General features: G+C 29.2%; 118 protein-coding genes, 2 riboswitches and 1 other annotated feature (1 of these 121 running past the window's edge). Of the genes, 112 read left to right on the top strand and 6 right to left on the bottom strand.

The genetic code is table 11. The annotated features are described in order from the left end of the window. The 6 genes from IC174_RS18155 to IC174_RS18130 form a co-directional block, all read left to right on the top strand. Positions 1-439, top strand: partial view of a deoxynucleoside kinase gene (locus IC174_RS18155; protein ID WP_227483615.1) — the 3' portion only. It extends 251 nt beyond the left edge of the window; 439 of the gene's 690 nt are visible here — the last part of the coding sequence; its start codon lies off the left edge, out of view; the stop codon is at positions 437-439. A gap of 2 nt (positions 440-441) precedes the next feature. Further along, positions 442-1377, top strand: coding sequence for an ATP-binding protein (locus IC174_RS18150; protein WP_227436388.1), 936 nt, complete (start codon positions 442-444; stop codon positions 1375-1377). After that, on the top strand, positions 1374-2267 hold the full coding sequence (locus IC174_RS18145) for a stage 0 sporulation family protein (RefSeq protein WP_227436386.1): 894 nt from the start codon (positions 1374-1376) through the stop codon (positions 2265-2267). Before IC174_RS18150 ends, IC174_RS18145 begins: the two co-directional genes overlap by 4 nt. 76 nt (positions 2268-2343) lie before the next feature. Then, positions 2344-3096, top strand: coding sequence for a tRNA1(Val) (adenine(37)-N6)-methyltransferase (locus tag IC174_RS18140; protein WP_227483614.1), 753 nt, complete (start codon positions 2344-2346; stop codon positions 3094-3096). Next, entirely contained in the window at positions 3097-3930 is an 834-nt protein-coding gene (rsmI, locus tag IC174_RS18135) for a 16S rRNA (cytidine(1402)-2'-O)-methyltransferase (protein ID WP_227436381.1), read from the top strand. Positions 3931-3952: 22 nt separating this feature from the next. Further along, positions 3953-4657 carry an HDIG domain-containing metalloprotein gene (locus IC174_RS18130; protein WP_227436379.1) on the top strand — a complete coding sequence of 235 codons (705 nt, stop codon included), beginning with the start codon at positions 3953-3955 and terminating at the stop codon, positions 4655-4657. A gap of 186 nt (positions 4658-4843) precedes the next feature. Here the strand turns inward: IC174_RS18130 and IC174_RS18125 are convergent, their stop codons facing one another. Continuing rightward, positions 4844-5272 carry an Lrp/AsnC family transcriptional regulator gene (locus IC174_RS18125; RefSeq protein ID WP_021386461.1) on the bottom strand — a complete coding sequence of 143 codons (429 nt, stop codon included), beginning with the start codon at positions 5270-5272 and terminating at the stop codon, positions 4844-4846. Between the two features lie 37 nt (positions 5273-5309). After that, on the bottom strand, positions 5310-6740 hold the full coding sequence (locus IC174_RS18120; protein ID WP_227436377.1) for a nicotinate phosphoribosyltransferase: 1431 nt from the start codon (positions 6738-6740) through the stop codon (positions 5310-5312). Between the two features lie 131 nt (positions 6741-6871). Here IC174_RS18120 and IC174_RS18115 point away from each other — a divergent pair, with 131 nt between their 5' ends. The 21 genes from IC174_RS18115 to IC174_RS18015 all read left to right on the top strand — a co-directional run bounded on the left by IC174_RS18115 (position 6872) and on the right by IC174_RS18015 (position 28267). After that, positions 6872-7456, top strand: coding sequence for a nucleoside recognition domain-containing protein (locus IC174_RS18115; protein ID WP_227436375.1), 585 nt, complete (start codon positions 6872-6874; stop codon positions 7454-7456). 15 nt (positions 7457-7471) lie between these two features. Beyond that, positions 7472-7993, top strand: a complete 522-nt coding sequence (locus tag IC174_RS18110) for a spore maturation protein (RefSeq protein ID WP_227436373.1) — start codon at positions 7472-7474, stop codon at positions 7991-7993. A 65-nt stretch (positions 7994-8058) separates the two neighbouring features. Continuing rightward, positions 8059-8307: a binding site (T-box leader), on the top strand. Between the two features lie 82 nt (positions 8308-8389). Continuing rightward, positions 8390-10327: a methionine--tRNA ligase gene (metG, locus tag IC174_RS18105; protein WP_227436371.1), complete on the top strand. Its 1938-nt coding sequence runs from the start codon at positions 8390-8392 to the stop codon at positions 10325-10327. A 29-nt stretch (positions 10328-10356) separates the two neighbouring features. Continuing rightward, on the top strand, positions 10357-11127 hold the full coding sequence (locus IC174_RS18100) for a TatD family hydrolase (protein ID WP_227436369.1): 771 nt from the start codon (positions 10357-10359) through the stop codon (positions 11125-11127). 265 nt (positions 11128-11392) lie between these two features. Beyond that, on the top strand, positions 11393-11824 hold the full coding sequence (gene phnG / locus IC174_RS18095; protein ID WP_227483613.1) for a phosphonate C-P lyase system protein PhnG: 432 nt from the start codon (positions 11393-11395) through the stop codon (positions 11822-11824). A 14-nt stretch (positions 11825-11838) separates the two neighbouring features. Beyond that, positions 11839-12414, top strand: coding sequence for a phosphonate C-P lyase system protein PhnH (gene phnH, locus IC174_RS18090; RefSeq protein ID WP_227483612.1), 576 nt, complete (start codon positions 11839-11841; stop codon positions 12412-12414). Between the two features lie 2 nt (positions 12415-12416). Further along, positions 12417-13502, top strand: coding sequence for a carbon-phosphorus lyase complex subunit PhnI (locus IC174_RS18085; RefSeq protein WP_227483611.1), 1086 nt, complete (start codon positions 12417-12419; stop codon positions 13500-13502). An 18-nt stretch (positions 13503-13520) separates the two neighbouring features. Then, a complete protein-coding gene (locus IC174_RS18080; protein WP_227436361.1) occupies positions 13521-14390 on the top strand; it encodes an alpha-D-ribose 1-methylphosphonate 5-phosphate C-P-lyase PhnJ in 870 nt (289 codons plus the stop codon). Further along, a complete protein-coding gene (locus tag IC174_RS18075) occupies positions 14383-15255 on the top strand; it encodes an ATP-binding cassette domain-containing protein (protein ID WP_227483610.1) in 873 nt (290 codons plus the stop codon). The genes IC174_RS18080 and IC174_RS18075 overlap by 8 nt, the downstream gene beginning before the upstream one ends. 40 nt (positions 15256-15295) lie before the next feature. Then, entirely contained in the window at positions 15296-16009 is a 714-nt protein-coding gene (locus IC174_RS18070) for an ATP-binding cassette domain-containing protein (protein ID WP_227483609.1), read from the top strand. Next, positions 16010-17179: an alpha-D-ribose 1-methylphosphonate 5-triphosphate diphosphatase gene (locus IC174_RS18065; RefSeq protein ID WP_227483608.1), complete on the top strand. Its 1170-nt coding sequence runs from the start codon at positions 16010-16012 to the stop codon at positions 17177-17179. A 3-nt stretch (positions 17180-17182) separates the two neighbouring features. Further along, entirely contained in the window at positions 17183-18019 is an 837-nt protein-coding gene (locus tag IC174_RS18060; RefSeq protein WP_227436354.1) for a PHP domain-containing protein, read from the top strand. After that, a complete protein-coding gene (locus IC174_RS18055; protein ID WP_227483607.1) occupies positions 18020-19015 on the top strand; it encodes an ATP-binding cassette domain-containing protein in 996 nt (331 codons plus the stop codon). 17 nt (positions 19016-19032) lie between these two features. Next, complete coding sequence (locus IC174_RS18050; RefSeq protein WP_227436349.1) at positions 19033-20721, top strand: putative 2-aminoethylphosphonate ABC transporter permease subunit; 1689 nt, start codon at positions 19033-19035, stop codon at positions 20719-20721. Between the two features lie 11 nt (positions 20722-20732). Further along, positions 20733-21800: a putative 2-aminoethylphosphonate ABC transporter substrate-binding protein gene (locus tag IC174_RS18045; protein ID WP_227483606.1), complete on the top strand. Its 1068-nt coding sequence runs from the start codon at positions 20733-20735 to the stop codon at positions 21798-21800. Positions 21801-22157: 357 nt separating this feature from the next. Beyond that, the gene (rnmV, locus tag IC174_RS18040) at positions 22158-22688 is read left to right on the top strand and encodes a ribonuclease M5 (protein WP_227436345.1); all 531 of its coding nucleotides are present in this window, start codon (positions 22158-22160) and stop codon (positions 22686-22688) included. 161 nt (positions 22689-22849) lie between these two features. Further along, on the top strand, positions 22850-23719 hold the full coding sequence (rsmA, locus tag IC174_RS18035; RefSeq protein ID WP_227483605.1) for a 16S rRNA (adenine(1518)-N(6)/adenine(1519)-N(6))-dimethyltransferase RsmA: 870 nt from the start codon (positions 22850-22852) through the stop codon (positions 23717-23719). Between the two features lie 65 nt (positions 23720-23784). Next, positions 23785-25056 (top strand): hypothetical protein, encoded by a 1272-nt coding sequence (locus IC174_RS18030; RefSeq protein ID WP_227483604.1) that lies wholly within the window; start codon positions 23785-23787, stop codon positions 25054-25056. A 149-nt stretch (positions 25057-25205) separates the two neighbouring features. Then, positions 25206-26321 (top strand): M20/M25/M40 family metallo-hydrolase, encoded by a 1116-nt coding sequence (locus tag IC174_RS18025; RefSeq protein WP_227436340.1) that lies wholly within the window; start codon positions 25206-25208, stop codon positions 26319-26321. 185 nt (positions 26322-26506) lie between these two features. After that, positions 26507-27403, top strand: coding sequence for a cation diffusion facilitator family transporter (locus tag IC174_RS18020; protein WP_227436337.1), 897 nt, complete (start codon positions 26507-26509; stop codon positions 27401-27403). Positions 27404-27472: 69 nt separating this feature from the next. Then, positions 27473-28267 carry a hypothetical protein gene (locus IC174_RS18015; protein WP_227483603.1) on the top strand — a complete coding sequence of 265 codons (795 nt, stop codon included), beginning with the start codon at positions 27473-27475 and terminating at the stop codon, positions 28265-28267. Between the two features lie 77 nt (positions 28268-28344). On the opposite strand, the gene murC is transcribed toward IC174_RS18015, so the two are convergent. Further along, a complete protein-coding gene (gene murC, locus IC174_RS18010) occupies positions 28345-29697 on the bottom strand; it encodes a UDP-N-acetylmuramate--L-alanine ligase (protein ID WP_227436333.1) in 1353 nt (450 codons plus the stop codon). 218 nt (positions 29698-29915) lie between these two features. On the opposite strand from murC, the gene purR reads away from it, so the two are divergent. From purR to IC174_RS17700, 62 genes are all read left to right on the top strand, one after another. Further along, positions 29916-30794, top strand: coding sequence for a pur operon repressor (purR, locus tag IC174_RS18005; RefSeq protein ID WP_227436331.1), 879 nt, complete (start codon positions 29916-29918; stop codon positions 30792-30794). A gap of 155 nt (positions 30795-30949) precedes the next feature. Continuing rightward, positions 30950-31228 carry a septation regulator SpoVG gene (gene spoVG, locus IC174_RS18000; protein ID WP_003421453.1) on the top strand — a complete coding sequence of 93 codons (279 nt, stop codon included), beginning with the start codon at positions 30950-30952 and terminating at the stop codon, positions 31226-31228. A 210-nt stretch (positions 31229-31438) separates the two neighbouring features. Further along, positions 31439-32818: a bifunctional UDP-N-acetylglucosamine diphosphorylase/glucosamine-1-phosphate N-acetyltransferase GlmU gene (glmU, locus tag IC174_RS17995; RefSeq protein WP_227436330.1), complete on the top strand. Its 1380-nt coding sequence runs from the start codon at positions 31439-31441 to the stop codon at positions 32816-32818. A 94-nt stretch (positions 32819-32912) separates the two neighbouring features. Next, positions 32913-33863 (top strand): ribose-phosphate diphosphokinase, encoded by a 951-nt coding sequence (locus IC174_RS17990; RefSeq protein ID WP_054271950.1) that lies wholly within the window; start codon positions 32913-32915, stop codon positions 33861-33863. An 843-nt stretch (positions 33864-34706) separates the two neighbouring features. After that, positions 34707-34792: riboswitch (cyclic di-GMP riboswitch) on the top strand. 157 nt (positions 34793-34949) lie between these two features. Next, positions 34950-35441 (top strand): prepilin-type N-terminal cleavage/methylation domain-containing protein, encoded by a 492-nt coding sequence (locus tag IC174_RS17985; protein WP_227483602.1) that lies wholly within the window; start codon positions 34950-34952, stop codon positions 35439-35441. A gap of 154 nt (positions 35442-35595) precedes the next feature. After that, entirely contained in the window at positions 35596-37272 is a 1677-nt protein-coding gene (locus IC174_RS17980; RefSeq protein ID WP_227436326.1) for a GspE/PulE family protein, read from the top strand. Between the two features lie 11 nt (positions 37273-37283). Beyond that, on the top strand, positions 37284-38492 hold the full coding sequence (locus tag IC174_RS17975) for a type II secretion system F family protein (protein WP_227436325.1): 1209 nt from the start codon (positions 37284-37286) through the stop codon (positions 38490-38492). A 15-nt stretch (positions 38493-38507) separates the two neighbouring features. Next, the gene (locus tag IC174_RS17970; RefSeq protein ID WP_227483601.1) at positions 38508-40220 is read left to right on the top strand and encodes a PilN domain-containing protein; all 1713 of its coding nucleotides are present in this window, start codon (positions 38508-38510) and stop codon (positions 40218-40220) included. Then, positions 40213-41121 carry a type 4a pilus biogenesis protein PilO gene (pilO, locus tag IC174_RS17965; protein ID WP_227483600.1) on the top strand — a complete coding sequence of 303 codons (909 nt, stop codon included), beginning with the start codon at positions 40213-40215 and terminating at the stop codon, positions 41119-41121. Before IC174_RS17970 ends, pilO begins: the two co-directional genes overlap by 8 nt. Positions 41122-41147: 26 nt before the next feature. Beyond that, the gene (locus IC174_RS17960; protein ID WP_227483599.1) at positions 41148-41714 is read left to right on the top strand and encodes a prepilin-type N-terminal cleavage/methylation domain-containing protein; all 567 of its coding nucleotides are present in this window, start codon (positions 41148-41150) and stop codon (positions 41712-41714) included. Positions 41715-41752: 38 nt separating this feature from the next. Then, complete coding sequence (locus tag IC174_RS17955) at positions 41753-42280, top strand: prepilin-type N-terminal cleavage/methylation domain-containing protein (protein ID WP_227436318.1); 528 nt, start codon at positions 41753-41755, stop codon at positions 42278-42280. A gap of 20 nt (positions 42281-42300) precedes the next feature. Next, the gene (locus IC174_RS17950) at positions 42301-43839 is read left to right on the top strand and encodes a hypothetical protein (protein WP_227483598.1); all 1539 of its coding nucleotides are present in this window, start codon (positions 42301-42303) and stop codon (positions 43837-43839) included. Positions 43840-43944: 105 nt separating this feature from the next. Then, positions 43945-45027, top strand: a complete 1083-nt coding sequence (locus IC174_RS17945; RefSeq protein ID WP_227436312.1) for a type IV pilus twitching motility protein PilT — start codon at positions 43945-43947, stop codon at positions 45025-45027. Further along, positions 45008-45790 carry a prepilin peptidase gene (locus IC174_RS17940; RefSeq protein WP_227436310.1) on the top strand — a complete coding sequence of 261 codons (783 nt, stop codon included), beginning with the start codon at positions 45008-45010 and terminating at the stop codon, positions 45788-45790. Before IC174_RS17945 ends, IC174_RS17940 begins: the two co-directional genes overlap by 20 nt. 102 nt (positions 45791-45892) lie before the next feature. Beyond that, complete coding sequence (locus IC174_RS17935; protein WP_413927206.1) at positions 45893-46543, top strand: prepilin peptidase; 651 nt, start codon at positions 45893-45895, stop codon at positions 46541-46543. A 13-nt stretch (positions 46544-46556) separates the two neighbouring features. Further along, positions 46557-47117, top strand: coding sequence for an aminoacyl-tRNA hydrolase (gene pth / locus IC174_RS17930; protein ID WP_227483597.1), 561 nt, complete (start codon positions 46557-46559; stop codon positions 47115-47117). Between the two features lie 16 nt (positions 47118-47133). Continuing rightward, positions 47134-50520: a transcription-repair coupling factor gene (gene mfd / locus IC174_RS17925; protein WP_227483596.1), complete on the top strand. Its 3387-nt coding sequence runs from the start codon at positions 47134-47136 to the stop codon at positions 50518-50520. Between the two features lie 30 nt (positions 50521-50550). Further along, positions 50551-51546, top strand: a complete 996-nt coding sequence (locus IC174_RS17920; RefSeq protein ID WP_227436302.1) for a peptidylprolyl isomerase — start codon at positions 50551-50553, stop codon at positions 51544-51546. A 123-nt stretch (positions 51547-51669) separates the two neighbouring features. Further along, positions 51670-52209, top strand: coding sequence for a stage V sporulation T C-terminal domain-containing protein (locus IC174_RS17915; protein ID WP_227436300.1), 540 nt, complete (start codon positions 51670-51672; stop codon positions 52207-52209). Positions 52210-52328: 119 nt separating this feature from the next. Next, positions 52329-53942 (top strand): polysaccharide biosynthesis protein, encoded by a 1614-nt coding sequence (locus IC174_RS17910; protein WP_227436298.1) that lies wholly within the window; start codon positions 52329-52331, stop codon positions 53940-53942. 106 nt (positions 53943-54048) lie between these two features. Then, positions 54049-55497, top strand: coding sequence for a nucleoside triphosphate pyrophosphohydrolase (gene mazG, locus IC174_RS17905; protein ID WP_227436296.1), 1449 nt, complete (start codon positions 54049-54051; stop codon positions 55495-55497). Positions 55498-55585: 88 nt separating this feature from the next. Beyond that, complete coding sequence (locus IC174_RS17900; RefSeq protein ID WP_227436295.1) at positions 55586-55864, top strand: HU family DNA-binding protein; 279 nt, start codon at positions 55586-55588, stop codon at positions 55862-55864. Between the two features lie 71 nt (positions 55865-55935). Then, positions 55936-56178, top strand: a complete 243-nt coding sequence (locus IC174_RS17895) for an RNA-binding S4 domain-containing protein (protein ID WP_227436285.1) — start codon at positions 55936-55938, stop codon at positions 56176-56178. A 61-nt stretch (positions 56179-56239) separates the two neighbouring features. Next, positions 56240-56494, top strand: a complete 255-nt coding sequence (locus IC174_RS17890; RefSeq protein ID WP_003421411.1) for a YabP/YqfC family sporulation protein — start codon at positions 56240-56242, stop codon at positions 56492-56494. After that, positions 56495-57025 (top strand): spore cortex biosynthesis protein YabQ, encoded by a 531-nt coding sequence (gene yabQ / locus IC174_RS17885; protein WP_227436283.1) that lies wholly within the window; start codon positions 56495-56497, stop codon positions 57023-57025. Positions 57026-57030: 5 nt separating this feature from the next. Beyond that, entirely contained in the window at positions 57031-57315 is a 285-nt protein-coding gene (locus tag IC174_RS17880; protein ID WP_227436281.1) for an FtsB family cell division protein, read from the top strand. 114 nt (positions 57316-57429) lie between these two features. After that, entirely contained in the window at positions 57430-58350 is a 921-nt protein-coding gene (locus IC174_RS17875) for a Ppx/GppA phosphatase family protein (protein WP_227483595.1), read from the top strand. A gap of 89 nt (positions 58351-58439) precedes the next feature. Then, positions 58440-60812 (top strand): stage II sporulation protein E, encoded by a 2373-nt coding sequence (gene spoIIE, locus IC174_RS17870; protein WP_227483594.1) that lies wholly within the window; start codon positions 58440-58442, stop codon positions 60810-60812. 350 nt (positions 60813-61162) lie between these two features. Beyond that, positions 61163-63052 (top strand): oligoendopeptidase F, encoded by a 1890-nt coding sequence (pepF, locus tag IC174_RS17865; RefSeq protein WP_227436275.1) that lies wholly within the window; start codon positions 61163-61165, stop codon positions 63050-63052. 117 nt (positions 63053-63169) lie between these two features. Then, on the top strand, positions 63170-64135 hold the full coding sequence (gene galU / locus IC174_RS17860; RefSeq protein WP_227436274.1) for a UTP--glucose-1-phosphate uridylyltransferase GalU: 966 nt from the start codon (positions 63170-63172) through the stop codon (positions 64133-64135). 509 nt (positions 64136-64644) lie between these two features. Then, complete coding sequence (rho, locus tag IC174_RS17855) at positions 64645-66264, top strand: transcription termination factor Rho (RefSeq protein WP_227436272.1); 1620 nt, start codon at positions 64645-64647, stop codon at positions 66262-66264. 151 nt (positions 66265-66415) lie between these two features. Further along, on the top strand, positions 66416-66616 hold the full coding sequence (gene rpmE, locus IC174_RS17850; protein ID WP_003421397.1) for a 50S ribosomal protein L31: 201 nt from the start codon (positions 66416-66418) through the stop codon (positions 66614-66616). A 144-nt stretch (positions 66617-66760) separates the two neighbouring features. After that, on the top strand, positions 66761-67654 hold the full coding sequence (locus IC174_RS17845) for a DUF1385 domain-containing protein (protein ID WP_227436270.1): 894 nt from the start codon (positions 66761-66763) through the stop codon (positions 67652-67654). 17 nt (positions 67655-67671) lie between these two features. After that, positions 67672-68523: a peptide chain release factor N(5)-glutamine methyltransferase gene (prmC, locus tag IC174_RS17840; RefSeq protein WP_227436268.1), complete on the top strand. Its 852-nt coding sequence runs from the start codon at positions 67672-67674 to the stop codon at positions 68521-68523. A 43-nt stretch (positions 68524-68566) separates the two neighbouring features. Further along, positions 68567-69631 carry a peptide chain release factor 1 gene (prfA, locus tag IC174_RS17835; RefSeq protein WP_227436258.1) on the top strand — a complete coding sequence of 355 codons (1065 nt, stop codon included), beginning with the start codon at positions 68567-68569 and terminating at the stop codon, positions 69629-69631. A 128-nt stretch (positions 69632-69759) separates the two neighbouring features. After that, on the top strand, positions 69760-70440 hold the full coding sequence (locus IC174_RS17830; RefSeq protein WP_227436256.1) for a ZIP family metal transporter: 681 nt from the start codon (positions 69760-69762) through the stop codon (positions 70438-70440). A 28-nt stretch (positions 70441-70468) separates the two neighbouring features. Then, complete coding sequence (locus tag IC174_RS17825; RefSeq protein ID WP_227436254.1) at positions 70469-71509, top strand: L-threonylcarbamoyladenylate synthase; 1041 nt, start codon at positions 70469-70471, stop codon at positions 71507-71509. A 16-nt stretch (positions 71510-71525) separates the two neighbouring features. Continuing rightward, positions 71526-71975, top strand: a complete 450-nt coding sequence (locus IC174_RS17820) for a low molecular weight protein arginine phosphatase (RefSeq protein ID WP_227436252.1) — start codon at positions 71526-71528, stop codon at positions 71973-71975. Positions 71976-71991: 16 nt separating this feature from the next. Then, a complete protein-coding gene (rpiB, locus tag IC174_RS17815; RefSeq protein ID WP_227436250.1) occupies positions 71992-72444 on the top strand; it encodes a ribose 5-phosphate isomerase B in 453 nt (150 codons plus the stop codon). Between the two features lie 35 nt (positions 72445-72479). Next, positions 72480-73109 carry a uracil phosphoribosyltransferase gene (upp, locus tag IC174_RS17810; RefSeq protein WP_227436248.1) on the top strand — a complete coding sequence of 210 codons (630 nt, stop codon included), beginning with the start codon at positions 72480-72482 and terminating at the stop codon, positions 73107-73109. A gap of 291 nt (positions 73110-73400) precedes the next feature. Further along, the gene (gene yqeB / locus IC174_RS17805; protein ID WP_227483593.1) at positions 73401-74216 is read left to right on the top strand and encodes a selenium-dependent molybdenum cofactor biosynthesis protein YqeB; all 816 of its coding nucleotides are present in this window, start codon (positions 73401-73403) and stop codon (positions 74214-74216) included. A 227-nt stretch (positions 74217-74443) separates the two neighbouring features. Further along, positions 74444-74881: a deoxycytidylate deaminase gene (locus IC174_RS17800; RefSeq protein WP_227436245.1), complete on the top strand. Its 438-nt coding sequence runs from the start codon at positions 74444-74446 to the stop codon at positions 74879-74881. A gap of 199 nt (positions 74882-75080) precedes the next feature. After that, entirely contained in the window at positions 75081-75308 is a 228-nt protein-coding gene (locus IC174_RS17795) for an AtpZ/AtpI family protein (RefSeq protein WP_227436243.1), read from the top strand. Positions 75309-75312: 4 nt separating this feature from the next. Next, positions 75313-75699, top strand: coding sequence for an ATP synthase subunit I (locus IC174_RS17790; RefSeq protein WP_227436241.1), 387 nt, complete (start codon positions 75313-75315; stop codon positions 75697-75699). Positions 75700-75701: 2 nt separating this feature from the next. Then, positions 75702-76406 carry a F0F1 ATP synthase subunit A gene (locus IC174_RS17785; RefSeq protein WP_227436239.1) on the top strand — a complete coding sequence of 235 codons (705 nt, stop codon included), beginning with the start codon at positions 75702-75704 and terminating at the stop codon, positions 76404-76406. A 70-nt stretch (positions 76407-76476) separates the two neighbouring features. Continuing rightward, the gene (gene atpE, locus IC174_RS17780) at positions 76477-76737 is read left to right on the top strand and encodes an ATP synthase F0 subunit C (RefSeq protein ID WP_021386434.1); all 261 of its coding nucleotides are present in this window, start codon (positions 76477-76479) and stop codon (positions 76735-76737) included. 123 nt (positions 76738-76860) lie between these two features. Continuing rightward, positions 76861-77358, top strand: coding sequence for a F0F1 ATP synthase subunit B (gene atpF, locus IC174_RS17775; protein ID WP_227436237.1), 498 nt, complete (start codon positions 76861-76863; stop codon positions 77356-77358). Next, complete coding sequence (locus IC174_RS17770; RefSeq protein ID WP_227436235.1) at positions 77355-77900, top strand: F0F1 ATP synthase subunit delta; 546 nt, start codon at positions 77355-77357, stop codon at positions 77898-77900. Before atpF ends, IC174_RS17770 begins: the two co-directional genes overlap by 4 nt. A 16-nt stretch (positions 77901-77916) precedes the next feature. Continuing rightward, entirely contained in the window at positions 77917-79419 is a 1503-nt protein-coding gene (gene atpA, locus IC174_RS17765) for a F0F1 ATP synthase subunit alpha (RefSeq protein ID WP_227436234.1), read from the top strand. A gap of 27 nt (positions 79420-79446) precedes the next feature. Further along, the gene (gene atpG, locus IC174_RS17760) at positions 79447-80325 is read left to right on the top strand and encodes an ATP synthase F1 subunit gamma (protein WP_227436233.1); all 879 of its coding nucleotides are present in this window, start codon (positions 79447-79449) and stop codon (positions 80323-80325) included. Positions 80326-80337: 12 nt separating this feature from the next. Continuing rightward, positions 80338-81732: a F0F1 ATP synthase subunit beta gene (gene atpD / locus IC174_RS17755; protein ID WP_227436232.1), complete on the top strand. Its 1395-nt coding sequence runs from the start codon at positions 80338-80340 to the stop codon at positions 81730-81732. A gap of 2 nt (positions 81733-81734) precedes the next feature. After that, complete coding sequence (gene atpC, locus IC174_RS17750) at positions 81735-81995, top strand: ATP synthase F1 subunit epsilon (RefSeq protein WP_227436229.1); 261 nt, start codon at positions 81735-81737, stop codon at positions 81993-81995. A 473-nt stretch (positions 81996-82468) separates the two neighbouring features. Next, on the top strand, positions 82469-82849 hold the full coding sequence (gene acpS / locus IC174_RS17745; protein ID WP_227436228.1) for a holo-ACP synthase: 381 nt from the start codon (positions 82469-82471) through the stop codon (positions 82847-82849). 14 nt (positions 82850-82863) lie between these two features. Next, the gene (locus tag IC174_RS17740; protein ID WP_227436219.1) at positions 82864-83325 is read left to right on the top strand and encodes a CBS domain-containing protein; all 462 of its coding nucleotides are present in this window, start codon (positions 82864-82866) and stop codon (positions 83323-83325) included. A 20-nt stretch (positions 83326-83345) separates the two neighbouring features. After that, a complete protein-coding gene (gene gerS, locus IC174_RS17735) occupies positions 83346-83936 on the top strand; it encodes a germination lipoprotein GerS (RefSeq protein WP_227483592.1) in 591 nt (196 codons plus the stop codon). Between the two features lie 14 nt (positions 83937-83950). Beyond that, positions 83951-85108, top strand: coding sequence for an alanine racemase (gene alr, locus IC174_RS17730; protein WP_227436215.1), 1158 nt, complete (start codon positions 83951-83953; stop codon positions 85106-85108). 32 nt (positions 85109-85140) lie between these two features. Beyond that, a complete protein-coding gene (locus IC174_RS17725) occupies positions 85141-85428 on the top strand; it encodes an antitoxin (protein ID WP_227436214.1) in 288 nt (95 codons plus the stop codon). Next, positions 85397-85780 carry a type II toxin-antitoxin system PemK/MazF family toxin gene (locus IC174_RS17720; protein WP_003421356.1) on the top strand — a complete coding sequence of 128 codons (384 nt, stop codon included), beginning with the start codon at positions 85397-85399 and terminating at the stop codon, positions 85778-85780. Before IC174_RS17725 ends, IC174_RS17720 begins: the two co-directional genes overlap by 32 nt. 171 nt (positions 85781-85951) lie before the next feature. Further along, positions 85952-86779 carry a transketolase gene (locus IC174_RS17715; RefSeq protein WP_227436212.1) on the top strand — a complete coding sequence of 276 codons (828 nt, stop codon included), beginning with the start codon at positions 85952-85954 and terminating at the stop codon, positions 86777-86779. After that, positions 86772-87713, top strand: coding sequence for a transketolase family protein (locus tag IC174_RS17710; protein ID WP_227483591.1), 942 nt, complete (start codon positions 86772-86774; stop codon positions 87711-87713). Before IC174_RS17715 ends, IC174_RS17710 begins: the two co-directional genes overlap by 8 nt. Before the next feature lie 433 nt (positions 87714-88146). Continuing rightward, positions 88147-89241, top strand: a complete 1095-nt coding sequence (locus IC174_RS17705) for a hypothetical protein (protein ID WP_227483590.1) — start codon at positions 88147-88149, stop codon at positions 89239-89241. A 214-nt stretch (positions 89242-89455) separates the two neighbouring features. After that, on the top strand, positions 89456-89872 hold the full coding sequence (locus IC174_RS17700; RefSeq protein WP_255613098.1) for a hypothetical protein: 417 nt from the start codon (positions 89456-89458) through the stop codon (positions 89870-89872). 179 nt (positions 89873-90051) lie between these two features. Here the strand turns inward: IC174_RS17700 and IC174_RS17695 are convergent, their stop codons facing one another. Then, positions 90052-90621 carry a 5-formyltetrahydrofolate cyclo-ligase gene (locus IC174_RS17695; protein ID WP_227436202.1) on the bottom strand — a complete coding sequence of 190 codons (570 nt, stop codon included), beginning with the start codon at positions 90619-90621 and terminating at the stop codon, positions 90052-90054. A gap of 154 nt (positions 90622-90775) precedes the next feature. Here IC174_RS17695 and IC174_RS17690 point away from each other — a divergent pair, with 154 nt between their 5' ends. Next, positions 90776-91933, top strand: a complete 1158-nt coding sequence (locus IC174_RS17690) for a S41 family peptidase (RefSeq protein ID WP_227436200.1) — start codon at positions 90776-90778, stop codon at positions 91931-91933. 237 nt (positions 91934-92170) lie between these two features. Here the strand turns inward: IC174_RS17690 and IC174_RS17685 are convergent, their stop codons facing one another. Together IC174_RS17685 and IC174_RS17680 are read right to left on the bottom strand one after the other, a co-directional pair. Further along, the gene (locus tag IC174_RS17685; protein WP_227483589.1) at positions 92171-93043 is read right to left on the bottom strand and encodes an aldose 1-epimerase family protein; all 873 of its coding nucleotides are present in this window, start codon (positions 93041-93043) and stop codon (positions 92171-92173) included. A 393-nt stretch (positions 93044-93436) separates the two neighbouring features. Further along, complete coding sequence (locus tag IC174_RS17680; protein ID WP_227436177.1) at positions 93437-93628, bottom strand: hypothetical protein; 192 nt, start codon at positions 93626-93628, stop codon at positions 93437-93439. A gap of 213 nt (positions 93629-93841) precedes the next feature. On the opposite strand from IC174_RS17680, the gene cobT reads away from it, so the two are divergent. From cobT to IC174_RS17570, 22 genes are all read left to right on the top strand, one after another. Next, positions 93842-94888: a nicotinate-nucleotide--dimethylbenzimidazole phosphoribosyltransferase gene (cobT, locus tag IC174_RS17675; RefSeq protein ID WP_227436176.1), complete on the top strand. Its 1047-nt coding sequence runs from the start codon at positions 93842-93844 to the stop codon at positions 94886-94888. Positions 94889-94916: 28 nt separating this feature from the next. Beyond that, positions 94917-95477 (top strand): bifunctional adenosylcobinamide kinase/adenosylcobinamide-phosphate guanylyltransferase, encoded by a 561-nt coding sequence (gene cobU, locus IC174_RS17670; protein WP_227436174.1) that lies wholly within the window; start codon positions 94917-94919, stop codon positions 95475-95477. A 9-nt stretch (positions 95478-95486) separates the two neighbouring features. Further along, positions 95487-96260: an adenosylcobinamide-GDP ribazoletransferase gene (cobS, locus tag IC174_RS17665; RefSeq protein WP_227483588.1), complete on the top strand. Its 774-nt coding sequence runs from the start codon at positions 95487-95489 to the stop codon at positions 96258-96260. Positions 96261-96280: 20 nt separating this feature from the next. Continuing rightward, positions 96281-96895, top strand: coding sequence for a histidine phosphatase family protein (locus IC174_RS17660; RefSeq protein WP_227483587.1), 615 nt, complete (start codon positions 96281-96283; stop codon positions 96893-96895). 47 nt (positions 96896-96942) lie between these two features. After that, positions 96943-97122: riboswitch (cobalamin riboswitch) on the top strand. A 119-nt stretch (positions 97123-97241) separates the two neighbouring features. Beyond that, entirely contained in the window at positions 97242-98756 is a 1515-nt protein-coding gene (locus IC174_RS17655; RefSeq protein ID WP_227483586.1) for a cobyric acid synthase, read from the top strand. Positions 98757-98795: 39 nt separating this feature from the next. Further along, positions 98796-100172: a cobyrinate a,c-diamide synthase gene (locus tag IC174_RS17650; protein ID WP_227436165.1), complete on the top strand. Its 1377-nt coding sequence runs from the start codon at positions 98796-98798 to the stop codon at positions 100170-100172. After that, entirely contained in the window at positions 100173-101135 is a 963-nt protein-coding gene (gene cbiB, locus IC174_RS17645) for an adenosylcobinamide-phosphate synthase CbiB (RefSeq protein ID WP_227483585.1), read from the top strand. It begins immediately after the preceding gene. 32 nt (positions 101136-101167) lie between these two features. After that, positions 101168-102238, top strand: a complete 1071-nt coding sequence (locus IC174_RS17640) for an aminotransferase class I/II-fold pyridoxal phosphate-dependent enzyme (RefSeq protein WP_227483584.1) — start codon at positions 101168-101170, stop codon at positions 102236-102238. 1 nt (position 102239) lies between these two features. Next, on the top strand, positions 102240-103127 hold the full coding sequence (locus IC174_RS17635; protein WP_227483583.1) for a cobalamin biosynthesis protein: 888 nt from the start codon (positions 102240-102242) through the stop codon (positions 103125-103127). Next, positions 103115-103747 carry a cobalt-precorrin-8 methylmutase gene (locus IC174_RS17630; protein WP_227483582.1) on the top strand — a complete coding sequence of 211 codons (633 nt, stop codon included), beginning with the start codon at positions 103115-103117 and terminating at the stop codon, positions 103745-103747. Before IC174_RS17635 ends, IC174_RS17630 begins: the two co-directional genes overlap by 13 nt. 8 nt (positions 103748-103755) lie before the next feature. Further along, positions 103756-104982, top strand: coding sequence for a cobalt-precorrin-5B (C(1))-methyltransferase CbiD (gene cbiD / locus IC174_RS17625; protein ID WP_227483581.1), 1227 nt, complete (start codon positions 103756-103758; stop codon positions 104980-104982). Next, on the top strand, positions 104979-105587 hold the full coding sequence (locus IC174_RS17620) for a cobalt-precorrin-7 (C(5))-methyltransferase (protein ID WP_227483580.1): 609 nt from the start codon (positions 104979-104981) through the stop codon (positions 105585-105587). The genes cbiD and IC174_RS17620 overlap by 4 nt, the downstream gene beginning before the upstream one ends. Next, positions 105577-106152, top strand: a complete 576-nt coding sequence (locus tag IC174_RS17615; protein WP_227483579.1) for a decarboxylating cobalt-precorrin-6B (C(15))-methyltransferase — start codon at positions 105577-105579, stop codon at positions 106150-106152. Before IC174_RS17620 ends, IC174_RS17615 begins: the two co-directional genes overlap by 11 nt. Further along, positions 106145-106897: a cobalt-precorrin-4 methyltransferase gene (locus IC174_RS17610; protein WP_227436149.1), complete on the top strand. Its 753-nt coding sequence runs from the start codon at positions 106145-106147 to the stop codon at positions 106895-106897. The genes IC174_RS17615 and IC174_RS17610 overlap by 8 nt, the downstream gene beginning before the upstream one ends. Further along, entirely contained in the window at positions 106881-108005 is a 1125-nt protein-coding gene (gene cbiG / locus IC174_RS17605) for a cobalt-precorrin 5A hydrolase (RefSeq protein WP_227483578.1), read from the top strand. The genes IC174_RS17610 and cbiG overlap by 17 nt, the downstream gene beginning before the upstream one ends. Beyond that, the gene (gene cobJ / locus IC174_RS17600) at positions 108002-108727 is read left to right on the top strand and encodes a precorrin-3B C(17)-methyltransferase (protein ID WP_227436145.1); all 726 of its coding nucleotides are present in this window, start codon (positions 108002-108004) and stop codon (positions 108725-108727) included. The genes cbiG and cobJ overlap by 4 nt, the downstream gene beginning before the upstream one ends. Further along, entirely contained in the window at positions 108724-109476 is a 753-nt protein-coding gene (cobK, locus tag IC174_RS17595) for a precorrin-6A reductase (RefSeq protein ID WP_227483577.1), read from the top strand. Before cobJ ends, cobK begins: the two co-directional genes overlap by 4 nt. Positions 109477-109494: 18 nt before the next feature. After that, positions 109495-110973 carry a cobalt-factor II C(20)-methyltransferase gene (locus IC174_RS17590; protein WP_227483576.1) on the top strand — a complete coding sequence of 493 codons (1479 nt, stop codon included), beginning with the start codon at positions 109495-109497 and terminating at the stop codon, positions 110971-110973. A 29-nt stretch (positions 110974-111002) separates the two neighbouring features. Beyond that, a complete protein-coding gene (hemC, locus tag IC174_RS17585; protein ID WP_227483575.1) occupies positions 111003-111908 on the top strand; it encodes a hydroxymethylbilane synthase in 906 nt (301 codons plus the stop codon). Next, positions 111898-113397, top strand: coding sequence for a uroporphyrinogen-III C-methyltransferase (cobA, locus tag IC174_RS17580; RefSeq protein ID WP_227483574.1), 1500 nt, complete (start codon positions 111898-111900; stop codon positions 113395-113397). The genes hemC and cobA overlap by 11 nt, the downstream gene beginning before the upstream one ends. Before the next feature lie 15 nt (positions 113398-113412). After that, on the top strand, positions 113413-114378 hold the full coding sequence (gene hemB, locus IC174_RS17575; RefSeq protein ID WP_227436135.1) for a porphobilinogen synthase: 966 nt from the start codon (positions 113413-113415) through the stop codon (positions 114376-114378). Positions 114379-114547: 169 nt separating this feature from the next. Further along, positions 114548-115126 (top strand): bifunctional precorrin-2 dehydrogenase/sirohydrochlorin ferrochelatase, encoded by a 579-nt coding sequence (locus IC174_RS17570; RefSeq protein ID WP_227436126.1) that lies wholly within the window; start codon positions 114548-114550, stop codon positions 115124-115126. The last annotated feature ends 217 nt before the right edge of the window (positions 115127-115343 follow it).

Below are 115343 nucleotides of genomic sequence, written 5' to 3'. Positions count from 1 at the left end.
AACCGATTGGGAGGAATTTTATAATAAAGGTGGAATAATTATCGCTGATAGATATACAACCTCTAATATGGTGCACCAAGCTTCTAAAATGGACATTGCTGATAGAGAGGAATATCTTAACTGGCTGGCTGATTATGAATTTAATTTATTTAAAATACCTCAACCTGATTGTGTTGTATTTTTAGATGTTCCTATTGAGTTTAGTGAAAAACTTATGGAGAATAGAAAAAACAAAATTACAGGAGAAAAAGAGAAAGATATTCATGAAAGTGATATAGAGTATTTAGAGAAATCTTATAATAATGCTCTATATATAGCAAATAAATATGATTGGAAAAAAATAAATTGTGTTTCAAATAATAAATTAAGAAGTATTGAAAGTATACATAATGAAGTTTATGAAATAGTTCTTGATTCAATAAAATCTATGGAGAGATAAATATGTATTTTGAAAATATTATAGGACAAGATTTTGCAAAAAAATATTTAATAAATTCTATAAATAAAAATAAACTTAATAATGCGTATATGTTTGAAGGAATAGATGGAATAGGAAAAAAGAAATTTGCTGATGAGCTATCAAAATTGTTACTTGACTATGTAAATCTAGAAAATAGTCCAGACTATGTACTTATAAATCCAGATGGAAATAGTATAAAAATAGCTCAGATTAGAAACTTACAATCAGATATAGTAGTACGACCTCATAAAGACTATAAAATATATATAATAAATAATGCTGAAAAGATGACGGTAGAAGCTCAAAATGCCCTTTTAAAGACATTAGAGGAGCCTCCAAGTTACGCTATAATAATTTTAGTCACAAATAATAAAGAATCATTATTAGAAACGATAAAATCTAGATGTGACATAATAAAGTTTTCGCCTATACCAATAGCAGATTTAAAAACTTATTTAATAAATAAGGGCATAGAAGAAGAAAGAGCCCAAATATTGGCCACTTTTTCAAGAGGTAGTATTGAAAATGCTTTAGACTTATCTCAGTCGGCTGAGTTTTCAGTAATGAGGGACGATATACAACAATATATCCAAATAATGCTAGATAAAAATATAGTAGAGATTCTAAATATACCAAATAACATGGAGAAATATAGAAATCAGATTATAAGTTTATTGGATATTATGATAAACTATTTTAGAGACATTATTTTATTAAAAGAAAATGTAAATAGAGATATGTTAATAAATATAGATAAGCTAGTTTTTATCCAAAACATGAGTGGAAAAATTAGTTATTCTCAATTATCTAAAATTATTGATATAATAGAAGGTACAAAGACTAAAATTAAAAGTAATTGTAATTTCAATATAAGCATACAAGTTATGTCTTTAAATATATACGAGGTGATTAAATGATAAAAATAGTAGGAATTAGGTTTAAAAGTGCGGGGAAAATATATTATTTTGACCCTGTTGATTTTAATATAGAGCAAGATATGGATGTAGTTGTAGAAACTGCAAGAGGTTTAGAGTATGGTAAAGTAGTGGTTGGGCCAAAAGAAATGGACGAGAGCGAATTAGTTTCTCCTTTAAAGCCAATTATAAGAATAGCTACAGAAGAAGATAAGAAAATATATTTAGAAAATAAGGAAAAAGCAAAAGAGACTTTTGAATTATGTCAACAAAAGATAAAAGAACATGAGTTAACAATGTTTTTAATAGATTGCGAATATACATTTGATAGAAATAAATTGATTTTTTACTTTACAGCAGAAGGTAGAATAGATTTTAGAGAATTAGTAAAAGATTTAGCTGCCATATTTAAGACTAGAATAGAACTTAGACAAATCGGTGTTAGAGATGAGGCAAAGTCTATAGGAGGTCTAGGACCTTGTGGTAGAAAGCTTTGCTGTTCTTCTTGGTTAGGTGATTTTCAACCAGTTTCAATAAAAATGGCAAAAGACCAAAGCTTATCTTTAAATCCAACAAAGATATCTGGTATATGTGGAAGATTATTCTGTTGCTTAAAATATGAACATGATGTATATAGTGAAGCAATAGAAAAAATGCCTGTTGTAGGTGCATTGGTGCAATCAGATGATGGAAAAGGAAAAGTTGTAGAGGTAAATCCTTTGCTAGAACAAATCAAAGTGGAATTCCAAGACAAAACAGTAAAAATATATACAAGAGAAGATATAAAAATACTTAAAGAGCCTAAAAAGTGTGAGGGCTGTGGTGGTAAATGCAAGGGCAATGATGGATTAGATGAAGCTACACTAAAGGAGTTAAAGAAATTAGAAGATTAAATTTAAGGTAGGGCTTCTCCTACCTTTTTTAAAGCAATTAATGCTTAGAGCTACTAATATTTGAGGAGAGTTATATATGGGCATACAATTAAAAGATTCAGAGAGAATCGACGATTTACAATTAAAAGGTCTTAAAATTATACAAGATACTAATGGGTTTTGTTTTGGTATAGACGCTGTTTTATTAGCTAATTTTGCAAAAGTAAAAAAAGATGCTAAAGTTGTTGATTTAGGCACTGGTACAGGAATTATACCAGTTCTAATTGCAGGTAAAAGTGAAGCTAAGAAAATTATTGGTGTAGAAATACAAGATGATGTATATGAAATGGCAACTCGTTCTATAAAACTAAACAATTTGGAAGAAAGAGTTGAGATTATAAATGGAGATATAAAATCAATAGACAAAGTTTTGGAATTTAATGGATATCATGTAGTTACATCAAATCCTCCATATATGCATATTGATGGTATAAAAAATCCAAATGATAAAAAAGCAATATCAAGGCATGAAGTAAAATGTAATCTAGAGGATGTAATAAAGACCGCATCTAGATTAGTTATGCCTAGAGGTAAATTTTTCATGATACATAGACCAACAAGATTGGTTGATATAATAACTTTAGGGAGAAAATACAGATTAGAGCCAAAAGTTATTCAGTTTGTTCATCCAAGACCTAAAAAAGCACCTAATTTGGTTTTGGTTCAATTTGTAAAAGATGGCAGACCAGAGCTTAAGATATTAGACCCACTATATGTCTATGGAGAAGATGGTAATTATACAGAAGAATTAAAATCAATATATAATAATGAAGATATAGGAGAGTTATAGATGAGTGGAAAATTGTACATATGTCCAACACCAATTGGAAATTTAGAGGATATAACGTATAGGACTTTAAGAATCTTAAAAGAAGTAGATTTAATTGCGGCAGAAGATACAAGACACAGTATAAAGCTTTTAAATCATTTTGAAATCTCAAAACCTTTGACTAGCTATCATGAGCACAATAAAGATTCAAAAGGCGATTATTTAATCAATAAATTAATTGATGGAGAAAACATAGCTTTAATAAGTGACGCAGGTATGCCTGGTATATCTGACCCAGGAGAAGAGATAATAAGACAGTCCATACAAAATAATATAGAGATAGAAGTATTACCAGGAGCAACAGCATTTGTAACAGCGTTGGTTGGCTCTGGTATGGATACACATAAATTTGTTTTTGAAGGTTTTTTGGATAGAGATAAAAAAGTTAGAAGACAACAGCTAGAAGAAATAAAAGAGGAAAGCAGAACTATAATTTTTTATGAATCACCACATAGATTGAAGGATACACTAAAAGATATGCTTAAAATTCTTGGAAATAGAAAAATTTCTGTAAATAGAGAGCTCACAAAAAAATATCAAGAGATAATAAGAGAAGATATAGAAACTGTTATAAAAATATTTGAAGAAAACGAAGTAAGAGGAGAGTTTGTATTAATAGTAGAAGGTTTCTATGGTGAAAAATCAGAAAAAAGAGATTATGATGCTCTTACAGATAGAGAATATGTTTTAAAGTTAATTGAAAGTGGTATGAACAAAAAAGATGCAATAAAAGTAGTTTGTAAAGATAGAAAATTAAAAAAGGATATTGTTTATAAACAAGTTCTGGATTTATAAAACCTGAATCTGAGGTGATTTTATGGAAATAGGAAAAATTATAATAGAGAGTTTAAAAAGGAAAGATACACATAAAACGTTTATAGAGTTGGATAAAAAGAATGAACTAGAAAAAGCAATCCCTAAAGTAAAAGCAATGAAATCTGTAGGAGAATGTAAATATCATGTTGTTAACTGTTTTGAACATTCTATAAATGCATTAAAAGAATTAGAAGTAGTGCTAAATGACAAAGAATTTTTTCCAAATCATTTGAGAGAACATGTGTCAAATTATTTGAATTTATATATTGATGATGAAATAAATAAGTCACAAGCATTAAAGTTAGGAATCTTTTTACATGATATAGGAAAGCCAGATAGTGTAACTTTAGATGAAACAGGTAGAGTTCATTTTACAAATCATGAAAAAATAGGTGCACAAATAGTAAATAATATGGGTACAAATTTAGAGTTATCAATACAGACATATAAACTTATAAGTAAATATGTAAGATATCATATGACACTTTTATCTTTATATAAGAAAAATGATTTGAGTAAAAAAGAGTTAGCTAATGTATTTAATTTAGTAGATGAAGATACTATAGGTATAATATTACTTGGATATGCAGATATAGTATCTACTATAAAATTATTAGGCAAGGATGAAGAAGTAGGTGTATTAAAGACCTATATGGAATATATTCTAACAAATTACTTATATAAGAGTAATTATACAAATGTATAAAGTTAGTTAATATAATTTAAGACTTATACAATTGATTTAAATTTAAAATATACAAACTTTAAAAACCTAAAAGAAGTTGTCTTTAATAGAATTAAAAAAGACAACTTTTTTTACATCAAAACTTAAAATTTTATTAAAAATATTTAATGGTGTATTAGCGAATAAACCATTAATGTTCAATTTATCTTACAATATTGATTTTGCTTGTATCGGTGTTGATAATATAACAGATGTCTTGGTAGAACCTATTTTCTTTATAGTATCAATCACGTTTTCTAATTCATACATATCTTTTACAATAACTTTTAAAAGTAAGCAATCATCACCTGTTATGTGGTGACATTCTACAATTCTAGGGTCCTTTCCAGCAGACTCAATGAATTCTGTATATCCATTACTTGGAAGAGATATGTGAATAAACGCTTTTATAACTCTACCTAATGAATCTGGATTAACAATTGCTTTATATCCTTCTATAACACCAGATTCTTCTAATCTCTTGACTCTTTCTGAAACTGCAGGAGAAGTTAAACCAACTATTTTTCCTAAGTCCTTCATAGAAATTCTCCCATCATCCTGTAAAATTTCTATGATTCTGTAATCTGTAACATCCATAAATAAACAGTCCCCCTTAAATAAAAATAATTAATGCCTATAAAACTTTTTTAGAATCTATCATTTTTGTTTTTAAATACCAAAGATCTCTAGATAAATCAACCTTGTAAATGTGTGGATTCGAAAGTCTTTTGTATTGTTCCCAGATAGTACTTAATTCATATTGTACATGATTTCTTATTTCAAGAACAGGTTTTTTATTATATTTGCATATTCCTTTTATATACAATGGCTTAAGAAGCTCTTTAACTTTATAATTTGTAAACGTCTTCGTTTTCCATGTATATGTAGGATGGAAGATTTCTAAAGGTTTAGATTCATCTATAACTTCATCATGTAACATAATTAAATCTGCCTCTGCTTTATTGTCCTCGTTATATATTCTTATAACTTTCTTGTAACCAGGATTATTTATTTTTTCTGGATTTTCAGAAATCTTTATCTTAGGTTCAAGAGTTCCTTTTTCACAAGATGCAGCTAATTTGTAAACTCCTCCAAGAGAAGGTGAATCGAAAGATGTAATGAGTTTCGTACCTACTCCCCATGAATTTATAGTAGCTCCTTCTGCCTTAAGTGATGTTATAGTGTATTCATCAAGGTCATTAGATGCAGTTATACTAATATCTGAAAAACCAGCACTATCGAGTTGTTTCTTTGCTTCTTTAGATAGATAAGCTAAATCTCCAGAGTCTAGTCTTATACCCATAGGTTTGTATCCTTTTTCAGAAATATTTTTGAAGACTTTTATTGCGTTAGGTACACCACTATTTAATACATCATAAGTATCCACAAGTAGTAGGCATTTATCTGGATAAACATCAGCATATGCTTGGAATGCTTCAAGCTCAGTATCAAATTTTTGTACCCAACTATGAGCATGTGTACCAATTATAGGAACATCAAACATCTTTCCAGCTAATACGTTTGCAGTTCCAGAACAGCCACCAATTACAGCAGCTCTAGCTCCATATATACCTGCATCTGGACCTTGTGCACGACGTAATCCAAATTCAAGTACAGTATCTCCTTGAGCTGCAAAGCAAACTCTAGATGCTTTCGTAGCAATAAGAGATTGAAAATTGACTATTGTCAACAATGCTGTTTCAATAAGTTGAGCTTGATACAAGGGTGCTTTAACAGTAATCAATGGCTCATTAGGGAACATTATAGTCCCTTCTTCAACAGCATAAATATCTCCTGTAAACTTAAACTCTTTCAAAAATTTTAAAAACTTGTCAGAAAATAAATTTAAGCTTTTTAAGTACTCCAAATCTTCATCTGAAAAATGAAGGTTATCTATGTATTCAACAACCTGATCAATACCACAAACTATAGTATACCCTCCATCACAAGCGTTTTTTCTAAAAAACATATCGAATACAACAATGTCTTCGTGAATATTTTTTTCAAAATAGCCATTTAACATAGTAAGCTGATATAAATCAGTAAGAAGTGTTAGATTTCTCATTATTTCTCTCCTTAATTATTATTAAATATTAAAAATTATAAAAACTCCCACACTTATACTAAAACATAATATAGTACAACTTTCAAGTATAAAGTATTACCTAACTATCATAAAATTATTTAAAGAGGAGGTTGATTATAATAGGAAAAATATGGTTTTACATGGTATCAATAGGAATAATAGGAAGTTTGATTTCTAAAAATATGGGAGAATTAAATAAAGTTATATTGAGTGAAACATCAAAAGGTATAGAATTTGCAATAAGTCTAGCTGGTATTATGGCACTCTGGATGGGTATAATGAATATTGCAAAAGAGTCAGGCTTGATTGAAAAAATAGGTCAGAAATTAAATCCTATAATGAGAAGATTGTTTCCTTCTATTCCAAAAGGTCACAAAGCAATGTCTTATATAGTTATGAATATTGCCTTGAACATGTTGGGTGCTGGTAATGGTGCAACAGCATTTGGCTTAAAAGCAATGAGTGAGCTTCAGACTTTAAATAACAAAAAAGATACAGCTACCAATGATATGATTATGTTTATGGTAATAAACATATCATCTATACAGATAATTCCATTTACTATAATTAAATTAAGAATGGATATGGGAGCTCAAAACCCAAGTGAAATAATTTTTACAACTTTATTTGCAACCATAATATCTACAGCAATAGCAATAATAACATGTAAATTTTTTCAAAGAAGATATAGATAAAGGGGATGTAGATATATGGAAGTATTTTCAAACTTACTTATACCAGTAATAATTTTGTACATAGTAGTTTATGGTAAATATAAAAAAATAGATGTATATGATAGTTTTGTAAAAGGGGCAATTGATGGTTTAAAGGCTGCATGGGATATTTTACCTTATATAATAGGTATATTTTTAGCAATAGGAATATTTAAAACTGGTAAAGGCCTTGATATGTTAGAATGGTTATTTACACCAATAGCAAATATGATGAGTATACCAAAAGAATTAATAGGTTTAATAAGTGTAAAACCTTTATCTGGAAGTGGTGCCTTGGGAATGTATAGCGAACTTGCACATAGAGTTGGAATAGGCAGTTTAGTAGAAAAAATGGGTGCTACAATTGTAGGCTCTTCTGAGACTATTTTTTATACAATGGCAATCTATTATGGGAGTTTAAAGATAAAAAATACTAGACATACATTGTCATGCGCTATGATTAGTCATGTTGCAGGAGTTATAGCAGCAGTTTTTATTTGCTATGTAATATTTGTATAATTTGTTGACAATGTGGGAAAAATTTTATAATATAGTGATTATATAGAAATAAATTGTAATATGAATTATAAGCTATGAAAAGAAGAGTAGATAAGGATTTTTTCTATCAGAGAGCTAGGTTAGGTGAAAGCTAGTGTAAAAAGATTTATTGAAGATGGTCTTGGAGCTTTTTATCTGAGCATATATGCTAGGGTAAAACGGTTGGGCACGTTATAGTCTACTAAGGTATCTATAAAGTTAATTTCTACATTTCATGTGAAACATAATCGTTATAGATGAATTAGGGTGGTACCGTGAATAATCTCGCCCCTATGTTAAATCATAGGAGGCGATTTTTTATTATTTTAAATGAAATATATATAATTATGAACGATAAAAAATTAGGAGGTAAGTAATATGAGCAAACCGAGTTTTTATGTAACAACACCAATATACTATCCAAGTGGAGGATTACACATAGGTCATACTTACTCAACAGTAGCTGCAGATACAATAGCTAGATTTAAACGTTTCTGTGGATATGATGTAAAGTTTTTGACAGGAACAGATGAACATGGTGAAAAAATACAAAAGAAAGCAATAGAACAAGGAATGTCAGAAATAGAATACCTTGATGGAATGATAAAAGATATAAAAGCATTATGGAATACTATGGATATATCTTATGACGATTTTATAAGAACAACAGAAAAAAGACATACAGATATAATACAAAAAATATTTACTAAGTTATATGAACAAGGTGATATATACAAAGGAGAGTATGAAGGTAGATATTGTACTCCTTGTGAGAGTTTCTGGACAGAATCACAGTTATTAGAAGGAAACAAATGTCCTGATTGTGGAAGAGAAACATACTTAGTAAAAGAAGAATCTTATTTCTTTAGATTATCTAAATATGAAGATAGATTAAAAGAGTTATTTAAAGACGATAGTTTCTGTTTCCCAGCTGCTAGAAAAAATGAAATGGTGGCAAATTTCTTAGATAAAGGGCTGGAAGATTTAAGTGTAACAAGAACAACTTTTGACTGGGGAATAAAAGTTCCTTTTGATGAAAAGCATGTAATTTATGTATGGGTAGATGCTTTATGTAACTATATAACAGCATTAGGATATATGACAGATAATGATGAAGAATTTAAAAAATATTGGCCTGCAAATGTTCAAATAGTAGGTAAAGAGATAGTGAGATTCCATACAATAATATGGCCAGCACTTTTAATGGCTTTAGGTTTAGAAGTTCCAAAACAAGTATTTGGTCATGGATGGATATTGTTTGCTGATGATAAAATGAGTAAATCAAAGGGTAATGTTGTTTATCCAGAGCCAATAATAGAAAGATATGGAATAGATACTCTTAAATATTTCTTATTAAGAGAGTTTGCATTTGGTCAAGATGGAAGTTATACTCATAGAAATTTTGTAACAAGAATAAATTATGACCTAGCAAATGATTTAGGAAACTTAGTAAGTAGAACTGTAGCAATGGTTGAAAAATACAACGGTGGTATAATACCAACAGTAAAAACTTCAACTGATTTTGATGCTGATTTAAAAGAGCAAGCTGTATCAACTAGAGAAAATTTTGAGGCTGAAATGGATAAAATGCAATTCCATGAAGCATTAGAGAGTGTATGGAAACTAGTTAGAAGAACTAATAAATATATAGATGAGACTATGCCTTGGGTGCTTGCTAAAGATGAAAGTAAAAAAGATGAATTAGATACAGTTTTATATAATTTATGTGAATCTATAAGAATAATTGCAACACTAATAAATCCTATAATGAATGAAACTGCTAATAAGATATATGCACATATAGGAATACAAGGTCAAGATGATATAACTACATGGGAAAGCACAAAGACATTTGGTCTTATTGGAGAAAACGTAAAAGTGTTTAAAGGCGAACCTTTATTCCCAAGACTAGATGTAGAAAAAGAAATAGAAGAATTAACTAAAATGTTTTCTGGGAAACCTCCAGTAGAAGAAAAACCTTTAGAGCATAAAGAAGAAATTACTATTGATGATTTGGATAAAATAGAGCTTAGAGTAGGAAAAATAATAAGTTGTGAAAAGCATCCAAAAGCAAATAAATTATTAGTATCACAAGTTAAGATTGGACCAGAAACAAGACAAATAGTGTCTGGAATAGCTGAATACTATAAACCAGAAGATTTAGTTGGTAAAGAGGTTACAGTGGTATGTAACTTAAAACCAGTTAAGTTAAGAGGTGTAGAATCTCAAGGGATGATATTAGCAGCAGGAGATGATGGTGACCCTTATGTTCTACCATTTACACAAGGTGCCAAGGATGGATGCGAGGTTCGCTAATAGGCAATTAAACAGTAAGGAGATAAAAAATGTTATTTGACTCACATGCACATTTAAATGATGAAAGTTTTGATGAAGATAGAGATGAACTTATTGGTTCATTAAAAGAAAAAGGTGTAGATTTGGTTGTAAATCCAGGAGCAGATATAGAAACTTCTATAACAGCAATTGAACTATCAAAAAAATATGACTTTATATATTCGGCAGTTGGGGTACATCCACATGATGTATCAAAACTAGATGATACAGCAATAGACACTCTAAGAAGACTTGCAACTGAAAATGAAAAGGTTGTGGCTATAGGAGAGATTGGGTTAGATTATTATTATGATTATTCTCCAAGAGAAGAGCAAAAAGAGTGGTTTAAGAAACAAATTGAACTAGCTAATGAGTTAAAGCTTCCAATAATAATACATGATAGAGATGCACATGCGGATACTTTTGAGATAATAAAAAACACTAAGAGTCCTGAAATAGGTTGTGTGCTTCATTGTTATAGTGGTAATGTGGAATTAGCTAGAGAATATGTTAAAATGGGATGCTATATATCAATTCCAGGAACAGTTACTTTTAAAAATAATAAAAAAACTAGAGAAGTTGTAAGAGAGATACCTCTAGAAAGACTGTTTATAGAAACTGATTCACCATATATGTCACCAGAACCACATAGAGGAAAGAGAAATAATCCTTCTCAAGTAGCTTTTGTTGCAGATAAAATAGCTCAAGAAAAAGGAATATCTTATGAGGAAGTGTGTAAAATTACTAAAGAAAATGCGAAGAAGTTCTTTAATATAAAATAAGTAAATTAAAAATAAAATTTACAATTATACAAAAAGAATAGTTACAAATATAGAAAAAGCGTACCATTCAGTTTGAATGGTATGCTTTTTTTATTTGTAATATTATAATTTTTTATTAGTTTTATAACATATTTCTTAACATTGTTAAAAAAGAATTTACAAGATATTCACTAGAATTAACTCAAACATAATATCCATTTAACTTAGATTGTATATTATATTCTTAGAAATAAGTAAATAAAGGAAAGATTAAGGAGGCAAAATTTTGCATACAGTTGATAGTACTAAGATATTGATAAATATGAACTATGAGAAATTAGAGCAAATATATTTAATGATAAAAAATACATCAAGCATTTCTATAATTAAAGCCCCTAGCTTAGCTACAGTGATGGTGAGAGCCAACGAAAGTGTAAAAAATACTACATTTAATTTAGGAGAAATACTAGTTACAGAGTGTAGTGTTAAGGTGGATGAAAGCTTAGGCTATGGTATAGTTGCAGAAAATAATGAAAAAAAAGTTATTTGCTTGGCAGCTATAGATGCAGTTTTACATAGCAATAATAATAAATTTGATGAATTAAAGAACTACATAAATAAAAGTATCTGTGAAGAAAGTTTAAGATATGAGCAAGAACTTATTAATGAATTTAGTTTAATTAATAAAACAAAAGTCCAATTCAATACTATGGATTAAGTAGGAGGAGAATCATGGTAAGTTACACGCAAGAAATATATAGAAAGTTGCTAGATAGTGCTTCATTTCCTGGGAAATTAAATAACATCAATAATATAAATATAGAAAATAATACAAAATTATCAAATGGAGCAATTGGTATAGCAATTACTTTATTAGACCAAGAAGTTACCTTCTATATAGAAAACTGTACTAAAGAAGATATAAAAAATATAAGAGCGCTGACAATGTCAAACCAAGTAAATTACAATAAATCAGATTATCTGTTTTTAGATATTAATTCAGAATTAGATATACTACAAATTAAAATAGGTTCTTTTGAATATCCTGATGAAAGTACAACTATAATACACCAAGTAAATGAACTATCAACAGATTATAAAGATAAATTCATAAGACTTTATTTAAGTGGTCCTGGTATAAAATCTAAAAAGAATTTATATATAGATGGAGTTAAACAAGAATTCTTAGAAAGATTACTTATGATAAATAAAGACTATCCGACAGGGGCAGATTTGATTTTAATAGATAACAAAGGAGAACTTGCATTTATACCAAGGTCATCAAAATTAAGTTGGGAGGTATTATAATAATGGCTTATGTGGCAGTTAAAGGTGGAGAAGAAGCTATATTACAGGCTAAAAATATACTTGAATTTTATAGAATAAAAGGAGAAAGCCTACCAATAGATGTAAAACAAATTAAAGAGCAAATGTCTTATGCTGTGGACAAAGTGATTTCTGAAGGAAGTCTATACAATAAGGAATTATCTGTATTAGCTATAAAACAGGCTCAAGGTGATATATTAGAAGCATCTTTCTATATAAGAGCATTAAGGTCAACAATGCCTAGAGTAACCTATTCAGAACCTATAAATACAGAAGAAATGAGAATAGGTAGAAGAATATCAGCTACATTTAAAGATATACCAGGAGGGCAGTATCTTGGAGCAACTAGAGATTATGAAAATAGAATACTAAATGTAGAGTTGCTTAAAGAAGATGAAGAAAAAAATAGAGATTTTAAAGCTAACTATATAAATGACTTAGAAAAAGTGAATGAAATACCTAAATTCACAAAAGTATCTAATATATTTAGAAAAGAGAATTTGTTGGAAGAGGATACTTATGAAGATAAATTAGAAGAAGTAATAGATGATATTACAAGAAACAGCCTAAGATTTCCAGTTTCTAGGTCAGCTAAATTGCAGGCACTTACTAGAGGTGAAAGTGGAGCCGTATCAGGGTTTGCTTATTCTATTGTAAGAGGTTTTGGTGATGAACATCCATATATAAGTGAACTTAGGACAGGAGATGTATATATAAAAATAAAACATCCTATTTATGAAGATGAGCAAATAACAATCGGAGAAATGTTAGTTACTGAGTGTGAAATAGTATCAAAAGCATCACAAAGTAAGTCTGAAAATTCTAAAAATAAATCGGGAGATATAAATAAAATGTCTTTAGGATATGGTCTTTGTATGGGAAATAATGAAAATAAGGCTATATCTATGGCTATACTAGATAAATCTTTGGAACCAAATAGTGAAAAATTAGCCCAAGATGAAGAATTTGTATTACTTCATATAGATGGTATAGATTCATTAGGGTTTATATCTCACTTTAAGCTTCCTCACTATGTAGATTTTAAAGCAGATGTAGAAAGAATAAAATAGGATATGGAGGGAAATTAAGTGATATATAATTATGGTTTTTTAGATGAAAATACAAAAAAAGAAATCCGAAGAAAAATACTAAAAGCAGTTTCAATACCTGGTTATCAAGTACCTTTTGGTTCAAGAGAATTACCTATTGCTAAGGGATGGGGGACTGGAGGACTACAACTAACCCTATCATTGCTTGGTGAAAGTGATGTAGTAAAAGTGATTGACCAAGGAAGTGATGATTCTACAAATGCTTGTAATATAAGAAATTTTATTTCAAGTGTAAGTAATGTAGAAACTACAAAAGATACATTAAAATCTACATTGATTCAAACAAGACATAGAATACCAGAAGAAAAATTAATGTCTAATCAAATACTGATATTTCAAGTGCCAATACCAGAGACACTTAGAATAGTAGAGCCTAGTGAAGTAGAGACAAGAAGAATGCATTCAGAAGAAGATTATAGTAGGATGTGGGTATATCTGTATGAAGATATAGTTAAATTTGATGATATATCAATAGCAGCAGAGTATCCATGTAAAGTAAATGATAGATATTTAATGAATCCATCGCCAATACCAAGATTTGATATAAAGAAATTAAACATGTCAGATAACTTATTTTTATTTGGTGCAGGTAGAGAAAAGAGAATATACGCTATACCTCCATACACAAAGGTAGAACCTTTAGAATTTGATGACTATAAATTTGAAGAGGAAAAGTTTGAAGGAAAACATTGTAGTTTATGTAAAAGTTCAAATACATTTCTAGATGAAGTATATGATGGTGATACTAATGAAAAGTACTATAGCTGTTCTGATACAAGTTATTGTGAAAAAGTTAGGTTAAGAAATGATGGCGTAGATGTGGCAATTGGAGGTGCTTGGAATGAGTAGTGCAAAACTAGGCGAAGACAAAAAAATAGAAAATATAGATAAACAAGTGTTAATAGGAAAAAATATTAATCTTATTTATGGAGATGGATGTGAAAAGTGTTTTGAGAGTACAGGATATGAAAGTAATAATATATGTAAATATTGTGGTTCTATAGTTGCATGTAATAATGTAAATCTTGAACTTTATGAAGGAGAAGTTCTTGGTATTGTTGGAGAATCTGGTTCAGGAAAAAGTACATTGTTAAAGATTTTGTTTTTTCAAGAGAATGCAAATAGTGGAGAAGTGTACATATCAAATTATGACAATTGTACAAATATATTAGAACTCTCAGACCAAAAAAAGAGGTACATAAAGAATCATTTTATGGGTATTGTATATCAAAATCCCCATCTTGGTTTAAATTTGAATTTTAGTAGTGGTGGTAATATAGCAGAGAAATTATTAATGGCTAATATATATAATGTTGAGAAAATAAGAGATAGGGCTAAAGAGCTTCTAGTAAAGACTAATATACCTGTAGAAAGAATAGACCACAAACCGAAATATTTTAGTGGGGGAATGCAACAAAGAGTTCAAATAGCAAAAGCACTTTCTAATAATCCTCCAATACTTTTATTAGACGAAGTTACAACAGGACTGGATGTTTCTGTACAAGCTGAGGTATTAGATTTAATAAGGGAAATACAAAGAGAGCTTAAAATCTCTATGATAGTAGTATCTCATGACTTTGATGTTATAAAAATGCTTGCTGATAGGACAATTGTTATGAAAAATGGAAGTGTAATCGAATCTGGTTTAACAGACCAAATAATGGAAGACCCACAGCATCCATATACTCAGCAACTTATAAATTCACTACTATAAATAATATTTGTAAATAAGTAAAATGGGGGTTTTAAATAAAATGGAAGAAATTATACTTGAAGTAAATAATTTTAGCAAAGATTTTGAATTACATGCATTAAATAAAACTATAAAAGCGTGTAGTGAAATAAATTTTACAATTTCCAAAGGTGAATTTTTAGGAATAATAGGAAAATCTGGAGCGGGAAAGTCTACTATATTAAAAAGTATTTATAAAACATATATCCCAACGACTGGAGAAATAATATTTAACTCAGAAATATATGGAAAGATAGATTTATCTACAATTGGTGACAGAGAAATGATAAATCTTAGAAAAAAGGAAATAGGATATGTATCACAGTTTTTAAAAACATTTCCACGAATAACGGCTATTGAGCTAGTAGTACATTCTTTAATTGAGAGTGGATTTGAAAAAGATTGTGCATATGATATGGCAAAAGATATACTAACTCAGTTTGAAATAAAGGAAAACTTGTGGGATGCTTATCCGAATAATTTTTCTGGCGGAGAAAAATTAAGATTAAATCTAGCACAAGCTATGGTCAAAAAACCTAGGCTTTTGTTACTTGATGAACCAACTGCATCACTTGATAATCAATCTAAAATATACGTAAAAGAAAAAATGTTGGAACTTAAAAATCAAGGAACTACAATGATAGGGATATTTCATGATATAGAATTTATGGAGACTGTTATAGATAAAACATTTACTATGACAAAAGGCACTATAAGTGAAAGTGGGGTAGCTTAGATGGTAAAATTAATTCATAATGCAAATATTGTATTGGAAGATAAAATATTAGAAAATGGCCATTTAATTATAGAAGGAGATACAATAAAGAAAGTCTCAAATGATAAGATTGATTATTTAATAGATTTCAACGAGATAGATGAAATAATAGATGCAAAAAACTTATATGTTATACCTGGTATCATAGATATTCATAGTGATGCTATTGAAAAGGAAATAGAGCCAAGACCAAGTACATTATTACCATTTAATATGGCATTTTATGAACTAGATAAAAAACTACCTGCAAATGGAATAACAACAGTTTATCATTCTATATCTTTGGGTGATGGAGTAGGAGTTAGAAGTATTGATAATTCTTTGGAAATGATTGAAAATATCGATTCGTACAAAAATATAAATAGTAAGAATATAAATCATAAAGTTCACTTAAGGTATGAAGTGTTATACCATGAAGGTTTAGAGAAGGTGTCAGAGTTGTTAGAAGAAGATAAAATAGACTATTTATCTATAATGGACCATTCTCCAGGACAAGGTCAGTATACAAATCCAAAGTTCTATAGAGAGTATGCTACTAAGGTATGGGGAGTAACAGAAAATTATGTAGATACATGGTTAGATGACTTAGTAGATTTACATGATAATTTAGATTGGAATAAAATAGCCAGTGTTATAGGAGTGGCAAAAACTAAAAATATAAATGTTGCATCACATGATGATGATACGTTAGAAAAAATGGATTTTATAAAAAATATAGGAGTTAATGTATCTGAATTTCCTATAACTCTTGAAGTTGCAAAATATTCAAAGAAACTGGGTGTTTTAACTTGTTTAGGTGCCCCAAATATTGTAAGAGGGCAATCTCATAATAACAACTTAAAGGCAATGGATGCTATATTGGAAGACTGTTGTGATATTGTTTGTTCAGACTATCTTCCATCAGCAATGATAAAGTCCATGTGCATAGTTGCACAAGAAACTAACAATCTAAATAAAGCAGTTAACCTATTTACTTCAAATCCAGCTAAAGCAGTTGGTATATATGGTGAAAGAGGTAGCATAAAAGAAAATAAAAAAGCGGATTTAGTTTTATTGGATATTGATAGTGAGTATCCAAGAGTTGTAAATACTATTGTAAATGGAAAAACAGTTTATAAAAGGGAGGTATAAAGATTGTTAACAGATTTACATTGTCATACAAGCATATCAGATAATAACTTCACTACAGAAGAAATAATTAAGAGAGCATCAGAAAATAATATAAGTGTTTTAGCAATAACAAATCATGATACATTGTCTGGATTAGATGAAGCTATCATATTGGGAGAAAATTATGGAATAACTATAATACCAGGTATAGAAATATCAGCATACGATTATAAAAACAGAAAAAGAGTTCATATCTTGGGATATAACATAGATTTAAATAGTCAAGAAATAAAAAATTTATGTAATCCAATGGTTTGTGATAGACATAAAGCATCTGTTAAGATGGTAAATAAAATTATAGATTTAGGATATAAAATATCTCTAGAAGATGTAAAGAAATATTCATCAAAGACTGGAATATTTAAACAACATATAATGAAAGCACTTATAGATAAAGGATACACAGATAAAATATATTCAAGTTTATATAAAGAGTTGTTTCATAGAGGAAATGGTAAGGCGTATGTATCTTTAAAATATGTAGATTATAAAGATGCAATAAGAGCTATAAAAAGTTCTGGTGGAATTTGCGTACTAGCTCATCCTGGGCAAATGGACAATTTTAATGCTATTGAAGATATGGTGAATGTTGGATTAGATGGGATAGAAGTGTATCATCCATCTCACAATAAAGACTTAGAAAAAGAGTCACTTTCTTATGCTAAGAAATACAACTTAGTTGTTACAGGAGGCTCAGATTATCATGGGCTTTACTCTCAGCATGAGTGTGACCTAGGAAGTAAAAGCTTAAATAGAGAAGATTTATTTAAGTTTAGGTTAGCCTTAGGAGGGGTTTTATAAATGTCTTTTTTACAAGTTAAAGATGTAAGTAAAAGTTATGGACAAGCTAAAGTGCTAAAAGACATATCTATTGATATTGAAAAAGGAGAGTTTATTTGTTTATTGGGACCAAGTGGATGTGGGAAAAGTACTTTGCTTAGGATAATTGCAGGGCTTGAAGACAAACATGATGGAAAAATAATAATAAATGATAAAGATATGACAAACTCACCACCTGAAAGTAGAAATTTTGGTATAGTTTTTCAGTCATATGCACTATTTCCAAATATGACTGTTTACAAAAACATAGCTTTTGGCTTAGAAAATAAAAATATAAATAAATCTAATATTGATAAGAAAGTTAATGAAGTTTTAGAGGTAGTAGAATTAAGTGGATATGAGAAAAAGTATTCCTCTCAATTATCAGGAGGGCAACAACAGAGAGTCGCACTAGCTCGTGCAATTGCTCTAGAGCCAGATTTTTTACTTCTTGATGAACCATTATCTGCATTGGATGCAAAAGTAAGATTGAAACTTAGGGAACAGATTAGAAGCTTACATAGAAAACTGGGTATTACTACTATAATGGTAACTCACGACCAAGAAGAGGCACTTTGCTTGGCGGATAAAATGGTTGTTATGAATAGTGGAGAAATAATACAGGTTGGGACTCCAAAAGAAGTATATAAAAATCCAGAGACCCCTTTTGTAGCTGATTTTATAGGAACAATAAACTTTATAGATGATGGTATTAATAAGATAGCTATCAGACCAGAAGATATAAAAGTAGAATTTAATAGATATTCTAAAGACAATGATATCAAAGTTGGAGAGATTTTAGATATTGAATTTAGAGGATTTAACTATAGAATTACAGTTGAGTATTGTTCTAAGAAAATAAAATTAGATATAGTTTCAAAAGTTGCAGAACAAATGAAACTATGTATAGGGTCTAAAATAAATTTTAAAATTCCCAAAGAAGGAATTGTAGAATATAAATCAGAGGGATGTGCTTAATAGCTAGGGGTGAATAAATGATAACAACAAAAAACAAAAGAAGGATAAGTGATAGTACAATACAAAAATGTTTTTTAATTTTTTCGCTAATTATACTAATAGTATTTATATTGTTTCCTTTAGTATCATTATTAAAAAATGCATTTTTAGATACAAGTGGAAACTTCATAGGTATTTCAAATTTTAGTAAATATGCTGAAAATCCAAGTCTTATAGCATCATTTAAAAATTCAATTTTTGTATCTACAGTTTCATCTTTAATATCACTATGTTTAGCATTTATCTATTCATATGCAATAACAAGAACAAATATAAAATTTAAGAATTTTTTTAAAACTATGGGAATGTTTCCCCTTTTTGCACCAACTATGTTATATGGTATTTCACTTATATACCTGTTTGGAAATAAAGGAATATTTACAACAATGGGATTTGAGATACCATTATATGGACCATTAGGAATAATTGTCTCTCAAATACTGTTTACATTTCCACAAGCTTTTTTAATACTATCCGTTGCTCTTTCAATGGCAGATTATAGACTTTATGAAGCAGCAGATAGCTTAGGGGCTAGTGATTTTAAAAAGTTTTTTAAAATTACAATTCCAGGCATAAAGTACTCACTAGTAAGCTCCTTCTTTGTATCCTTTATACTTGCATTTACAGACTTTGGAGCAGCAAAAGTAGTCGGAGGAAACTATAATGTGTTAGCTACAGATATATATAAGCAAGTAGTGGGGCAGTTTAACATACCAATGGGAGCAACTGTTTCTATGGTAATGTTGATTCCTGTACTAATAGCTTTTACATTAGACAAGGTGGCAAGTAAAAAACAAGGAATGACTATAACAGCAAAATCTATGCCTTATAAAATTAAAGAAAACAAATTTAGAGATAGAGTATTTTTAATAGCATGTAGTTTTATAACTTTATTAATCTTCATTTTGATATTTGTTTCAGTTATAGGTTCAGTCATAAAATTATGGCCATATAACCTAAGTTTTACAATGGAACATTATACATTTAAAGGTATTTTAGGAAGCGGATTAAAAACCTATTTAAGCAGTTTAAAAATATCAACATTAACAGCTATATTTGGAACTATATTTGTGTTTTTTAGTGCATACATGATAGAAAAAGTAGATAAGTTTCCACGATTAAGACAAACAGCTTACTTTTTATCTATGATACCAATGGCATTACCAGGTCTAGTGCTAGGAATATCATATATAACTTTTTTTAACTCAGCAAGTAATCCACTAAATTTCCTATATGGTGGTACAGCTATACTTGTCATAGTAAATATAGTACATTTTTACTCTGTTTGCTTTATAACTTCAAATTCGTCACTAAAAATGTTGGATAGAGAGTATGAGTTAGTTGCAAAATCTATAAATATTCCCTTTTATAAAGTGTTTTTCAACATCACAGTACCAATGTCTATAACATCAATACTTGAGATAGTAGTATATTATTTTGTAAATTCAATGGTTACTGTTTCAGCATTAATATTTTTATATACTCCTCAGACTCAGACTGCATCAATATCCATATTGAAGTTAGATGAGATAGGATATATAGGACCATCAGCAGCTATGGCAGTATTAGTGCTTTTAACAAATATAATAGTAAGACTTTGCTATGAATTCGTAACAAAAAAATTAAAAAATAATACACAAAAATGGCAACAAAAAGATGTTGCATAGGGGAGGTAAAGATGAAATTTAAGAAGCTAGTTTCTTTAGGAGTATTATCAACACTTTTATTGAGTGTAATAACAGGATGTAGCACTGCCTCATCAGGTGGAGACTCAAAGTCTGATAGTAAAACAAAAGGTGATTTAACAGTTTACACAGCAATCGAAGAAGACAGTATAGACCCATATTTAGCTACATTTAAAGAAAAATACCCAGATATTAAATTAAATGTTGTTAGAGCATCAACAGGAGATATAACAGCAAGACTATTAGCAGAAAAAGATAATCCTCAAGCAGATATTGTATGGGGGATTGCTGCCACAAGCTTGCTAGTTGCAGATGACCAAGGAATGTTAGAACCATACGCTCCAGAAGGGTCTGATAAGATAGACCCTGCATTTAAAGATGATAAAGAAGTACCTTCATGGGTTGGAATAGATGCTTGGATGACAGGTATAACAGTAAATACTAAAGAATTAAAAGATAAAAATATACCAATTCCTAGTTCTTATGAAGATTTGATAAAGCCAGAATATAAAGGTCTTATATCTATGCCTAATCCATCTTCTTCTGGTACAGGATATTTAACGGTATCAGCGCTTATACAAATTATGGGAGAAGAAAAAGCATGGCAGTATATGGATAAGTTACATGAAAATATTGGTGTATATACTCAATCAGGTTCAGCTCCAGCTACATCAGCAGCTTCAGGAGAGTATCCTATAGGGATATCTTTTGGATACAGAGGCATAAAATTAAAAGAAGAAGGTTATCCAGTAGAAGTAGTGTTTCCAAAAGAAGGTTCTGGATGGGATATAGAAGCAAATGCTCTTGTAAAAAAAGATAATATAAAAGAAGCTTCTAAGGTATTTTTAGATTGGGCAATAAGTAAAGATGCAATGAATGAGTATTCTAAGAACTATGCAGTTACTACAGTTGATACAGGAAATCCAATCCCAGAAGGATTCCCTAAAAAGCCATTAGAACAAATGATAGATAATGATTTAAAATCAGCAGCAAAAAATAGAGAAACTATATTAAATAAATGGATATCAAAATATGATGGAAAGACAGAAAAGGAAAGTTAAATTCATTAATAAAATCCAATAAAAAAGAGCCTAGAATATAAAATTTATATCTAGGCTCTTTTAATGTATATTTGTCCTGAGTTCTACATCTTTTTCTATAAATCATTAATATTAAAAAAGAAAATTGTATGGATGATATAATATTAATACAGGTAATGCTACATGGGACTTATTGTTGCTTATAGGTGATTCAATAGAATATAATAGTGAATATATTTATCTAGTAGGAATAAATTTTTCTTAAACTATAGATTTCTAAATAAAAATAAATAGGTTAGTGCCTTGATTAAATTAAATAAAAACCTTAAAATAAAGAGATGTAAACAAAAACTAAAAACAAATAAAAGGTGAATTTATATGATAAAAGAGATAATAGTAGTAGAGGGAAGAGATGATGTTACAGCTGTTAAGAGAGCAATAGATGCAGAACTTATAACCACAGGTGGATTTGGATTTCCAAAAGGAGTAATGGAGCGTATAAAATCAGCTAATGAAAGACGAGGAGTTATAATATTTACAGACCCAGATTTTGCAGGTGAAAAAATAAGAAAAAAAATAGCATCAGAAGTTCCAGGATGTAAACATGCGTTTTTACCAAGAGAAGAAGCTAAAAAGGATGGAGATATAGGTATAGAAAATGCTACTCCTAAAAGTATAATAGCAGCTTTAAATAAAGTTAGAACTGAAAGTACAGAGAAAAGAGATGAATTTAAACAAGTTGATTTGATTAGAAATGGTCTTATAGGAAATGAAGATGCATCATCTAGGAGAGATGCACTTGGTAAAATACTTGGGATTGGTTATGGAAATGCAAAGCAATTTTTAAATAGATTAAATAATTATGGTGTTGAAAGAGAAGAATTTATAAGTGCATTAAAACAAATTTAAATGTAAGCATGTATGATATGAAAAAAATATATAAAAAATAAATATAAAATTATGGAGTAATTTAAAATAAATTATCTTTAATAAATATTTTGCTTTAAACACATGTAAATAAGTATAATTAATAGGATAAAATCTTAAAATAAGTTAAAAAGGAGTAAACGATGGATAGACTATCTTCACACAGTGCAACGAAAGAAGTAGTACAAAAACATAATTTTAAATTTTCAAAGTCTTTAGGTCAGAATTTTTTAATAGATAGTAATATAATAGATAAAATATTGGATGGAGCTAGAGTTACAGAAGGAGATAACATAATAGAAGTAGGTCCTGGGATAGGTACACTTACTCGTGAAATGGGTAAGGTAGCAGAGAAAGTGGTAGCTATAGAAATTGATAGAAACTTAATTCCTATATTGAAAGATACCTTATCAGATTTAGAGAATATAGAAGTTATAAACCAAGATATATTAAAAGTAGATATACAAGAACTAATAAAAGATAAATTAAATGGTGGACCAGTTAAGCTTGTAGCAAATCTTCCATATTATATAACTACACCAATAGTTATGAAATTTTTAGAAGAGGATATACCTGTAACGGATATAGTAGTTATGGTTCAAAAAGAAGTTGCAGATAGAATGAATGCTGTTCCAAGTACAAAGGATTATGGAGCATTGTCCATAGCTGTTCAGTACTATTGTGAAACAGAAATTGTAGCAAAGGCTCCAAGACATATGTTTATACCACAACCCAATGTAGATTCAACGGTTATAGGTTTACATGTCAGAGCTGAAAAGAAATATGATGTTCATAATGAAGAACTATTTTTCAAGACAGTAAAAGCATCTTTTGGACAAAGAAGGAAGACTTTACTTAATTCATTGGGAGGCCTTGGTTTTCTTAATAAGGACGAAATAAGAGAAATATTAAAAGAAGCTAATATAGATGAAAAAAGACGTGGTGAAACTCTTAGTATAGAAGAGTTTGCAGTTCTTTCAAATATAGTAAATACAAAAGTATCTTCTAAATAGGAGGTACTTTTTTTTATTTTATTAACATATATTGTTTAGAGAAACTGTGTTAAGGGGGGATTGCAGTGGGTTCTAAAAGAAAGTTTAAAAGAGACTATATAATACTAGAAGCTAAAGACATAAACTTTAGATACAAAGAACGAGTACTGCCAAAAGCTTTTGCAAAAGTCGAAGTAAATGATGAAAAATCAATCATTGCATTATATGTAGAAAATCTAAAATATGTTAAAGATGGGTATAAAGCAGTAGCAATAAAAGGTGACCATGGATTAATAGACTTAGGAAATATAATTTTAAATGAACAAGGAAGAGGTGAATTTGTTTTAGATTTAGAGGATTATGATGAAGAAATAAAAGGAATTGCCTTATTGTATGAAAGAAATATTCCTCTAGTTGGGTTTAAGGGAAATAAGATTGAAAATTATGAGGACATATTATTCCAAGATGTAGAAGATGAAGAATTAGCTGAAAGTGAAGAAGAGTATTTAGAAGAAGATATAGAGGTTGAAAGAGAAGAAGAGTACTTAGAAGAAGATGCTGATAATGAAGAAAACAGTGATAGTGACGAAGAATATGATGAAGATGAATATGAAGATTATTGGGAAGATGATGAAACTGAAGAGGGAGAATTAAAGATAAGAGCAGATGTAGAAGATTCTAGTGATGATGAAATTGAAGAATTTAATAACTATAAGGAAATAGAAAATTATAACAAGGCTAAAGAAAATGAATTCTATGACGATATAGAATATGAAGATGAATATGATGAGGATGAAGAAGATTTTGAAATAAGACATGAAGAAAAGGTAGTTGCTTCTCAAAAAACTACTAAGTCAAAGAAAACTCAAAAAGAACAAAATAATGTTGAAAAAGTAAAAAGAGCCAATGGAATAAATCAAATAGATAGTGGGAATAAGCAAGCTGGAACATTACTTATGCCTAGACAAATAAAGAAAGGGTTAAAGCTATTTAGAGAAGTTAAGCCTTTTACAGCAGATTATATAGACAATACAAGATGGTGGAAAATAGAGGTAAACCCTACAACATTGTGTGGATATTCAATGCCTTATTTAGGATATTTAAATGTATTGAATTATACAATGTATAGTGATGCAGTTTTACATTCATATAAATATAGACATTACTTATTCGGAGTACAATATGATGAATATAATAAGAGAAAGCATTATATTTATGCTATTCCAGGTAATAGAAATGAACAACCAGATAATGGAAGTACAGGATTTTTGAGATATCAAGCTTGTGACCACAGAACCAATAGTTTAGGCTACTGGTTATGCTTTATAGATTCTAGACAGAGAAGTATAGTTAGATAAAACAATAAGAATGAAAGAATTTAACTTTAACTTTCATTTTAGTAAAGAAACTTAACTAAAATGATATAAAAGTTTAAAAACTATTGATAATATTTAAATATTACACTACAATATATGTTGAAATACCTATTATATTATGGAGGAAGATTATGATAAACGAGCAAAGAATTTTAAATGAGTTCCTTGAATTAATACAGATAGACAGTTTATCTTTAAAAGAGGGGAACGTAGCCAAAGTATTAGTTGAAAAGTTAGAAGAAATAGGTTGTTCAGTTGTAGTAGATAATGCTGGTGAAAAAGCAAATGGAGAAACAGGCAATATAATAGCTACTTTAAAAGGAAATAAAGAAGGAAAGAAAATATTATTTAGTTCACATATGGATACAGTAACTCCAGGAATAGGGGTAAAACCTATAGTGGATGAAGTAAATGGAATAATAAAAAGTGATGGGACTACAATATTAGGATCTGATGATAAAGCAGGTATAGCAGCTATATTAGAGGGATTAAGACAAGTAAAAGAAAATAATATAGAACATACTGATATTCAAGTTGTATTCTCTATATGTGAAGAATGTGGATTAGTTGGAGCTAAAAATTTAGACTATGCAAAAATAGATTCTAAATATGCCTTTGTATTAGATAGTGGTGGTTCTCCAGGAGAGATAATAGTAAAAGCTCCTGCACAAGATGTAATAAATGTTAAGATATTAGGAAAGACAGCTCATGCAGGTCTTGAGCCTGAAGCTGGTATAAGTGCTATAATGGTAGCTGCTAGAGCAATAGATAATATGAATTTACTTAGAATAGATGAAGAAACAACTGCTAACATAGGAATTATAAATGGTGGAACAGCTACAAATATAGTAACAGGAGAAGTTAACATAGTTGCAGAAGCTAGAAGTCTAAAAGAAGATAAATTAGATGTTCAAACTAAACATATGGTAGAAACTTTTGAAAAAGCTGCTAAGGATTTTGGAGCTAAAATTGAAATAGATGTAAATAGAGCATATACTCCAATAGATGTTAATGAAGATTCAGAAATAATACAACTTGCAAAAAAAGCATTTTCAAATTTAGGAATAGAAGGTCATACTGAATCTACAGGAGGAGGTAGCGATACTAATATATTAAGTAAAAATGGTATTGAAGCTATAACTCTAGGAATAGGTATGAAAAATGCGCATACATTAGATGAACATATAGCTATAAAGGATTTATATGATTCTGCCAAAATGGTAATAGAGATAATAAAAGAAGCATAAATTTAAATAATAGTGTATAATATATATATCGCCTAGCTCAAGCTAGGTGATTTTTCATTTTATAGAAGATTGATAATCTCTATTGAAAGTAAAAGATATACATTTGAATATAATAATAAATTTAATTTATGTTTAAGTATATGTTTTTAATAATATTTAGATTTGGTTTGTTAGGAGGAATAACAATGGAAACAAGGTATGAGGAAGCAAATAAAATAACAATACAATCAATAATTTGGAATATAGTCTTAACAATAATTAAGGTGATAGCTGGTATTATTGGTAATTCGAGTGCTATGATTGCAGATGGATTACATTCAGCCTCAGATATTATAAGTTCTATAGGTGTACTGATAGGTAATTATGTATCTTCTAGACCAGGAGATAAGGAACATAATTATGGTCACGAAAAGGCAGAGACATTGGTATCATTCGTATTATCAATATTACTTATATTTGTTTCTATAACAATAGGTATAGGGGCTATTAAATCATTATTTAACTTAGATGCATTGAGTGTTCCATCAATACTTCCGTTAATAGTGTCAGTCATCTCAATTTTGATAAAAGAGTATCAATATAGAATAACAATCAAAGTTGCTAAAAAGATAAATTCACCAGCTTTAAAAGCAGATGCTTGGCATCATAGGTCAGATGCTCTATCTTCAGTGGCTGCATTTATAGGTATAGGAGGTTCTATTTTAGGATTTAAACCATTAGACCCAATTGCGTCAGTTGTAGTGGCAGTATTTGTGGCTAAGGTAGGAATCGATATACTTAGAAGTTCTGTAAATGAATTGATGGATGTTTCAGTTGATGAAGAAGAAAGAAGAGAATTAAAGTTTATTGTAGCAGATACAGAAGGTGTTAAAAATCTAGGAGATATAAAGACTAGAAAGCATGGAGCTATGGCATATGTGGACTTGACTATATGTGTTGATGAAAATCTCACAGTAAAACAGGGGCACGATATTGCTACTAAGTTGGAAAAACATATAATAAAACATATGGAATTTGTAAAAGGGATAACAGTTCATGTTGAACCATGCACTAATTGCCAAGGAAATAAGTGTATAAAATAATTATAGCTTAAAAAAAAGTGTAAAAAGTTATATAATTGTTTTATGACTATAAACTCTAGGGGTGGTTAAATGATTAAGAAAAGAAAACTAAAGAAAAAAGCTGCAATATTAATAGGAGTAGTTGTTTTCTTTATAATATACTTTATATCCTTTAAAATAGGTCTAAACATGGAGAAGGATAAGAGTGAGGTTCCAAAGAAAGTAGAAACAGAGACAGAAGATAATAGGTCTTTAATGACTCAAATAAAAGAGAAAAAGAAAATTTATGTATCAGATAAAAATGTAGAAAACATAAAAATCGAAGAAGATATGTGGAACGAGATAAAGTTCTTTTTCTCAGAATTTAAGAAGGTAAGAAATACTACTTCTTATGAAGCAATTTATGAAGGGTATTCTGATGATGGAATTAAATTTTCTACAGACCTTAATTTTTTTAGAGTCTATACTGTAAATAAAGAGGAATATTATAAAGTTCCAATTGATTCCAAAAATTCTTTTAAGAAACTTTTAGATGAGAGTATATATACTTCATTTGACCTTTTGAGTCACTATAAAGACTGGAAAGAGGTCACTATAACTTATGGAAAAGAAACTAAGAAGGTTCATAAATGGAAGTTTGATGATTTAGCACATAAGATGATTTCAAAAAGAGTTGTAGGAAAGGTTCAGCCAGAAAAAAGCAAGGAAAGAAGTGATTATAATTTCAGTATAAATATAAAAGGTGAAAATTTTGCTGTGAAAGTAGATACAATGGGCAAGGATTATGTAAAAGTTACTTCTAAAAAAACTGTCTCTTACTACGAGGTTCATACAAGTTTATTTGATTATCTTAAAAATGAAATATTTGAGATTGGAAAGAAATAAAATATTAAGAAGGCTATCAAGCGATTATATCATTTGATAGCCTACATTAATTTTTATATGTTATTTTTAGTTACATACTATTTTTCAACTAGTAAGTCTGCAACCTTATATATTGGACCAGCACCAGCAGTTATTACTAAATCATTATCATTAACATTTTCACGTAAATATTTTACTATATCTTCAAATTCTTTTATGTAGATAGCATCTACGTTGTTTTGATATAATTTTTCAACTAAATCTTTAGAGTGTATATCTCCTGGATCATCTTCTCTTGCAGCATATATGTCTGTTATGATAACTTTATCAGCAGCATAGAAAGCTTCTGAAAATTCTCCTAAAAGAGATTTTGTTCTAGTGTAAGTATGTGGCTGGAAGATGCACCATAAAGTTGATTTTTTTAACTTTTTAGCAGCAGCTAAAGTAGCCTTTAATTCAGTTGGATGATGTGCATAATCATCTATTACTAAGGCATTTTTGTAGTATCCTTTAGATTCAAATCGTCTTCCTACACCTTTATATATTTTTAAATTTTTTCTTATAGTCTCTAAATCAATACCAGAAACAAGAGCTGCCATTATAGCAGAAGAAGCATTGTATATATTATGAAGACCATATACAGAAAGCTCAAATTCTCCCAAATCTTTTCCTTGATACTCTATTTTAAATATCCCATGACCACTATTATCAAAATGTATGTCTTTTATTACAGCATCATTGTCAGAATCTCTACCATATTTTATAATAGTAGCTTTGACATCATATAATATGTCATCTACATTTTCATCATCACCATTTATTATGAAATATCCATCTGGAGGTAAAAGTTTACCAAATTTATTAAAAGAAGCTTTGATTTCGTCTATACCTGAGAAATAATCAAGATGGTCTTCCTCAACATTTAAAACTATAGATATCTTAGGATTAAAATTAAGGAAACTATCTACATATTCACATGCCTCAGTTATAAAATGGTTAGAATTACCTATCTTAACATTACCACCTATCATGCTTAAGTTACCACCAACTAGTATAGTTGGGTCTAAGTCTGCATATTCAAAAATTGTAGACAACATAGATGTTGTAGAAGTCTTTCCATGTGTACCAGAAACTGCTATAGAGTTTTTATATTCTCTCATAATCTGGCCTAAAAAAGTAGCTCTGTTCATTATTAATTTATTCTTTTCTCGAGCAGCTATAAGTTCTTCATTATCTGGGTGAACTGCTGCAGTATAAACAACCATATTTACATCATCTGATATATTTTCTTTTTTTTGACCGATATAGATGTTTGCCCCTTGATCCCTAAGTTTGTCTAATAGATATGATTCGTTTGAATCCGAACCTGAAACCTGATAACCCTTATTGATACATATTTCGGCTAATGCACTCATGCTGATACCGCCAATTCCTATAAAGTGTATATTCATAATAAAACCACCTTTCTTTTTAATTAAGTCCTACAATATGAACTATTTTTGTGGTATAATAATATAATGTTCAATATTTTATAATTAATATGCATATAATATTATATGTATTTTATTTTTGAATATAATAAAACATAAGTAATATTATACCACAATACGAATTGTTATGCATTATTTAGTTTAACGTTATATAAAGGTATTTGTAGGAGGAAATAGTAATGAAATTTAAAAGAACAGAGAGAATTGGAGCAATAGTTAAAATACTATCTGATAATCCAAATAAAATATATACATTAAGTTATTTTACAAATCAATTTAATGCAGCAAAATCCACAATAAGTGAAGATTTATTAGTTGTAAAAAATGTATTTGAAAAACTACATTTAGGGAAAGTTATAACTATCTCAGGTGCAGCAGGAGGAGTAAAATATATACCTAAAACTTCTATAGCAGAAAATGCAGAGTTTTTAATGGAATTATGTGAGAAAATATGTGACACATCTAGAATACTATCTGGTGGTTTTTTATACTTAATTGATTTAATTTATGACCCTACAATAGCTGCTAAGATAGGAAAAATATTTGCTTCAAACATTGAATATGTAGATGCAGATTATGTTGTAACAATGGAAACAAAAGGTATACCTATGGCACTTATGACTGCAAAGGCTATGAATTTGCCTTTAGTTATAATAAGGAAAGACATAAAAGTATCAGAAGGTCCTACCCTTAGTATGACATATGTAAGTGGAAATAATTCGAAGGTTGAGAGTATGAGTTTACCAAGAAGGGCTCTTAAACCAGATAGTAAAGTTATAATTATAGATGATTTCATGAGGGGTGGAGGTACTATAAAAGGAATGGTAGACCTTATGAATGAATTTGGAGCAGAGGTTATAGGTACTGGAGTATTTATATCTACAACAAATCCTTCAGAAAAAATGGTAAAAGATTATATATCACTAATTCAGTTAGATGTTACTGGAGATAAAATAGTAGTTGAACCAAATTTAAAAACTTTTAAAGATGAATATAGAAATGAAGAATTAGATGAAGAAAATGATTCAGAATTTGAATTTGAAATAGATGAAGATTAATAAAAAAAATATTTAGAAAAATATGTAAAAATAAAAAGAGGATATCCCTAGTTGTCCATAGAATTACTTAAAAAACAGTTTATATTAATTTATTCCAACAATAATAATTTTAATATAAATTAATTTCTGTCAAAATCAAAGGGGGATATATTGGTATGAAGATAACTGACGTAAGAGTAAGAAAATTAACAGAAGAAGGCAAGATGAAATGTATAGTTTCAATAACTTTTGATAATTTGTTTGTAGTGCATGATATAAAAGTTATAGAAGGCCACAATGGGTTATTTATAGCAATGCCTAGCAGAAAAGTAGGCGAAGGAAATTTCAGAGACATAGCTCATCCAATAAATGCAGAAATGAGACAAGTTTTAGAAGATGCAGTTTTACAAGCGTATCATGAAGCATTAGTTCAATGGGAAGTAGCTGCTGAATAACAATAAATATAAAATGGAGAGAGCCCGAACATTTAGGCTCTTTTTAAATGTAGAATTTGCATTAAAATATGTACTTTTTAGTAAAAAAGTGCTATATTATTAGTGATAATGTATATGTTGTATACAAATTGTTAAATAAATGTATTATAATGTATATTGATTGAGATAATAATACGAATAAAATTAAATTAGATTGAATGGAGTGTATCAATGAACTTTAAAGCTATAATCCTTGCCGCTGGCAAAGGAACAAGAATGAAGTCTAAATACCCAAAAGTTATACATAAAGTATGCGGAAAAGAAATGGTCAACCATATTATAGATGTTTCAAAAAAATCAGGTGTAAAGGATACTGTTGTAATTTTGGGGCATGAAGCGGATGTAGTAAAAGAAAAACTTGCAGAAGAAACTATGATAGCTATGCAAACAGAACAGCTTGGAACAGGACATGCTGTAAAAATGGCTAAAGAATATATAAATGATGACGATATAATAGTTGTACTTTGTGGAGATACTCCACTTATAAAGGAAGAAACATTAAAGAAATTATTTGATTTCCATATAGAAAATAAATATCATGCCACAGTTCTTACAACAAAAGTTGGAAATCCAACAGGTTATGGTAGAATAATAAGAGATAAGAAGGGTGACCTTCTTAAAATAGTGGAACAAAAAGATGCAAATTCAGAAGAAAAAATGATAAGTGAGATAAATTCTGGGATATACTGTTTTAATGGAAAGAGTCTTAGAGAAGCATTAGATTTGTTAAATAATAACAATGCACAAGGTGAATATTATTTAACTGATACTGCTAAAATAATGAGAGACAAGGGCTTAAAAGTTGGTGCATTTGCAGGTTCAACTATTGAAGAACTTATGGGTGTTAACTCAAGAGTGGAATTATCAAAGGCAGAAGAAATTATGAGAAGAAGAATAAATGAATCTCATATGGTAAATGGAGTGACTATAATAAACACTAACTCTACCTACATAGAATCTGATGTTGAGATAGGTAATGATACTATAATATATCCAGGGGTTATGTTACAAGGAAAAACAAAGATAGGTTCAGATTGTATAATTGGAATGAACTCATCTATAACAAACTCAGAAATAGGAAATGGTACAGAAATAAAAAATTCAACGATACTTGATAGTAAAGTTGGAGATAATACTACTGTTGGACCATATGCATATTTAAGACCGAAAACTAACTTAGGAAACAATGTAAAAATAGGTGATTTTGTAGAGGTAAAAAATGCTGTTATAGAAGATGGTTCAAAAGCATCTCATCTTTCTTATATAGGAGATGCGCATGTTGGAAAAAATGTAAATATTGGATGTGGAGTAGTATTTGTAAACTATGATGGTAAAAATAAATTTAAGTCAATAGTTAAAGATGATGCGTTTATAGGTTCAAATTCTAATTTAGTTGCACCAGTAGTTGTAGAAGAAAAAGGATATATAGCAACAGGTTCAACAATAACACATGATGTCCCAGATGGAGCTTTAGCAATAGCAAGACAAAGACAAGTTGTTAAAGAAGGATGGGTAGAAAAGAAGAATCAAAAAGATAATCAAGGTAAGTAGTTATTTAGTTTATTATTTTGGCTAATAAAATTAGCTCGAAATTATTATAAATTATATTCATTAGGATTTTAAAATTTTCAGGAGGGTTACATAAATGAATACTAGCGGAAGCGAGATTAAAATTATTGCAGGTAATTCATCGAAAGAGTTAGCACAAAAAATAGCTGACTATATAGGTGTATCAGTGCTAGACTGTGAAGTAGGTACATTTAGTGATGGTGAAATATGTGTAAACATGAATGAGACAGTAAGAGGTTGTGATGTGTTTGTAGTACAATCTACTAATAGTCCAGTAAATGATAACTTAATGGAGTTATTAATCTTAATTGATGCATTAAAGAGAGCATCAGCAGGAAGAATAACAGCAGTTATTCCTTACTATGGATATGCAAGACAAGATAGAAAAGCTAAGGCAAGAGATCCAATCACTGCTAAATTAGTTGCAAACTTAATAACTGCTGCTGGGGCAGACAGAGTATTAACAATGGATTTACATGCAGCTCAAATACAAGGATACTTTGATATACCACTAGACCACTTATTAGGTGGAACAATATTAGCAGATTACTTCAATGAAAAGAAAATAGAAGATTTAGTAGTAGTATCTCCAGATTTAGGAAGTGTTACTAGATCAAGAAAGTTTGCTAATACTTTAAATGGAGAAGTTCCAATAGCGATAATAGATAAGAGAAGACCAAAAGCTAATGTATGTGAAGTTATGAACTTAATAGGTGATGTTAAAGGTAAAAATGTTATACTATTAGATGATATGATAGATACAGCTGGAACAATCGTTAATGCTGCAAATGCGCTTAAAGAGTTTGGAGCAAAAGATGTTTATGCTTGTTGTACTCATGGTGTATTATCAGGACCAGCTATTGAAAGAATTTCTAATTCAGAAATAAGTGAGTTAATAGTTCTTGATACTATACAACTTCCTGAAGAAAAAAGAATAGATAAGATAAAAATAAAAACAGTAGCTCCTTTATTTGGAGATGCTATAAGAATGATATTCTCTAATGAATCAGTAAGTAAATTATTTTAATTAATTAGATTTATAAGAGTTGCTTAAAGTAAGTTTTTAAGCAACTCTTTTTTAATATCTAATTTATGTATTAGTATAATTTATTGGAGTTGTATGTGTGTATATAAAAGTAAATGTTTCTTGTAAAACATGTGGATAAGTAATTAAAAACTAAATTTAATAAAAAATATAAAATTATGAATATTACGAATATAAAAAATATTTGGAAAAAGCATTGAAAAAGTTTGAATTATGTAGTATTATGTAAATATAAATTAAAGAAAGAGGTGTTTCCAATGGGAAGGATTGAAGATGAACCCCTAATAATTAATTGATTCAGCCACAATCTAAAGTAAATATAAAAATCTATTGAAAGTTTATTTATAAGAATTGAAAATAGTATCTATTCTATATCTTTAGTGTTTGTGAGAGGGTTCTGGATTATATAAAGTTACTGTAAAGAAAGTAATTTTGTACGATAAGCATATATATAGATGAAGAGTTTCATTTATATAGTGATTGTGGCTGAATCATAACTGCAAGAATATAGAATGTTTATATATAGATGTTTTTAATAAAATACTATATTGTAATAGCTTTTAGCTTTCAAATAAATATTAGCAAAGGATGGAAATGACAATGATAAAACTAAATGATAATTTATAAATATCTCCTTACGATATATGATAATTGTAGGGAGATGTTTCTTTTTTTGTATAGTATAATTACTTTCGGAAATTATGTTTGAATATGTTAAAGTTTGGTATATATAAATAATATAAACTGTATTGCTAAAATGTGGTAACTATTATATAATATAAGTGGATATGTATCTCTATTATGAGTTATATATCATTCTAGATTTAATAAAATAGAAACGTTGATGTATGTTCTGTGATGTGGGCACCTTGGAACATATTGAGTTAGTGGTGCAACCGGCTATGAAATTGTATTTATGATACTTTTATTTTCATAGTTTTTTTTGTTCAAAAAAATGGTTATATGCTAGAAATAAATCTGGTTAGTACGTGTAAATAATTTTACTTAGATTTTTAACCAGATATATTATAATTAAGTATTAATTAAAAAAATTGAGGGGGAATAAAAATGAAGTTAAGAAAGAATAAAAAAGGTTTCACTTTAGTGGAATTATTGGTAGTAATTGCAATTATAGGTATATTAGCAGTAGTGGCAGTTCCAGCTTTATTTAGTAATATAAACAAAGCTAAGGTAGCAAGTGTTGAGTCTGATTATAGTTCAGTTAAAAGTGCAGCATTGTCTTATTATGCAGATACTAACACATTACCTACAGATATAAAAACGCACTTAAAATCATACTTGGAATCTGATATAGAAAATTCTGATATTGGTGGAACTTATGATTTAGTTAAAGTTAGTAATAATAAAAAATTAGCATTATTGATAGATGGCGCAACAATAACAAAAGAACAAGCGAACAAACTAGTATCTGATATAGGGGAAGATAAGGTTTATACAGATGAAAATCTTTCTGGTAAGTTAACTAGTGCTTTAGATAAAGGTGATATATACATCATTCTTATAGATAATTTAGAGGATAATGGTAGTAGTGGTAATTAATAGTAAATAATATATTTATTATTTGATTATATTTAAGTTTAATTATAAATTTAATGAAAAAGGCAGGAAGAAAATCTTCCTGTCTTTTATACTATTTTCTTTAATGTCCAATCACAAATGATGATATAATTGAGATAGTAAAGGAGTGAAATCTGTGGCTAAAAAAGTTAGAATAGGAGACAAACTGGTCGAAAAAGGATACATAACAGAAGACCAGCTTAAATGGGCATTATCAGAGCAAAAAAACAGTGGAAAAAGACTAGGAGAATTTCTAGTACAAGAAGGTCTTATAGATAGTAACTTATTAATAAGTGTATTAAAAGAACTTTTAGATATAGAAAGTGTATTTTTAGAAGGAACAGAAATAGACACATTAGCTACAAAGATGGTTCCAGAAAATATATGCAAAAGATATGCTGTATTTCCATTCAAAATTGATGGAAATAAAATATGTCTAGCCATGTCAGACCCACAAGACAGAGAAGCAGTTCAAGATGTAAGACGTATGTCAGGTAAAGATGTCGAAATATTTATATCAAGTGCAGAAGATATAAACAAAGCAATAGGTCATGCTTATGCACATTCAGAAATAAATAAAGCAATGACTGAATACAACAAAAACAAGACTGGTGGAATTAGAGAAACAGTAATCCTTGAAGAGGATGTAAATGCTGCTCCAATAGTAAGACTAGTAAATAATATACTAGAAAATGCTGTTAGAATGGAGGCCAGTGATATACATATAGAACAAAGCGAAAATTACATGCGTGTTAGATTTAGAATAGATGGAATGTTAAGAGAATATATGAGAATGAACTCTGCTCCATACAAAGCGGTAATAAGTCGTATAAAAATAATGTCAGATATAAATATATCTGAAAAGCGGATTCCACAAGATGGTAGAATATATTTAAAAGTAGATAATAAACCTATAGATTTTAGGGTTTCTACAATGCCTACTAATAGGGATGAAAAAATAGCAATGAGAGTACTTGATAAGAGTAATTTTATGGTAAGTAAAGAAGTACTAGGAATAGATGAACATGGCTCTAAGATATATGATGAGTTAATAAATACTCCTTATGGGCTTATATTGGTAGTTGGACCTACTGGAAGTGGAAAAACTACTACATTATATTCAATGCTAAATCAATTGAATACGGAAAATAGAAATTTATTAACGATAGAAGACCCTATAGAGTATGAACTACCTGGTGTAAATCAATCTCAAATAAATGAGAAGGCAGGACTTACTTTTGCCAGTGGGCTTAGAGCCTTTATGCGTCAAGACCCAGATATAATAATGGTTGGAGAGATAAGAGATACAGAAACTGCTGAAATAGCAATTAGAGCTTCTCTTACAGGACATTTAGTTTTAAGTACATTACATGCAAATACAGCAGTCGGAGCGATTTCACGTCTTTTAGATATGGATGTGGAAAGTTTTTTGATAACTTCATCTCTTTTAGGGGTAATATCTCAAAGGCTGACACGAAAAATATGTGAACATTGTAGAATTTCATATGAAGCAGACACTGGAGAAAAAAAGGCTCTTGGAATTGATGTAAACGAATCAGTGACTATCTATAAAGGACAGGGATGTGAAAGATGTAATAATACTGGATATAAGGGACGTCTAGGTATATTTGAAATGCTTGAAATTACACCAGAAATAAAAGAGCTAATAGATTCATCTGCAAATCAAAGAGAAATTTTAAAGTTAGCTAAAAAACAAGGTATGATTAGTCTAAAAGAGGATATAGTTAAAAAGGTTTTAGGTGGAAAGACAACAGTAGAAGAAATGATTAGAATAATTTTGATGACTGATTAAGGGATGATATTATGAAAAGTTTTAAGTATACAATAATAAAAGAGGATGGGAAAAAGCAAACTGATGTGATTGAAGCTAATGATTTTAATGAAGCTAAAAGTCTTCTTAGAAAAAGAAATCTTAGAGTTCTTGAAATCAAAGAAAGTAAAAGTAAAAATATAAATATATCTTCTAGAAAGAGAAAAAAAGACTTAGGAGCTGACCAAATAAGCCATTTTTGCAGACAGTTTGCTATTATAGTATCTTCTGGTATAAATAGTATTTCTGGATTAGAAACATTAGCAGGAAGGTCAACTAATGTTACATTAAGAGAAGAAATAAATCGTATAGTAGCAGAGATAAAAATAGGTTCTACTATTGCTGACTCAATGCTTGCACCAAAGTCTAAGTTTCCAAAGTTACTTGGTGCTATGGTGGCTACAGGTGAGGCTACAGGTAAACTAGATGAAGTATTAAAAAGTATGGCTTCATTTTATTCCAGCGAGCATAGAGTTAAGCAAAAGCTTAGAAATGCAGCTACATACCCATTAATAGTTTTGATTTCTTCATTTATAATGATTTTTATATTTACAGCATTTATGGTACCTAAGATGATTAATTCAATCACAACAGTAGGTGCCACTCTTCCACTTGTAACAAGGATTGTTATGGGATTTGGTACATTTATGAAGACATTTTGGCCAATAGTACTTTTAGTTATTATACTGTCTATTTACCAATTTAAGAAGTATCTAAAAACACCAGTGGGTAGAGCTCAAAAGGATAGAGTTATAAATAAGATTCCTGTATTGGGAAAAGGTATAAACTGTATGGTGGCTACACGATTTTCAAGAGCATTGTATCTATTTGTATCAACTGGGTATCCATTAGTTCAAGGGCTTGATTATATTATAGATAGTGTAAATAATACTATGGCAGAAAAGATTTTAACATCAGCAAAAGATGGAATAACAAGAGGTGAAAGTCTAGCAGAAAACTTAGAAAGATATACGTATTTTGATTCAGTTTTAGTGCAGATGATAGCTATAGGGGAACAGACAGGGGAATTAGAGAACATAAGTAGACAGATGGCTGAATTCTATGAATATGAATCCGAAATTTATCTAAATAGAATGGCATCAATGATAGAACCTGTTTTAATAATTGCAGTTGGTATTATAGTTGCGGTACTGGTTGTATCAATATTCATGCCAATGCTTAGTATATATGATGCTATGTAGGAGGGAAAACAACAAATGAATAAGGTTTATGTATCATATTATGGTGATTCTATATCCATAGTTGAAGGCAGATACAAACATGATAAAGATAAATTTTATATAAAAAACTTTAATGTATTTTCAATAGAGGATATTGCTCAAGATTTTTCTAAAGAAAAGTATGCTCTATTGAGATATGCATTAGAAAATGTAAAGTTAAAATCAAAACATATAGTGTTTTGTTTGAATACGAGAGATGTAATTCTAAAACCTCAAAAGTTGCCTAAGATGGATAAAAAAGATTTAGATGGATTTATGAAGCTAGAAATGGATGAAATGATGGCCCTGGAATCAGATGAGTATGTATTTTCATATGAAGTATCTAGTGAGATATCTGATAGGTCAGAAGGTGAAGAGGCTAGTTTAAATCTGATTATTGGGGCTATAAAGAAAGAAGAAGTAAATGCAATTGTAGATATAATACATGAATTTGATTTGGTATTAGATAGAATAGATACATTATCAACAGCTTATTTAAGAATTCTCAAGAATTTAGATTACAATGATATAATGGTGACAAATATAAGCGATAATAGCACAATTATAAACATATATAAAAAAGATACTTTATTTATTAGTGATAATATACCAATAAGAATAACTGCTAAAGATATGGAAATGCAATTATTAAATGTGGTCGAAGAGTCAAAAGGACTTATGAATTACTATTCGTCAAGAAACTTTGGTAAGGTAACAGATACTATATTGATATTGGGGAAAAGGTACTCTAATAAATTAATTTATGAGGCTTTTAGTTCTGCATTTTCAAACTATGTTTCTCAAGGTCTTACAGAGATAATGGATATAGCTGATATGGTATCTGGTGATATAGATGAAGATGATATAAATTCAATTGTAGAACTTTTAGGTTGTATGATAGAGCCTAAAGACAAAAAAGATTTTGAAAATATAAATTTTCTACCAATAGATATACTTAGAAAACAAATGAAAGCTAAACAAATAAAAAGTGTAATGAAAATGGCACCTGTGGTTATTTTAGTGATTTCTATTCCATATTTATGTTTAATTTTTTCAAACAGTTTAGCTAATAAAGAACTTGAAAATGTAAATGATGAAATAAGAAATATTGAGTCTGCTTACTATCAAATTGGAAATATAGAAAAAATGATACAAAGTAAAACAGAAGAAATAAAGGTATATGATATGTTAATTGGGAAAAAGGTAAAATGGGAAAATCTATTGGATGATATAGATAAAAATACTCCAAGTAGAGTTGAACTAATGAGTTTATCAACGACTTATCAAAATCTTGGAACTACTAATAAAACTGAGAACTCAAATAACAATAAAACTACCACAAATAAATCAAGTAGTAATGAAACAAAATCAAATACAAAAAGTAGTAGTGATGGAGATAAAGCCAGCAGTGATTTAAATGAAGATAAGACTACAAATGTGTCAGAAGCATTAACTGGAGATAGTGGAACTGATAGTGATGATACAGATAAAGATGATAAAACACCATTATATGATAAGATACCAAATGTTATAAACATAGAAGGAAATGCTAAAGATTCTTCTTATGTAGGTCAGTTTTTATATAAATTAAAGGGCTTGTATTATTTTGAAGATGTTAAACTGCATAGCATAAAAAGCAATGAAGAGAATTCCAACTATACATTTAATATGACATTATACCTGAAAGAAGGTGTATTAACTAATGAATAAGGACATATTTAAAAAAGATATAAAAGATATATTTAAAATGGAAGTTAGTCTAAAGGGAATCATTATAAAAGTCGTAATTTTACTTGCTATTTTATCCTATGGATATTTTGGACTTTATCCACAATATGAGAAATATGTCTTTACAAAAAATTCTGTAAAACAAGCTACACAAAAATTAAATACATACAAAGAGAAAACAGCTCTTATGCCAAAATATGAAAAACAACTTAAAAATATTGAAACTGAATTAAATGAAAAAAGTAAAAACCTATTATATGATATGCAAGATGGTCTGTTTCTAATTGGTTTAGACAAGAAAATGAAAACATATAATATTGACTTAACTAGCTATGATGTTGGAAATATTAGAGAATATGAACATTTTTATGGAATATCAACAACAATAAGTGTTAGAGGGGATTATAGAAATGTTAAAAAATTGATGGCTTATTTAGAAGAGCAAAAAAATGTTACTCAGATATTAGACTATACTATGACTTCATATATAGAGCCAGAAAAAGAAGAACAAGAGACAACAAGTAATAAAGACTTAATTAAAAATGTGAACATAAATAAAGATACAAAAATATATTGGGTAGAAGGCGAAGATAAATGGCATTTATATAATGACTGTCCATTGATAAAAGAAGGAGAAATTCTTAAGAATGACAAACTTTTAGATAGGTCAACAAGTTATCTATGTAACACTTGTGTACTTAGAGCTGCAACAGAAAAAGAAACAAAAAAAGAAGTAGTAACTCCACAAGCAGAAGGTGTAGTAGAGGCTACATTTAAATTTATAATGTATACTAAAGAAAATACTACAATGGTACTTGATACAGATAATCCATCTTCATGGAGACCAGGAAAATATAATCCATTTAAATCTAGTGCAAAATAAAACCAAATAGGTTTTAAAGATAGGTGATGAGCTTGTACAAAAACAATGAAAGAGGTCTTACTTTATTAGAAATAATAGTAGCTGTATTTATATTGACTATAGTTTTAAGCATTTCTTATAAAGTATTTAATGGTATAACATCAGCAGTAAAAAAACAACAAATCATTACAGATGCTCAAGTAAATATTAATTTAATTAATAAATATTTAAATAGAGACTTAGAAAACTGTAAGGATGTAACAAAGAACAGTTCAGGTAGTGGCTATGAATACAATATAGAAACTCCAGAGAATACAGTAAAGTATGAAGTATCTATAGATACCAAAAACAATACAGGAGTATACTCTGTAACAAGAATTCAAGAAAATACCACTAATACTGAAGATGCACTTAGAGAAGAAATAATTTCTAATCAACCATTAGTTCAAAACAATAAAGAAATGAAGGAAACGCCATTTAAAATAGAAAAACAAGCTGATAAATCTATTTATACAGTAAGTGTATATTATAATGAATCAGCTCAAGAAGGCCAGAAAAGCAGTGATTTAAATAATAAGACTTATACATTTGATGTTATGTCAAGAATTGGGTAAATGGGAATTTATTTAAAAAATAAGTAGGTTGATAAAATATGAGTAAAAAGAGTAATGAAAAAGGATTTTCTTTAATTGAAGTATTAGTAGCTATGGCGATTATGGGAATTATATTATTTGCATTTTTTAATATTATCAATACTAATGAAAAGGCCAACACTAAAAATGAAGCAGATATAAGTTCCTTAAATTATGTTCAAAGTGAAATAGAGAACTTAAGAGAGAAAATAAAAAGTGGAACATTTGATTTTGACAGTCTGGATAAGCGAGAAGATGGAACAGTGGAATATGAAAAATTAATAGATAAATCAAACAAAGTCGTATATGATAAAGTACTTAACAAGGATGATGTGAGTTTATATGATACTCCATATAAAGAGATTACAACAGTAGAAGATAAAGACGGAAATATAATTGACAAGGAAAGTATTACAAACAAAGTAAAGGTTATTGTAGATGATAAAAGTGGTCAAATATACAAAATAACTGCAACGGGAAAAAGCATGAATGACTATTCAAGTAAAAAAGAAGTTAAAATTGTAACTGAAATATTTAAAGATAAATAATTTTACTTGGGGGTGAGATTTTGAGGAAGTATAATAAGATAAAAAACGAAAGAGGGGCGGCATTAGTTTTAGTTTTGGTTGTAGTAGCATTGCTTTCTATTGTTGGATTGACATTTTCAAATCAGATAGCTAATAGAATAAAATCTACAAAGACTACTAATGAGGGTATACAGGCCAAGTATCTAGCAGATACATGTGTGGAAAATAGTGTTGATAAAGCATATGAAAAATTGTATGATGAGCTTGAAAAAATAGATAATGAACTTAAAAGTGAAAATCAAGAAAAATCAATATCAAGGTCAGCATTAAGAAATATATCAAGTTTGGAACTTAATAATCAAGATGAGGAAAATCTTCCAGTGGAGAGACTTGGGTATATGAATAATATAAAGTTCTATTTAAATAAAGCTGCTCCAGATTTAGAAAAAGCTAGTATAGAGTTAAAAAAATTACAGGGTTTAAATATATTTGAGGATAGGGATATTGAAGATATAGCTGAAACTATTCTTTCACATAGAGATTCTACATTAAGAATTTGTAAGACTTATACTTCTGGAGATATCAGTAAAATAAATGAAAGTATTTTGGTTGGAGATATAGATTCAACTACATTACTTCAGGCAAAGTTAGTAAATAATGATATTCTTTTAAAAATGTTTTTAGAAGGAAATAAAGTTGAAAATGAACATTTAAATGGGACATTTTCATACACTTATAAAGCTTTAGATAGTATTTCTTTGGCAATGCAAAATATGATTGAATACAGACATACATTTCATATTGATGAACCAAAAGTAGAAATATCTGATGGAATTCCAGATTCTCAACAATATTATGACTTAATACAAAATCCTATAATAAATGGGAAGAGATATGGTTGGAATAGTAACTGGGATACATTAGAAAACTTGTTAAAACTCTTACCAAATCAAACTGAAGGATTTAATGCTTTGAGGGTTCACTTGAGAAATAATGTAAGGAAATTTGAAAAATTAAGTGAGAATATATATAGTGGAAATAAAAATACAGCAGAAGATTTTTTGGAATATAAAGAGTTACTATATGAGATATCAGACCAATGTAATCAGTTAAAAAGTATGTCTTATGAGAAAATACCTGTTAAATATGATAATATGACTTTGATAACAACTTTTGATTATATACAAAATGAGCTTTTAGCGGAGATAAAATGTAGACTGAAGGAATTAAAACCTCAAGAAGTTGATAAAACAGAAGATGCTACTATAAAAATACCTTTTTATAAAGCTGACTACGACATGACGAAAGAAAGCTGGCCAGAATTAAAAGAAAATGGCTCAGGGGCAGAGTTAAGTTTAGTAGTAACTGGTGATAAAGATGGAATAAAAGAGGTAGAAGTTAAAGATGGACAAAAAAATATTCTTGGATTAGGTGTTGAAGAAAACTCAAATTCAAAATATGAAGTTGAAGCTAAAGTTAAATTTAATATAAATGTAGATTCAAATATATTAGATAATTATGACATAAAAGATAAAATTTCAATTAGTCATGACATAAGTTCGTACAAAAAAGTAAACTAAACACAAAACTATAACTTAGTATAAACTAATAAGTAATAAAATAACTTTGTATGTTTATTACTAAAAAAATAAGTAAATTAATAAAAGATATGGAGAATAAATATTATGTATATTTATGATTTATTAGAGCAAGCAATAAGTTTAAATGCATCAGATATACACATAACAGTTGGTACAAATCCTGTAGCTAGAGTAAAAGGTGGATTTGTAAAGCTAAGTGAACAAATCTTGACACCAGAGATAACGATGCAAATGGCAAAAGACATAGCAGGGGAATCTATGTTTAAAGTAATAGAAGAACATGGAGAAGCTGATTTTTCAGCTTCTCTAAAAACTGGAGAAAGATTTAGGGTAAACTCCTATAGACAAAAAGGAAATTATGCAATAGCAATAAGAACTATAACAGCAGAAATACCAACTTTTGAGAAACTAGGACTTCCAGAAAACATAAAATCTTTTACTGAAAGACATAAAGGATTGGTTTTAGTTACAGGACCTACAGGAAGTGGTAAAAGTACAACACTTGCAAGTATGATAAATATAATAAATGAAACGCAACAAAAACATATAATTACACTAGAAGACCCAATAGAGTATGTCCATCACCATAAACAAAGTTTAGTAAACCAAAGAGAAGTAGGAACTGATACAGAAAGTTTTCACTCAGCTCTTAGAGCTATTTTACGTCAAGACCCAGATGTAATACTAATAGGGGAAATGAGAGACCCTGAGACTGTGTCAATAGCGTTAACAGCCGCAGAAACAGGACATCTAGTATTTTCAACACTACATACAGTTGGTGCTGCTAAGACAATAGACAGAATAGTGGACATGTTCCAGCCAGCCCAACAACAACAAATAAAAACTCAATTGTCTACAGTGTGTGAAGGGGTAGTATCACAACAATTACTTCCTACATCAGATGGGAAGGGTAGGATAGCTGCAATTGAATTGATGTTTGCAACACCAGCAATAAAAAATCTAATAAGAGAAGGAAAAACATATCAAATTCCAAATATGATACAAACTGGAGTTAAAGCAGGTATGAAAACTATGGATCAAGATTTAATGGAACTTTATAAAAATGGAAAGATTACAAAAGATATGGCACTTAGTAGATGTACTGACCAAGAATTTATGACTAGAATGATAGGTGGAGTAAGTTATAATGGAAATTATAGTCGTTAATTTATATGTATTTGTAGTTGGGCTAGTATTTGGAAGTTTCTTTAATGTTTGTATTTTTAGGATTCCAGAAGGTATATCTATCTCTAGTCCCCCATCTCATTGTATGAGTTGCAATACTAGATTAAAGACTATGGACTTAATACCAGTTTTTAGCTATTTAATGAGTGGGAGAAAATGCAGATATTGTGGTGAGAAAATTTCTAGTAGATATGCTATAGTAGAGTTAATTACAGGAATTTTATTTTTAACAGTATTTATGGTTTATGGAATATCCATATCAACTATTTATTATTTGGTTCTTGTATCTTTATTAATTGTAATAACATTTATAGATATTGACCACTTTATAATACCAGATAGGATACTAGTTTTTGGGGCTATATTTGCTATAATTTTTAATCTTCTACTAAAAGAAGTTTCAATTAAAGATTCTATTATAGGTGCTTTTGTATGTGGAGGAAGCGTTTGGCTTATAGTAGTTCTAATTGAATTCATAATAAAAAAAGAATGCATGGGTGGAGGAGATATTAAACTATTCGCAATGTTAGGCTTATATATGGGTGCTAAAAATGGTCTTTTAACAGCTTTACTGAGTGTTTATGTAGGGGCAGTATATGGAATTTGTGTGATAGTTTTGAGCAAGATAAAGGGAAAGAAATACAATTCTGTTATACCTTATGGGCCATTTATATCAATTGGAGCATTAATAACAATTTTATTTGGAAGACAATTACTTGAATTTTACTTTTCTATACTTATGTAGAGGATAGTTAAGTTTAATGTAATTTTAATTTTTATAAAAGTGAATTAAAGTAATCAATAAGGACAATATTATTATTAACCCTACTACATAGTACTGTAGACTATGGAGTATATAATAATAATTTCCTTATTTTTTGCATATTTGATAAATAAATCCTTATATATTTTTTGTGATGGATTAAAGAAAAGTTCGTATAATATGCTTTTTATTTACATAGTAACTGTAGTTTTATCTGTATTAATATATCTAAAATTTGGGATTAGTACAGAATGTGTACAATATATAGTATTGATTCCATTTTTAATAATTATATCTATTATAGACTACTACACAATATATGTATATGATATAACAATAGTTAGTGGTATAATAGTTCAAGGTGTAATTTTTTTAATCTTTTGCAATATAGTGCAAATTGACTATATAAGTCATATATTTGGACTGGCAATAGGTTTTATTATACCTTATATTATTGCTAAATTTACAAAAGGATTAGGCTATGGAGATGTAGGTCTCTATAGCTTATGTTGCTTTGCATTGGGAAATAACTATGGATTTTATGTGATAATTTTATCATTTATTTTAGCATTTTTATTTTTTGTTATTTTATATGTAATTAAAATTTTTAAAAATATAAATATCAAAAAACAAATTCCTTTTACACCATTTATTTCTCTAGCGACAATTATAATAATATTTACAGAGTATAATATATTTGATTTTTATTATAGTTTGTTATATAAATTTCTATAACAGGAGGTAAAAAATGTACGTAGTAGTAGGGTTAGGAAATCCAGGAAAAAAATACGAAAAGACTAGACATAACGTTGGATTTGATGTCATAGATATTCTTGCAAAAGAATACAACATTAGTGTTACTAAAATAAAACACAAAGCTTTAATTGGCGAAGGTAGAGTAGGTGCTGAAAAAGTATTACTAGTAAAACCACAAACTTATATGAATTTAAGTGGAGAAACATTAATAGATATATATAAATATTATAAGGTAGATTTAAATAATATAGTAGTAGTGTATGATGATATAGATTTAGATGTTGGAAAGATACGCATAAGAAAAAAAGGAAGTGGTGGTACTCATAATGGAATGAAATCTATAACGAAGTGCTTAGGTTCAAATGATTTCCCAAGAGTAAGAGTAGGTGTATCTAAGCCAGAAGTTGGCCAAGACTTAGCAGATTTTGTACTTTCTAGATTTAGAAAAGAAGAATCTGATAATATAAATGAAGCACTAGAAAAAGCGGCGTGTGCTGTTGACTCAATAATAAGAGAAAATATAGACATGTCTATGAACAAATACAATGGATAGTGAGAGGGAGATTTAAATGAATGATGTTTTTTTATATCCTTTGCAGAACTCAAAAGAGTATAAAGATATAATAAACTGCATAAAAAATACAAAAGGCTCATTATTGGTTAATGGACTTTTACCAGTACAAAAACCTCATATATCATATTCTATGTTTAATGATTTGTCACGACAAATGATTTTTATCACAAGTAGTGATTTAGAAGCAAAAAAAGTATATGAAGATTTAAATTTTTATGTTGGAGATAAGGTCGAATATTTAGGGTTTCAAGATATTTACTTTTATCATTTAGATGCAAAGGACAGAAACGAAGAAGCAAAAAAATTAAAGGTGTTGTTAAAACTAGCAAAGAAAGAAAAAATAATTTTAGTGACTTCTATTGAAGCCGTTCTAAGAAAATATATACCAAAACAAGTTTTACTTGATAGTGTGTCTCATTACAAAGTGGGGGATAGTTTAGATTTAGAAAAATTAACTGAGAAGTTAGTTTCCTTAGGATATGAAAGAGTTTCAAAAATAGAGGGGTTTGGTCAATTTAGTATAAGAGGTGGAATTATTGATGTATTCTCGCTTGAGTATACAAATCCGATTCGTATGGAATTATTTGATGATGAGATAGATTCCATACGAACTTTTGACGTATTTTCTCAAAAATCAATTGATAAATTACAACAATTCTCTATAACCCCTTCAAGAGAATTTATTTATCCAGAAAAAACTACAGATGCATTAGTTAGATTAAAAAAAGAAACAACTAAAAATACTGATGAAGGAACCTTTCAAAATATAGAATATATATCAAGTAAGACCTATTTTGAAGGTGTAGAAAACTATATAGATTATATCTATCCAGAAGAAAACAAAAGTATATTTACTTATCTAGCAGATGATGCAATAGTATTTATCAATGATATAACAAGACTTAAGGAAAGATGTGAAAATTACTTAAATGAGTTTAGAGAAAATTACAAATTAAACCTTGAAAGAGGTTTAGCTATTAAAAATCAAGGAAAACTATTATACCACTATACAGACTTAGAGTACCTAGTAAAAGACAAGTCTGTAGTCTTAAATTCACTATTACCAAAGTCTATAAATAACTTTTCTGTAAAATCCATAATAAATTTTGAGAGTAGAGAAGTACCTACATTTAATGGAAAAGTAGACTTACTTGTAGAAGAATTAAATCGGCTGAAATACAATGGCTATAAAATAATTTTGGCTACAAATACATTGGAAAGAGCAAATAAATTAGGAAAAGATTTGTTGGATAAAGGCTTAGAAACAACTGTTTCTAAAGATAGAGATATTGAAATTAAATCTTCTCAAATTGTAATTGTACCTGCACATATAAATAGTGGTTTTCAGTATAAATCCATAAAATTTGTTGTTATAACAGATAATGAAATGATAGGGGTCTATAAGAGAGCCTCTAAGACTAGTAATAAAAAAGCCAAAAAAGGAAAGAAGATAGAGTCATTTTTAGATTTAAGCGTTGGAGATTATGTAGTACATGAAAATAGTGGTGTAGGTAGATACACAGGAATTGAACAGATTACAGTTAACGCCATCAAAAAAGATTACATGAAAATAGTTTACCAAGGTGGAGATAATTTATATGTACCAATAGATCAGATGGATAAAGTACAAAAATATATTGGTGCAGAGGTAGAAAAAGTTAAGTTAAATAAGCTTGGAACAAATGAGTGGACAAAGGCAAAGGCAAAAGTCAAAAAAGAAATTGAAGATATGACAAAAGACTTAATTGAACTCTATGCAAAACGTGAAAAGATACAAGGGTATAAGTTTTCAAAAGATACACCTTGGCAGGCAGAGTTTGAATCCTTGTTTCCATATCAAGAAACAGAAGACCAATTAAAAGCAATAGAGGAAACTAAACATGATATGGAATCAAGTAAAGTAATGGATAGACTTGTTTGTGGAGATGTTGGCTATGGAAAAACAGAAGTAGCAATTAGAAGTATTTTTAAGGCATGTATGGACCAAAAGCAGGTTGCAGTATTAGTACCAACAACGATACTGGCTCAACAGCATTACAATACATTTAAAGAAAGGTTTGAAAATTATCCTTTGAGAGTGGAAGTTTTGAGTAGATTCAAGACTCCAAAGCAACAAAAGCAGATTATTGAAGATGCTAAAAAAGGGTTAGTAGATATTTTAATTGGTACTCATAGAATAATATCTAAAGATATAAATTTACCAAACTTGGGTCTTGTAGTTATTGATGAGGAACAAAGATTTGGTGTAAAACACAAAGAAGCTTTAAAGAAAATTAAATCTACAGTAGATGTTCTTACACTTTCAGCAACTCCTATACCAAGAACTCTACATATGTCTTTAAGTGGGATAAGAGATATGAGTGTTATAGAAGAACCCCCGCAAGAAAGACATCCTGTAATAACGTATGTTACTGAGAGTAAGGAAAGCGTAATTCAAGATGAAATAGAAAGAGAATTAAGCAGAGGTGGACAGGTATTCTTCGTATACAATCGAGTTGAACATATTGAAGAAATGGCAAGTATGATTCAAAAGCTTGTGCCAGATGCTAGAGTAGCTGTTGCACATGGAAGAATGACTTCTAAATCACTAGAAAATATAATCTTAGGATTTTTAAATAAAGACTATGATGTGCTAGTATGTACTACAATAATAGAAACAGGCATGGATATATCCAATGCAAATACCATGATTATATACGATGCAGATAAAATGGGATTAGCTCAGTTATATCAGTTAAGAGGTAGGGTTGGAAGAAGTTCCAGACAAGGATATGCATATCTCATGTATGAAAAAGATAAGACTTTAAGTGAAATAGCAGAAAAAAGATTAAAGGCTATTAGAGAATTTACAGAATTTGGATCAGGCTTTAAAATAGCGATGAGAGACCTTGAAATCAGAGGGGCTGGAAATATTTTAGGTTCTCAACAACATGGTCATATGGCAGTCATAGGTTATGATTTATATGTCAAAATGCTTAATGATGCAATTAAAAAGGTTAAAGGTGAGCCTATTGTTGAGGAAATTGATGTTGAAATAGATTTAAGTGTAAATGCATATATTCCAGACAATTATATTAAGGATGAATTGATTAAGATTGAAATGTATAAGAAGATTGCTTCTATTGAAAATAGGGAAGATATGTTGGATATACAAGAAGAACTTGAAGATAGATTCTCTGATATACCTAAACCAGTACAAACACTACTTGCAATAGCTTATATAAAATCATTGTGTAAGATATTAAAAATAGAAAAAATTAGACAAGTGAAAGATGAAATATTATTAGTTCCAATAACAAAGTATAGAACTAAACAAAAAATAGGTTATAATATAGTTACAGAATTAGAAGAACTGTTAGAAAAAATGTGCAAGGTAAAATAACTTGTAAATTTAAGAAGGGATGTTTTAAATTTGAAAAAAGTAATAACGTTAGTAATAGCTATGATAGTTGTAGTATCAATAACAGCTTGTAGCGCAAGCACAGATGGAACTGTAGCAACAGTAAATGGTACAAAAATATCATCAGATGAATTTAAAAAAACTATAGCTCTTTATAAAGATTCTATGGAACAAACTTATGGAAAAGACATTTGGGACAAAGAAGTTGAAAAAGGAGTAAAGTATAAGGACAAGTTTAAAGACTTAATTCTTGAACAACTTATAACTACAGAAGTCATATATTCACAAGCTAAAAAAGATAACTTACTTCCTAAAAAAGAAGATGTTGAAAAAAGTTTTAAAGATTTAAAAGACGCTATGAGTAAAGATGAAAATTATAAAAAACAACTTGAAAAATTAGGTATAGATGATACATTTTTAAAAGACCAACAAGAAAAAGATTTAGCTATGCAAAACTATCAAGCTAATTTTACTAAAGAAACTAAAATATCAGATGAAGAAATGAAAAAATACTATGATACACATAAAGATGAATTCAAAAAAGATGAAGTAGAAGCTTCTCATATTTTATTAAAAACAGTAGATGATAACAATAAGCCACTTTCAGAAGCGAAGAAGGCAGAAGCCAAGAAAAAAGCTGAAGAAGCCCTTAAAGAAGTTAAATCAGGTGAAGATTTTGCAAAGGTTGCAAAGAAATATTCACAAGATGCTTCAGCAAGTGATGGTGGTAAATTAGGATTCTTCTCAAGAGGTCAAATGGTAGCTGAATTTGAAGAAGCAGCGTTTTCTATGAAAAAGGGTGAAATATCTAACTTAGTTGAAACTCAATATGGATACCATATAATTAAAGTAACAGACAAAGTAAATGAACAAACACCATTTGAAGATTCTAAAGAAACTATAAAAGAACAATTATTAAAAAATAAATATCAAGAGAAAATAGAAAAATTAACTAAAGAAGCTAAAGTAGAAAAAGATGAAAAAGTAATAAATACAATCACAATATAAAAACTAAAAAAATAGTAATATGCTTAAAAAAGCTATATCTGGAGAAGATATAGCTTTTTTTGTATATTTTTCTTAACAATGGTAAAAATAAACTTAAAGTAATTTATGGAGGGATTAAAAAATATGAAAGCAACAGGTATAGTTAGAAGAATAGATGATCTTGGAAGGGTAGTTATCCCAAAGGAGATAAGAAAGACATTAAGAATTAGAGAAGGAGATCCTTTAGAGATATTCACAGCAAAAGATGGAGAAGTCATACTTAAAAAATACTCTCCAATAGGAGAATTAAATGAATTCTCTCAGGAATATGCTGAAACATTAGCAGAAGTACTAGGATATGGTGTATTAATAACAGATTTAGATTCTATAATAGCTGTATCTAAACTTCCTAAAAAAGATTATAAAGAAAAAAGTATAAGTGATGAGTTAGAAGCAATAATAAGTGAAAGAACAGTAAAATACTCAAAAGATAAAAATATTTTACCTTTATTTAAAGAAGACCAAAAGGAATATATTAGTCAAGTTATTATGCCTATAATTAGTGCATCTGGTGACTGTATAGGTTCGATTGTAGTTGTTTCAAAAGATAAAGATACAATTGCAGAAAGTGAAGAAAAATCTTTAAAAATAGCTGCTAACTTTTTAGGAAAACAAGTTCAATAATTTTATCATAAAGACCTTTTACGTGAAGGTCTTTTGAAGTTTTTGTTTAAAATATTGAATATAGCATTAAAAATATGGTATATTAAAGTTTGTTATATAAACAGTATGGAGGTTATGTTATGAACAATAACAAAAACAAAGACTCCTTTTTAAAAGGAGCCCTTATACTTGGGCTAGCAGGTGTAATTGTAAAAATAATGGGTGGATTTTTTAGAATTCCCCTTGGAAACATGATTGGTTCAGAAGGAATGGGATACTATCAGGCTGCTTATCCTGTGTACACTCTATTTTTAACATTAGCTACTGCTGGATTCCCAACAGCTGTGGCAAAGTTGGTTTCGGAAAAAGTTGCCATTGGAAATTATAAAGGTGCAAATAAGATATTTAAAGTATCACATACAGTTTTATTTATAACTGGTATAATATCATTTTGTATATTGTTTTTTGGAGCTGACTACATAGTAACAAACATAATGAAAAATCCTGGTGCATTGTACTCTATGAAAGCTATTGCTCCAGCTTTATTATTTGTTCCAGCAATGTCAGCATATAGAGGATATTTCCAAGGTAGACAAGACATGACTAAGATTGCTGTGTCTCAAGTTGCAGAGCAATTTTTTAGAGTTGTATTAGGTCTTACTTTGGCTTACCTACTTATGAAAAGCTTTGGGCAAACTTTAGGAGCAGCGGGTGCTATATCAGGAGCTACAATAGGTTCAGTAGCATCTATGGTTTATCTGATGTTTGCTTATATGTTAGGAAGAAGAGAACGTAGAGCTGAGATAGATGCGAGTCAAAGGTTTAAGGATGAACAAGTTTCTTATATCTTTAAAAAGCTTTTAACAGTTGCTATTCCGATAACAATAGGTGCATCAGTAATGCCACTTGTAAATATGATAGATAATGTTATTGTAATAAGAAGACTTATGGAAGCAGGCTTTACATATAAAGTAGCAAATTCAATGTTTGGTCAATTGACAGGTATGGCAATGGCAACAATAAATTTACCAGCCGTTATAACAACTGCAATGAGTATGAGCTTAGTTCCAGCTATTTCTAAAGCATATGCATTAGGTAATAAATCAAAGGCTAGAAAAGATACTAAAAGTGCTGTTAAGGTGACTTTACTTATAGTATTACCTTGTGCGTTTGGTATGGCATCATTAGCGATACCAATAATGGGTCTTTTATTTCCACATGAGCCATCATCTGTAGGAACTATCTTGTTTACTCTTACTCCATGTGTACTGTTCTTAGGATTAATACAAACATTGACTGGTATAATTCAAGGAATGGGAAAACCAATAGTTCCCGTAATTGCTTTATGTGTGGGTATGTTATGTAAGATTGTTATAAGTTATACATTGACAGGTATTCCAGATATTAATGTATTAGGTTCAGCTTTTGGAACAGTTACAGCATACTTTGTGGCAGCTATGATTAACTTATTATATGTTAAGAAATATATGAATGTAAAATTTCCTAAGAAGGAATTTATAATAAAACCATTTATAACAGTTATGACAATGTTTATAATGGTTAAGTTGAGTTATGGTGCTTTAGTTGGATTATTGGGCAATAGTATATCTACAATAATCGCAATAGGTGTTGGTGGTATTGTATATGTAGTAGTTATACTTGGAATAGGCGGAATTAAAAAAGAAGAGATACTAACTATGCCAAAAGGTGATAAATTATATAAATTGTTAAAAAAAGTTAAACTTATAAGATAATATAGGAATATATATGCAAATAAAGGAAATACTATACAAATAGTAAAGCTCCTTATTTGTATAACAATACAAAAATAAAGTGAAATTTGCTAATGGGAGTGATGTTATGGGTAAGATAAGTATTGTAGGGCTTGGACCAGGAGACTATTCTCTTATAAGTCAAGGTGTACTGGAATCTTTAAAAAATAGCCCTAGAGTCTTTTTTAGAACAGAGAAACATCCGATAATTGATAAGCTTAAAGAAACTATACAATACACTTCTTTAGATTACTTTTATGAAAATGAGGAAAACTTTGAGAGTGTTTACTTAAAAATATCTGAATTTATTATAGAAGAATCTACAAAAGGTGACTTAGTATATGCGGTTCCTGGTCATCCAAGGGTCGCAGAAAAGACTGTAAGTATAATAGAGAGACTTGCCAATGAAAAGCACATAAAAGTGGAGATAGTACCTTCTATGAGCTTTGTAGACGCTATGTTTAACTATTTAGCTATAGACCCATCTGATGGATTTAAATTGATAGATGCTTTTGAGATAGAAAACTCATATATAGATTTAGATACAAGTATGATAATAACTCAAGTGTATGATAAATTTATAGCATCAAATGTAAAGTTAAAACTTATGGAATATTATGATTATAATCAAGAAATATGTATAGTAAATGGAGCAGGTGTCAAAGATTTAGAAAGTAAAAAGTTTATAAAATTATGTGAATTAGACAGAAATGAAAACTTTTTTGACTATTTAACTAGCTTATATATACCCAAAAGTTCTAAAAAGATGTATAATACAGTACATGACTTAGAAATAATAGTTAATACATTAAGAAGCCCATCTGGATGTGAATGGGATAAAAAACAAACACATCAATCATTAAAAAATTCTGTTATAGAGGAAGCATATGAACTTTGTAATGCAATTGATAATAATGATATAGATGAAATGGTAGAAGAGCTAGGAGATGTTCTTTTACAAGTTATATTCCATTGTCAGATAGGTAATGAGGAGGGCTACTTCGATTTAAAAGAAGTGGTAAATGGTATATGCAAAAAATTAATTCATAGACATCCTCATATATTTAATGGTGTAAAATTAGATATGTCTAAGTTTGAAAAAACTTGGGAAGAGTTAAAGAAAGAAGAAAAAGGCGAAAGCACTGTAACAGATGGCCTTAGAAGAATACCAAAACATTTACCAGCTCTTATGAAGGCTAGTAAAGTTCAACATAAAGCAGCTCTTGTTGGCTTTGATTGGGACAATGTAGAAGATGTATTTAAAAAAATTGAAGAAGAATATCAGGAATTACTTGACGAACACAGGGTCGGGAATATAAAATACATAAAGGAAGAACTAGGCGATTTATTATTTTCGATAGTAAATCTAGCTAGATTTTTAGACATAGACTCAGGAGAAGCCTTGAACTGTACTACAGATAAATTCATAAATAGATTTGAGTTTGTAGAAAAAAGTGCAATGAATTTAAATAGGAAATTAGAAGACATGACACTTGAAGAGATGGATGAATTTTGGAATCAGGCTAAAAAACAATAAAATTGTGGAAGGAAATTTGTCAAAAATCTAGAACTTTTATCAGAAAGATAGGAGTCTATATTATAAACATTTTTAGGAGGTAAATATCGTGAATAAAGCTGAATTAGTATCAAAGATGGCAGAAAAAAGTGGATTAACAAAGAAGGAAGCAGAGGCTGCGTTAAACGCATTTATGAGTTCTGTTCAAGATGCACTAGTAAATAATGAAAAAGTTCAATTAGTTGGATTTGGAACATTTGAGACAAGAGAAAGAGCTGCTAGACAAGGAAGAAATCCAAGAGATCCAGAGCAAATTATAGATATACCAGCTTCTAAAGCACCAGTTTTCAAAGCTGGAAAAGGATTAAAGGATACAATAAATGGATAATTAGAAATCTTGTGAAAAAGTGTGGATAAATTTACCACACTTTTTCTATAGAGCTAAGGAAGGTGATAATTATGAGATTAGATAAGTTTTTAAAAGTATCTAGGATTATAAAGAGAAGAACTGTTGCTAAAGATGCATGTGATAAAGGAATTGTCACTATAAATGGAAAAGTCGCTAAATCTTCTTCAGAAGTGAATATTGGAGATACATTAGAAATACAATTTGGAGAGAAGAAGATGAAGTTTAAGATAAATGAAGTAAGAGAGCATGTATTAAAAAATGATGCGAAAGAAATGTACGAAATTTTAGAATAAAATTAATAGTCCTCTAGTATATTAATAGTAGTATTAGTGAAATATTTACTGGGGGGATATTATGGAACAGAACATAACTTTGAAAGATAGATCAAAGCTGGTTATTTCAGGAGTTGAGCACATATATTCTTTTAATGATAAAAGAGTAGAGCTTAAAACTTCTGTTGGTGAGATGGTAATTGAAGGCGAAAACCTAGATATGAGCAAGCTAAGTATAGACGAAAATATAATTAGCATAGATGGAACTATAAATTCTATGGTATATGCAAAGCCTAAAAAGCCACAAGAAAGTTTTTTGAAAAAGGTATTTAGATAGATGATACCTTTTACTCAAGATGTAAGTATTTTCTACGCTACTATTTATGGTGGAATACTCATAGGAGTGTTGTTTGATTTTTATAGAAGCCTGAGAGGGAGTTTTAAATTCATCAATTATTTTGCAATAATTTTTGATGTATTATTTTGGTTTCTAGCAACCATTATAATATTTATAACAATAAACCTTACAGAGTTTTTTAATTTAAGATATTACCATTTTGTGGCTTTGTTTATTGGTTTTATTTTATACTATAACACCATAAGTAAAATTGTTTTATCAATTATCAATAAAATAATTCGTTTTGTGAGGAATTCTTTTAAAAAAGTTACATACTACATAGTCAGTTTTTTAAACAATTTGTATTACGTTATAATCTATTCACTACACCTACTATTTGATATTATATTTTATATACCAAACATATTTATAGCAACAAAAAAAAGTATAAAGAGAAAATCAAATAAAAAATCAAAAAACAAGAAAAAATCAAAATCTAAGAAAAAAACTAAAACTAAAAAAAGGGTGTAGGAAAAATGAACTTAAGAAAAAAATTTTCAGGACAAATTATTGTTATCAGTTTATTTTTAGGAATATCAATTTTTAGTATAATGACAGGATTTGTATTTGAGTACGAAAAAGCTAAAGAATATAAAACAGAAATAGCAAGTCTAAATAAACAATTAAAAAAGACTGAAATACAAATAAACAGCTTAAAGAAAGATGAAAAATCATATGAAGGAGACTTAGAAGAAATAGCTAGAAAAAGGTTAAACATGGTAAAGCCTAATGAAACCGTTTATGTAGATATAAATCGTTGATTAAAAGTTGCCAAGAAGTCTACAAGAGTATTGATTTTAAAATTTAAGATTGAATAAAAAAGTCATTCAGTTTAAGGATGACTTTTTTATTTTGATTTAAGGAGGAATTTTATAATGAAAATAGGAGCTATTGATATTGGAACAAACTCAATGAGATTGTTGATAGTAGATTATGTGGATGGAAAACTTATAAATAGAAAAAAATTTGTTAACACAACTAGAATTGGGCAAGGTGTAGATAGCGAGGGATATATAAAGGAAGATGCGATTCAAAGAAATATAGAAGCATTAAAAGAATTCTCTGACAAGTGTAATGATGAAAAATGTGAAAATATTTATTGTATGGGGACATCTGCTCTTAGAGATAGTAAAAATGGAGATTATTTTGTTAAACTAGCAAAAGAAGAGGCTGGTATTGATGTTGACATAGTTACAGGTATAGAAGAATCAAATTTGGGCTTTAAAGGTGTTTTAGAAGGCATACAAGAAGATAATGATATTATTGTTATAGATATTGGAGGAGGTTCAACAGAATTTATTATAGGTGATTCAGATGGAATTAAATTTAATAAAAGTGAAAATGTAGGAGCTCTTAGAATGACAGAAAAATTTTTAAAACACGATATCATTGAAAATGAAGAGTTTGAAGCTATGAGTTCATTTATATATAACGAAATCAGTGAGACTTTAAATTACATAAAAGAAAAGGGATTAAAAACTCTTATAGGTATAGGAGGTACAATCACATCATTGTCAGCAATTAATCAAGAATTAGAAATTTACTCTATGGAAAAAATACATAATAGTAAGATATGCAAAAAAGAAATAGAAGAAATTCTACAAAAATTAATAAAGATGACATTAAGTGATAAAAAGAACTTAAAAGGGCTACAAGAAAAACGTGCGGATATTATAACTGCTGGTGTAAAAATATTGAATATAATAATGGAAAAATTAGAAATAGAAGAAATAACCGTAAGTGAATACGATAATTTGGAAGGCTTAATATGTCAAAAGTCAAAAAAAATGTATTAATATTTTTTGATATTTGGAACCGATTATGACAAAAAAAATTACTCCTCTTTGTTACAATTCTTAATATAAACAAAAGAGGAGGTTTTTTTATGCAAAGAAGTGTAGCAGTTGTAAAGAACAAAACTGTAAAACCAAATGTCATAAAATTAATAAGCGGATATATTGATTTTACTACAGTGTCATTCGCTGTAATGGGATTTTTACTTAGTAGGTCTATCATAGTAGACTCTGTAGCTCCTTTAGGGATTGCCTTTTTTATATGTGCATCAAAGATTGATAAGTACAAGATACCTGTATTTATATCAGCATTAATAGGGATATTGTTATCATTCAATGATTTTGGAAATGTAGCAAAATATGCTGTGTGCCTTACAATATTTATGGCATTAAATAAGAAACTAAAACTATTAGATTCAATTGCCAAAGTGGCGTTTATAGGTGCAATGGTATTACTTCCAATTTCCATGGGACAAGCGTTCCTTTCTGATAGGTGTGTGTATAATCTGCTTGTTGCAGGTGTAGAAGCAATAATAATGTTTATATCTATATATGTATTTTCTTATGGTATAGGTTTAATGGCCAATGTAAACAATAGGATGTCTGTACGGACAGAAGAAGCCATATCAATAAGTTTACTGCTAACCTTTAGTATAATGGGGATAGGAGATATATCTTTATTTGGAATATCGATAAGGACCATTTTGTCAACGGTATTGATATTACTGACCTCAATAGTAGGTGGAGCTACCATGGGAGCATCTAGTGGTGTAATTATTGGAGTGGCATCTATTTTAAATAATATGACATCAGCTATTTATATGGGTATATATTCTTTTTCAGGATTAATAAGTGGTGCATTTAATAAAATAAATAAATATTTCTGTATATTAGGATATATTCTAAGTTGGACAATAATATACCTATATACTTCTGGTATTACTTCAAATATGATGCAACTAAGAGATATATTGTTAGGATGCTTGATAGTGATTGTGTTGCCTGAAAGGTTATTCAATAAGATTGAAAAATTAATAAAAAGTAATGTAGCTTCAAATGAAATTGTATACGATTATATTATGAGAAGCAAAAACTTAACGAATAGCCGATTAAACAGTATCTATAAAACTTATGATGACCTTGCAGATACATTTGACAAGATAAGAGAAAAGGATAAGGTTCTAGACCAAAGAGACATAGCTAATGTAATAGATATGATTCATAATGATGAATGTAAAAGTTGTAGTATGAGAAGAATGTGTTGGGAATCAAGATTTAATCATACATACACTATGATATATAATATTCTTGAAAAAATTGAAGAGAAAGGAGAATTAAGTGTAAACGATATACCTAAAAACTTTAGAAAGGAATGTATGAAGCCAGAGTCAATAGTGAAAATATCAAATCACTATTATAAAATGTTTGTATTAGATTATGATTGGAGTGTGAAGTTTTCAGAAAGTAGAAAATTAATAGCAAATCAGATAAGGAGTATTTCAAAATCAATTAAATCGCTGTCTCAGGATTTAGAGGGCGATATAATGTTAGATATAGAGAAAGAAAAAAATATATATGAACAATTAGAGAGATATGATATAACTGTTGATAAAGTAAGTTACTTAACAAAGAGTAACAGCGAGTTTGAAATATCAATAGAAAAGAAAACTTGCAATGATGGTTGCATGTGTGAAAATAAAATTGTAGATATAATTTCAGACCTAGTAGGAGAGAATATGTCTGTTAGAAAAATAGGATGTCACTGTTTAGGAGGTAAATGTAAAGCAACATTTGTTAAGTCTCAAAAATATAAGGCTGTTACAGAAGTTTCAGCAATGTCAAGGGATGGACATATCCTTTGTGGAGATAACTACACATATATGGAGATAAATGATGGCAAATATATGATGGCTATAAGCGATGGTATGGGAAAAGGTAAAAAAGCTTATGAAGAGTCTTCTGCTACTATTGATATACTAGAAAAAATGATAGATGCAAAGATTAAAGATGAAATAGTTATAGATACTATAAATAATATGTTGTTATTAAAGTCTTCAGAAGAAATGTTTTCAACTCTCGACTTAGGTATTTTAGATTTAAAACGAGGGTGTTTAGAAACTATAAAGATGGGAGCATGTTCTACCTATATAAAAAGAGAGGATGGAGAAGTTGATTTAATATCATCATCATCTTTACCTGTGGGTATATTGTCAGATGTAAAGATTGATAGAAAAAATGTAAAAGTTAAGGAAGGGGACTATGTTATAATGGTTTCTGATGGAATTGTAGATGCAGGAAGAAATAACAATTTAGGTGATAATTGGTTAATATATTTCTTAAAAAACATAGAAACTACTAATCCAAAAGAAATTTCAAATTTAATATTAGATAGAGCATTGGAGTTACAAGCGTTACAAATCGAAGATGACATGACTGTTCTAGTTACAAAAATATGTACAAAATAAACTTTATAAATTTCTGTGTATAATATGTGGATAACTTGTGTATAATGTGTTAATAGACTTTTGAAAAAAGTAAAGTTATTAACAAAAAAAACGTATAAATCAACAAAATTTGTTGATAAGTATGGCATAAATGTTAATAAAATGTAAAAAAAGAAAAAACAAAAGCTATTATCAAAAGAGATTCATGTTGAAATAACTAAATTTCTAAGCAAGTAAAGCCTGTGAATATGTTGATTATTATGTGGATAACTATTAATTCGATATTTATTTATATAGTATGAATAATTGAATAATATATCTAAAAAAAGCCATCCTATTATTAAGTAAACTTATTGAAAGGATGGCTTTTTATGAATAGGAAATTGTGCAAAGCAATAATACCTTTATTTATCTCTATTTTTTGCATGTTAATAATAAGTATAAAAGCTGACCAAGGATATCAAAAAAATAATGATAGAGCAATTACTGTCATGAATAATGATACTGAAGATGATGCTGAAAAAAAACAAGAAATAGATTATGAAAAAACATGTTGGAATTTACAGTCTCTATTTAAAAGTGATGACCAATGGAAAAAAGAACTTAAGAGTTTTAATAAAGATACAAAAGAACTTAAAAATTACATAGGTAAAGTTACAAAGTCACCAACGCATTTGTCTTTTGCGTTAGATATCAAAGAGAAACTTGATATAAGATTAAATAAACTTTCTGCTTATGTAAAATTAAAACAAGATACTAATAAAAATTCATATAAATATTTAGATATGAGTGATAGTATGGGTAAATCTTATGGAGACTATATGGGGATTTGCTCAGATTTAGAGTTAGAGATATTAAAATTATCAAATAGAGATTATAAGAAGATTATTTCAAATAAAAATATAAATAGAAAATATGGTGTGTATTTAAGAGATATAAGAAGAAATAAAGTACATTATTTGGACGATAAATCAGAAGATATTCTAAGTAAAGTGTCTTCAATAAGTAGTCTTCCAAGTCAAGTGTATGAGTTATTTAGAAATATGGATAGAAAAACTAATTTGACACCAGCTCAATATGCAAGTGAACTGGAATCGCCAGATAGAGAAAATAGAAAAAAAGCTTATCAAGATGAACTCATTACTTATAATGATAATATAAATACAATTGCGGGCTTGATTACTGGCCAAGTTAAAAAGAATATATTTTATTCTCAAGAAAGAGGTTATGAGTCGTCTTTAGAAATGTATTTAGAATCTGACAATGTAGATGAAAAAGTATACAATAATTTAATAAGAACTGTAAACAGTAATATGGATAGTTTACACAAATATATAGATTTAAGAAAAAAAGTCTTAAAGTTGGATAAGGTTCATTCATATGATATGTCTGTACCTATAGTTAAGGCTGTTGATAGTAATATTAACTATGAAAAAGCTCAGAGTATAGTATATTCAGCATTATCACCTTTGGGAAAAGAATACAATGATGTAGTATACAAAGCGTTTAATGAAAAATGGATAGATGTTTATTCACATGAAAATAAAGTGAGTGGTGGATATTGCCTATCTGTCTATGAAAATCATCCATATATACTTTTAAATTATAATAATTCACTAGGCTCAGTTTCAACTTTATCACATGAGTTAGGTCATGCTGTATATGAATATCTAAGTTCTAAGAACCAAAATTATTTTAATTCAAGTCCATCTATATTTACTCATGAAGTTGCGTCTACTACTAATGAGGCATTACTTTATGAGATGCTTATAAGAGAATCTAAAAGTAATGGTGAGAAAGCTTATTATATAACACAATATCTAGATTTAATAAAGGATACTCTTTATACACAAACTATGTATGCTGAATTTGAAAAAACTATACATGAATTAGTAGAAAAAGGAAAAAGTGTAAATGCATTAGTGTTAAATGATGTTTGGGGACAACTTCTCAAGAAGTATTATGGGCAAAACTATGAATTAGACCAATTATCTAAGGTCGGATGGGCAAGAATCCCACATTTTTATAATAGTTTTTATGTCTATAAATATGCTACAGGCTGTAGTGCAGGAGTCAGTTTCGCCCAAGATATACTAAAAAATGGCTCAGATAATTATATAAATTTTCTTAAAAAAGGAAGCTCAGATTATCCAATAGACTTATTAAAAGGAAGTGGGATAAATTTAACTAATACAAAACCTATAGAAAATACAATCAAAAAATTTGACAGCTTAGTAGCAGAACTTGAAAAGCTATTATAAAAGATTTATTATAATCCACATGGAAAATATATCGAATTAATGTTAAAATATACTAAAAGTTTAAAGTCCTATTTATAAATAGGACTTTTTATCTATTAATTAGTGGGAGATGATTCTATGCAAGTTAAAGTTAAGAAAGCTGTAATACCAGCAGCAGGTTTAGGCACTAGATTTTTGCCAGCGACAAAGGCACAGCCAAAAGAAATGTTACCAATAGTTGATAAGCCAACACTACAATACATAATAGAAGAGGCTGTAGCTTCAGGGATAGAGGAAATATTAATAATAACAGGTAGAAATAAAAAATCTATTGAAGACCATTTTGATAAATCTGTAGAATTAGAACTTGACTTAGAAAAAAAAGGTAAAAAAGAGTTATTAGAAATAGTACAAAACATATCTAATATGATTAATATACATTATATAAGACAGAAAGAACCAAAAGGACTGGGAGATGCGATTTATTGTGCTAGACATTTTATAGGTGATGAGCCTTTTGCTGTAATGTTAGGAGATGACATTGTAGACAATGATGTACCTTGTTTAAAACAATTAACAGACGCATATGAAGAGTATAGAACTACAATATTAGGTGTGCAAAAAGTGAATCCAGAAGATACTAATAAATATGGTATAATAGAAGCTAAAAATATAGAGGGTAGGGTTTATAAAGTAAAAGATATGGTGGAAAAACCAGAATCAGGGAAGGCACCTTCAAATATAGCTATTTTAGGTAGGTATATAATAACTCCTGAGATATTTGACATCCTCAAGGATTTACCACCAGGCAAAGGTGGAGAAGTACAACTTACAGATGCTTTAAAAGTATTATCTAAAAAGGAAGCCATGTATGCATATAACTTTGAGGGTAAGAGATATGATGTAGGTGATAAATTAGGATTTTTAGAAGCGACTGTCGATTTTGCTCTAAAGAAAGAAGACCTTAAGGAAGATTTTATTAAATATTTAAGACATGTCTGTAATGAATTTGATAAAGATGACAATGTGTTATACAATAGTACAAATGAAGGAATAGATTCAGATAAGATTTGCGAGATTAAAGAACTCGAAGTTCAAAAATAATTAGGAAAGGTGATGTAGTGTGGCAAAATCAGGTCAAAAAAAGATTAATAGAATAATAGCTGTTGGGATTGTAGGTGTTCTTGTATTAACAAGTATAACAGCTGTTTTAAGCATGATTGCAACTATGTTGTAGAAATAAATAACTACTGTAGTATACATAAATATAAAAACCATATATAACTTGATGTAGTTAAAAATTTACAGAATTCTAGTTATGTATGGTTTTTAGAATTTATAAAGATAAAAAATAATTTTTATAATAGTTGCATATTTTAAGGGAAAATATTATTATAAGATATAAATATAGTGATAAATTTATAAAAACGTGCTAAGATTGGACTTGAGATATAATAAATAAATGGATAATATGGATAATAATGTTTTAAATTTTATTTATTGACCATAATGTATAAATAGTGATATTATTAGACTTAACTGTTTGAATAAAACTTTTCTTTTTCATGCCTTCAATTTCCAAAAAAAAAGTATGTATATAAATGAATATATAGATGAGGAGGATTTTTTTGATTTTAGATGATAAAGTATTAGAAGGATTGGGTAGTAAAACATTAGTTGAACTACGAGAAATAGCAAAAGAATTAAAAATAAAATCAATTACTACATATAAGAAAAATGAGCTAATTGAGATTATAAATTCTAAGAGCAAGAACGAAGTAAAAACAAGTGATATTAAAGTGAGTGAAGAAATTAAAGATAAAAATGAAAATATAAAAGAAGACATAAAAAATAGAAAAGAAAATATAGAGAGCGAAAGCATAGAAAAAGAAGTTGAATATAAGAGCCCTGCCAAATCATATAACAAAAAAGATATGGATAATCAAAATATTTCCCAAAGCCAAGATAACAGAAACCAAAAAAATGATTATAATAAGACATCAAATACAAATGATTACAATAAGGCGTCAAATACATGTAATAGAATGGTCAGAAATAATAATAAAAACTATTATATGCCTAAACAAGTTGATGAATCTAAGATAGTAGATGAATTTAACACATCAAAGGAAGATGAAGTGGTCGGTGTACTTGAGATTTTACCAGATGGATTTGGTTTTTTAAGAGGCTCAAATTATTTATCTACTGAAGGCGATGTATATGTTTCGCCATCTCAAATAAGAAGATTTAATATGAAAACAGGAGATAAGATTAAGGGTATAACTAGACATCCAAAAAGTGGAGAAAAGTTTAGAGCACTTTTATATGTTCAAAAGATAAATGATGAAAATCCTGATACAGCTATACAAAGAAATGCATTTGAGACATTGACACCAATATTTCCAGAAGAACGACTTACACTGGAAACAAATAGAAATGAGATAGCCACAAGAATTATAGATTTAATTTCTCCTATAGGTAAAGGACAAAGAGGATTGATAGTCGCACCTCCAAAAGCTGGGAAAACAGTTCTTTTAAAAAGTGTCGCAAACAGTATAGCTAAAAACCATCCAAATGTTGAACTTATAGTACTTCTTATAGATGAAAGACCAGAGGAAGTTACTGATATGAAGGAATCTATTGAAGGAGATGTTATATATTCTACTTTTGACCAAGTATCAAGTCATCATGTTAAGGTTGCAGAAATGGTATTAAATAGAGCTCAAAGACTAGTTGAACACGGTAAAGATGTAGTAATATTACTAGACAGTATAACTAGACTTGCAAGAGCATATAACCTTACAATATCTCCTACAGGTAGAACTTTATCTGGAGGTATTGACCCTGGGGCACTTCATGGACCTAAAAAATTCTTTGGAGCTGCTAGAAATATAAGACAAGGTGGTTCCCTGACAATACTAGGAACAGCATTAGTTGAAACTGGCTCTAGAATGGATGATGTAATTTTCGAGGAATTTAAAGGTACAGGAAATATGGAATTACATTTAGATAGAAAATTAGCTGAAAAAAGGATATTCCCTGCAATTGATATTTATAAGTCTGGGACAAGAAGAGATGACCTATTGCTTGATGATGAAGAAAAAACAGCTCTTTGGAGATTAAGAAGAGAAATGAGTAATAATTCAGTGATGGAAATCACAGATAAAGTCATTGAACTTATAAAAAGAACCAAAGACAATAAAGAATTTGTAAAATCGATAAAGAGTTTGTAAAATCAAGGAATAATTGTAAAAATAGATTATATAAAGTAATAGAAAAATCACTTGAATGGCATAATAAGTTGTGCTATAATAATGTAGTTGATAATGTAAAAAGAAAGTTAATATAATTAATTTTTTTAAATAAAGAGAAGAGGTGACTATAATGCAAAAGGAAATACAACCAAAATATAATCCAGTTGAAGTGCGTTGTGCTTGTGGGAACACATTTGTTGCTGGTTCAACTAAGGACGAAATAAAAGTTGAAATATGTTCAGAGTGCCATCCATTCTATACAGGAAAACAAAAGAACATAGAAAAAGGTGGAAGAATCGACAAATTCAAAAAAAGATTCAAAATGGACTAATTTTTATAAAAGTGGAGTTGGAGGAAGCCAACTCCTATTTTATTACAAAAAAAGGTTCATATTCTACTTTAAATTGTCTTTTTGTATTATAATAATAAATATGTTAAATTAAGTATTTAAAATGCAATTGAATGAGGTGAGTGGATGGGAAAGCAATCTGTAGGTGGTCAAGCTGTTATTGAAGGCGTAATGATGCAATCAAAAGATAAAAGAGCTGTAGCTGTTAGAAAAAGTGACGGAGAAATAGCCTTAAAAGAAGATAGAATAAAAAGTTGGGTAAGAGATAAGAATATAGACAAGATACCTTTTATTAGAGGTTCTTTTGTTATGATAGATACAATGATTCAAGGAATAAAGAGCTTGAACTTTTCTTCAGAGTTTTTTATGGAAGAAGCTGAAGAGGACAAATTTGACTTATTTATGAAGAAGATTTTTAAAGATAAGGCAAATGATATACTTATAGTATTTTCCTTGGTTATAGCCATGATACTTTCAGCTGGTTTATTTATTTTTATACCTACACTAGTAGGAGGGGCTTTTTCTAAGGTAATACCTAGTGATTTTATGCTCAATTTAATAGAAGGTATTATAAGGATAGTTATATTATTTGCATATATAGTATTGATTTCTAGAAGTAAGGATATAGAAAGAGTATTTCAATATCATGGCGCAGAGCATAAATCCATATATTGTTATGAAAATAATTTAGAACTTACAGTAGAAAACGCTAGAAAATTTAAAAGACTTCACCCTAGATGTGGTACAAATTTTTTGTTTATAGTTATGGCTGTATCAATAATACTATTTGCATTTTTTGGTTGGCCAAATCCAATACTTAGGATATTTATGAGAATCATATGCGTTCCTATAGTAGCAGGATTATCTTATGAAGTAATTAGAATTCTTGGAAAATACGACAATGGATTTACTAAGATTATTGCATATCCAGGTATGATGTTGCAATACTTTACGACTAAAGAGCCTGATGATGAGCAGTTAGAAGTAGCTTTAGAAGCATTAAAGGCAGTAGTAGATTAAAGAAAAGGGTATTTATTATGACGATAAAAGATATAATTATTAAATATTCAGAGGAATTTAAAGGTATAAGTGATACTCCAAGACTAGATACAGAATTATTGTTACAAAAAGCATTAGGTGACGTTGATAGATTGTATATTCACTTAAATCTAAGTAAAGAATTAACTGAAGAACAGAAAACAGAATTTATAGGTTTTGCAGAAGAAAGAATAAATGGAAGACCAATAGCATATATAGTTGAAAATAGGGAGTTTATGGGACTAGATTTCTTTGTTAAGGAAGGAGTATTAATCCCAAGACCAGATACAGAAACTTTGGTAGAAGAAATAATTGAAATATGTAAAGGTAGAAAGAATGTAAGCATACTAGATATAGGTACTGGTTCAGGTGCGATTACAGTTAGCTTAGCAAAATATATTGAAAATTCTAAATTGATGTCTTTTGATATATCAGAAACAGCCTTAGAAATAGGAAAGAAAAATGCTATTATAAATGAAGTTGATGAAAAAATAGAGTACATTAAATCAGATTTATTTACAGTATTGAATAATAGTGATATAAAATTTGATATTATAGTTTCAAATCCACCATATATAAAAAAACAAGACATAGAAACACTACACACACAAGTTAAAGATTATGAGCCATATAATGCACTTGAGGGTGGAGAAGATGGATTGGATTTTTATAGAAAAATAACAGAGCAAGGTAAGAAATATTTAAATCAATGTGGAATATTAGCATATGAAGTTGGTCACAATCAAGCTGAAGATGTAATTAATATTATGAAAAGTAATGGATATAAAAAAATATATACAAAGAAGGATATACAAGGCATTGATAGAGTTGTTATAGGATACAATATATGATATAATCAACAATTGATATGTTACATTTAATCGAGGTGAAAGTATGTTAAAAAAATTAGAGGTATTGGAAGATACATATAAAGACTTAAGTGAAAAAATAGGTGATCCTGATGTAATAAATGATCAAAAAGTTTGGCAAAAGTATATAAAAGAACATGCTGACTTAGAGCCTATTGTTATGAAATACAGAGAGTACAAAAGCGTTTTAGATAGCATAAAGGAATCAAAAGAAATTTTACAAGAAGAGTCAGATGAAGAGTTAAGAGAATTAGCTAAAATGGAACTATCTGAAATGGAAGAAAAAGTAGCTCCAATAGAAGAAGAAATAAAAATACTACTATTACCTAAAGACCCTAATGATGACAAGAACGTTATAGTTGAAATTAGAGGTGGAGCTGGAGGAGATGAAGCAGCTCTATTTGCAGGTGATTTATTTAGAATGTATTCGAGATATGCTGAGAGAAGAAGATGGAAAATAGAATTATTAAGTGCTAGTGATACTGGAGTGGGTGGATATAAAGAAGTATCTTTTATGATAAAAGGTAAAGGAGCTTACTCAAGATTAAAGTATGAATCTGGAGTTCATAGAGTTCAAAGGATACCATCAACTGAATCTGGTGGAAGAATACACACATCAACTTCTACTGTTGCAGTATTACCAGAGGTTGAAGATGTAGAAGTTGACATAAATCCAAATGATTTAAGAATAGACGTTTTCCGTTCTTCAGGTAATGGAGGGCAAAGTGTCAATACTACTGACTCTGCTGTTAGGGTAACACACATACCTACAGGTGAAGTAGTATCTTGTCAAGATGGAAAATCACAATTAAAAAATAAAGAGCAAGCTTTAAAAATATTAAAAGCGAGACTTTACGATAAAGCATTGGCAGAACAACACAAAGATATAGCAGCAGAAAGAAAAAGCCAAGTCGGAACTGGTGACAGATCAGAAAGAATAAGAACATATAATTTCCCTCAAGGTAGAATAAGTGACCATAGAATAAATTTAACTTTATATAAGCTAGATGCATTCTTAGATGGGGATATAGATGAAATGATAGACGCTTTAATTACTGTTGACCAAACAGAAAAAATGACTGCAATATAAGGAATGTTTTAAAAGAGCTGTTTCTTTCTAGAAATTATTTTCTATTTTGAAACAGCTATTTTGCATTTTAGGTCATGTTATCATATTCTACTGTATATAATTGTTATATACAAGTACAGGAGGGTTATATGATACTAAAAGTAACAATAATTGGACTTTTGGCAGGTGTTATAGGGACAGGATTAGGAGGAGTTATATCAGCTATCTTCAAAAGAGAAGTTGATAAATACCTAAATTTCTTTATGGGATTGTCTGGCGGAATAATGTTGGCTGTAGTAGTATTTGATTTGATGAAAGAATCCATGGATAAAATGGGAGTAATCAATACAGTTATATTTACATTTGTTGGAGCTCTCATAACTATGTACATAAAAACAAGATTGGATGTATCTGGAAGTATGGCATCTGGATATCTTATATTCATAAGTATATTACTACATAATTTACCAGAAGGATTGGCTATTGGTTCTTCTTTTATGTCAACAGAAAGCTTAGGTATCACTCTTGCTATAGTAATAGGTCTACATAACATACCAGAAGGATTAGCTATGGCATTGGGTCTGATATGTAATAAAATGAGGATGAGTAAAGTTATTTTATTTACAATAATAGCTGGATTGCCTATGGGTCTAGGAAGTTTTTTAGGTGTTTATTTTGGAGGAGTGTTTACTTCTCTTATAGGTGTATTTCTTGCTACAGCAGGAGGTACAATGATGTATGTTGTATTGGAAGAAATTTTTCCGCATTCAAAAAGTGTGTATTGTATAGTTGGTTTTTTGTTAGGTACAATAATTGTAAACTATATCTAAAATTAAAATGAAAGCAGGCATACGAAAGATGAAGACTATTATAAGTAATATTGATATAAATAATATTGATTATGAGGAAATAAAAATACAAGCAAAACTTCTTAGAGAAGGTAAGACGGTTATTTTTCCAACTGAGACAGTATATGGATTAGGTGCAAATGCATTAGATGAAAATGCAGTAAAGAAGATTTATGAAGCTAAAGGTAGACCTAGTGATAATCCACTTATAGTCCATATTTATGAAAAAGAAGAAGTTTATGATTTAGCTAAAGATATAAGTGATAAAGCTAAACTTGTTATGGAAAAACTTTGGCCAGGGCCTATAACCATAATACTAAATAAAAAAGATATAATTCCATATAGAACTAGTGGAGGACTTGATACAGTTGCAATAAGAATGCCTTCTCATATTATTGCCAGGGCAATAATAAAAGAAGCAGGCATACCTATTGCAGCTCCTTCTGCAAATATATCAGGGAGACCATCCCCAACAAAAGCGAAACATGTATATGAAGAAATGAATGGAAGAGTTGATGGAATAGTTTTAGGAGGAGATAGTAACTTTGGACTAGAATCAACTGTATTAGACCTTACAGAAGAGATTCCTATGATATTAAGACCTGGAAGTATAACTAAAGAAGTCTTAGAAGAAATTCTTGGTGAAGTAAGGCTTGACCCATCATTAAGTAAAAAAGAAGATAATCAAAAAGCCAAGGCTCCAGGAATGAAATATAAACATTATTCACCAAATGCAGACGTATATATTATATCTGGCAAAAGGGAGAATGTAGCAACAAAGATTAATGATATGATAAAATCTAATAAAGAAAAAGGTCTAAAAACAGGTGTAATGTGCATTAGTAGAAATAAAGAGTTTTATAATGGAGAAGTAATAGATTTGGGGAGTACTCTTGAGGAAGTAGCAAGTAATTTGTTTGATGCTCTCATAGAAATGGATAAAAAAGGTATGGATGTTATATATTCTGAGGAATTTCCTAAGAGCGGTGTCGGACAAGCAATTATGAATAGATTACTTAAGTCAGCAGGATATAAAGTAATAAAAGCTTAAAAAGGAGTTGTGAAATATGAATATACTTATTGTATGTACAGGAAATACTTGTAGAAGTCCTATGGCTGAAGTTATATTAAAGAAAGCTATTGAGGAGTCTGGAAAAAATATTGAAGAATATTGCATATCCTCAGCGGGTATATCTACAGCAAATGGTATGGATGCTTCTAATAATTCTATAGAAGCTTTAAAAGAGCTTGGAATAGATTTATCAAATCATAAAAGTAGAGTAATTACTAAGGATTTATTAGATAAATCAGATATCATACTAACAATGACTAAATCTCATAAAGAAATTTTAGTCCAAGCAGTTCCAAAATGCAAAGAAAAAGTGTATACTTTTAAAGGGTTCGCAAATCAGGATGAGTCAGATATATCTGACCCATTTGGTGGAAGCTTGGATACTTATAGAGATACTATGAAAGAAATAATATATTCTGTCAACCAAATAGTAAAAAATATATAAAACGGAGGATAAAGAAATGAAAATAGGATTAGGCTGTGACCATGGAGGATATAATTTAAAAAAAGAAATAATAAACTATTTAGAAGGAAAAGGGATTGAATGTGTAGATTATGGAACTAAGAATGCTACAGATTCTGTTGATTATCCTGCGTATGGAGAAATAGTTGCAAATGCAGTTATAGATAAAGATGTAGATTATGGAATATTATGCTGTGGTACAGGGATAGGAATATCTTTAGCTGCCAATAAAGTTCCTGGAATAAGATGTGCAGTTGTATCAGATGTATTTTCTGCAAAAATGTCAAAAGCACACAATGATGCAAATATGTTGTCATTAGGTGAAAGAGTTTTAGGTAAAGGTTTAGCACTTGAAATAGTTGAGGCTTGGATTAGTACAGATTTTGAAGGTGATAGACATGCTAGAAGAGTAAATATGATTAAATCAATAGAAGAAAAACACAATAAATAATAAAAATTACAGTTTTATCAGGAGGAATTATCAAAATGAGCAAAGTGGTAGAGACAAACCATCCATTAATACAACATAAACTAACTTTAATGAGAGATAAAAATACTGGTTCTAAAGATTTCAGAGAACTTTTAACTGAAATTGCAATGCTAATGGGATACGAAATAACAAAAGATATACCATTAAAAGATGTAGAAATAGAGACTCCTATTCAAAAAACATCATCTAAAGTTGTTGCAGGTAAAAAACTAGCTATAATTCCAATTTTAAGAGCAGGGCTTGGAATGGTAGATGGTTTAGTAAGTTTAATGCCTGCAGCAAAAGTTGGTCATGTAGGATTATATAGAGACCCAGAAACATTAAAACCAGTTGAATATTATTGTAAACTTCCTCAAGACATAGGAGAAAGAGATATAATAGTAGTTGACCCTATGCTTGCTACAGGAGGTTCTGCTGTTGCAGCAATAGATTTACTTAAATCTAAAGGAGCTAAAAGTATAAAATTAGCTAATTTAGTAGCTGCACCTGAAGGAATACAAGAAGTACAAAAATATCATGATGATGTTGATATATATGTTGCATCAATTGATGAGAAATTAAATGAACATGGATATATAATTCCTGGTCTTGGTGATGCAGGAGACAGATTATTTGGAACTAAATAAAAATTAATAACTATAAATATTTATTGGGAACTTTCTTATATAGTAAAAATTATTTAATATAAGGAGGTTCCTTTTTATATGTATTTTCTCATAATAAGAATTCTTGAATTGATAAATTTCTCGAATTGAGAATAAAAAGCTTTTACCAATTAATAAAGAATGGCTATTTTACTTGAGTTTACAAATTATGAGCAATTTTAAATATGGCATGTTAGTTGCTTACGATTAAATTGATATATATTAATTGAGTTTAAATTAAAATATTAATGATATTATTGGGAGTGATAATACATGAAAAAATGTATAGTAGTAAGAGGAGCTGGAGATTTAGCAACAGCAGTTATACATAAGTTACACAATAGTGGTTTTAAAGTGGTTGCATTAGAAATAGAAGAGCCTTTAGCAATAAGAAGACAGGTCTCTTTTTGTGAGGCTGTATATGAAAAGGAAGTTACTATTGAAGGTATAGATTGTAAACTTTGTAAAAATAAAGATGAAATCGAAAAAACGTTATCTCAAGATAAAGTAGCACTTATTGTAGACCCAAAAGGAGAAAAACTATCTGAGATAAATCCAGTTGTTTTGATTGATGGAATATTAGCCAAAAAAAATTTGGGTACAACTAAGGATATGGCTCCACTTACAATAGCTTTAGGACCTGGATTTTGTGCAGGAGAAGATGTTGATGTGGTCATAGAGACAATGAGAGGTCATAATCTAGGAAGAATAATAACCAGTGGTAGAGCTGAAAAAAATACAGGAATACCAGGTGCAATAAAAGGGATTTCTAAAGAAAGAGTAATACACTCAGAACATAGCGGAATAATGGAAAATGTATGTAAGATAGGCGATATAGTTGAAAAGGGTGATTTACTTTGTTATATTAATGATTATGGACAAAAATATGAAGTTAGAGCAACAATATCTGGAGTTCTTAGAGGATTACTAAAAGAGGGAGCAAAAGTAAATAAAAATTTAAAAATATTAGACATAGACCCTAGAAAAGAGGAAGTTAAGAATGCTTTTACCATATCAGATAAAGCTAGATGTATAGCTGGAGGGGTTTTAGAAGCCATATTAAAAAATGGAATCTATCCAATAAATTAATTTATGATAAATAAGACTATTAATATTTCATTAAGGTGATATAATAAATTTAATAGATTAAGGAGAGCATATAAAGGGTATTTAAAATTTAAATGGTAAAAATGCTCTTTTTTTATTGGACATTCAATTGACATGTGTATATAATATAAAAATAAGTATTTATTTAGGAAGAAATCTAATAAATATATATGAGACCAGTACATAAACAAAGAGGAGAAAAGTAAATTATGAGACCATCATGGGATGAATACTTTATGGAAATTGCAGAAGTGGTAAAAAAGCGTTCAACTTGTATTAGGAGACAAGTAGGAGCTGTTATTGTAAGAGATAAACAAATTCTAACAACTGGATATAATGGTTCCCCAAGAAATCTTGAACATTGTGAAAATATTGGGTGCAAAAGACAGGAACTAAATATTCCTTCAGGAGAAAGACATGAACTGTGTAGGGCATTGCATGCTGAGCAAAATGCTATAATACAGGCTGCCCATAATGGTATTAGTGTAGCTGGAGCAACTTTATATGTTACTACAAGACCTTGTGTTTTGTGTGCAAAAATGTGCATAAATGCAGGGATATTGAAAATTGTTTATGAAGGCGATTATCCAGATGATATGTCTACAGAATTGTTAGAAGAAGCAGGAATAGAACTTATAAAATTCTAGTAGATAAATTTTTAGTGAATAATTTTAGAATGACAATAAACGATAAAATTTGACACTGAAATACATGCTCATGAAATGATTAAAAGAAAGTGTTTGAAAAATAATCAGATTAGTAGTAAGATATATTTTATAATTAAATAAATTTATGATATAGATTAATTACATGTTATTTATTTTGTAATAATGAGGGATACTATTTATGAGTAAAAAAAATACACATATGGAAATTGCAAAGCTGTTTAGTTTAATAAGTCAAATAGGATTGATGATTGTAATATCAATATTAGGATGTACTTTCTTAGGAAAATTTTTAGATAGTAAATTAAATACAAGTCCAGTTCTAACAATAATATTTTTACTGTTAGGGGTTGGAGGTGCTTTTAGTGGTGTTTATAAAACTCTGATAGTATATACACGAAGGAAGTGATATATTGGATATAAAATTACTTAACCAAGTAAGGTCAGTAACAAAGGGTATAGTAATATTTGATGTAATTTTAATTGTGCTAATGTTGATAACATCAACATTAAGTAAGCCAGTATTTTTAGGACTTATATTTGGCTCTATAATAGCTATGTTAAATTTTAGATTATTAGCAATCTCACTAGAAAAAACAGTGTCATTGCCAGCTGGAAAAGCACAAGCTTATGCATCAGCACAATATACCATTAGGCTATTTATAATGGCAGTTGTTCTATTTGCTTCAGCTAAGGTTCCACATTTAAATATAATCGGAACAGCACTAGGATTATTGAGTACAAAGTTTGTCATATTATCAAAAAACTTTATAAATAAATTAAAGAGGAAGGAGGCGTAAGTATGAGTCAAGCGCATTATTATCTCATAGGAAACTTTAAAATTAGTGAAACAATACTAGTGAGTTGGGGAATAATGGCCTTTTTAGCGATAGCATCTTATTTTTTAACTAGAAATTTGAAAAAAGTTCCAACCAGTAAAGTTCAAATATTTTTGGAATTTGCAATAGGTGGTCTTGCTAAAATGGTTACAAATGTTATGGGTAAAAACACAGTAAAAAGAATGCCATATATGATACCATACATAGGAAGTTTGTTTTTATTTTTCGCGTGCTCAAATTTAAGCCCATTACTTGGATTAAGATCACCAACAACCGACCTAGATACAACTGCTGCATGGGCAATGATTACATTTTTTATGATTTATTTTGCAGGAGTTAAATTTAAAGGAGTATCATACTTTAAAGAATTGGCTCAACCACTTGCCATAATGTTACCAATTAACATTATAGGTGAGTTAGCTAGACCAATATCATTAAGTTTCCGTCCATTTGGAAATATCTTAGGTGGAACAATTATAATGGGTCTATTTTATCAACTTTTAGGTTTTATATCTAGTCTAATACCAGGATTATCAATACCAATTGGACAGATACTAATACCAGTACCATTACACTTGTACTTCGATTTATTTGCAGGATTGTTACAAGCATATATATTTATAATGTTAACAATGGTGTTTATATCAAGTGCAGGGGAATTAGATTAAGAAATCAACTTATATTAAGATAAAAAATAAAAAACAATTTAAATTTTTAAATTTTAAGGAGGAAATAATTATGGAAACAGCAATAGTAGCGGCAGCATCAGCAATAGGAGCAGGAATAGCAGTTGCAACAGGTATAGGTGCAGGAATTGGTCAAGGTGTAGCAGCAGGTAAGGCAGCAGAAGCAGTAGGAAATCAACCAGAAGCTAAAGGTGATATAACTTCAACTTTATTACTAGGTGTTGCTATAGCAGAGTCTTCAGCAATATATGGCTTGGTTGTATCAATAATACTTCTATTCGTAAATCCATTCTTCAAATACTTAGGAATGTAGATTTAGTCCTTAAATATTTTGAGATAGGTTTTATAGATAAATCATCTCAAACTTATAATCATGAGATGAATTTTATCATCTCGTGATTATAAGTAGTTATGATTTATGGAAAGGAGGATAATTATGGAGAAAGCACTAGTAGGTATAACATGGGAATTTGTATTCCAAATTGTTAATACTTTTATAATATTTTTACTTCTAAGAAAGCTTTTATTTAAGCCAGTTTTAAATATAATCCAATCAAGAGAAAATGATATTAAAAATGACTTAGCAGAAGGCGAAAAAGCAAAAAACGAAGGATTGGCACTAAAAAAAGAATATGAGTCAAAAATCAATTTTGCTAAAGACGAAGGTCAAGAAATCATAAAACAAGCAACTATAAGAGCAGAGAAAAAATCAGATGACATAATAAGTACTGCAAAACAAGATGCTCTTAATATAAAAGATAAAGCAAGCAAAGATATAGAACAAGAAAAACAAAAGGTTATGAATGAAATTAAGAGTGATATATCAAATATAGCACTACTTGCAGCATCTAAAGTTATTGAAAAAGATTTAGATAAATCTAAACATGAAGAATTGATAGAAAACTTTATAAAAGAGGTAGGGGAGGCTAAATGATAAATGTAGTAGCAAATAGATATGCCGAAGCCCTGTTTCAATTAGGAGAAGAAGAAAATTCAACTGATATATTATTTAAAGAATTAGAAAAAGTAGTAGATATGATGACTAAAGTTAGCAAAGATTTCTACAAAGTTTTAAAATCACCATTAGTTTCAAAATCAGAAAAGAAAAACTTGGTAGAAATCATTTTTGATAAGGAAGTAAGCTCTAACATAAAAAATTTCTTAAAAGTTTTGGTAGATAAAGATAGAATAGCGTTTTTGGAAGACATAGAGTTAGCTTATAAAGACTTATTAAATAAGAAAAATAATATAATTGATGGTGTCGCAATAAGTGCGATTCCAATGAGTGAAACAGATATTAAAGAACTTGAAGTTAAACTTTCAAACAAATACAACAAAAATGTTACTATAGAAAATGTAGTTGACAAGACTATACTAGGGGGAGTTCTAGTTAGACTTGGAAATGAGCAGATAGATGGCACTGTAAAAACTCGTCTAGATAAGATGAAAGAAAAGCTATCTGAAGTAATATCTTAAGAATGGCGGTGAACCCATGAACTTAAAACCTGAAGAAATAAGTTCTATAATTAAACAGCAAATAAAGAATTATGAGAATAAAGTTGAATTGACAGATACAGGTAGTGTTTTAACCGTTGGGGATGGTATAGCTAGTGTATATGGATTAGAAAAAGCTATGTCTGGTGAGTTACTAGAGTTCCCAGGTGAAGTATATGGTATGGCACTTAACTTAGAAGAAGAAGTAGTTGGAGCTGTTATACTTGGAGATGACAGTGGAATAAAAGAAGGCGATATAGTTAAGAGAACTGGAAGAATAGTTGAAGTTCCAGTTGGAGAAGCCTTAATAGGTAGAGTTGTAAATTCTCTAGGTCAGCCAATAGATGGAAAAGGACCTATAGCTTGTACAAAAACTAGACCAGTTGAATCTGAAGCACCTGGTATAATAGATAGAAGATCTGTTTATGAGCCATTACAAACAGGTATAAAATCAATAGATTCAATGATACCAATTGGTAGAGGTCAGAGAGAGTTAATAATAGGTGACAGACAAACTGGTAAAACATCTATAGTTGTCGACACTATATTAAATCAAAAAGGAAAAGATGTTATCTGTATATATGTAGCAATTGGGCAAAAACGTTCTACTATAGCTCAATTAGTTAGTTCATTAGAAAAAGGTGGAGCTTTAGACTATACAATAGTAGTTTCAGCAACAGCATCTGAATCAGCACCACTTCAATATATAGCACCATACGCTGGAGCAGCTATGGGTGAAGAATTTATGTACAATGGAAAACATGTGCTTATAGTATATGATGATTTAAGTAAACAAGCCGTTGCATATAGAGAAATGTCATTATTACTTAGAAGACCACCAGGACGTGAGGCATATCCTGGAGATGTATTCTACTTACATTCAAGATTACTTGAAAGAGCAGCTAAGTTATCTGATGAATTAGGAGGAGGCTCAATGACTGCCTTACCTATAATAGAAACTCAAGCTGGAGACGTTTCTGCGTATATACCAACAAATGTTATATCTATAACAGACGGTCAAATATACTTACAACCAGAATTATTCTATTCAGGTGTAAGACCAGCAGTTGACCCTGGTATATCAGTATCGAGGGTTGGTGGTTCTGCGCAAATTAAGGCAATGAAAAAAGTTGCAGGTACATTGAAACTTGCATATTCACAATATAGAGAGCTTGCAGCATTCTCACAATTTGGTTCTGACTTAGATGAAGATACTAAAAAGAGACTTGCTCAAGGTGAAAGAATCGTTGAGATATTAAAACAAGGTGAGCATCAACCAATAAAAGTTGAAAATCAAGTTATGATAATATACGCTGTTATAAATAATCACTTGGAAGATATTCCAATAGATAATATAGCTAGATTTGAATCAGAATTGTATGCATTTGTAGATAATAATTATCCAGAAATATCAAGAAAAATATTAGATGGAGAAGACTTCACTCATGATTTAACAGATGCAATAAATGAATTTAAAGAAAAGTTTGTTGTTGAAGTATAATCCTTTTTAAAAAAGGAGGTAAATTAATTGGCAGGAGCTGGAATTAAAGCGATTAAAACACGTATGGGGAGTGTTGAAAGTACAAAACAAATAACTAAAGCAATGGAACTTGTTGCATCTTCTAAGCTTAGAAAAGCAAAAGAAAAAGCTGAAGATTCAAGAGAATACTTTAATACTTTGTACGATACAGTAAAAGATATTGCCCAAACAACACGTGGAGTTAGAAATGAATTTTTAAAAGTAAGAGAAGTAAAAAATAAATGCTATATAGTGGTAGCTGGAGATAGAGGTCTTGCAGGTGGATACAATTCCAATGTATTAAAGGAATCTGTATCTCACATGGAAGGAAAAAAAGAAACAGTTATCACAGTAGGAAAGAAGGCACACGAGTTTTTTTCTAAGAGAAATTACAATATAGCAAAAGATATAAATAGTGTTGAAGCTTGTGGATATGAAGAAGCGATAGAAATTTCACAAACTGTTATTGACCTGTATAAAAAAGGTGAAGTAGATGAAGTTTATATAGCTTATACAAAGTTTAAATCAGCGTTATTACAAGAAGTTGAAGTTTTAAAATTGCTTCCATTGGTGTTTGAAAAAGATACAGATGACCATGGAATTGTAATAAAAGAAGAAAAACAAAATAAATCGAAAGTACAATATATACCATCAGCAGAAGCAGTCTTAAGTTATATTGTGCCTCAGTTTGTATCAGGTACAATATATGGTGGGATTTTAGAATCTTTTGCATCAGAGCAAGGAGCTAGAAGAACTGCGATGGAATCAGCCACAGATAATGCGAATGAAATGCTATCTAATTTAGAGTTAAGTTATAACAGAGCAAGACAGTCAGCTGTAACTCAAGAAATAACAGAGATAGTTGGTGGAGTTGAAGCTCTAAAATAGGGAGGTTAGGAAATGGCAAATGTAGGTGAAATAGTACAGATTGTAGGAGCTGTACTAGATGTTAAGTTTGATAATGAACAAAGCCTACCTAACTTATTAAATGCGTTAGTAATAAAGTTAGGAGATAAAGAAATAGTTGCAGAAGTTGCTCAACATATAGGTGATGATACAGTAAGATGTATCTCTATGAGTGCAACAGATGGACTTGTAAGAGGTATGGAAGTTGTAGATACAGGAGGACCAATAAGTGTTCCTGTTGGAGATGAAACTTTAGGTAGAATATTCAATGTTCTTGGAAAACCAGTTGATGGAAAACCAGCTCCAAAGTCTGCGCCTAAGTTACCTATACATAGACCAGCACCAGCATATGACGAACTAGAAACTACAGCTGAGATACTAGAAACAGGTATTAAGGTAGTTGATTTGCTAGCACCATATCTGAAAGGTGGAAAAATAGGTCTATTTGGAGGAGCAGGAGTAGGAAAAACAGTTTTAATACAAGAACTTATAAACAATATTGCTAAGCAACATGGTGGTATTTCTGTATTCTCAGGAGTAGGAGAAAGAACAAGAGAAGGTAATGACCTTTATGGAGAAATGAGTGAGTCTGGAGTTATAAATAAGACAGCTCTAGTATTTGGTCAGATGAACGAGCCACCTGGAGCAAGAATGAGAGTTGCTTTAACTGGACTTACAATGGCAGAACATTTTAGAGATGAGCAAGGACAAGACGTCTTACTTTTCGTTGATAATATATTCCGTTTCACACAAGCTGGTTCAGAAGTTTCAGCACTTCTAGGACGTATGCCATCAGCTGTTGGTTACCAACCAACATTAGCTACTGAAATGGGTGCACTTCAAGAGAGGATAACGTCAACTAAGAAAGGTTCAATAACATCTGTTCAAGCAGTATATGTACCAGCAGATGACTTAACTGACCCAGCACCAGCTACAACATTCTCTCACTTAGATGCAAAAACAGTTTTATCTAGACAAATATCATCACTTGGTATATATCCAGCGGTTGACCCTCTTGAATCTACATCAAGAATTCTTGACCCTAGTATAGTAGGAAAAGAACATTATGAAGTAGCCAGAGGAGTTCAATCAATACTTCAAAGATATAAAGAACTACAAGATATAATTGCCATACTTGGTATGGATGAATTGTCTGATGAAGATAAGTTAATAGTTGCACGTGCTAGAAAAATACAAAGATTCTTATCTCAATCGTTTACAGTTGCAGAGCAATTTACAGGAAATCCAGGTCAATATGTTCCTGTTAAAGAAACTGTAAGAGGATTCAAAGAGATACTTGAAGGTAAACATGATGACTTACCAGAGTCAGCATTCCTGTTTGTAGGTACAATAGAAGATGCTGTTAAAAAAGCGAAGGGAAGTATGTAGTCATGGCTAGTGAATTTTCATTGAAAGTTGTAACTCCAAATGATACATTTTATGATGGAGAAGTTGAAATGATAGTAGTTAGAACTACAAAGGGAGACAAAGGGGTATTGAAAGGTCATATACCATTTGTTTCAGGCATACCTGTAGGGACTTTGAAGATAAAAAAAGATGGAAATTTTAAAGAAGCAAAAATATCAGAAGGATTTGTTAATGTAGATCAAAATAAAACCGTTATATTGACAGAATCTGCTGAATGGATTTAATAACTTAATATAAAACATGAAAAGTCATTTTTACTAAAAATATTTTTGGTCAAAGTGACTTTTTTTATGTTTTGGTGTTAATAAAATAACAACAAATAGAGTTTAAAGTATGGAGAAATTGTACTGATAATAAATTCACAAAATGTTTGAATTTACTGCAAAATTATGTTGTAATTAATAAGATAAAGAAAGTTTAGATAGATTATATAGAAGTGAAAAAATATTCATATAAGGAATCTATATAAAATTTTTATAAAATTTAAAAAATTTGCTTACTTGTGTAGTATAATAAATAATATAATAGATTTACATAGGTTATTTATTATAAATAATTTTAAAAGTTACAATTTTATTATAATGATTATTAAATTGGTATAAGTAACATAAACTAAACAATAATAGGTATTATCAATAGTAAATTTATAAATTCATTATTAAATGAAAAGAGCTATTATAAATTTTCTGGAGGAAAAATGGATATATTTGATATTGGAGTGGACATAGTTGAAATTGACAGAATAAAAAAAGCTGTAGAAAAAAATAATCGGTTTTTAGAGAAAATGTTTACAGATAAAGAAATTGAATATTTTAATTCTAAAAATTTTAAGGCAGAAAGTATAGCTGGTAATTTTGCGGCTAAGGAAGCTATAAGTAAATCTATGGGTACAGGAATCAGAATGTTTAACTTTAAAGATATAGAGGTTCTCAGAAATGAAATGGGAAAACCAATAGTAAAAACTTATAATAATCTGGCAAAAATGTGCATAGATTATAATGTTTTAGAAATAAAAGTTTCAATATCACATTCAAAAGATTATGCTATAGCAAATGCGATAACTATAATTAAGGACTAAGGAGTGATTACACTATGATGGATAAAACAGCAAAAGAAATAATGACAACAGATGTAATAGTAGCAAAACAAGATGATAGTATAGCAGATGTAGCTAATATGCTAATTGCAGAGAAAATAGGAGGATTGCCAGTTGTAGATTCAGAAAATAAAGTTGTTGGAATAATTTCTGAAACAGACATTCTTAAAAAAGAAAAATATATAGAAGCACCTCTCTATATAAATTTATTACAAGGGCTGATTTTTTTAGATGATTTAAAAAAGGTAGAAAAAGACATAAAGCAAGTAGCAGCGTATAAAGTCGGAGAACTGATGTCTAAAGACATAATAAAAGTTCATGAAGATGATAAGTTCGATGATGTGGCTAATATAATGATTAAAAAATCAATAAACAGAGTTCCTGTAGTAGATGATGACAATAAAATTAAAGGTATAATCTGTAGATATGATATAATAAAAGCTTTATATAATGAATAAACTGAAGTAGGAGGTGTGATGTGAAAAAAAAGTGGACTATAGTATGTATTATGTTCTTGGCACTGGTTATAATTGTAATAGGATGCCAAAAACGACAGTCCACAAAAGAAGAAGTATACAAAGACTTTCAAAAGCAGATTTCTGATATGAATTCTTACAGTTGTAAAGCTGAAGTAGAAGTAGTTGGAAATAAGAGCCCACACAATTATGTTTTAATTCATACTTATAAAAAAACTGATAACTATAAATTAGAAGTAATTTCCCCAAAACACTTAAAGGGAAAAAGTATAGAGTATCAAGGTGATAAAATATTAGTTAAAAATCCAAATATCAGTGATATAGTGGAATTGCCTAATACAGGAAAAAATAATCAATATCTTTTTATAGGAGACTTTATAAAAAATTATCTTCAAAACGAAGAGATGAAAATAAAGTTATCCAAAGGAAATTTGGTTTTAGAGACTTTTATTCCTGGGGATAATAAATATTTTAATAAGCAAGTATTATATGTAAATGCTGACACAAAGAACCCTGAAAAGATGGAAGTGTTAGATAATGAAGGAGTGCCAAGATTTACAGTAAAATACAGAGATTTTGAATACAGAAACTAAGGGGGACTAAAGAAATGCAAAAAATAACAGTGCCTACATGGGCAGAGATAAATCTAGATAACTTAAGATTTAACTTAAAAAATATTAAAAATTTATTAGAAGAAGATATTAAGGTTTGTGGAGTAATAAAAGCTGATGCATATGGACATGGTGCAGTAGAAGTTGCAAAATTATTACAAAAGGAAAAAGTAGATTATTTAGCAGTAGCAAGAACTGCTGAAGGAATTGAACTTAGACAAAATGGTATAACACTTCCTATTTTGAACTTAGGATATACTCCAGATGAAGCTTTTGAAGATTCTATAAAAAATAAAATAACTATGACCGTTTATTCTTTAGAAACAGCACAAAAGATAAACGAAATTGCAAAATCTTTAGGAGAAAAAGCCTGTGTTCACATTAAAATAGACTCAGGAATGACTAGAATAGGTTTCCAACCTAATGAAGAGTCAGTTCAGGATATAGTAAAATTAAATAAATTAGAATATATAAATTTAGAAGGTATGTTTACTCATTTTGCTACAGCTGATGAAGTAAGTAAAGAGTACACTTATAAACAAGCTAATAATTATAAATTTATGTCTGATAAGTTAGATGAAGCTGGTGTAGAAATAGCTATAAAGCATGTATCAAATAGTGCAGCTATTATGGATTGCCCTGATTTAAGATTAAATATGGTAAGAGCAGGAATAATATTATATGGTCATTATCCATCTGATGATGTATTTAAAGAAAGACTAGAACTAAAACCAGCCATGAAATTAAAATCAAAAATCGGACATATAAAACAAGTTGAACCAGGTATAGGAATAAGTTATGGACTAAAATATACAACTACTAGTATGGAAACAATAGCTACAATTCCAATAGGATATGCAGATGGATTTACTAGAATTCAAAAGAATCCAAAAGTTATTATTAAAGGAGAAGTATTTGATGTAGTTGGTAGAATTTGTATGGATCAAATAATGGTTAGAATTGACAAAGATGTAGACATAAAAGTTGGAGATGAGGTTATACTATTTGGAGAAGGTGAAGTTACAGCTGAACGTATAGCCAAAGACTTAGGAACTATAAACTATGAAGTGTTATGCATGATATCAAGAAGAGTTGACCGTGTTTATATGGAAAATAATGAGCTTGTACAAATAAACAGTTATTTGCTAAAATAAAACCATGATATTATAATCTGGGAGGCGATTTTGTGTACGATAAGAGTAAAGAAAAAATAGAAGTTACTTTACCAGACTCTCTGATTTCTGAAGTTGATAGTATTGTTCAGATGGAGAACAGTAACAGAGAAGATTTTGCAAAAGCTGCTTTTCAGTTCTATATAACTCAGAAAAAGAGAATTCATATTAAAGAATCTATGAAAACGGGTTATAGAGAAATGGGTCAAATTAATCTGTCATTAGCTGAACTAGGTATGACAGTTGACGAAGTATCTTCTGATGATAAAAATGAAGGGAAGATTGCCCAAGGTGAGTACTAATTGTGAAATAAAGCGTGGTGATTTATATTACGCTGATTTAAGTCCAGTTGTTGGTTCAGAACAGGGAGGAGTTAGGCCTGTTCTGATAATACAAAATGATGTAGGTAATAAATATAGTCCTACAGTTATAGTATCAGCTATAACATCTCAGATTAATAAAGCCAAATTACCTACTCATGTAGAGATAAGTTCCAATGAATATGGGCTTAATAAAGACTCAGTGATTCTTTTAGAACAAATCAGAACTATTGATAAAAAGAGGCTGAGGGAAAAAATTGGTTGTCTAGATGAAAATATGATGATAAAAGTAGATGATGGACTTCAAATAAGTTTAGGATTGTTTACTTTTTAAAGAGGGATTTGTCTTTTGTTAGACAATCCCTTTTTTCTTTAAAAATATTTCATAGAGTTTAATTTTAGTGCCTAAGCTAATAAAATCAAAAATAACGAAAAAAAATAGCATAAAAGTGATATAATAATATGGAATTGATATAAAAATTACAAACTCAAGGGAGGTAATTACATGAGAGACCATAAAGGATTAAATGAGATTGCGCGTATCATAAGAAGAGATATAGTTTCTATGATACATAGAGCCAAATCTGGACATCCAGGAGGGTCATTATCAGTAGTTGAAATACTTACTGCGTTATACTTTGATGAAATGAATGTGGATTCTTCAAATCCTAAAATGGAGGATAGAGATAGATTTGTATTATCAAAAGGACATGCTGCACCAGCATTATATGCAACATTGGCTGAAAAAGGTTATTTTGATAAGGAAGAATTAAATGGGCTGAGGAAAATAGGAAGAATGTTACAAGGCCATCCAGATATGAAAGGAACACCTGGTGTGGAGATATCTACAGGTTCCTTAGGTCAAGGTTTCTCGGCTGCATGTGGGATGGCTATGGCATCAAAATTAGATAATGCACCATGGAATGTGTACACTTTACTTGGTGATGGAGAAGTTCAAGAAGGTATTGTTTGGGAAGCTGCTATGAGTGCAGCACATTATAAACTTGATAATTTAATTGCTTTTTTAGACAATAATGGACTTCAGATAGATGGAAACATAGAAAGTGTAATGAACTTAGGTTCAATAGTTGATAAATTTAAGGCTTTTGGATGGAATGTAATTGAAATAGATGGTCATGATTTTGACCAAATATTTGCTGCTCTTGATATAGCTAAATCAACAGTTAAAAAGCCTACAATGATAGTTGCAAAGACTATAAAAGGTAAAGGAATATCTTTTATGGAAAATCAAGCAGGATGGCATGGGACAGCTCCAAATGATGCAGAACTAGAACAAGCCTTACTTGAATTAGGAGGTGCTGACAATGAATAAAATGGCAACAAGAGAAGCATATGGTAAAGCCTTGGTAAAATTAGGACAAATAAATGACAATGTTGTAGTATTAGATGCAGATTTATCAAAGTCTACAAAGACACATGATTTTTATGAAGCATTTCCAGATAGATTTTTTAATATGGGTATAGCCGAACAAAATCTAATAGGTGCTGCTTGTGGGTTATCAACTGCTGGAAAAATACCTTTTGCTAGTACTTTTGCTATGTTTGCTACAGGAAGAGCATTTGAGATTATAAGAAATTCAGTTTGTTATCCAAAATTAAATGTAAAAATTTGTGCTACTCATGCAGGACTTACTGTTGGAGAAGATGGAGCATCTCATGAAAGTGTAGAGGATATTGCAATAATGAGAGCTATACCAAATATGACAGTTCTTGTTCCAGCTGATGGAGTAGAGACAGAGAAGATGATTTTTGAAATAGCTAAATACAATGGACCTGTTTATGTTAGACTAGGAAGAAGTTCAGTTCCAGTTTTATTTGATGAGGATTATCACTTTGAAATAGGAAAAGGTGTAGTACTAAGAGATGGCAATGATGTCACGATTATAGCTTGTGGGATTATGGTGAATGATGCTATATTAGCACAAGAAAAATTGCAAGAAGAAGGTATTAGTGCTAGAGTCATAAATATGTCAACAATAAAACCTATAGATAAGGATTTAATATTAAAATCAGCAAAAGAAACTAATGCCATTGTAACTGTAGAAGAACATAGTATAATTGGAGGATTAGGTTCTGCTGTAAGTGAGACAGTTGGAGAATCTTATCCAACTATTGTAAAAAAAGTTGGGATTAAGGATTCTTTTGGAGAATCTGGTGCTCCAAACGAATTGTTAAAAAAATATGAATTAACTTGTGATGACATAGTAAAAGCTGTAAAAGAAGCTATTCTTGCAAAAAGAATGTAAGAAATATAAATTATGCATGTTTGTTAACAATATAATATGTGTAAAAGAGAGATATAAAGCATTATATGAATTTGTATCTCTCTTTTTTATACACTATATCAATTTATCAAAAACCTAACCGAATATTCAAATTTTTACAAAAATAGAGGAAATATTCAAATATATATTGACTATTCAGAAAAATATGACTAATATATAGTTTATAGGGAAATTAGTTTTATACATATAATAACTACTTAGATAAAAAGAATTTAAAGAATTGTATGAAGGGAGGTATACTGTATAAAAAATATGCTATAAGTTTTAAGTTATTATACAAAATACAAAAAGTTTTAAAACAGTTATCATGGATTTTATGTTAAAGGAAATTGTAAGTAGTTTATCGAAGTAATTAAGCAGATGAAAAAATTTCACGTGGGGAGGTAACTGAGATATGTCAGAAAAAGTAAATGTTAAAACAGTCATCAGTTTCGCAGGAGCTTATGTAGCAACAGTAATCGGTTCTGGGTTTGCAACAGGACAAGAAATAATGCAATTTTTCACTTTTTATGGGTTTGCAGGTATTATTGGTGGGATAATTTCAATGGTATTATTCTCATGGATGGGTGCTTCAGTAATGTCAAAAGGTAAAGAACTTCAACTTAAGGAACCTATCAAAATTTATCGTGTTTATTGTGGTAAGTATTTAGGAATATTCTTTGAGTGGTTTGGACCTTTATTCTTATTTGGTGTTTTCGTAGTAATGATTTCAGGAGCAGGAGCAACTTTAACTGAATACTATGGATTAAATCCATTTGTAGGTAGAATAGGTATGGCAGTAGTAGCATTATTAACTGTTTCATTAGGTCTTGATAAATTATCAAAGATACTAGGTGGAATAGGACCTATAATAATAATATTTACACTTTTAGTTGGAGCTATAAGTTTAAGCAGTAATATAGGTAATTTATCTCAAGCAGGAGAGATTCTTAAAACTGTAGAGGTAACTAGACCAGTTCCAAACGCATACCTATCTGGTGTAATATACACTACTTATAATACAATCGTTGTCATGGCGTTCTTAACAGGATTAGGAGCAAGTGCTGCTAATAAAAAAGAAGCTGTTTGTGGTGGTATACTAGGTGGGGTAGCACTTATGGCAGCAGCTATAATGATGAACTTAGCAATGCTTTCTGATATAGGAAACTTATATTCAAAAGCAATACCTTCATTATTCTTAGCTGATAAGATTTCACCACTAGTTGGAGTTTTATTCTCAATAGTTCTTATATTAGGAATATATACAACAGCTGTACCTTTATTATGGTCAGTAACTAATAGATTTGTAGATGATAATCATCCTAAATTCAAATTAATAACAGTAATAACAGCTATATTAGGTCTTATAGGAGGATTCTTACCATTTGATAAGCTGGTTGGCATCTTATATCCATATACCGGATATATGGGCGTCATAATACTGGTTTGTGTTCTTTATAGACAGATTACAAAAACATCTGGCTATCAAGAAGGAGTTAATGGTAAATAAGTAATTTGGAATTGTAAAATAAAGAGTTATATAAAAACAATTTAATTGTTTTTATATAACTCTTTTTTATTTTATAATTTATTTGTCATAAAATCCCTTTTTTAATTGTTTTATACTTGAAGACAATTGTTAATAAACATTTTATTATTGATGATTTAAAGTCTAAGACAAAATTATAAATCATATATTTAAATAGATGGGAGGAGTGATAAAATTGAATGTAAAGTTTAATATTAAAGGTATAATTTATGGAGTTATAGCTCTTATATTTGTAATAGGAGGATTTATATTCATACCAAGTATGTTTATAGAAAAAACTAAACCAATAGATTATACAGTATTGCAAAGGAATTCAATACCAGAAAAGATACTTGACGTTATGGACAAATACACGAATGAAGAAAGGGCATTAGCAGCTAAAATTGATAATAAAATATACATCATAGTAACTAGGGGAAATAATAAATATGGTATTGAGATGGATAACATAGAAAGTGTAAGTGAAGAAGGAAAAGAAGTTTTGAGAGTTAAGATAAAGTATAAGGATAAGGAGGATTCTCTTCCATACATAGTGGTTGAAACAAATATGAGTGAACTTCCAGATAGAATAGAATTAAATTCTACTAAATAAAAATATATTTGTAATTAGATAACTATTTATTTGTATAGTAAAATAAAGTCATGGTTTTTATTAATGTAAATAAATCATTTTGAAGCTTTATTGATGTAAAAGCCATGACTTAAAATATTCATTGAATGAGATAAAAATTAAATATTAAACAGAGTGTTATATTAATAGTATTGAGAGTCTTAATTATTTGGTGTAAGAATTCTAGTTTCAGTAACTATATAGTTTAATTGAGCATCATGAGTTTCTTTTGGAATAGAATCGAATACCTGAAAGTCAAATGCTATTCCTATAGTTATTGCGTCTTTTCTTAAGTTCTCTAAAAATCTATCATAAAATCCTCCGCCATATCCCAATCTATAGCAATGTATGTCATATGCAACAGCTGGAACAATTACAACATCTAAAGCTTTAATATCAATTTTAGGCGATTTTTCGTTAGGTTCTCTTATTCCATATGCACCAATTTTTAGTCCGTTATCTAAATCTGTTATTTGAGTAGGAATTAATGTATGATTTTCTTTTATTGTAATAGGACTTGAGACTATTTTCTTTAGAGATAAAAGTTTTTTGATTAAATTATCTGTGTTAACTTCGTTATTAAAATCTAGATAAAGCATTATGTTAGTTGCGTTTCTTATATCCTCCATTTGAAGTAATTTTTCTGTTATCAAATTTGAATTATTTAGTATAAAATCAGCACCTTTATTTTTTCTATGCTCAATAACTTTTTTCCTAAATTCTTTTTTCATAAAATATTCCTCCCTTAATATGTTATAATGTGAACAGAATTTATATTCTAATATAAATTTTAGTATAGTTTATTGTAATAAGGCAATATATTTGGGTAAATGTAATAAAAATAACAGCTAGTCATATAATATATAATAGTTTATGTAAAAGGAGATGTATCTTGTGATTTCAAAAAAGAAAGCTATTTTTTTAGGGGTGATTTTAGTAATTATAACAGCTATGGCCACATCGGCATTTCAGCTTACATTAGGGAACAAAGTTGTAATATCAAAAGAACTCTATGAAGGCTATAAAAAATATGATAAGTTGTTAGGATTAGAATCTATTATAAAACAAGATTTTTATAAAAAAGTCTCTGATAAAGATTTAGTGGATGGAGCATCAAAGGGGTTATTCCTAGGAACAAATGATAAATATTCTGGTTATTACACTAAAGATGAAATGAAAAAGCTAATAGAAGATAGTGAGGGCTCTTATGTTGGTGTAGGGATGTATATAGGAGCATCAAAAGATGGAGGTCTTGTAGTAGTTCCTATGAAAGATTCTCCAGCAGAAAAAGCAGGAGTAAAAGCAGGAGATAAATTAATAAAAGTCAATGGAAAATCTGTATCATATAAAAATTCGGATGAAGCTGTAAGTATGATGAAAGGTAAAAAAGGCAAAAAAGTAAAGTTAGTAGTATTGAGAGAAGATAAACAACTAAGCTTTGAGCTGAAAACAGAACAGATAGTTGAGAAAAGCATAGAAAGTAAAGTAATTGATAATGATTTAGGATATATAGAAATTACCCAGTTTATATCAAGTACATATACTGATTTTGACAAAGCTTTAAAAGGGTTGAAAGAAAAGAATATTAAGGGATTAGTAATAGACCTTAGAAACAATCCTGGAGGAATGTTGGATATATGTAAAGAAGTTGCTGATGAATTAATTGGTGAAGGAACTATAGTATATACTAAAGACAATAAAGGTAATACAGAATACTTAAAATCTGATAAAGAAAAATTGGGACTTCCAATAGTAGTTTTAACTAATGGAGAAAGCGCCTCTGCTGCTGAGATATTAACTGCTGCAATTGTTGATAATAAAGAAGGTATTTCTGTAGGTACTACGACTTATGGTAAAGGGCTGGTACAGTCAGTTGTAAGATTGAAAGATGGAACAGGATACAAGCTAACTACTGCTCAATACTTTACACCTAATGGAGATTATATCAATGAAAAAGGGATAAAACCTACCATTGAAGAAAAAGATGAGAAAAAGCAACTGGATGTAGCAACTGAATGGCTTAGAGAGCAGGTTAATAAATAGAATTTAAAGTTTGTAGATATAAAAATATTACTGGAAATTTAGCATTCCAGTAATATTTTTTTGATTTAAGAAATATTAATATTAATAACACTATTTTCTAATACTATACCTACTCTCATTTCAGTAATATAGAAACTTATTTGTTTTATACTGATTATAAGAATATTTAAGGTATTTTCTATTTTGAATTACATTAATATTTTGTAAAAACACATACATGTAAATTAAATTTTTTATCTAATGTATGTCTATACTATAAGAAGTTGTAAAAATTTTTCCTTTACCTAATTTGTTTATAAATTTCTTATCTTTATAAATTTTATTAGAATGTATACTATCAGCGAGACCATACCATGGTTCTATACATAAAAATGGAGCAGTAGAATTAGTTTCGCTATAATAAGGAGTCCAAATGCCAACTAGAGGAAAATTCTTCATAGATATAGTTAGGCATTTACTATCTTTATTATTATATATAGATACTTCGTCTATGTTAGTGTATATTAAAGCATCATTTTTAAATAATTCTGGATTTAATTGTAACTTTTTTAAATCTCCAATAAATGTTATATCATCAGTAAAAGAACCATTTAAATTAATTTTTTCCACATTATTTCTTCCTTTAAACGCAAGATAGTATTTAGAAAAGTCATCTTGTTCATAAAAAGGAAGATTAAATGCAGGATGTCCACCTATAGAAAAGAATATATCTTTAGAGTCAGTATTTTTTACAATCCATTCTATATTTATGCTATTGTCATTTAATGTATAATTTATAAGCAGTTCAAAAGAGTAGGGATATTTTTTTAGAGTAGATTCGTTGGATTTTAAACTATAAGATATGAATGTATCACTTTTATTTGTAATTTCAAAATCCATATCTCTAGCAAATCCATGTTGAGTCATATTGTATAAATTTTCTTCTATTATGGTTTCATTATCAAGAAGTTTACCAACTATAGGGAATAATATAGGTGATTGTCTACCCCAATGCTTTTTATTACCATCCCAAAGAATATTTCTGTTATGTTTTTTAGAAAATATCCTAGTAAGCTCAGCACCAGAGCTACTTGATTCAATAATTAAGTTTTCATTTTGTAATATATTCATTTAAAATCTCCTTTATTATACTTTGTTAGTATATTATACTATAAAGTATAATGAGTTTTAAATTGTATTTGATATTATATTTGAAAGGTAGATTTTAGTATATTTTGAAAATTTTGTTTTGAAAATTTGGGATTATTTAAGAAATTTTGTATTATAAATAGAAGGAAATAGATAAATTGTATAGAATTAAATATATTAAGATAAGTTAATAATGTTAAATGGGAAGTGAGTTTATGGAAAAACCAAATACAAAAGTTGTTAACTTTCAAGAGTATAAAGACAGAAAAAAACAAAGAGAAGTAAACCGAGACGAACTTTTAAAGCTTATTAAAAAAATTGTGACTTCAAAATAGGGAGTTGTTAAACTCCCTATTTTAATGGGTTCCTAAAGAATTAAGACATTCTAAGTCCATCTATATAATCTTTAAATTGTGAAAAATCTGATTCACTACTTAACTCTACAGTTTCTGTACCTTCCGTATAAAAATTCTTAAGATAGATAGTATAATTATTATCAACACAATTATGATAAATACATCTATATCCATCTTCATATAAATTTTTTAATTTAGAAAAATCATCCACAATATCAACTCCTTAAAGTTCTTTTAATTATATTTTTACAAAAAGTATGTGATTGTATGCAAATTAGAAATGTAAAATAAAGGAAATTAAGATAAAATGTAGAATAATCTCTATATGTATGTAAAAATAAAAAGAAAAAGTTGAAATTTTTAGAAAATAAGAGTATCTTTTATCTAAAAAGATAATTAAAAAATAATATTGGGAGGATAGAAAATGAGTTTATTAGAAAGTATATCAAGGAATATATATTCTCTAGATAAGTCTTCTATTGAAAAAGCAAAACAGAGGTTGGACAGGCTTATACATCCAACTGGAAGTTTAGGAAAGATAGAAGATATTTGCATGCAATTAGCAGGGATATTTGGTAATGAAAATTTTGATACAACTAAAAAAGTTATAATTGCTTTTGCTGGAGACCATGGAGTATATGAAGAAGGAGTTGCACCTGACCCTCAAGACATAACAAAGTTACAATTTCCAAATTTCTCAAAAGGGCTATGTGGAGTTGGGGTAATAAGTAAATTTGTAGGAGCAGATGTTGTAGCTGTAGATGTAGGAATAAATTGTGATGAAAAATTAGATGGAGTATTAGATTATAAGATAAGAAAAGGTACTTCAAATATGGCAAAGGGACCAGCCATGAGTAAACAAGAGGCTATAAGATGCTTAGAAATAGGAATTGAAATAGCAGAGCAATGTATAGAAAGAGATTATAAAGTAATTGGTATTGGAGAGATGGGAATAGCAAATACTACTCCAAGTACTGCAATAATATCTGTAATCTCAGGATGTGACCCATCAGAAGTGACAGGAATAGGTGCAGGTCTTAAAAAAGAAAGATTAAAACATAAAGCTGATGTAATTAGAAAAGCTATTGAAATTAACAATCCAAATCCAACTGATGGTGTAGATATTTTATCTAAAGTAGGTGGATTTGAAATAGGTTCAATGGCAGGTGTTATATTAGGATGTAGTGCTAATAGAATCCCAGTTGTTATAGATGGGTTTATTTCTTATGCTGCTGCTTTAATTGCTTATAAAATAAATCCAAAAACTAGAGAATATATGATAGCATCACATTTATCAGCAGAATCAGGAACTAAAAGAGCATTAGATATATTGAAATTAGACCCTATACTAAATATGGATATGAGATTAGGTGAAGGAAGTGGAGCTGCTTTGGCATTCAATATAGTGGAAGCTTCAAATTATACTTACAAAAATATGGCGACTTTTGATGAGATAGATATGGGTCGATAAAAAATTTAATATATTTAGGAGTGTTTTGATGAGTCAAATTATTCTGGTAACAGGAGGAGCTAGGTCAGGAAAGAGTAATTTTGCAGAAAAATTGTGTTTAGATAGGAATAATAATACAGCCTACATAGCGACATCTATTCCATTTGATGATGAGATGAAAGATAGAGTAAGAAAGCATCAAGAGAGTAGACCTAAAAGTTGGAAGACATATGAAATATATGAAGATATATATTCTATAATTAAAAATATATGTGGAGAACATGAGACTGTTATACTAGACTGTGTCACACTATTAGTGAATAATTTAATGTTTTCACATAATTTAAACATAGAAGAATCTACTCAAGAAGAAATAAATAAATTGGAAGAGTATATAAAAGAGCAAATTAGTAAACTGATTAAAGAAATAGAAAAAACAAATCTATATTTTGTATTTGTGACAAATGAATTAGGTATGGGAATTGTTCCTGGAAATAAACTTAGTAGAATATATACTGATATTGTAGGTCGTATAAATCAATATATAGCATCAAAAAGCAATGAAGTTTATTTTGTAGTTAGTGGAATACCTATGAAAATAAAGGAGTAGTATGTGACTATGAAAAGATTTATTTTGATACTACAGTTTTTGACAAGGATACCTATAAAATTAGATGTAGGATTTGATGATGAATTTTACAAATCCATAGTATATTTCCCACTTGTAGGTCTTGTTATTGGTATATTAACTTATTTAATAGGATGGGTTTCTATACTTTTATTTCAGCCATTTATATGTGCGATTATAATAACACTTGCTGGTGTTTTGATTACTGGGGGGCTTCATATAGATGGATTAGGGGATACATTTGATGCAATATACAGTTATAGAGACAAAGAGAAAATGCTTGAAATAATGAAAGACTCTCGATTAGGTACAAATTCGCTTTTAGCAATTATGTTTGTACTTTTATTAAAGATTGGATTTGTATATAGTATTATAAGTAATAATTCACTATGGGTTATAATATTCATGCCAATGATTGCAAGGTTAGGAATAATGTTATTGACATATAAAACGGTAACACCAAGAGCAAAAGGAATGGGGAATTTATTTATAGGAAAATTGACTACAAGTATGTTAATAACAGCTATAATATATACATTATTGATAGTTAGTATTATTGCTAAATTAATATTTTTAGTGCCTAATATAGTATTGATTAAAGTATTATGCTCAGCTATAGCAGTTTTTATATTTATAACATTGTTTAAAAATCATATTTATAAAAAAATTGATGGAGTAACAGGAGATATATTAGGTTGTGGAATAGAACTTTCAGAACTTGTATATTTGATTTATATATATTTGTTAATTTTTATGTTTATTTAAAACTAAAAAGTGGTGATAATGTGATAAGATTAATATTAATAAGACATGCATTGACAATTGATAATGAAAAAGGAAGATTATCAGGTCATATAAATAGTTATATAAGTGAAGAAGGTAAATTGCAAATAAATAAAATTACAAAATATATGAGTAGTGAAAGTATAGATAAGATTTATACAACTCCATCTTCACGTACTAAAGATACAGTAGAGAAAATATCAAAGCTGAAATCAATAGAAATAGAAGAAAGAGAAAATCTAAGAGAAATTAGCTTTGGAGACTTTGAAGGAATAACTTTTGAAGAAATAAAAGTTAAGCATCCAAAAGAATTTGAAAAAATGATAGAAGAAGGTAGCAATTATAGATACCCAAATGGAGAAAGTTTGATAGATTCATATGAAAGAGTAGCAAAAGAGATTGACAATATAATTTTAGAAAATGATGACTATTTAAATAGAAAAGCAATACTTATATGTTCTCATGCAGGTACAATAAGAAACATAATAACACATTTGATTTCTGGTAGTTATAAATATCATTGGAACTTTAAAATTGATAATGCATCTATTACAATTTTGGAAGTTGATAATGTATTTACTGTAATAAATAAAATGAATTTTACTGATTTTATATAAATTAAACATTAAACGATATGTGCTTATAAACTTACTAACAAAAATAGAATATTAGATTAAAATTAGGTTCTCAATTAGATGTAAAAAGGGAAAAAGGTTAGATGCCTTTGCAGCCCCCGCTACTGTGAAACCAACGAAACTATAAATACCACTGTCAATTTGATGGGAAGGTTATAGGAGTAGGATGAAGTTAAGCCAGGATACCTGCCTAATTTAATTTAAAACATGAGGTCTTCGGGGTGAAAGATTTTTAATTGATATATATATAAAAGTCCTAGCTTTAGAAGCATTAGGACTTTTTTTATTTTATTTGTAGGTAAAATTTAACTTTAAGGAGGGGGAGAAAGTGGGTAAAAAAGTAATGTTACAGGGAACTGCATCAAATGTAGGTAAGAGCATTTTATCAGCAGGATTGTGTAGAATATTTAAACAAGATGGTCATACTGTTGCTCCTTTTAAGTCACAAAATATGGCTTTAAATTCTTTTATAACTAAAGAAGGATTGGAAATGGGGAGAGCACAAGTATTTCAAGCAGAAGCGTCAAAAATAGAGCCAATAGTAGATATGAATCCAGTCTTATTAAAACCTTCTGGAAATCATAAAAGTCAAGTGATTGTAAGGGGAAAAGTTGTAGGAGAAATGCATTCATCTGAATATCATGATTATAAGCTAGAATTGGTAGATGTATTAAAGGAAACCTTTAATAATTTAAGTTCAATGTATGACATTGTGGTTATGGAAGGTGCAGGGAGTACTGCAGAGATAAATTTAAAAGATAGAGATATATCTAATATGGGTATGGCAAAAATAGCAGATGCACCAGTAATAATAGTTGGGGATATTGATAGAGGAGGAGTATTTGCATCATTAGCAGGTACAATGCTTTTATTAGATGATGATGAGAGAAAAAGAGTCAAAGGAGTAATAATCAATAAATTTAGAGGGAAAAAGGAACTCCTACAAGATGGTTTAAAGATGCTTGAAGATATTATAAAAGTACCAGTTTTAGGTGTGGTTCCTTATATGGATATAAAAATAGAAGATGAAGATAGTGTAACAACTAGATTTAAGAAAAAAATGGATAAAAATGATATACATATAGAAATAATTAGAACTCCACATATGTCAAATTTTACAGATTTTAATATATTTGAAACACAAGAAGATGTAAGCCTTAGATATGTAGACTATGGAGAAGCTATAGGAAATCCAGATATATTGATAATACCTGGAACTAAAAGTACTATAGATGATTTAAAGTACATAAGAGAAAGTGGTCTTGAGTCACAAATTAAAAATTTACATAGTCAGGGTAAATTGATATTTGGAATATGTGGTGGGTATCAAATGCTAGGTAAAAAATTAAAAGACCCTTATCATGTTGAAAGTGAAATTGAAGAAGTAGATGGCATTGGTCTTTTAGATACAGAAACAATATTTGAAGAGGAAAAGACTACAACTCAAGTAGAAGCCACCATTATTGAATGTACTGGCGAATATATGAACAACCTTAAAGGTAAGAAAGTAAAAGGCTATGAAATACATATGGGAATTACAAATCGCAGTAATAAAGTAAGTAGCTTAGACTTAATAACAAAAAAACTAGATAAAGAAGTCAATTATACTGAAGGAAGTGTAAATAAAGAAGGTAATGTAATTGGTACTTATCTTCATGGAATATTTGATGAAATAGATTTTACAAGAGCAATTTTAAATAATATAAGAAAGAAAAAGGGATTAAAAGAATTAGAAAGTACTGTAAGTTCTTTTGATGAGTTTAAAGATAAAGAGTATGATAAATTGGCAGATTTCTTGAGAGAACATTTAGATATAGAGCAGATATATGAAATTATGAAATAAGAATGACTTTATATTTATACTTTAGGTAGGAGGTGTATTATGAAAAAGATTCTGATTGCAGGTACTAGCAGTGGAGTTGGGAAGACTACAATATCATTAGGCATAATGCAGGCTTTAGTTAAGAGAAATATGAAAGTACAGCCGTATAAAGTAGGGCCAGACTATATAGACCCTTCATATCACACATTTATAACTGGAAGACATTCTAGGAATTTGGATTCTTATATGTTAGATGATGAAAAGATAAAGCATATAGTAAATAAATCTTCAAAGGATGCAGATATTTCAGTAGTAGAAGGAGTTATGGGATTATATGATGGTTTTGGGATAGATTTAGATAATTGCACAAGTTCACATACTTCTAAGGTATTAAAAGCCCCAGTTATACTAGTTATAAATGGAAAATCTATGGCTGCATCTAGTGCTGCTATGGTACTAGGATATAAGGAACTAGATAAAGCTGTGGATATAAAAGGTGTTATAGTAAATAATGTAAAAACTAAGAGCCATTATCAAATAATTAAGAGTTCTATAGAGAAATATTGTAATATCGAAGTGTTGGGATACTTTCCTCCAAATAATAAATTTTCATTAGAATCCAGACATCTAGGTCTAGTTCCTAGTGTTGAGATGAAATCTTTAAGAGAAAAGTTTTATACTTTAGCTGATGAGATTGAAAACTACATAAATATTGATAGAATAATCGAAATCTCAGAAAGTGATGAATTTGAGAGTAGTTTTGATTTTCAAAATCTAATAGAAAATAATAAGATAAAAGAGCATGTTAAGGATAAATCAATAGCCATAGCATATGATAAAGCCTTCAATTTTTATTATAGGGAAAACATAGAACTTTTAGAAGAGCTTGGATTAGAAGTAAACTATTTTAGTCCTCTTGAAGATACATCAGTGCCAAATTCAGACTATATTTATATTGGAGGCGGTTTTCCAGAGATATTTGGGAAAGAACTAGAAGCAAATGAATCAATGAGAGCCTCTATACTAGAAGCACATAATAATAATATTCCTATTTATGCAGAATGTGGTGGATTAATGTACTTAGGTGAGAAGTTACTTAATCAAGAGGAACAAGAATTTAATATGGTTGGCATATTTAATGGAACTAGTAAGATGACACCTTCTTTAAAGAGGTTTGGATATTGCCTTGGTATAGCTAAAGAAAATACAATTTTATCTAAAACAGGTGAAATTATTAAAGGGCATGAGTTTCATCATTCAATATTTGAAAGTGATGAGAAATGTGCATATTCAATGAAAAAAGAAAGAGAAGGAAATTTAATAGAAGAATGGGATGGAGGTTATAGCAAAGGAAATACACTGGCAACATACCTTCATACACATTTTTATAATAACTTAAATTGCATAGAAAATTTTTTGGAAAAGGGAAATGAGTAAATGAATATTTTATCTATTTATATAGGGTATATAACAGATTTAATTGTAGGAGACCCATATTCTTTCCCTCATCCAGTAAGGTTTATTGGAAAACTTATAAATCTTATCCAAGGGATAATAAGGAAGGCCTCTAAAAATGAAAAACAGTTAAAAATTGGTGGCTTTATATTATGGTTTGTAACTGTTGGAATAACTTACTTAGCAACTTATGTTATAGTGAAGCTATGTAGTTTTAATGTATTATTAAGCACTGTAGTAAATGGGTTTATAATTTATACGACATTAGCAACAAAGTGTTTAAAAGATGAAGCTGTAAAAATTTATGATGTATTAAAGACTGGAGACATAGAGAAATCTAGAATTCAATTATCTTATATAGTGGGTAGAGATACAACTAATTTAAGTGAACCTGAAATAATAAGAGCAACTGTGGAAACTGTGGCAGAAAATACTGTAGATGGTATAATTGCACCTATGCTTTATGCATTTATTGGGGGAGCACCACTTGCTATGGCATATAAAGCCATAAACACTCTTGATTCAACTGTCGGATATAAGAATGAAAAATACAAAGATATTGGTTTTGCTTCTGCTAAAATTGATGATATAGCTAATTATATACCAGCAAGAATATCTGTTATTCTTATGACAGTAGGGAGCTTTTTTCTTGGTTATAACTATAAGAATTGTTTTAAAATTTCTATTAGAGATAGAAAAAATCATAAAAGTCCAAATTGTGCTTTTTCAGAAGGTGCAGTATCAGGAGGCTTAGGAATTCAACTAGGAGGAACCAATGTTTATTTTGGAAAAAAAGTAGATAAGCCAACGATAGGAGATAAAATTAGAGAGATAGATATAGAAGATATAATTAAAACAAATAAAATTATGTATGCTTCTTCATTGACCTCTATATTAGTATTTACGCTGGTATCTGTGGTATGTAGGATGATTTTAATTATATAAATTAATTGTGTATTGATTTAAGGGGGATGTAGATGAAGGATTTGGGGCATGGTGCTAATGTAGACGAAATGGCAAAATTGTATGGGAAAGACCCAAAAGAAATAATAGACTTTAGTTCAAATATAAATCCAAAAGTTTTACCAAATTTAGAAAAATATATTTTAAGAGGGTTAGATGAATGTAGGAATTATCCAGATATAAATTATACAAACTTGAGAAAAAATATATCAAAATATATAAATATAAATTCAAACTTTATAATACCTGGAAATGGAGCAACAGAGATAATTTATTTGCTTATGAAGAGTATTAAAAAAAGATTGGCTATAATAAACCCCACTTTTTCAGAGTATAGAAGAAGTGCCAAACTAAATAATATAGATATTATAGATTTAGAATTAGATTCAAATAATAATTTTAAACTTGATATAGATACAGTAAAAAATAACATTGAAAAATTTGATTGTTTATTTATATGTAATCCAAATAATCCTAGTGGGAATGTTCAAGATTTAAAGGAACTTGTTTGTTTATTAAATGAAAACAATAAGATGCTAATAATCGATGAAACTTTTATGGAATTTGTTGAAAATGAAAATGAATATAGTTTAGTTAAATATATAGAGTCAAATAAAAATATATTTATAATTAAAGCTGTGACTAAATTTTTTGGAATGCCTGGTTTAAGATTAGGGTATGGCCTTACAAGTAATAACAACATTATGGATAAAATTTATGAGCATAAAGAACCATGGACTATAAATTCTTTTGCTGATATGCTATCCAATTTTGTTTTTGAAGATAAAGATTATATTAGAAATAGTAAAGAGTACTACATAAAAGAAAGAAAATACATGTTACAAGAGTTAAAAAACATAAGAAATATAAAAGCTTATGATACAGATGCTAATTTTATCCTAATAAAAGTTTATAAAAAGACAGCTTATGAGTTAAAAAAAGATTTGTTTAAGCATGGAAATATATTGGTTAGAGATGCGTCCAACTTTATAGGATTGGATGACAGTTTTATAAGGATAGCTATAAAATCTCATGAAGATAATAAAATTCTTATAGAAAATATAAAAAATTTATTAGGTGATTAAAATGAAATCTTATGGAATATGCCCAGCATCATGTGGAGAGTTTGTTCAAGGGATAATAGATGATGAAGAATATCTATGTTCATATGCTATAAATATGTACTCTAAGGTATGTATTGAAGAGAAATTAAAAGATATAAATTTAGGTAGACATAAATCAAGAATAGCTATAGAAAAGGTATTTGAAAAATTTAATTTGCCTAAAAAAGATACCAAAAACATTTCTTTAAATATAAACAGCAAAATACCTGTTGGAAAAGGAATGGCAAGTTCGACAGCTGATATAGGGGCTACTATAAAAGCAACATTATCGTTAATAGATAAAGATTTAAATAGTGAAGAAATATCGAAATTGGCAGCAGAAATAGAACCAACAGACTCTATATTTATAAATAAAAATAGTATATTTAATCCATTAAATGGTACTGTTATAAAATACTTGGGAAATATAACTAATGCAAAAGTTATAATTCTTGAACCTAATAAAGTATTAGATACGATGAAAATTAGAATGAGGAAAGATTATAGTAAGCTAAAAATCGAAAATAAGGAAATTATAAAAAAGTCATTTACTCTTTTAGAAGAAGGTCTGAAGAAAGATGATTTATCCTTAGTTGGAGAGGCTTGTACATTAAGTAGTTTAGCAAACGAAAATATAGAAAAAAAAGAATACTTAAATGAAATAATAAAAATATCTAAGCTATATGGAGCCTATGGAGTAAATATTGCCCATAGTGGTACAGTAATAGGGATTTTAATTGATAAGCTTATGAATGATAAGAAATTAATAGATGTATTATGTGAGTCTAATATAAATTCTGTTTATAATAAAATCTATACCTTGGATATAATAGATGGTGGAATTAAGGGGGAAGTAGAATGGAATACATAAAGAATCCTATGAAAATAGAAGAAAGAAGTTTTGAATTAATACAAGGAATAATAGATGAAATCAGACCAGATTATAAATTTAAAAATGAGATTGAAGAAAAAATAATAAAAAGAGCTATACATACTACTGCTGATTTTGATTACTTGGATATATTAAAAATATCAGAAAAGGCAGTTGATAGTATAATAGATGCGCTAAAAAATAATGCAAGTATTTATACAGATACAAATATGGCTCTGAGTGGAATAAATAAGAAGAAGTTGGAAGCATTGGGATGCAAATATAAATGTTTAGTAGCAGATGATGAAACTGCAAAAGTAGCTAAAGAAAAAGGTATTACCCGCTCTATGGCAGCTGTAGAAATTGCATCAAAAGAAGAAGGAAGAAAGATATTTGTACTTGGGAATGCACCAACAGCTTTATATAAAGTTATGGAAATGAAATCAGAAGGGAAATTGGATGTAGATGCAGTTATAGGAGTTCCTGTAGGTTTTGTAGGAGCACAGGAGTCAAAAGATGAAGTTGAAAAGACAGATATACCATATATAATTTCTAAAGGTAGAAAAGGTGGTAGTAATTTAGCAGCAGCAATAGTGAATGCTATCTTATATGCCATGTAGGTATCTATATGGAAGAATATGTATATATAGATGGGAAAAAGTATCGAAGAGGATATACTACAGGTTCTTGTGCTACAGGTGCATCTAAGGCTGCTGTGTATATGATGATTACAAAAAATAAAATTGATACAATAAACATAGATACTCCTAAGGGAATACCACTATCATTAAATATTGATAATGTAAACATTTCTGATGATTTTGTGGAATGTTCTGTAAAAAAAGATGGTGGAGATGATATAGATGCAACACATACTATGGATATCTATGCAAGAGTTGAAATTATATCTAAAACTGATGATAGCAATAGTTATCTTACCTTAGAAAATATTGATAACATAAATATTAGTGAAGAATGTCAAAGTGAACTCTATAAATTTATTAGGGTCTATGGTGGAACTGGTATTGGAGTAGTAACTAAAAAAGGATTAAGTGTAGGTGTTGGTAAACCTGCCATAAATCCAACTCCATTAAGAATGATAAATCAAGAAATAATAAAGCTTATAGAAAGTGATTTTGAATCTATGCTTGGGCATGATAAAGTTTTAAAAATAACAATCTTTGCTCCACAAGGAGAAAAAATAGCAAAAAAAACATTTAATCCAAGGTTAGGAATAGTTGGAGGAATATCTATAATAGGAACAACTGGGATAGTTGAGCCAATGAGCGATGAGGGCTGGAAAAAATCTTTATCTATAGAACTCCAAATGAAAAAAGAACAAGGTTTAGACAAGATAATATTAGTTCCAGGAAATCATGGAGAACAATTTATAAGAGAGAAACTGAACTTAGATATTAAGTATGTAGTAAGAACCAGTAATTTTATTGGTTATATGATTAAAGAGGCTCAAAGAATAGGATATAAAAAAATATTGATGGCTGGGCATATAGGTAAATTTATAAAAGTATCAGCTGGGATTTTTAATACTCATAGTAAAGTAGCAGATGCTAGAAGTGAGATATTAGTGGCAAATCTAGCTTTAATGGGAGCTACACATGAATTTTTACATAAAATAAATCAGTGTTTAACTGCTGAAGAAGCTGTAGAGTTAATAAATAATAGCGAATATAAACAGGTTTATAATATATTGAGTAATAAATGTAGAGATAGAGTAAAGCAATATTTAAATGAAGATGTAGATGATATTGATGTAGAAGTAATAATTTTTTCAATGGATAAGTCTTTGTTAGGAAAATCAGATAATACAGATGATTTATTGGAGGTTTTTATATGATAAATATAATAGGTTTAGGGCCTGGTAACTTAGACTATATAACAAAAAAAGGTGAAAATTTAATTTCTACTTCAGATGTATTAATTGGTGGCAGAAGGAATTTAGAATCTGTAAAAAACTTTGAAGGAGAAAAAATAATATTAGATTCTAATTTAAGAGAAATTGTAGAGTATATAAATAACAATAGTGAAAAGCAAATATCAATAATAGCTTCAGGTGATCCACTGATATATGGTATAGGTAAGTATTTATCTAAAAATATTGATAATAAGATGTTAAATATGGTTTCTGGAATTAGTTCTTTACAATATATATTTTCAAGGATATATGTTGATATGAATGATTTATATATTACCAGTAGCCATGGTAAAATACCAGATTTCGATTATATACTATCACATAAAAAAGTATGTATGGTTACAGATTCTAAGATAGGACCAAAGCAAATAAGTAAAGAAATAATAGATAGGAATTTAAATAAAATTATTGTTGTAGGTGAGAATTTATCATATGATAATGAAAAAATAACAATAGCAAAGCCAGATGAAATAATAAGAATGGACAATTTCGGAATGAATGTTGTGGTGATTTTAGATGAGGAATAGTGAATTTATAACAGGTAAGGTTCCAATTACTAAAGAAGAAGTTAGAGCAATATCAATAAGCAAACTAGATTTAGTAAATGCTGAGAGTTTTATAGATATAGGTGCTGGTACAGGAAGTGTAAGCATTGAAGCTGCATATAACTATCCCAATCTAGAGGTTATATCTATAGAGAAAAATGATGCTGCTGTAGAACTTATAGAAAAAAATATTAAAAAGTTTAATTTGAAAAATGTAGAAGTAATAAAAGGCTATGCACCGATAAACATAAGCTTAAATACTAAAGTTGATTCTATTTTTCTTGGGGGTACTGGAAATAACTTAGAAGAAATAATAGCATGGTCTAAAAAAACTTTAATTACAGGAGGAAGACTTGTAGCTAATTTTATAATCATAGAAACATTTAACCAAACTCTAAAGTTACTTAGAAAATATGGGTTTAAAGAAATAGATGTATGTGTTTTAAATGTTTCTAAACTAGAGAAACTGGGAAAAGGTGAATATTTTAAACCACTAAATCCTATATATATAATATCTTGTGAAAAAGGGGAAGATGATGATGAATAAAGTACATTTTGTAGGAGCAGGACCTGGAGACAAAGAGCTAATAACTTTGAAAGGGTATAAACTATTAAGTAATGCAGATGTAGTAATATATGCTGGGTCACTTGTCAATCCTGAGCTTTTAGAATATTGTAAAGAAGATTGTCAAATACATAATAGTGCACATATGGATTTACAAGAAATAATAGATGTTATGAGAGATGGTATAGAAAATAACAAGTCTGTTGTGAGATTACAAACAGGAGATTTTTCTATATATGGTTCAATTAGAGAACAAGTGGAAGATTTAAATAAATTGAATATAGACTATGATTGTACACCAGGAGTGAGTTCTTTTTTAGGGGCAGCTTCATCTCTAGGAGTGGAATATACAGTTCCTGAAATTTCTCAAAGTGTTATTATAACGAGAATGGAAGGAAGGACTCCAGTTCCTGAAAAGGAATCAATACAATCTTATGCTAAGCATCAGACATCTATGGTAATATTTTTATCAGTTCAAGAGATTGAGAAGGTTGTATCTAAATTATTAGAAGGCGGTTATCCAAAGGACACTCCTATAGCGGTTATATATAAAGCTACATGGGCAGATGAAAAAATAGTTAAAGGAACTTTAAATGATATAGCTGTAAAAGTTAAAGAAAATAACATAAATAAAACTGCTTTAATAATGGTAGGTAGATTTTTAGGAGAAGAATATAATAACTCAAAGTTATATGATAAGGATTTTAAACATGAGTATAGAGGGTAATATCGCTATAATTTGTATTACTGAAAACGGAAAAAACTTAGCTAGAAAGATAGAATCTTTAGTGGACAATTGTGTTGTATATCAAATAAAAAATAAAAAAGGTACTTTAGATATTAGTCAGGAAGATTCTGTACAAATAATACAAAAAAAACTAAGTGATTTTGTAGGAGAGGTATTTAATAAATTTGAGTACATAATATTTATAATGGCGACAGGGATAGTTGTACGAAGTATAGCACCATATATAACAAGCAAGTTTAGTGACCCTGCAATTCTAGTGATAGATGAGAAAGGACAAAATGTAATAAGTTTATTGAGTGGACATATTGGAGGAGCAAATAGTTTAACGCATTATATAAGTAGTCTTATCAATGCGAATCCAGTAATAACAACAGCTACTGATGTAAACCAAAAAGCTTCTTTAGATATGATAGCAAAAAAATTAAATGCTTATATTGATAACTTTAGAGAAAATGTAAAAGAAGTAAATTCTATGTTAGTAAATGGTAAATGTGTTGGTTTGTATGTTGAGGAAGGCTATCAAGTTGACACTAGAGGATTTAAGCTTATAAAAAGTAGTAAAGGATTAAAAGATAGTTTTTTAAATAAAGATATAGAAAAGATAGTTATAGTAAGCAACAAGATAAATTTTACTAAAGATATAGAAAGTTTAGATGTGGATAATAACTTTACACATAATTATTACAGAGAAAAAATAATAAAAGTGATTCCAAAGGATATAGTTATAGGGATTGGGTGTAGAAGATACACAGATAGTAAGTTGATGTTTGATTCTTTACTAGAATTTTTTGAGGTACAAAATATAGATATTAAAGCTGTAAAAATAATTGGAAGTATAGACCTAAAAAAAGATGAAAAGGCAATCATTGATTTAGCAAAAAAGCTAAAAGCGCCATTTAAGACATTTTCAATAGATGAAATATCCAAAGTTGATGATATGTTTGATAAATCCGATTTTGTGAAAAAAAATGTAGGTGTATATTCAGTAGCAGAACCTGTAGCATATCTTTTAAGTAAAGGAAACTTAATAGTTGAAAAACACAAATATAAAGGAATAACTTTTTCGGTAGGGAGAATAAAAATATGATATATGTTGTAGGAATTGGACCAGGAAATAAAGATACTATGACTTTAGAGGCGATAAAAGCGATAGAGGACTCTGAGGCTATTGTTGGGTATAAGACTTATATAAATTTAATAGAAGAATTTATAAGTGATAAAGAAATAATTCAAAATGGTATGAGACAAGAAGTTGATAGATGTAAACAAGCAGTAGAAGAAGCGAAAAAAGGGAAAAAAGTAGCAGTTATAAGTAGTGGAGATGCCGGTATATACGGAATGGCAGGACTTATTTTAGAATTAATATCTAAGGAAAGTGAAGACATAAGAGTTAAAGTAATTCCAGGTGTTACTGCTAGTATTGGTGCAGCAGCTATACTTGGAGCACCTATTATGCATGATTTCTGTCATATAAGTTTAAGTGATTTAATGACTCCATGGGAAGTAATTGAAAAAAGATTAAAGTTAGCTGCAGAAGCTGATTTTGTAATATGCCTGTATAATCCAAGAAGTAAGGGAAGAAGTGAACATCTAAGTAAAGCATTTAAAATAATGGGAGAGTTTAAAGATGGAAATACACCTGTTGGAGTGGTCAAAGATGTAGGTAGAGAAAAAGAAACTAAGTTTATATGTACTTTTGAGAATATGGATTTTGAAAAAGTTGATATGACTACTATGGTTATAATCGGAAATAAATCTACTTATATTGATGGTGAACTGATGATAACTCCAAGAGGTTATACAGTATGATTTTGATTCTAGGAGGAACTTCAGATAGTTTAGCTATATGTGATATGATAAATGAATTGGAAAATCAGTCCTATGTACTTTCAGTAACTACAGAATATGGAAAAGAACTTGCACAAAAACATACAAATAATATAGTTTTAGGTAAGCTTGGAAAAGAAGAAATGCTAAGGTTTATAAAGGATAATTATATAGCTAGAATAATAGATGCTACTCATCCTTATGCAGTTGAAGTATCTAAAAATGCTATTACTTGTGCAAAGTTATCAAACATAGAGTATATAAGATTTGAAAGAAAATCGTTAATAGAAGAAATAAATTATGACAATAAGTTTATAGTAGATACAATTGAAGAAGCCTGTAAAATTGCAAATAAAATAGGAAAAAATATATTTATAGGAACAGGAAGTAAAAACTTAAACAGATTTGTAGAAGGAATAAGTAATAAAAATTTAGTGGTTAGAGTTCTTCCGACAAGTGAAGTTATCTTAAGTTGTGAAAAATTAGGTTTAAATGCAGACAATATAGTAGCAATGAAAGGTCCGTTTAGCCAGTGTATAAACGAGGAAACATATAAACATTATGATGTAGATTTAGTTATAACAAAAGAAAGTGGGGTAGCAGGAGGTTTTTTAGAAAAAGTAAATGCATGTAAAAATCTCAATATACCAGTAGTAATTATTAAACGAGAATCGATTAACTACGAAAATGTAATTAATGACATAAATAAAATTAAAGACATAATTGTGTGATTTTTAGGAGGAGAAGATATGAAGAAAGCCTTATTAGTAGTAAGTTTTGGGACAAGCTACCATGAAACAAGAGAAAAGACAATAGATGTGTGTGAAAATAAAATAAAGAATTCGTTAAAAAACTATAATTTTTTTAGAGCGTATACATCAAATATGATAATAAATAAAATAAAAAAAAGAGATGGCATAGAAATAGACAACCCTACACAAGCTTTAGATAAAATATATGAGCAAGGGTATGACGAAGTAATAATTCAAACGCTTCATATTATATGTGGAGAAGAATTTAATAAGCTAAAAGAACAAGTAGAAAGCTATTCTTCTAAATTTAAAAAACTTATATTAGGTAGACCTTTACTTACTCACATAGAGGATTATCAAGAATCAGTAGAGGCAATTAAACATCAAATTCCTCATATGGAAAGTGATGAAGCAGTAGTATTTATGGGTCATGGAACAGTTCATGAGTCTCATTCAGCATATCCAGCCTTAGAATATATGCTTAGAGATAATGGAGTAAATGCTTATGTTGGTACGGTTGAAGGTTATCCAGAAATAGAACATGTAATGAGAAGATTAAAAGAAGGAAATATAAAAACTATAAATTTAATGCCATTTATGTTAGTTGCAGGTGACCATGCCATAAATGATATGGCAGGAGATGAAGAGGATTCTTGGAAGACAATACTTGAAGATAATGGATTTAATGTGAAAATTCATTTAAAAGGGCTAGGAGAAAATCCTTATATACAAGATAAATTTGTTCGTCATACTCTTAAATGTGCAGAAACTGCTAAGTTTTATGGTATAGGAACAGGACCAGGAGATAGTTCTTTACTTACAATAAAAGCAGTTAATACTCTAAAAAAACTAGATGTTTTATACACTCCAGAGTCAAAAAGGGGTGGAGAAAGCTTGGCATTATCAATAGTTAATGAATATTTACCAGAATCACTAGAGATAAAATCTAGACATTTCCCAATGAGTTTTGATGGAAACGAAAAAGAACTAGCTTGGGACAATGTAGCAGAGGAAATTATATCAGATGTTAATAATGGTAAAAATGTAGGATTTGTAACATTGGGTGACCCTATGCTTTATAGTACATATGTGTATATAATGAACAGAATAGTAGATGAGATAGAAGTAGAAACTATACCAGGAATTTCTTCGTTTTCTAATATAGCATCTAATCAAAATTTTCCATTAGTTATGGATAGAGAAGCATTAGTAGTAGTTCCTTGTACTATGGAAGATGATAAGATAGAGAATGCTCTACAAAATTATAATTCTATAGTGTTAATGAAAGTGTATAAGAATTTTAAAGAAATAATAAAAAAATTAGAAAAATATAATCTGATAGAACATGCTATTTTAGTTAGTAATTCGTCTCAAGATAGTGAAACTGTATTTAAGGATTTAAGAGAAGCACATCTTGAAGATAAGATATCTTATTTTTCTACGATACTAGTAAATAAAGAGAACAAAATAAAATAGACGAATGTAATATTTAAAGGAGATTTAATATGAATATCGTGGTTGGAACTAGGGGTAGTAATCTAGCACTTATACAAACTGAATGGGTAATAAATGAGCTAAAAAAGAAATATCCTTATATTAATTTTGAAATCAAAATTATAAAAACAAAAGGAGATATAATTCAAAATGTTTCATTAGATAAAATAGGTGATAAAGGATTATTTGTAAAAGAAATAGAGCAACAATTATTGGATGGACAGATAGATATAGCAGTACATAGTATGAAAGATATGCCTTCTTATTTGGCAGATGGACTAAAATTTGCTCATACACCTAAAAGAGAAGACCCAAGAGATGTGTTAATACTTAGAGATGAATATAAAAGCCTAGATGATTTACCTCATGGAGCAGTAATAGGAACAGGGAGTAAAAGGAGAAAATTTCAATTATTAAAGCAAAGACCTGATTTAAACATAGTTCAAGTTAGGGGAAATGTAGAGACTAGAATACGAAAAATCAAAGATGAAAATCTACATGGAATTGTATTAGCTGCATCAGGAATAATAAGGGCTAATTTACAAGATAAAATAAGTTCTTATTTACCTGTTGATGTTGTCATTCCAGCACCTGCTCAAGGGGCTTTAGCTATAGAGATAAGAAGTAATGATAGTGATGTTGAGGAGATAGTGAACTCACTAAAAGATAATGATACAGAAATCCAAATATTAGCTGAAAGAGGATTTTTAGATGGTGTGAATGGAAGTTGTCATATTCCAATGGCAGCTTATTGTGAAATAAATCAAGATAAAATACATCTTACTGGTTTATATGGAGATTCAGAAGGAAATAAAATAGTAATTAAGTCCATAGAAGGAGATATCTCTTCTCCTAGAGAGTTAGGTTTAAAGTTAGCTAAACTTGTATTGAAGGAGTATGAAAGTTATGAAGGGTAAGGTTTACTTAGTAGGTGCAGGACCAGGAGATTATAAACTCATGACTCTGAAAGGCTTAGAGTGTATAAGAAAATCGGATGTAATAGTATATGATAGATTAGCAAATAGTAGTTACTTAAGAGAAGCTAAAACAGATTGTGAATTTATATATGTAGGAAAGGCATCAAGCAATCATATTTTGCCACAAGAAGATATAAATAGAGTTATAGCAGAAAAAGCTAAAGAAGGAAAACTTGTGACTCGTTTAAAAGGTGGAGACCCTTATGTATTTGGTAGAGGTGGAGAGGAAGCAGAGACTCTAGTGGATGAAGGTATAGAGTTTGAAGTAGTTCCAGGGATAACTTCTGCAATAGGAGGTTTATGCTATGCGGGTATTCCTATAACACACAGAGACCACGCTTCATCATTTCATGTAATAACAGGTCATCTGAAAGGTGATGATAGTGGGGAATTAAATTGGAATGCTCTTGCAAACAATAAAGGCACTCTTGTGTTTTTGATGGGGATTTCTAACTTGAAGAAAATAAGTGAAAACTTGATGAAAGAGGGAAAGAGCAAAGATACACCAGTTGCTCTTATAAGTTGGGCAACTAGATATAATCAAAGGGTTGTTACATCTACACTTGAAAATGTCTATGAAGTTGCTATCAAAGAAGAAGTAAAACCACCAACTCTTATAGTAGTTGGAAGTGTTGTAGGACTTAGAGAAAAACTGAATTTCTTTGAGGGGAAACCTTTGTTTGGAAAAAGTATAGCTGTGACTAGGTCTAGAAATCAAAATAGTGTATTAGTAGAAAAGATAATGGATTTAGGTGGGAATCCAATAGAGATACCTACTATTAAGATAGAAAAAATACAGAATAATACTAAATTGGAAAATGAAATAAAAAATATAAATGAATATAACTATCTAATACTAACCAGTAAAAATGCAGTAGAAATATTTTTTGAGAAGATTTATGAAGTGAATTTTGATTCAAGAATATTATCTAACCTAAAGATATGTGCAATAGGCTCAGCAACGTCAAGTGAATTGAAGAAAAGAGGAATTACAGCAGATATAGTACCAAAAAAATTTGTAGCAGAATCATTATATGAAGAGCTATCACCAATTTTAACTGAAAATGATAAGATACTTATACCTAGAGCAGAAAATGCTAGAGACTATTTAGTTGATAAGCTTAAGGAAATTTGTGAAGTAACAGAAATACATACATATAGAACCGTGATAGATGAAGATAAAAGAAATGAAATATTAGATATTTTAAATTCGAATGAGATAGATTATATAACATTCACAAGTTCATCAACAGTAAATAATCTTATTGAGATTATAGGAAAAGAAAATATTAAAATTTTAGATAAAATAAAAGTATTGTCTATAGGGCCTATAACTACAGAGGCAATAAATAATTTAGGAATAAATTTATATAAAGAGGCTACAACATCTACAATAAATGGATTAGTAGATTTAATTATAGAAAATTAATTTTGGAGGATTGAGATGTTAAGAAGACCAAGAAGACTAAGAGCAAGTAAAGCAATAAGAAATTTGGTAAGAGAAACTAAAGTAAATGTAGAAGATTTAATATATCCTTTATTTGTAGTAGAAGGGGAGAATGTAAAAGAAGAAATTAAATCTTTACCAGATGTTTATCACTTATCAATAGACATGTTAGAAGAAGAAATAAAAGAAATAAGAGATTTAGGAATTGAACATATAATGTTATTTGGTGTACCAGATGAAAAAGACGAATGTGCATCACAAGCATTTAATGAGAATGGAATAGTACAAAAAGCGATTAGAAAGATAAAGGAAATAGATTCAAATATAAATGTAATAACAGATGTCTGTATGTGTCAGTACACAAGTCATGGACATTGTGGAATTTTAACAGATACTGGTTATGTTGATAATGATAAATCATTAGAATATTTAGCTAAGATATCTGTAAGTCATGCTAAAGCAGGAGCAGATATGGTTGCTCCATCTGACATGATGGATGGAAGAATACAAGCAATAAGAGAAGCTTTAGATGAAAATGGTTTGGAAAATATCGGTATAATGGCTTACAGTGTCAAATACGCTTCAAATTTTTATGGACCTTTTAGAGAAGCAGCTCATTCAGCACCATCATTTGGAGATAGAAAGACATACCAGATGGACCCTGCAAATAGCAATGAAGCTATGATAGAAACAGAACTTGATGTATTAGAAGGTGCAGATATACTTATGGTTAAACCTGCATTATCATATTTAGATGTTATAAGAAGAGTTAAAGATAATTTTGATTTGCCTTTAGCTGCTTATAATGTAAGTGGAGAATACTCTATGCTTAAGTTAGCTGTTAAAGAAGGATTATTAAATGAAGATGTAATTCTTGAAGCAATCACATCTATAAAGAGAGCAGGAGCAGATATAATAATAACTTACTTTGCTAAAGATATTGCTAAATTATTAAGAAAATAAGCTATTAAAATATAAAGTATTATGAAAAGTATAGAAATTGTAATTTGTTATTTTAAAATATTTTCATCTACAAGTTTAGTAATCTATAATCTTAGTAAATGAAAATATAAGTGACTTTACAATTTCTATATTTGTTTATGTATTTAATAAAAATTTTGGAGGGTAAAAAATGCTATATCCTATTAACTTAAAATTAGATGACTTAGATGTAGTCATAATAGGAGGAGGAGAGGTTGCATATAGGAAATGTAAAAACTTTTTAGATTTTAATAAGAGTGTTACTGTAGTTTCTAAACATATTTTAAATAAGTTTCATGATTTAGAAGGTAACATAAATATAATAAAAGACGATTATAAAGAAGAATATATAGAAAGTAGCTCTGTGATAATTGCTGCTACAGATAATAGGGAGCTGAATTTAGAAATAGGATTATATTGTAGAAAAAATAAAAAACTAGTAAATGTTGTTGATAATGTAGAAATATCAAATTTTACTGTTCCATCATATGTAAAAAGAGGTGATTTGCTTATAAGTGTATCCACAGGGGGTAAAAGTCCATCTTTGTCTTCAAAAATAAAAAAGGAGCTAGAAGAAAAATATACTGAGGATTATGAGGAATATTTGAACGTGTTAGGCGAGATTAGAAAAGAAGTTATAAAAAAATATCAAGATAAAAATAAAAGAAAAAGTATACTTAATATGTTGATAGTACTTGATTTAGATGAATTAAAAAAGTTTAATGTATAAAGTTTTTTAAAAAAAATATAAAAAAGCTGTTGACGAATTATTTTTAAGGTGATATAGTATTACTTGTCCTTAAGAAAAGGGCAAACATGAAAAATGAACTTTGAAAATTAAACAGTAGGTTAATTTATAAAACAAGAAACAAACCATAAAGCCAGATATTTAGATAACAATAGTATCTGAGCCTGATAAACTTTTATTTGAGAGTTTGATCCTGGCT

The organism is Clostridioides sp. ES-S-0001-03, assembly GCF_020676075.1.
Classification (GTDB): domain Bacteria; phylum Bacillota; class Clostridia; order Peptostreptococcales; family Peptostreptococcaceae; genus Clostridioides.
The sequence above is the reverse complement of the archived record's forward strand: the minus strand, read 5'-3'. Positions and strand labels throughout refer to the sequence as shown.

Excerpts from the sequence above, each read along its gene's own strand:
- cbiG (WP_227483578.1), top strand. The coding sequence starts at position 106,881 with ATGAGTATAGAGGGTAATATCGCTATAATTTGTATTACTGAAAACGGA.
- IC174_RS17740 (WP_227436219.1), top strand. The coding sequence starts at position 82,864 with ATGATGGATAAAACAGCAAAAGAAATAATGACAACAGATGTAATAGTA.
- pth (WP_227483597.1), top strand. The coding sequence starts at position 46,557 with ATGTACGTAGTAGTAGGGTTAGGAAATCCAGGAAAAAAATACGAAAAG.
- atpF (WP_227436237.1), top strand. The coding sequence starts at position 76,861 with ATGGAGAAAGCACTAGTAGGTATAACATGGGAATTTGTATTCCAAATT.
- IC174_RS18075 (WP_227483610.1), top strand. The coding sequence starts at position 14,383 with ATGAGTAGTGCAAAACTAGGCGAAGACAAAAAAATAGAAAATATAGAT.
- rnmV (WP_227436345.1), top strand. The coding sequence starts at position 22,158 with ATGATAAAAGAGATAATAGTAGTAGAGGGAAGAGATGATGTTACAGCT.
- metG (WP_227436371.1), top strand. The coding sequence starts at position 8,390 with ATGAGCAAACCGAGTTTTTATGTAACAACACCAATATACTATCCAAGT.
- pilO (WP_227483600.1), top strand. The coding sequence starts at position 40,213 with ATGAATAAGGACATATTTAAAAAAGATATAAAAGATATATTTAAAATG.
- cobT (WP_227436176.1), top strand. The coding sequence starts at position 93,842 with ATGAGTTTATTAGAAAGTATATCAAGGAATATATATTCTCTAGATAAG.
- IC174_RS17770 (WP_227436235.1), top strand. The coding sequence starts at position 77,355 with ATGATAAATGTAGTAGCAAATAGATATGCCGAAGCCCTGTTTCAATTA.
- cbiD (WP_227483581.1), top strand. The coding sequence starts at position 103,756 with ATGGAAGAATATGTATATATAGATGGGAAAAAGTATCGAAGAGGATAT.
- IC174_RS17610 (WP_227436149.1), top strand. The coding sequence starts at position 106,145 with ATGAATAAAGTACATTTTGTAGGAGCAGGACCTGGAGACAAAGAGCTA.
- IC174_RS17960 (WP_227483599.1), top strand. The coding sequence starts at position 41,148 with ATGAGCTTGTACAAAAACAATGAAAGAGGTCTTACTTTATTAGAAATA.
- spoIIE (WP_227483594.1), top strand. The coding sequence starts at position 58,440 with ATGCAAAGAAGTGTAGCAGTTGTAAAGAACAAAACTGTAAAACCAAAT.
- IC174_RS17990 (WP_054271950.1), top strand. The coding sequence starts at position 32,913 with ATGAATACTAGCGGAAGCGAGATTAAAATTATTGCAGGTAATTCATCG.
- phnH (WP_227483612.1), top strand. The coding sequence starts at position 11,839 with ATGGTAAGTTACACGCAAGAAATATATAGAAAGTTGCTAGATAGTGCT.
- rsmA (WP_227483605.1), top strand. The coding sequence starts at position 22,850 with ATGGATAGACTATCTTCACACAGTGCAACGAAAGAAGTAGTACAAAAA.
- cobJ (WP_227436145.1), top strand. The coding sequence starts at position 108,002 with ATGATATATGTTGTAGGAATTGGACCAGGAAATAAAGATACTATGACT.
- acpS (WP_227436228.1), top strand. The coding sequence starts at position 82,469 with ATGGATATATTTGATATTGGAGTGGACATAGTTGAAATTGACAGAATA.
- atpA (WP_227436234.1), top strand. The coding sequence starts at position 77,917 with ATGAACTTAAAACCTGAAGAAATAAGTTCTATAATTAAACAGCAAATA.
- IC174_RS17690 (WP_227436200.1), top strand. The coding sequence starts at position 90,776 with ATGTATCTTGTGATTTCAAAAAAGAAAGCTATTTTTTTAGGGGTGATT.
- IC174_RS18025 (WP_227436340.1), top strand. The coding sequence starts at position 25,206 with ATGATAAACGAGCAAAGAATTTTAAATGAGTTCCTTGAATTAATACAG.
- IC174_RS18100 (WP_227436369.1), top strand. The coding sequence starts at position 10,357 with ATGTTATTTGACTCACATGCACATTTAAATGATGAAAGTTTTGATGAA.
- IC174_RS17895 (WP_227436285.1), top strand. The coding sequence starts at position 55,936 with ATGAGATTAGATAAGTTTTTAAAAGTATCTAGGATTATAAAGAGAAGA.
- IC174_RS17720 (WP_003421356.1), top strand. The coding sequence starts at position 85,397 with ATGAAGGGAAGATTGCCCAAGGTGAGTACTAATTGTGAAATAAAGCGT.
- IC174_RS18085 (WP_227483611.1), top strand. The coding sequence starts at position 12,417 with ATGGCTTATGTGGCAGTTAAAGGTGGAGAAGAAGCTATATTACAGGCT.
- hemC (WP_227483575.1), top strand. The coding sequence starts at position 111,003 with ATGAATATCGTGGTTGGAACTAGGGGTAGTAATCTAGCACTTATACAA.
- spoVG (WP_003421453.1), top strand. The coding sequence starts at position 30,950 with ATGAAGATAACTGACGTAAGAGTAAGAAAATTAACAGAAGAAGGCAAG.
- IC174_RS17935 (WP_413927206.1), top strand. The coding sequence starts at position 45,893 with ATGGAGTATATAATAATAATTTCCTTATTTTTTGCATATTTGATAAAT.
- rpiB (WP_227436250.1), top strand. The coding sequence starts at position 71,992 with ATGAAAATAGGATTAGGCTGTGACCATGGAGGATATAATTTAAAAAAA.
- rsmI (WP_227436381.1), top strand. The coding sequence starts at position 3,097 with ATGAGTGGAAAATTGTACATATGTCCAACACCAATTGGAAATTTAGAG.
- prmC (WP_227436268.1), top strand. The coding sequence starts at position 67,672 with ATGACGATAAAAGATATAATTATTAAATATTCAGAGGAATTTAAAGGT.
- cobK (WP_227483577.1), top strand. The coding sequence starts at position 108,724 with ATGATTTTGATTCTAGGAGGAACTTCAGATAGTTTAGCTATATGTGAT.
- IC174_RS17830 (WP_227436256.1), top strand. The coding sequence starts at position 69,760 with ATGATACTAAAAGTAACAATAATTGGACTTTTGGCAGGTGTTATAGGG.
- IC174_RS18020 (WP_227436337.1), top strand. The coding sequence starts at position 26,507 with ATGGAAACAAGGTATGAGGAAGCAAATAAAATAACAATACAATCAATA.
- IC174_RS18150 (WP_227436388.1), top strand. The coding sequence starts at position 442 with ATGTATTTTGAAAATATTATAGGACAAGATTTTGCAAAAAAATATTTA.
- IC174_RS18065 (WP_227483608.1), top strand. The coding sequence starts at position 16,010 with ATGGTAAAATTAATTCATAATGCAAATATTGTATTGGAAGATAAAATA.
- IC174_RS17640 (WP_227483584.1), top strand. The coding sequence starts at position 101,168 with ATGAAGGATTTGGGGCATGGTGCTAATGTAGACGAAATGGCAAAATTG.
- murC (WP_227436333.1), bottom strand. The coding sequence starts at position 29,697 with ATGAATATACACTTTATAGGAATTGGCGGTATCAGCATGAGTGCATTA.
- IC174_RS17940 (WP_227436310.1), top strand. The coding sequence starts at position 45,008 with ATGGAAATTATAGTCGTTAATTTATATGTATTTGTAGTTGGGCTAGTA.
- IC174_RS18125 (WP_021386461.1), bottom strand. The coding sequence starts at position 5,272 with ATGGATGTTACAGATTACAGAATCATAGAAATTTTACAGGATGATGGG.
- IC174_RS18050 (WP_227436349.1), top strand. The coding sequence starts at position 19,033 with ATGATAACAACAAAAAACAAAAGAAGGATAAGTGATAGTACAATACAA.
- prfA (WP_227436258.1), top strand. The coding sequence starts at position 68,567 with ATGTTAAAAAAATTAGAGGTATTGGAAGATACATATAAAGACTTAAGT.
- IC174_RS18130 (WP_227436379.1), top strand. The coding sequence starts at position 3,953 with ATGGAAATAGGAAAAATTATAATAGAGAGTTTAAAAAGGAAAGATACA.
- upp (WP_227436248.1), top strand. The coding sequence starts at position 72,480 with ATGAGCAAAGTGGTAGAGACAAACCATCCATTAATACAACATAAACTA.
- IC174_RS17685 (WP_227483589.1), bottom strand. The coding sequence starts at position 93,043 with ATGAATATATTACAAAATGAAAACTTAATTATTGAATCAAGTAGCTCT.
- IC174_RS17945 (WP_227436312.1), top strand. The coding sequence starts at position 43,945 with ATGTATATTTATGATTTATTAGAGCAAGCAATAAGTTTAAATGCATCA.
- IC174_RS18055 (WP_227483607.1), top strand. The coding sequence starts at position 18,020 with ATGTCTTTTTTACAAGTTAAAGATGTAAGTAAAAGTTATGGACAAGCT.
- IC174_RS17590 (WP_227483576.1), top strand. The coding sequence starts at position 109,495 with ATGAAGAAAGCCTTATTAGTAGTAAGTTTTGGGACAAGCTACCATGAA.
- IC174_RS17800 (WP_227436245.1), top strand. The coding sequence starts at position 74,444 with ATGAGACCATCATGGGATGAATACTTTATGGAAATTGCAGAAGTGGTA.
- cobU (WP_227436174.1), top strand. The coding sequence starts at position 94,917 with ATGAGTCAAATTATTCTGGTAACAGGAGGAGCTAGGTCAGGAAAGAGT.
- IC174_RS17650 (WP_227436165.1), top strand. The coding sequence starts at position 98,796 with ATGAAAAAGATTCTGATTGCAGGTACTAGCAGTGGAGTTGGGAAGACT.
- IC174_RS18145 (WP_227436386.1), top strand. The coding sequence starts at position 1,374 with ATGATAAAAATAGTAGGAATTAGGTTTAAAAGTGCGGGGAAAATATAT.
- hemB (WP_227436135.1), top strand. The coding sequence starts at position 113,413 with ATGTTAAGAAGACCAAGAAGACTAAGAGCAAGTAAAGCAATAAGAAAT.
- IC174_RS17620 (WP_227483580.1), top strand. The coding sequence starts at position 104,979 with ATGATAAATATAATAGGTTTAGGGCCTGGTAACTTAGACTATATAACA.
- galU (WP_227436274.1), top strand. The coding sequence starts at position 63,170 with ATGCAAGTTAAAGTTAAGAAAGCTGTAATACCAGCAGCAGGTTTAGGC.
- IC174_RS17910 (WP_227436298.1), top strand. The coding sequence starts at position 52,329 with ATGAACAATAACAAAAACAAAGACTCCTTTTTAAAAGGAGCCCTTATA.
- IC174_RS17985 (WP_227483602.1), top strand. The coding sequence starts at position 34,950 with ATGAAGTTAAGAAAGAATAAAAAAGGTTTCACTTTAGTGGAATTATTG.
- atpE (WP_021386434.1), top strand. The coding sequence starts at position 76,477 with ATGGAAACAGCAATAGTAGCGGCAGCATCAGCAATAGGAGCAGGAATA.
- IC174_RS17880 (WP_227436281.1), top strand. The coding sequence starts at position 57,031 with ATGAACTTAAGAAAAAAATTTTCAGGACAAATTATTGTTATCAGTTTA.
- IC174_RS17715 (WP_227436212.1), top strand. The coding sequence starts at position 85,952 with ATGAGAGACCATAAAGGATTAAATGAGATTGCGCGTATCATAAGAAGA.
- IC174_RS18110 (WP_227436373.1), top strand. The coding sequence starts at position 7,472 with ATGGAAGTATTTTCAAACTTACTTATACCAGTAATAATTTTGTACATA.
- IC174_RS17845 (WP_227436270.1), top strand. The coding sequence starts at position 66,761 with ATGGGAAAGCAATCTGTAGGTGGTCAAGCTGTTATTGAAGGCGTAATG.
- IC174_RS17820 (WP_227436252.1), top strand. The coding sequence starts at position 71,526 with ATGAATATACTTATTGTATGTACAGGAAATACTTGTAGAAGTCCTATG.
- yabQ (WP_227436283.1), top strand. The coding sequence starts at position 56,495 with ATGATACCTTTTACTCAAGATGTAAGTATTTTCTACGCTACTATTTAT.
- IC174_RS17710 (WP_227483591.1), top strand. The coding sequence starts at position 86,772 with ATGAATAAAATGGCAACAAGAGAAGCATATGGTAAAGCCTTGGTAAAA.
- rpmE (WP_003421397.1), top strand. The coding sequence starts at position 66,416 with ATGCAAAAGGAAATACAACCAAAATATAATCCAGTTGAAGTGCGTTGT.
- IC174_RS17915 (WP_227436300.1), top strand. The coding sequence starts at position 51,670 with ATGAAAGCAACAGGTATAGTTAGAAGAATAGATGATCTTGGAAGGGTA.
- IC174_RS17890 (WP_003421411.1), top strand. The coding sequence starts at position 56,240 with ATGGAACAGAACATAACTTTGAAAGATAGATCAAAGCTGGTTATTTCA.
- IC174_RS17615 (WP_227483579.1), top strand. The coding sequence starts at position 105,577 with ATGAGGAATAGTGAATTTATAACAGGTAAGGTTCCAATTACTAAAGAA.
- IC174_RS17875 (WP_227483595.1), top strand. The coding sequence starts at position 57,430 with ATGAAAATAGGAGCTATTGATATTGGAACAAACTCAATGAGATTGTTG.
- IC174_RS17795 (WP_227436243.1), top strand. The coding sequence starts at position 75,081 with ATGAGTAAAAAAAATACACATATGGAAATTGCAAAGCTGTTTAGTTTA.
- IC174_RS18070 (WP_227483609.1), top strand. The coding sequence starts at position 15,296 with ATGGAAGAAATTATACTTGAAGTAAATAATTTTAGCAAAGATTTTGAA.
- cobS (WP_227483588.1), top strand. The coding sequence starts at position 95,487 with ATGAAAAGATTTATTTTGATACTACAGTTTTTGACAAGGATACCTATA.
- yqeB (WP_227483593.1), top strand. The coding sequence starts at position 73,401 with ATGAAAAAATGTATAGTAGTAAGAGGAGCTGGAGATTTAGCAACAGCA.
- alr (WP_227436215.1), top strand. The coding sequence starts at position 83,951 with ATGCAAAAAATAACAGTGCCTACATGGGCAGAGATAAATCTAGATAAC.
- rho (WP_227436272.1), top strand. The coding sequence starts at position 64,645 with ATGAGGAGGATTTTTTTGATTTTAGATGATAAAGTATTAGAAGGATTG.
- cbiB (WP_227483585.1), top strand. The coding sequence starts at position 100,173 with ATGAATATTTTATCTATTTATATAGGGTATATAACAGATTTAATTGTA.
- pepF (WP_227436275.1), top strand. The coding sequence starts at position 61,163 with ATGAATAGGAAATTGTGCAAAGCAATAATACCTTTATTTATCTCTATT.
- IC174_RS17570 (WP_227436126.1), top strand. The coding sequence starts at position 114,548 with ATGCTATATCCTATTAACTTAAAATTAGATGACTTAGATGTAGTCATA.
- IC174_RS18120 (WP_227436377.1), bottom strand. The coding sequence starts at position 6,740 with ATGAGAAATCTAACACTTCTTACTGATTTATATCAGCTTACTATGTTA.
- IC174_RS18045 (WP_227483606.1), top strand. The coding sequence starts at position 20,733 with ATGAAATTTAAGAAGCTAGTTTCTTTAGGAGTATTATCAACACTTTTA.
- IC174_RS17635 (WP_227483583.1), top strand. The coding sequence starts at position 102,240 with ATGAAATCTTATGGAATATGCCCAGCATCATGTGGAGAGTTTGTTCAA.
- IC174_RS18015 (WP_227483603.1), top strand. The coding sequence starts at position 27,473 with ATGATTAAGAAAAGAAAACTAAAGAAAAAAGCTGCAATATTAATAGGA.
- IC174_RS17695 (WP_227436202.1), bottom strand. The coding sequence starts at position 90,621 with ATGAAAAAAGAATTTAGGAAAAAAGTTATTGAGCATAGAAAAAATAAA.
- IC174_RS17970 (WP_227483601.1), top strand. The coding sequence starts at position 38,508 with ATGAATAAGGTTTATGTATCATATTATGGTGATTCTATATCCATAGTT.
- IC174_RS17955 (WP_227436318.1), top strand. The coding sequence starts at position 41,753 with ATGAGTAAAAAGAGTAATGAAAAAGGATTTTCTTTAATTGAAGTATTA.
- IC174_RS18140 (WP_227483614.1), top strand. The coding sequence starts at position 2,344 with ATGGGCATACAATTAAAAGATTCAGAGAGAATCGACGATTTACAATTA.
- purR (WP_227436331.1), top strand. The coding sequence starts at position 29,916 with ATGAAATTTAAAAGAACAGAGAGAATTGGAGCAATAGTTAAAATACTA.
- IC174_RS17825 (WP_227436254.1), top strand. The coding sequence starts at position 70,469 with ATGAAGACTATTATAAGTAATATTGATATAAATAATATTGATTATGAG.
- atpC (WP_227436229.1), top strand. The coding sequence starts at position 81,735 with ATGGCTAGTGAATTTTCATTGAAAGTTGTAACTCCAAATGATACATTT.
- IC174_RS17975 (WP_227436325.1), top strand. The coding sequence starts at position 37,284 with ATGAAAAGTTTTAAGTATACAATAATAAAAGAGGATGGGAAAAAGCAA.
- glmU (WP_227436330.1), top strand. The coding sequence starts at position 31,439 with ATGAACTTTAAAGCTATAATCCTTGCCGCTGGCAAAGGAACAAGAATG.
- IC174_RS17785 (WP_227436239.1), top strand. The coding sequence starts at position 75,702 with ATGAGTCAAGCGCATTATTATCTCATAGGAAACTTTAAAATTAGTGAA.
- cobA (WP_227483574.1), top strand. The coding sequence starts at position 111,898 with ATGAAGGGTAAGGTTTACTTAGTAGGTGCAGGACCAGGAGATTATAAA.
- IC174_RS17630 (WP_227483582.1), top strand. The coding sequence starts at position 103,115 with ATGGAATACATAAAGAATCCTATGAAAATAGAAGAAAGAAGTTTTGAA.
- mfd (WP_227483596.1), top strand. The coding sequence starts at position 47,134 with ATGAATGATGTTTTTTTATATCCTTTGCAGAACTCAAAAGAGTATAAA.
- IC174_RS17705 (WP_227483590.1), top strand. The coding sequence starts at position 88,147 with ATGTCAGAAAAAGTAAATGTTAAAACAGTCATCAGTTTCGCAGGAGCT.
- atpD (WP_227436232.1), top strand. The coding sequence starts at position 80,338 with ATGGCAAATGTAGGTGAAATAGTACAGATTGTAGGAGCTGTACTAGAT.
- mazG (WP_227436296.1), top strand. The coding sequence starts at position 54,049 with ATGGGTAAGATAAGTATTGTAGGGCTTGGACCAGGAGACTATTCTCTT.